Raw genomic sequence first — 110,954 nt, forward strand, 5'->3', positions numbered from 1 at the left:
GGCCGTACCCCCTGGATCCCGCGCTCCCACCTGCTCCACGTGGTCATCGACACCCACAACGCCTCGGCCGCCTCCTCCTGCGTCATCCCCAGCCGCCGCCGAGCCCGCCGCAACTCCACCCGCTCACCCACCGCTCAGCCCTTCTTTGGTCGTTGTCATCGGTCGAGTAAGCATGCTCAGGAGCGGAGTTCGTGGCTGAGATAGGCGTGGAATTCGCGGACGTGGATGGTGGTGGCGTGGGGGTGGAGGGTGGTGGCGAAGTGGGTGAGGCGGTCGCGGAGGCGGGTGGAGGAGAGGGTTTTGGTGGCGGGTACGGCGGTGCGGGCCGAGTCGATGGCGTGGTCGAGTTCGCCCATGCCGAGGTAGGCTTCGGCGGCGCTGATCCGGGTGAGCTGGGCGGAGCGGGAGCGGGCCTGGTCGTAGGCGGGGAGGATGCCTTCGAGGAGTTCGGCGGCCCTGCGGTGCCGGCCGATCAGCGACCAGGAGACGGCCGCGTCGGCGATCGGCTCCGTGGGGAGGTACCAGGCGACCCAGTGTGGGTCACGGTCGGTGGTGCCCTGGGCGTAGGTGTCTTCGGCGGCGTGTAGCAGGTGGGCTACCTCGGCGTTGGTGTGCGGGTCGCGTGTGTCGGACCGGGCGGCGCACAGGGCCGTGGCCCAGGCTTCGCGGTTCAGCAGGAGCGCGATGACGCGCGGTGGGGCGTCGGCGGACCTCGCCGTCGCGAGGGCGGCGCGGGCCAGGCGGGTGGCCCATTCCGGCCGGCCGACATAGATGGCCTGGTGGGTCATCGCGGTCAGCAGCCAGGCGGCGGTCAGCGCGTCGCCGCCGATCTTGGCGAACTTGAGCGCCTGGCCGTAGTAGTGCTGGGCCTGTCCCTGGTGGCCGAGGTCGAAGGCGGTCCATCCGGCGAGCTGGGTCATCGCGGCTGCGGCGGTCATCAGGCGTGCGCCCACGCGGGCGTCGTATCGGCCGCGTAGCAGTGGGGCCACGGTGGTGTGCAGGTAGTCGGTGATCGCCGGTCGTACCAGGCCCGCGCCGAACCGATGGTCCATCAGGTTGAACGCCCGCCAGGCTTCCATGATCCGATCGGCGTCGGAGCCGCCTACCGCCGGGCCGATGCCTTCATGCGAGGCCACGGCGACCGTACGGCCGTAGGCCCACTCCGACAGCCAGCCCCCGAGAGCCGCAGGGACGAACGGCAGCGTCGCCAGTGTGTGGCGCCGCTCGGCATCCATGTCGCACCTCCACAGACGCGCGGACGCCATCACCGTACGTTCAACCGATAGGTCGGAGAAGTCGGGAATTGGCCATATCTCCGTTTCGACCGCTTCGGCCGGGCATGCGTCGCCGCCGTCGAGCCAGTGCTCGATCTCGGCCGCTGGTACGTCGAAGACCTGGGCCATCCGGGCCCGGTAGACCGGCCGTACCCCCTGAATCCCGCGCTCCCACCTGCTCCACGTGGTCATCGACACCCACAACGCCTCGGCCGCCTCCTCCTACGTCATCCCCAGCCGCCGCCGAGCCCGCCGCAACTCCACCCGCTCGCCCATCACTACCTCCTCCACTTTAAGTCATCGACCGACCACTCATTGTCAATGAATGGGCGGGCCGCCGGGCGTGACGACCAGAAAACGCCTACCGCCGTCGGGGTGACCGCTGACGGCGTGGATTCCTTCTGCCGCTGGTTCGGCGTGCGGCGGTTTCCTGCTGCGGCCGGGACTACAGACGGTCACAAGGAGAACACGCATGAGCCAGTACCTCCACGTCACCCCGCTGCCCTCCACCGGCGCGGCCGTCGGCCGGGCGCGCGCCGTACTGCGCGAGGTGCTGCGGGACGCGACCCCCGACGACCTCTACGACGCCGAACTGGCCCTCGCGGAGATCGCGGGCAACGCGGTGCGGCACTCGTGCCCGCCGTACGTCCTGCGCATGGTCATGGTCGGCGAGCACCCCGTGTGGTGCGAGGTCGTGGACGGTCACCATGGCGGCCTGGCGGCGGTACTCGACGGGCTGAACCCCGTCGGCGCGCCCGGCTGCGACGAGGTGCTGGCGGACAGTGGGCGGGGGCTCATGCTGGTACGGGTGCTCAGCGACGGGTGCTGTGCCGCCTATCCGCTCCGCTCCGGCCGGGCCAAGGCGGTCGGGTTCGCGCTGCCGGTGGCCATCGGGGCGCGCGAGCCGGTACGGCTGCCGCCGGGGCGGTTCGAGTGGCTCGCGCACTTCGCGGTCACGCTCTGAACCGGGTGTCAGTTCGGGAGGCTGCGGCCCTCGAAGTGGGCCACGCTCAGGGTGCCGGTCGTGCCCCGCAGGCCGAACCCGTAGCGGTACTCCTGCCGCGCCTGCGCCGTGGCGAACAGGTCGGCGACGAAGGCCGTGTGCAGCCGCCGCCAGGTGCCCGCGTGCTCGACGTAGGAGGTGGCCCGGTCGCGGGTCAGCAGTACGGCGAGCCGGTCGCCCGGGGCCAGGCCCAGCGGGATCTCGCCCGGCACGGCGCGGAACTCGCCGCCCACCCGCAGATCGAATCCGGTGGTCTTGCGGGTGTTGTTGTACCAGGCGGTGATGTAGCTGTCGTGGTTCTTCACCCAGCCGACGAAGACGCTGTCCTCGGGCTGGCCGGTGCCCGCGAACGAACCGATGGTCAGCACGCTGACGGCCTGGTCGGCGGGCAGGCGTGCGGGGCCCGCCAGCAGGGTGAAGTACGGCTCGGCGCGGCTCCCGGTGAACCGGCCCGCGCCGACGTTGATCTGCGGGCGGGCCTCCTTCGGGAAGGGCTGGTGCGGGGCGTAGCGGGCGGCGGTGTCGGAGGTGAAGGCGTCGTCGAGGTCGACCTGGGGGAGCGCGGTGAGGTCGAGGGTCGCGTTCGGTTCGAGACGGACGGCCTGGGCCCGGCCGCCGAACAGGGACGGGGCGATGAGCACGCCCGCCGCGACGAGTAGTACCGCCGCCACGGCCACGATTGCGATCCTCAGAGTCCGGGAGCGGTTGTGCGCCGCCCCGGCCGGTAACCCGGTGGGCACACCGTCCTGTGACCCTGGCCCGAGTCCCGTCCCGCCGGGCCCAACGAGCGTACCGCCGCCCACGGCCCCGGCCGGTCCCGCCGAAGCCGGAACCGACCCTTCCGACCCCGCCGAAGTCCACACGGCCCCCGAACCTGACGGCCCAGGGAAAGGCCCTGACGGGCTTGCCGTCCCGGCGGGAGCCCTCGGTGTGTGGGGGATTGCCGACGCTGAGGGTTCCGAGGTCCATGGTCGCGAGGGGGGCGGCTCTGCCGAGGCCCCCGGGGTGTCAGGGGTGGCCGGGGTCCATGGATCGGGGGTTGGCGCTTTGGCTGGATTGCTGGGTGTGTGGGGGATTGCAGGGGCTGAGGGTTCCGAGGTCCATGGTTGCGAGGGGGGCGGCTCTGCCGAGGCCCCCGGGGTGTCAGGGGTCGCCGCCCTGGCAGAAGCCTCTGGCGGGCTTGCCGGGGCTGCGGGCTCCGAAGCCGCAGGGCTCCCTGGAGTGGGGGGAGTCGCCGAGATCCATGCTTCCGAGGAGGCCGGCTCCGCCGAGGCGCCCAGGGCTTCTGGGCCTGCCGCCATGGCGGGAGCCGCTGGTGAGCCGGGGCTTGGCGAGACCTCTGGGTTTGCGGGTCCGGAACCCGTCGGGCTCCACGGTCCCGACGGCCCCGAGGGCGCGGATCCCGCCGGACTCCGCGGCTCGGCTGGTCCTTTCGAGGCTTCCGAGGGCGCTGACGGGGGCGGGGTGGGGAGTGCGGCGTAGTGGTGGCTGGTCAGGGCCTTGAGGAGGTGGGGGGCCGTTGGGCGGGCCGCGGGGTGTTTGGCCAGGCAGGCGGCCACCAGGGGGAGCAGGCGGTCAGGGACGCCGGTGAGGTGCGCCTCGTCGTACGCGATGGCGTGCAGGATGGCGGGGATCCCCAGACCCGGGAAGGCGGTGCGCCCGGTCGCCGCGTAGACCATGGTGCCCGCCCAGGAGAACAGGTCGGACGCCGGGGACACGGGCAGGCCGGTCAGTTGTTCGGGGGACATGAACGACGGCGTGCCCATCAGGCCCTTGGTGCTCGTCGTGTGGCCGGACGCGCGGGCGATGCCGAAGTCGATCACCACCGGGCCCTCGGGGCCGAGGATCACGTTGCCCGGCTTGAAGTCGCGGTGCAGCACCCCGGCCGCGTGGATCGAGGCGAGCGCGGTGAGCGTGGCCACCGCCAGGCGTTCGAGGCCGCTGCCCGTGCGCGGGCCCTCGGTCTTGACGAACCGCTCCAGCGACGGCCCCGGGACGTATTCGCTCACGATGTACGGCCGGCCGCCGACCAGCCCGGTGCCGATGACCTTGGCGGTGCAGAAGGTCGCGACGCTCGCCGCGACCTCCGCCTCGCGCTGGAACCGCCGCCTGGTCTCGTCGTCGCCCGCGAGCCAGGAATTGAGGACCTTGATCGCCACCCGGCCCCCGGCGGCGGACTCGCCCAGGTAGACCGTGCCCTGACCGCCCTCTCCCAGCCGAGCCGAGATCCGGTATTCACCGATCTGCGGGAACTCGGGCGCGCGATGGTCGCTCACGGCGTCACTCCGTGTGGTCGGCGGTCGTAGTGGCCCGTGCTCAGCGTAGACCCGCCCGAGACCCGACACGAAGACGGCACCGTATTTCACGATGTCGGCCATTGAATTGTGCCGGGCCACGGGCTTTTTCGTCATTTCGCTCGTAGCCGGGAATTGCCCCCCGAATTTTACTCAGTCGATGAGCCGGGCTCGCATCTTCCACAGCGCCAGGCACCACATCGCGGCGGCGAAGAGGGCCAGGACCCCGACGTGGAGCAGCGAGTCGAGGCCGAGCCTGCCGAAGACCGCCCCCCGGACCAGCTCGACGCAGTGGTAGAGCGGGTTGAACTGCGCCACTGTGGCCGCCCACCCCGGCAACTGGCCGATCGGGAAGAACGTGCCCGCGACCAGGAACATCGGGGTCAGCGCGCCGGTGATGATGTAGTCGAAGGTGTTGATCGACGGCACGATCGCCGAGACCCACATGCCGAACAGCGCGAACGCCAGCCCGGTAAGGAAGCCGATCAGCGGCACCAGCAGCATCCCCCAGCTCGGGTCGAGGCCGAAGGCCATGCCGACCAGCATGGGCGCGCAGCCGTACACCCCGGCCTTGGCGGCCAGCCAGGACGCCTCGGCGGTGACCAGCTCGTGGACATCGACCGGGGCGGCCAGCATCGCGTCGTAGGTGTGCTGGAAAGTGCGCCGGATGAAGGTGTTGAACATGCCGCCGAACGCTCCGATGAACAGCACGGCCGTGGAGACCACGCCGGTGGCGACGAAGTCGCGGTAGGCGTAGCCGTACAGGGTGCCGATGATGGAGCCGAAGCCGTAGCCGAACGCCAGCAGGTAGATCGTCGGCTCGACCATCGCGGCGAACGACGTGGACGGCCAGTAGCGCCGGTAGAGGGCGAACTCCCTGCGCCACACCGCGCGGACCGGAGCCCACTCGAACAGGCCGAGGCGACCACGGGCGGAGCGGGTCATGCTCGTCTGGGTCGTGCTCATTCGACGGACTCCCCGGTGAGGATCACGAACACGTCTTCGAGGTTGGCCGGACGTTTGATGCTGGGCGCGCCCAGCCGGTCGGCGACGGCCTCTGGCAGCCGCTCGGCCTGGAGCACCGACACCGAGGGGCCGGTACGGCGGGTCGGGAAGCCCGCCTCGCGGGCGATCTCCTCAAGCCCGGCCAGCCGCTCCGGCGGGCCGTAGTGCTCGTGGACCTCGGCCCCGGCGTGCTCGGCGATCAGCTTCTCCGGGGTGCCCCTGGCCACCACCCGGCCGTGCGACATCAGCGCGCACTCGTCGGCCAGCCGCTCGGCCTCCTCGATGTAGTGGGTGGACATCAGCGTGGTCACGCCCTCGTCGCGGAGCCGGGCCACCAGCGCCCACAGCTCCTGGCGCACCTGCGGGTCGAGCCCGACGGTGGGCTCGTCGAGCAGGACCAGGCGCGGCGCGTGAACCAGGCCGCGCGCGATCAGCAGGCGGCGGCGCATGCCTCCGGAGAGGTTGACCGTCTTGGTATCGACGCGGTCGGTGAGCTGGGCCAACGCGACCGCGCGCCGCACGGCGTCTCGGCGCTCGGCCTTGGGCACCCGGTAGAGGTGGGCGAACACCTCCAGGTTTTCCCTGACGGTCAGCTCCTCGTCGAGGTTGTCCATCTGCGGGACCACGCCCATCAGCGCGCGGGCCTGCTTGGACATCTTCGGCAGGCTCAGCCCGAGCACGGTGATCTCGCCCTCGTCGGCCCTGGACTGGGCGGTGAGCAGGCGCATCGTGGTGGATTTGCCCGCGCCGTTGGGACCGAGCAGGCCGAGGCAGATGCCGGTGGGGACGTCGAGATCGAGGTGGTCTACGGCGGTCACGTCGCCGTACCGCTTGACCGCGCCGGCGATGCGGATGGCCGGGGCGGAAGCGGTCTGTGGATCGGGCGCGAGCGGTGCGCGGAGGGTGCCCATGCAGCCAACTCTAGAGGTTTTCCCCGACATTTTTTCAAACGCTTTTTCGGTAGTCCAGCGGCAGTCGGCGAAGAACGTGATCGTTGGGCGACCTGGTACGCCAGCTTTTACGAAATTTCATGACATAACTTTCCGTGACGGCCGAGAGCGCCCAAAGGGTCTGCTACTGCCTTACCGGGGCGTACGGGGCTTATTGTCGAAGCATGGAAGAACGTCCGGGGGCCTGGCTCCCTCGCCTGTCCGAGGTCGGAGAGCGGCTCGCCGAGGAGTGGCACGCCGTACGACGTGCGCGCGAAGGCGCGTCCGGTACGGCCGGCACCAGTGGCTCCACCCGGACGCCCGCCCCGCACGAGATGCGCGCCTCCGACGCCGACCGCGAGCGCATCGCCGAGGTGCTGCGCGAGGCGCTGAGCGACGGACGGCTCGGCATGGCCGAGTTCGAGGAACGGCTCGACGTCGTCTACAAGGCCCGCACGCTGGGCGACCTCGCGGGCATCACGGCCGACCTGCTGCCCGCCGACCAGCAACCGCTGAGGCTGGACGGCGGGCAGGTGGCGGCGATCTTCAAGAAGGAGAACCGCGAGGGCCGCTGGGTGGTGCCCGCCGAACTACCGGTGACGGCGATGTTCGGCACCACCAAACTCGACCTGCGCGACGCGATCATGCAGAGCCGCCGGGTGATCATCAACGCCACGCTGGTGTTCGGCGGGCTGGAGATCCACGTCCCCGAGGGGGTCGAGGTGATCCGGGTGACCAAGGACAAGACGGTCACATTGACCCGCAACCCGGCCGCCCCCGACGCTCCTGTCATCGAGGTCCGCACCCAGAACTTCCTGGGCGAGGTCAAGGTGAAGGAGCCCCCGCGCCGTCGCCGCGGACGCAGGTAAGGCGCAGGCGAGACGCAGGTAAGGCCCAGGCAAGACGCAGGTAAGACGCAGGTGACCGGAACAGATCAGCCCGCCGTGTCGAAGTTGATCGCGCTGTAGGCGCGCAGCTTCCACAGCCGGTGCTCGCTCTCGATCTTGCGTACCGTGCCCGAACGGCCGCGCATCACCAGCGAATTGGTGACCGCCGCGCCGCCCTGGTAGCGGACGCCGCCCATCAGCTCCCCGTCGGTGATCCCCGAGGCGGCGAAGAACACGTCGTCGGAACGGACCAGGTCATCGGTGGTGAGCACGGCGTCGAGGTCGTGCCCGGCGTCCAGGGCCCGCTGGCGTTCGGCGTCGTCCTTGGGCCACAGTTTGCCCTGGATCACCCCGCCCAGGCACTTGAGCGCGCAGGCCGCGATGATGCCCTCCGGGGTGCCGCCGACGCCCAGCATCAGGTCGATGCCGGTGCCCGGCCGGGCCGCCATGATCGCCCCGGCCACGTCGCCGTCGGTGATGAACTTGATCCGCGCCCCGGTCTCCCTGATCTCCTTGACGATCCGCTCGTGCCGCGGACGGTCCAAGATGACCACCGTGACGTCGGACGGGCTGGCGTCCTTCGCCCGCGCCACGGCGGCGATGTTGTCCGCCACCGGCGCGTTGATGTCCACCACGGACGCCGCCTCCGGCCCTGTGACCAGCTTTTCCATGTAGAAGACCGCCGAGGGGTCGTACATCGACCCGCGTTCGCTGACCGCGATCACCGAGACCGCGTTCGGCATGCCCAGGGCCGTCAGCCGGGTGCCGTCGATCGGGTCCACGGCCACGTCGCACTCCGGGCCGCTGCCGACGCCCACCCGCTCGCCGTTGAAGAGCATGGGCGCGTTGTCCTTCTCGCCCTCGCCGATCACCACGACACCGTCCATGGACACGGTGTTGATGAGCTGGCGCATCGCGTTGACGGCGGCGCCGTCCGCGCCGTTCTTGTCGCCGCGCCCCACCCAGCGGGCCGCGGCCATGGCGGCGGCCTCGGTGACACGGACCAGTTCCAAGGCGAGGTTGCGGTCGGGCGCGTGCTCGCCCGTGGCGAGTGCGGATGGTACGGGCGTTTGAGGTGTTTGTTCGGACATTCCGGCGAACCCTCCTGTGTTAGCACCATTCCCGGCAACTGCCTCGATCGTAGTTGGCTGCCTTCCGGCGGCCGGCGGAGGATAATGGCGCCACCATGAGCGACGACGACGAACGGCCGGTGACCGGCGTGACGGTACGCACCTCGGAAAGAGGCGCGGCGACGCGCGGCGCGATACTGGAAGCCGCCAGAGGAGTGTTCATCACCAGCGGTTTCGCCGAGGCCGCGGTCACCGAGGTCGTCGCGCGGGCGGGCACGAGCGTCGGCAGCCTTTACCACCATTTTTCGGGTAAGGCCGACCTGTACCTCACGCTGTTCGAGGAGTTCCAGACCCGGCAGACCCAGCGGACCAGACAGGCCGTCCAGAGCGCGCGGGCCGCGGGCGTGGACGACCCGATGCGGCTGTTCACCGCCGGGGCGAGCGCCTACCTGGCCGGGTGCTTAGCCGAGCGGGAGCTGTCGGCGCTGTTCCTGCGCGGCGACGGGCCGCCCGGCTTCGACGTGATCATGCGGGAACGACTGCGCAAGTGGACCGAGCGCAACGCGGCGCTGTTCGAGCCGGGCGAGCGGGCGCTGGTCGTGGTGCTCACCGGCGCGCTGGCGATGGCGGTGTCGGAGGTCTCGCTGTCCGACGACGAGGACGCCTCGCGCCGGCTGTCGGACGAGGTCCTGGCCATCGTGGAGGCCATCTCCAGGCCATGACCCGCCATCCCCAGGCCATCCCCGGGCCATCCAGGGCCGGTCAGGAACGAGACCGCGCCCCGCAGCGGGTAATCTCGCCAACTGTGCAGCGTTTCGCCCAGGGATTCTACGGATACGTGTTCGCCGTCGTCGTGTGCTTGGGGATGGTCGGCATCTTCCTGCTGATCACGCCGACCGGGCGGTCGGAGCACATCCCCCAGGTGGACTACACGATCGACCTGTCCAACGCCCGCCGTACCGCGTCCTACCAGGTGTGGGCTCCTGCCGCCACGCCGAAGGGCTGGATTCCCACGAGTTCGCGCATGGTCCCGAGCAAGGGCACGGTGACCTGGCGGCTGGGCTTCGCCACCGCCTCGCGCGCGCACGTGATGCTGGCGCAGAGCGATGAGAAGCCGCTCGCGGAGTTCGCCGACCGGATGGCCGGCATCGCCAGGTCGGAGGGCACCCAGCAGATCGGCGAGGCGACCTGGGAGCGCCGCTTCCGGCCGGACAAGAAGCAGCGCTCGCTGGTACGGGTGCTGCCGGAGGCGACCATCGTGGTGACCGGTACCGCCGACTGGCCCGAACTCACCGCACTGGCCGCCAGCCTCAAGCCCCAGCCCGCCGCCTAGCCTGTGGCCGCCCGCTCAGAAGGGCTCAGAAGGGCGAGTCGTCGGCGTCGGGCTGCCTGCGCTGGGCCATCGCGGCGGCGAGCTTCACCCGGGCCCCCTGTAGCCACTCCTCGCACAAAGCGGCCAGCTTCTCGCCGCGCTCCCACAGCTCGATCGACTGCTCCAGGGTCAGCCCGCCCGCCTCAAGGCGGCGGACCACCTCGGTCAGCTCCTCGCGGGCCTTCTCGTATGAGGGTGCGTTCTCTTCTGCCACGTGCCTACCCTAGGGCTCCTCATCGGGCCCGGAACCGTCCGCGCGGGCGGTCACCCGGGCGTCGGTGAACCTGATGGTCAGCGCGTCGCCCACCGACACGTCGGCGGCCCGCCGTACGACGTCGCCCTCGGGGCGCTGCACGATGGCGTAGCCGCGCTCCAGCGTGGCGGCAGGGGAGAGGGCCACCAGACGGGCGCGCAGGTGCCCCAGGGAGTCTTCCGCGCGGTCCAGCGAGCCGCCCAGGCTGCGGCGGACCCGGTCTCTGAACTGGTCGACCTGCTCGGCCCGGCGCTCGACCTCGCGTACCGGATCGGCCAGCGACGGACGCGAGCGCACCGACGACAGCCAGGCCAGCTCGCGATCCAGCCAGCCCTTGACCATGCGGCGGCCACGGTCGCGGAGCTGGCGTACCAGGGTGAGCTGCTCGCCCACGTCGGGCACGACCTTCTTGGCGGCGTCGGTCGGCGTGGAGGCCCGTACGTCGGCGACCAGGTCGAGCAGCGGGCTGTCCTGTTCGTGGCCGATCGCGCTGACCACCGGAGTACGGCAGGACGCGACCGCCCGCACCAGCGACTCGTCGGAGAAGGGCAGCAGGTCCTCGAACGAGCCGCCGCCCCTGGCCACGACGATCACCTCGACCTCGCGGTCGGCGTCGAGCCGGGCCAGCGCCTCGGTGACCTCGCCGACCGCGTACGGACCCTGGACCGCGACCTCCTCCACCTTGAACCGCACGGCGGGCCAGCGCCGCCGGGAGTTCTCCAGCACGTCGCGCTCCGCGGCCGAGTCACGGCCGCAGATGAGCCCCACCGTGCCCGGCAGGAAGGGCAGCCGCCGCTTGCGGTCGGTCGCGAACAGGCCCTCGGAGGCGAGCAACTGCCGCAGCCGCTCCAGCCGCGCCAGCATCTCCCCGACGCCGACCGGCTTGATCTCCAGCGCGGTGAAGGCGAACGAGCCGCGGTTGACCCAGAAGTCCGGTTTGACGTGGACGACGACGCGCGCGCCGTCCACCGGCCGCGGGACCGTCGCCTCGTACACGCCACGCGGGCAGGTGACGCGCGCCGAGACGTTCGCGACCGGGTCGCGCAGGGTCATGAACACCGTGCCGCCGCGCGCGGTCAGCTCGGCGATCTCGCCGTCGACCCAGATCGTGCCGAGTTTGCCGATCCAGCCCGCGACCATCTGCAGCACGGTCCTGACGGGGATCGGCTGCTCAGGGGAGGTCTTCTGCGCCATGCCAGGAACCTATCGGGCGATGGCTATTCGCCCCCCGATTCGGCGATCTTGGCCAGCCGGTTCTCGTACATCTTGATGATGTTCGCGCGGTTGACGGTGGCCTGCTCGTAGGCGAGCAGCGCACGGACCTCTTCGGCGGACTTGCCGCGCAGGCGGGCGCGCAGGGACGCCATGCTCAGCTCGGCGTAGTTGGGCATGGGCTCGATCAGATCGGTACCGGCGGGCTCGGTTTCGGCAGGCTCGGCGGGTACGGCGGCCTCGGCGACGGGTTCAGCGGCCTTGGCGGTGGGCTCCGCGGGCTTGGCCTTGGGGGTCTTGGCGGGTTTTGCGGCCTTGGCCGGCTCGACGGGCTCGACGGTCTCGGTGACCTCGATGACGTCGGCGACCTCTGCGGCCTTCGCGGGCTCGGGCTCCTGCGGCGCTTCGGCCTTTTCCGGCTCTGCGGGCTCTGCGGGCTCTTCCCGCTTTTCCGGCTGCTCGGTTTCCGCCGCCTTCTCCGGGCGCGGCGCGAAGATGACCGGCTCGCGGCGGGCCGGCTTGGCCTCCTCCGTGGCCACGGAGGTCTCCTCGCTCGCGGCCGTACGGGCCGCCTCGGCCTTCACACCCTCCGCCGTGGTGTCGGGCAGCGCTTCCTGCCCTTCCGCCTTCTCCTTCTGCTTGACGGCTTCCTGGCCCGTCTCGGCCTCGTCCTTCGTACCGATGCGCTTGAGCCTGGTACGCAGCCGATCGCCGAACAGCAGCGCCTGGCCGACCCCGCTGAGCGTGGTCTGGAGCACGTTCATCGGAAGGTCCTTGGCCTTCGCCTTGAGTCCGTCACGGTCGGAGAACGCGTCGCGGACGGACTTCGCGACGTTACGGACGACGTCGGGTAGGGACATAACGGCTCCTCGGGAGGTCTGTCTACTGGACGGCTAGTCTGGCAAAAGACTGGCGCGTCGGGTACGCGAACGCTCGGGTAAGCGAACGGGCGCCCTCCCTCACTCCACGTAGCATAGAAAGCATGACGAGAGAGACCCCTGCGACCCGACGTGTGCTCGTTGCCAAGCCTCGTGGCTACTGCGCGGGGGTCGATCGCGCGGTGGAAGCCGTGGAGAAGGCCCTGGAGCGGTACGGCGCGCCCATCTACGTGCGCAAGCAGATCGTTCACAACACCCATGTGGTGAAGACCCTGGAGGAGCGCGGGGCCGTTTTCGTGGAGGAGACCGACGAGGTGCCCGAGGGGGCCATCGTGGTGTTCTCCGCGCACGGCGTCTCGCCCGCCGTACACGAGCAGGCCGCCGGCCGTAACCTGCGCACCATCGACGCGACCTGCCCACTTGTCACCAAGGTCCACAACGAGGCCAAGCGGTTCGCCGCGAAGGACTACGACATCCTGCTGATCGGCCACGAGGGCCACGAGGAGGTCGAGGGCACCGCGGGCGAGGCGCCCGCGCACGTCAAGCTGGTCGACGGGCTCGACGCGGTGGCCGACGTGGACGTCCGCGACCCGCGCCGGGTCGTGTGGCTGTCGCAGACCACGCTGTCGGTCGACGAGACGACCGAGACGGTCACCCGGCTGCGCGAGCGGTTCCCCAACCTGATCGATCCGCCGAGCGACGACATCTGCTACGCGACCCAGAACCGGCAGGTCGCGGTGAAGGAGATCGCCGCCGAGGCCGAGCTGGTGATCGTGGTCGGCTCGACCAACTCCTCCAACTCCAAGCGGCTGGTGGAGGTGGCGCTCGACGCCGGGGCCGACGCGTCCTACCTGGTCGACGACGCCTCCCACATTCAAGATTCCTGGCTGGAGGGCGTCACCACCGTCGGCGTCACGAGCGGGGCCTCGGTTCCCGAGTCGCTGGTCGACGGCGTGCTCGCGTACCTGGCCGCACACGGGTACGGCGACGTGCGGGAGGTCGAGTCGGTGCGGGAGAGCGTGCGGTTCGCGCTGCCCCACGAGCTGCGCCGCGAGCTGCGCGCCCCGGCCGGGTAGCGGCGGGCGGCGCAGGTCGCGGGCGGGGCGGGTCAGGTCGCGGGCGGGCCTTCGGCGGTGTCGCGGTGCCTGCCGTACACCTTGGGCTCGAAGTAGCCCTCCGGCTCGGGCACGAAGACCTGTGCGGCGGGCGTGGCGGCGGCGGGCTTGCGCGGCTCCTCGCCGCCGGCCCGCGCGGCGCGCAGCTCCTCGCGCAGCGTGCGGACGTTGCCGGGCAGGCCGCGCCGCCAGGCCACGCCCAGCACCAGCGCCGATCCGGCGAACAACCACGGCGCTCCCGCCGACAGCGACGTGAACAGCCCGAGCCCCAGCGCCTGGATCATGGACGCCGCGCCGATCGCCCGCACCAGCTCCGCGATCAGCGTGGCCGCGAAGAACAGCAGCGGCGGGGTCACCACCAGGGAGAGCAGGTCGCGCGGGTTGATCAGGAGCGCCGCGGCCAGGCAGCCCGCCACGAAGGTCGCGCCCACCGCGAACGACCAGCCGAACACACTCGCCAGCAGCTCGCCCGCCAGCGTGGCGGCCACGACGACGGCGATCGCGCCGCGGGCGGTCAGCCGCACGCCGGCCCGCTGCGCGGGTGTCGCGCTCATGGTCGCCCCCCTTGAGCCAAACCGCTTGCCCCCTTGCAGTGTGCACCCGCCCGGCTGTACGGACAGGTCGATGGCCAATTTACCGTCAGGGGCCGGGAAGACGCGGAGGTTACGCCCTCTTCCGCCACCAGGCGTGATCCATCGCACCTACTTCGTCCGCAAGGCCCGTTTCGTCGCTCGGTACTGCCGGGTCGGCTTCGTTCACCAGTTCCGGGCTGGCGAGCGTGCGGGGCAGGTTCTCGATCATCTGCGGCGGGTCGAGGTCGCCGTCCACCACGCCGAGGTCGTTCAGCCGGCGGGCGCTGACCATGACCCGGCTCTCCAGCGAGCCGACCGTCTTGTTGTAGGCGTCCACGGAACGGGCGAGGGCGCGGCCCAGCGACTCCACGTTGCGGCCCATCGAGCCCAGCCGCTCGTACAGCTCCCTGCCCAGCTCGAACACCGCGCGGGCGTTCTCCGTCAGGGCGGCCTGCTGCCAGGTGTAGTGGGCGGTGCGCAGCATGGAGATCAGCGTGGTCGGGGTGGCGATGTGGACCCGTTTGCCCATCGCGTACTCCAGCAGCTCCGGATCGCGCTCCAGCGCCGGCGCCAGGAACGCCTCGCCCGGGATGAACAGCACCACGAACTCCGGCGTCGGGCTGAACGCCTGCCAGTACGCCTTGGCCGCCAGCCGGTCCACGTGTTCGCGCAGGTGCCGGGCGTGCGCGTCCAGCCGTACGGCCTGCGCGCCCGTGTCGGCGGACTCGGCGGCCTCCAGATAGGCGGCCAGCGACACCTTGGAGTCCACGATGATGTTCTTGCCGCCGCTCAGCCGTACCACCATGTCCGGACGTACCGTGCCACCGGGCGTCACCGCGCTCGCCTGCTCGTCGAAGTCGCAGAACCGCTGCATCCCGGCGATCTCGGCGACCCTGCGGAGCTGCAACTCGCCCCAGCGGCCCCGGGCCTCGGGCCGTTGCAGGGCGCGGACCAGCGCGCTGGTCTGGGCGCGGAGCTGGTCGGAGCTCTGCCGCACGAAGTCGATCTGCTTGCTCAGCTCCGCCTGCGACGCGCGGTGGCCGAGGTCGCTGTCGCGAAGCTGCGCCTCTACCCGCGCCAGCGTCTCCCGCAGCGGCTCGATCATGTGCTCCACGGCCTGCTTGCGCTGCTCCAGCTCGCCGGCGGCCTCGGCCCGGGAGGTCGCCAGGCGCGTCTCGGCCATCTCCAGGAAGCGCAGGTTGTTGACGTCGAGCGCGCGCGCGGACAGGGCCTGGAAGCGTTCGGTGAGCTGTTCCTCGACGTAGCCGAGCTTGCCCTCGGCCACCTTGGCGCGGGCCTCGGCGTCGGCCGTACGGCCCGCGGCCTCGGCGATCGCCCGCGACCTGCCGAAGGCGTAGCCGATGGCGAAACCGGCGGCGGTGCAGGCGATGACGAGGAGGGCGGTAGCCATGACGTCCACGACGGCAATGATCCCAGGCCCGCTCGGCGCAGCGGCGGGCCGACACGCCCCCGGGTCCGCGTAGACTCGGCGAACGTGAGCTTGAGCATCGGCATCGTCGGGCTGCCCAACGTCGGCAAGTCCACCCTGTTCAACGCGCTTACCCGGAGCGGTAACGCGCTGGCCGCGAACTACCCGTTCGCCACCATCGACCCCAACGTGGGCGTCGTGGGCGTCCCCGACGACCGCCTGCCCAAGCTGGCGGAGATCCATGGCTCTGCCAAGATCCTGCCGGCCAAGGTCGAGTTCGTGGACATCGCGGGCCTGGTACGCGGGGCCTCGGAGGGGCAGGGGCGGGGCAACCAGTTCCTCGCCAACATCCGCGAGACCGACGCGATCTGCCAGGTCATCCGGGTCTTCAGCGACCCCGACGTGACCCATGTCGATGGTGACATCTCGCCGCAGCGCGACATCGAGACGATCAACACCGAGCTGATCCTGGCCGACCTGCAGACCCTGGAGAAGGCCGTGCCGCGGCTGGCCAAGGAGTCCAAGGGCAACAAGGACCGCAAGTCCGCCCTGGACGCGGCCGAGGCGGCGGTCAAGGTCCTCGACGCGGGCACCACGCTGTACGCGGGGGCCAAGGCCGCCGGGATCGACCTTGACGACCTGCGCGAGCTGCACCTGCTCACCGCCAAGCCGTTCCTCTACGTCTTCAACCTCGACGCCGACGAGCTGGTGGACGAAGGGCTGAAGGCCCGGCTCGCGGGGCTGGTGGCGCCGGCCGAGGCGGTGTTCATGGACGCCAAGATCGAGTCGGAGCTGGTGGAGCTGCCCGAGGACGAGGCGCTGGAGCTGCTTCAGTCGGTGGGGCAGGAGGAGTCGGGGCTGAGCCAGTTGGCCCGGGTCGGGTTCGACACGCTGGGGCTCCAGACCTACCTGACGGCGGGGCCCAAGGAGACCCGGGCCTGGACGATCCGCAAGGGCGCGACGGCACCGGAGGCGGCGGGGGCCATTCACACCGACTTTCAGCGCGGGTTCATCAAGGCTGAGGTCGTGTCCTTTGACGACCTGGTGGCGGCGGGCTCGATCGCGGCGGTCCGGTCGGCGGGCAAGGCCCGTATCGAGGGCAAGGACTACGTGATGCAGGACGGGGACGTCGTGGAGTTCCGCTTCAACGTCTGATTTTGGCGGTGCTCCCGCTGCCTGAAAGGCTCGGCCCTCGCTGACGCTCGGACGCTTTCTCTGATGTCGGGCTTCGCCCGACGTCGTTGTTTCTCGTGTGCCGTAAGTTCCGGTCTTGGTTCTTGTACGGCATGCCCCGTGCCGCCGCCGCGTCGTGCCGGGTCGCCTTCTGGTGCCCGGCGTTTCGCGTGTGCCGGGGCCGAGCGCCGTTCCCAGCACCGGTCAAAGGGGAGGGCTTTTCAGACGTTCGCGCCGTTGGACAAGCCGGCCGCGAGAAGTCCGCAGAGCAGCCGTTTTCCGTCGGCATCGGCCAACGGTTATCAACGGACAAAAGTGCAGGTCAGGGACGGAATTCCGGCTCTTGCCCAAGCGTAGAGGTTTGCGGATGGACGTTCCGCTTCAATGATCGCGCGCACGCTGGATCTCGTCGGAGATCGGTGGAGTCTGCTGATCGTCCGCGACGCGATGGACGGCGCGTGGGCGTTCACCGACTTCCAGCATCGGACCGGCATCGCGCGCAACATCCTCACCGACCGTCTGCGACGCCTGGTGGAACGGGGGATCCTTGAGCGGCATTCAGCCCCGTCCGGACGGCGTCAGGTCTACGACCTGACGGAGGCGGGCCGCGACTTCTTCGCGGTCATCGTGGCCGCGCGTCAGTGGGGGGAGCGGCACGCGTTCGCACCGGAGGAGCCCCGTTCTGTTCTCGTCGACTCCACCGGTGGACCCCTCCCGGAGATGCGTCCGGTCGATTCACGGGGGCGATATGTTGGTGTGGAGGGGACTTCTGTGGTTCGGGATATGAGGGAGGCGAGCGCAGATACCAGGTGAACGTTCGGACGTGAGACACCATGTTCGTCTTGCCCGGTCCTCGGATCTGGGCTCTGCGGCGCGAGTCCTTGCCGAGGCATTCGCGGCACATGGGTGGACGCGCTGGGTTCTCCCTGCCGACGGATACGCGGAGCGTCTCGAAGAAATGCAGCGGCTGTATCTCACGCACGCCCTCGCGCATGGCCTCGTGCTGGTGGACGAGGAGGTACGGGCCGTTGCCGCATTCCTGCCGCCGGACGCGCCGGAGCCCGCCGCTCCGATTCAGCAGCGACTGGCGGAGCTTTATGGGTCACGCCTGACAGCGCTTGCTGAGCTCGCGCTTCCCGATGCCCCGGCGGGGTCCTGGGCTCTCGAAACGGTCGGCGTGCATCCGGCCCACCAGGGGACGGGGCTGGGAACGGCCGTGACCTCCGCAGGGCTCTCGATGATCGACGAACGAGGCGGGGCCGTCGCCCTCCGTACCTCGGATGAGCGGAACGTGCGCCTGTACGAACGGCTCGGGTTCACCACCGTCGCAACGACCGAGATTCCCGACGGGCCCGTCGTGTACTCGATGATCCGCGCCGCGGTGCCTAAGTAATCGATATTGCGCTCGGGCGGGCCCCTGAGGGCCCGGCCCTCGGACGCTTTTCCGCCCGACGTCAGGGTGTCTTGTGTGCCGCGCGTTCTGGCTTCGGTTCCTTTACGGCATGGCCTCGTGTCGCCGCCGCGCCGTATTGTGTTGCGTTCTGGTGTCCGGCGTTTCGCGTGTGTCGTGCCCGCCCGCCGTTCCCAGCACCGGCTGAGAACGGCCCTTCCAGCCCATCGCGCTCTTCGGCGACTGCCCCGTGAGCCCTAGAGGCTCGGCCTGCGCCACGCTCGGACGCTTTCCCGGCGTCGGGCTTCGCCCGACGCCGGTGTTTCTCGTGTGCCGTGAGTTCTGCTTCTGAATCAGCCGTCGTCCCCCACGACTGTGAGGATGAATTGGGTCGTCTTGGTGGTAGCGCCGGAGGTCGCGGTGAAGGTGATGGGGTGGGTGCCCTGGGGGGTGCTGTCCGAGACGCTGATGGTCGCCGTGATGGTTCGATCGTTCTGGATGATGCTGACGGTCGTTCCCGCTGGGCCGGGGCCGGCGGACAGGGCCACCTGCTGGACCGTGTCGGGCGTCAGTTTGATCTGGACGGTGGTGAATTCACCGGGCCTGACCGTGGCCGAGGGCGGGGCGGCCGTGATCCCGCTGAGAGAGGGGCTGGAAGGGCCTGAGGAAGTGGGAGTGGGAGTGGGCGTCGGGCAGGTCGGCTCGCCGAGCTGGGCGGGGACGCTGATGGCGGTCCACGCGGCCTTGGTCGCGTTCATCTCGGCGCAGCCGTAGAAACTTCTGGCGGCCTGCACGGTGGCCACGCGTGCCCTGCGGTATGACCAGCCATAGGACTTGCGCTGGAGCCCCAGATAGAAGATCCGGGCGGCTTTCTGGATGCCGATCCCGGCCAGCGGGGACGGGCCTGCGCAGACCGGGCTGGCGGGTTTGCCCGGCGGGTTGGTGCCCTCGGCGAGCAGGTAGAACCAGTGGTCCTGCGGTCCGCTGTCGACGGTTCCCGTCGGGGAGACCGAGTAGCAGTTCTCGTTACCCGTCAGTGAGGGCTTGTACATATGGATGAGCGGCCCCCTGCCGTCCACGTTCACCTCCTCGCCGATCAGATAGTCCGGTTCGTCCAGAGCAACGGGGTGGTTGGCGTAGTGCTCGGTCAAGGTGCCGAAGATGTCGGCGGCCGACCGCTCCAGGGCCTGTGCCTCCGCACCGTTCCCGTCGTCGGTACCGGTTTTGGCGTAGACGGCGAGGCCGTATTGGAAGCCGACCACGTCGAGTGAGGTGAGCTGGTTGGTGCGTGCGCTGTTGTGGCCGAAGACGGTGCGGGTGCCGTCCCAGTAGGCGTTGATGGTGTTCAGGCCGACGGACGCCGGGTAGGAGCGGCCGGCTGCGTCGACGCCGTTGCGTCCCAGCCAGTTGCGCAGCATGTCCCAGTGTTTCTGCGCGGCGAACATGACATCGACGCAGGCGGTCTCCAGGCTGGTGCCGGTTCCGTCGCCCCAGGTGTCGGTCGTCTTGGTGAAGATGGGGCCGCCGTGACGGCCGCAGTTCAGACCGGGGCGGGTGGGATCGTTCAGGGAGTACTGGCTCCCCGACTGCATGGTCTGGATGGTCACCGGGTTGCCGTTGAAGTGGCTGTTGCCTGAGCCCAGGAGCGCCTGGCCGGCAGAGCGGCTCCCATCCGTGCCCGCACTGTGTGCCGTGGCGAGCCCAGAAACCGTGCTCACCGTGCTCACCGTGCTCGTGGTCTCCGCGCCGCTCGCCGGCGCCGTCGCGCCCATGGCGACGACCGTCATGAGAGCGAACGCTCCCAGCGTGGTTTTGGGGTACATATGCGATGACTCCTTGTTCGCAGGCGCAAGGAGCCGTGGCCGGCCAGGGCTGCCCCAACGGTGACACCGACATGAGGGGCGGAGAAGCCTATGAATCCCTCATATTTCGGGCGTATGGCGTGTATGGCACCCCCGACGGGCGCACGCGTCAGGGACCGAAAAGCGTGTTCCGGCCCTGGGCTCCCATGCGTCCTTGGCGACCACGGCGCCGGCTGCCCCGCCGCACCCCCGGCATCGACCTCCACTGAGCGACACCGAGGCGGGTGGCTTGGCGGGTTGACATGAAACCATATGGTTTCCTATTGTAGGTCGCGTGGAACGGGTATTCAGGGCGTTGGCGGACACGACGCGCAGGGAGCTGCTCGATGAGCTGTTCCGGCGGGACGGGCAGTCGCTCAACGCGTTGGCGAGCCGGTTCGCGATGACGAGGGTCGCCGTGGCAAAGCACCTTCGCCTGCTGGAAGAGGCCGGCCTGGTCGTGTCGGACCGGCGGGGCCGGGAAAAGCTGCACTTCCTGAACCCCGTGCCGATCCGCCTCATCCACGACCGCTGGGTCAGCAAGTACACCGAGACGTGGGCCGCCGGCCTCGTCGACCTGAAAAGACATCTGGAGGCACGGGTGGAGAAGATGTTCGAGATCTTCATCCGCACCACGCCGGAGCGGCTGTGGCAGGCGATCACCGATCCCGAGACGCGGGCGCGGTTCCAGTTCGGCGCGCGGGTGGAGTCGGACTGGACCACGGGCTCTGCCTACCGGGTCACCCACCGCGGCGCCGGTGGGCTGATCGAGGGCGAGAACATCGAGGTCGACCCGCCCCGGCGGCTCGTGCAGACCTACCACGCCATCTGGGACGACGACATCGCCGCCCAGGGCACCAGCCGGGTGACCTGGCAGATCGAGCAGGTCGGCGACAGTTGCCGGCTCATCGTCCGGCACGACCAGCTCGCCGCCGACGCCGACGACCACCTCTACGGTGGCTGGCCGATGATCCTTTCCGGGCTCAAGACCTGGCTGGAGACCGGCACGGAACTCACCACACCCGGCTCGCTCATGTACGGAGGAGAACAATCATGACTGCACTACACAACATCGATACAAAACTGGACAAGACGTTCACCACGACGCTGCGCAAGAGCCCGAGCAAGGGCGGCTGGACGTATGTCGTGATGCCGGGCTCCGCCGAGTTCTTCGGCACCCGCGGGCTGGTGAAGGTTCGGGGCCGCGTCGACGGGGAGCCGTTCCAAGGTTCGTTCATGGCGCTCGGCGACGGTACGCACAAGCTCGCGTTCACCGCCGACGTCCGCGCCCGCATCGGCAAGCAGGCCGGTGACACCGTCACGGTCACCCTCGACGAGCGGATCGCTCGATGAGCGCGCCGGCGAAGGTCATCACCGGCATCCGGACCGTCAGCGTGCCCGTCAACGACCAGGACCAGGCGCTGCGGTTCTTCGTCGACACGCTCGGCTTCACCGTGGTGCGCGACATGCCGATCCCGACCGGCCGGTGGATCGAACTGGCGCCCGGCAGTGACGACGTCGTCGTCACACTGGACCAGGCCACCGGGGACGTCACCCGCGGCTCGATCATCATCCGCTTCACCACCGACGACGCGGCGGCGGCCCACGCCGCCCTCACCGACGCCGGCGTCGACACCGACGACATCATCGCCTGGCCCGGCGTGCCCCCGATGTTCGCCTTCCGCGACCCCGACGGCAACACCTTCTCCATCACCGAGCCGTAACAGCACCCCTCCACAGGTATTCGCGGCGTGCGGCACGGTCACCACCCGCAGAACTCCCGGTAGGCGTCGCGGAGTTCGGCCGCACTCGCGAGTCGCCGGGCCTCTACGCCGGTGATGACCTCGGCGGCGCGCCGGCACCTCTCCGAGGGCAAGTGGGGCCCGCGTAGGGCCCTTCTTCGCGCATCCTTCCCGTACTCGCCGCCTCACCGGCTGTCCAGCGTCGGCTTCGGGGGTCAGGGGGGCGCTCCTCAGGCGCGGGGACAGTACGCGAGGCGGTCACCATGTCCTCTATCGCGTTTGCCTCGGCGTGCGCGCCCGCGTCCGCCAGCGTTCGTGCGGTGGCATGCAGCTCGGCCACGGCGTAGGAGTTCACCGCGGCGGCGTGTGGCGCGATGGTCGCGGCCACGGCGGTCGCCGAAGCCGCATCGCCCTCCACGGCGTGGGCGTGGGCGAGGCAGGCGCCGAACCAGGCCCGGTCGCGGCGATAGGACTCCGGCAGTTCGGACAATCCGCGCTCGATCAACTCCGCCGCGCGCCGGCCGTACCCGAGGGTCAGTTCGGCCATGCCGTGCTGCATGAGAAACCAGTGCTCGTCGTAGAAGTACATCCACGCGGGCTCGTCGTGCGGGGATTCCGCCGCGCGCCTGATCAGTTCTTCCGCCTCCGTGAGAAGGCTGCGCGCCTGGCGGGCGTTCCCCATCTGTGCGTGTCCCCTGGCCGCCATCTGGGTGGCCATGCCCTGCACCCCGAACGTGGTCCGGCCGTCGTGCCATCGGGACGCCTCGGCGAGCCGTACGCATCGCTGCGCGCCCTTCAGGCTCCACGCCAGATGGGCCTTCATGTTGAGCGTGGTGGCGGCCAGCGGCGCGTCCCCGGCCTCAAGAGCCCAGGCGTGCGAACAGTCGTACCAGCACACGGCTGCGGCCAGGTCTCCAGTGTCCTGGCACATCCACGCCACGAATTGCGCGTACTCGCCGAGGACGCGGACGGCACGATCGCCGAGGGGCCCGGTGGCCCCCCGGGCGAGGTCCGCCACCGTCGAGAGCTGAGCCCGCACCATGGGCAGCAGCGGCCTGCCGCCCAGCGTGTCTTCGGCGCGCCGATGTTCGGCGAGACAGCGTTCCAGCCACTCGATCGTCACGTGGTCGGTTCGCTGTGGACGTTCGATGGCGCGTGTGATCCGTTCATACAGATCGGCGTCGGGCGCCAGAGCCGGAATCTCCAGGCTCGGGATCGGGGCCGGGGCCGGGGCGGTGCCGAACAGGTCCGGTACTGAGACGCCGAGGGCGCGGGCGAGCAGGGGGCGGTACTTGCGTCCTGGCATGTGCTGTCCGCTCTCCCACTGTTTGATCGAGGCGACCAGGCCGGCGACGTGGGGGATCTCGTCGCCGGGGTGCGCGGTCTCGCGGATGCGGCGGGCCAGGTCGGACCGGGACCAGTACGGGGGAGCCTCGCGTAGTTCGCGCAGGCGGGTGCCGAATTCGTTGGTCGTGGGATCGGTGGAATCTGCGGACATGTCGCGATGTACCTCTCGCCGGGGGCGGGGCGGGGCGGGGCGGGGCGGGGGCTGGGGTGGGGCCGCAGGTTCTCCCCTTGTTCTCTCATCCTTCCTCTCGGTGGCCGTTCACTGCCACCGATTCACTCAGGGTGACCAGCCTGATGGGTTTCGCTGGGTAATGTCCGATGACTCGGATATCCGAGAGATGTCACAGGGCGTTGTCGTGGCGTTCGCGCCCTCGGCAGCCCTATCTGATTTCGAACTGTTGTCGCAGGTGGCGGAGGCGCTACCCCGAATTGAGGTTGAGCCGAGATATTGCGCGATCTGATCGCAGAACAATTCGGGTCGTCGCTCTCGGTCGCCGCCGCGGGGATGTGGTCAGAAAATGAACAGCGAAATGGACTGTCCTTTGGCGCCCATCTGGCGAAAGATTCTTGGCGCAGAGCTTTTGTGGTTGTGAAGATCCACAGGACGTACGGACGGCCAGCCAGCCGGTCCAGTCCTGCCGTGTCCCCGACGCGAAAGACGATGCCGATGCGAAGACTCGCACTGTACGTGACCTTATGCATCTCCGCGCTCGCCGTCGCGCTGAGTGCCGCGTTGCCGGCCCAGGCGATCATCCACGGGCAGGATGCGGCCAACCCCTATTCGTTCATGGTTTCGCTCCAGAATGAGGTGGACGGCCACTTCTGTGGCGGCAGCCTCATCACGCCCACGTGGGTCGTCACGGCGGCGCACTGCATTCGGGGCGATGAGCCCGCGGACGTCGATCTGCGGATCGGCAGCCTGGACACCGACAGTGGCGGAGAGACGCGCGGGGTCAGCCAGATCGTGCCGCATCCGGCGGGCGAGGCGACGTACGACATCGCGCTGCTCAAGCTGGACCGGCCCGCGAGCGGCGTGCCGATCCGGATCGGGACGCGTCCCGCCGAGGGGAGCCCGACCCGGCTCATCGGCTGGGGATGCACCACTCCGACGATGGGCCTGCCCTGCTCGCCGCCTGACGTACTTCAAGAACTCGACTCACAGATCCGGCCGTCCACTGTCTGCGCCTCCGGCGCCGGACCGATCGATCCGGTCTGGGAGGTCTGCACCGGCAACCCGGACACCAAGGCCGGCCCGTGCCGGGGCGACTCCGGCGGGCCGCTGCTGGCCCCGAGCGGTGACACCTGGCTGCTGCTCGGCGCGTTCAACCGAATGGCCTTGCACTGCGACCAGGGCCCTGGGATTTACGCCGACGTGCCCGCCCACCGGCCCTGGATCGAAAGCATCACGGGCCCGCTTCCTTAGCCTTCCAGGCCACCTTCGCTTTCTTTTCTTTCCCCCCATGGACGGGCTCGGCCGCCGGCCGCCCTGGCCGGCCCCCAGCGGCCGGTGGCCGGGCCCCCTCTCCCGAATCCCGAAAGACCTCGAAAGTCACGGAAGTCCACGGTCCACGGAAGTCCACGGAAGTCCACGGAAGTCCACGGAACTCCGCGGAACTCCACGGAAGTCCACGGAAGTCCACGGAAGAGGAAGGCGTCATGCGAAAACTCAGGCTTGTCATTGCGCTCTGCGTCTCCGTGTTCGCCGTCTTGCTCGGCGGCGCGATGCCGGCACAGGCCATCATCGGCGGGCAGGACGCAACGAGCCCCTATTCGTTCATGACCTCCCTGCAAAGCGGTGGCGAACATTTCTGCGGCGGCAGCCTTGTCGCGCCGTCGTGGGTCGTCACCGCCTACCATTGCGTCGCGAAGTACGAGAACGCGCCGCAAGACCTCACCCTCCGGATCGGCAGCCTGGATTGGGACAGCGGCGGCAGCACCCGCGGAGTCAGCCAGGTCGTCCTGTATCCGGGAGGTGCGCCGAATGCGCATGACCTGGCACTGCTGAAGCTCGATCAGCCGCTGGCGAACGTCCCGGTCCGGATAGGCGTCCGTCCGGCCGAGGGGAGCCCGGCCCGGCTCATCGGCTGGGGCTGTAGGAGGCCGGGGCAGGCGTTCTGCTCGCCTCCCGAAGTGCTCCAGCAACTCGACTCCACAGTGCGACCGGTGAGCGACTGCGCCGCCGCGGAGAATCCGATCGATCCTGCCTCCGAGATCTGCACCGGAAATCCGGAGACTCAGGCCGGGCCTTGTAAGAACGATTCCGGTGGGCCGCTGCTCGTCCCTGGCGATAATGGCACCTGGCGGCTGCTCGGCGCGTTCAGCCGGATGTACGACACCTTCTGCCAGGAGTACAAGGGCATTTACACCGACGTCGCCGCCCACCGCACCTGGATAGAAGGCATCACCGGGCCGCTTTCCTGAAAGCGCTCGGCGATTCAGGGTCTTGTGAGGAATTTCTCGACTGCGGCGCGCGTGTGCCGGGCGTGGGCGGGGGTCGCCGGTGGTGCCGGCGGTGACGATGGCCCCTTCGGCGAGCAGGGCGACCGGCTCGGGGTCCGAAAGCCCGGCGGCGCGGGCCCAGGTGTGGATCTGGTCGTGGAACGCCTGCTTGTGCGCCCGGACCTCGGCCGCCACCGGTGCTGAGGTGGAACCGAGTTCGCCGTGTACGTTGATCCAGGCGCAGCCGCGGAAACCGGTTTCGGCGAACCAGCCGGCCAGCCAGTCGAAGATGGCGAGCACCCGCGCGTGGTTCGGTGACCTGCTCCACGCAGGTGGACAAACGTGCTCGCCATCGCTGGTCCCTGCGCCGGAGTACACCGACCACCAGGTCTTCTTTGGTGGCGAAGAGTCGATAGATCCGTTTCAGCGGCAGCCTGGACGCCGTGCGGATCTGATCCATCCCGACGGCCTGGACGCCTTGCGCGTAGAAAAGCGCCTTTCGCGCGCCCATTTCGCGGTCAGAAAGGCGACGATCTCCTCCCGGCCCCTCAGGAACTGATCCCGGTTCCGCCATACCGAGTCGGGCGTGTAGGCCATGGCCACCCGGCGGGGATCACGGGTGTTCCAGGCGTCTTCGGCCGCCTGGACCTCCGCCGCGTCCAGCAGCGCTTCACGATCCCGGCGGTCCTGCTCTTCGGTGATCGGGGCGGGCTTTCCGCAGCGCGGTGTCCCAGGTGAAGGGCGGGAAGGGCGGACGTTCTTCGCTCATCACGGCTCCTTGTCGAGAACGCCCGTTCTCGACGTCAAGGAGGCCCGCGTATGGACTACGCGCTGCGCAAGAGCCTCTGGGCCTATTCCGACGACCGCATCGCCGTCCGCTTCCAGTACGAGTGGCACGACGCCGACGGCCGATGGTGGCGCAGCCACGGCAACGAGATGTGGGAGTTCGACGAGCACGGCTTGACGAGCAACCGCGAGGCGAGCATCAACGACGTCGCCATCACCGAAGCCGAAGCCGACCGGCGCATCTGCGGCCTCGCCCGGAAAGCGAGCGCGGAACCGATATCCCGGTCCGGTGAACATCGGAACCGACCGGCCCCGGCGTCCATTGCGGGCTGAAAATGAGCAGTTTATGGTCTGTCCGGTGGACACCTGATCGGTGAAGAGTCATTCGCGCAGTTCTTTTGTGGTTGTGAAGTCTTACCTGGCGGATCGATCCCGCCACCACGACCCTCCGACATGAAAGAAGTGACAGCGTGCGAAGACTCGGGTTATTCCTAGCCTTCTGTATCTCGACAGTCGGCCTCGTTCTGGCCGGTCCGCCGGCCGCGCAGGCCATCGTGGGCGGCGTGAACGCCCCTGCGCCCTATTCGTTCATGGTCTCCCTCCAATCCGTGGTGGACGGTGAGTACAAGCATTTCTGCGGCGGCAGTCTCATCGCGCCCTCGTGGGTGGTGACGGCGAGTCACTGCACCGACGGCGACCAGCCCGCAGACCTCCGGCTGCGGATCGGCGGCCTGAGGTGGGACAGCGGTGGCACGGTACGCGCGGTCACCGAGATCGTCCCGCACCCCGACGGCACGGCCGCGCGCGATATCGCGCTGCTCAAGCTCGACCGGCCGGTGTCCGGCACGCCGATCCGCATCGGCGCGAGCCCGGCCGAAGGCGACCCGACGCGGCTCATCGGCTGGGGGTGTACGAACCAGGGGCCGTTCCTGTGCACCGCGGATGTGCTCCAGCAGCTCGACTCCGCGATACGGCCGGCGAGCGTCTGCGGCGACCCGGGCGGCCCGGTGAAGCCCGGCTGGGAGCTTTGCACGGGCAACCCGGACGACATCGCCGGGCCCTGCAAGGGTGACTCCGGCGGCCCGCTGCTGGTACCGAGCGGCGGTACCTGGAAGCTGGTCGGCGTGTTCAACCGGATGAGCGCCCTGTGCGAGGTGGGCGCGGGCATCTACGCCGACGCCGCCGCGCACCGTCCCTGGATCGAGAGCGTCACGGGGCCCCTTCCGTAAGGGCTCTCGCGGGAAGAGGGGTCCGGCCCTATGACCGGACCCCTCTTTCGCCTGTGCGCGGGGCATCGGAAATTGTCGGTGCGGCCGGTTAGACTCGAAGGACTTCAAGATCGTTTATGGGATGGGGAGGGGAGGGCCGGATGTCCGCCGCAGATGTCCCGCAGGAGACCGAGTTCCCACAGCGGATGGGCAAGGTCTCCCGGCGGGAGCTGGCGCTGCACGGTTACACGCGGTTCGACCAGCTCACCACGGTCACGCCGGCCACGCTGCTGAAGATCCACGGGGTCGGTCCCAAGGCGATCCGGATTCTGGAAGAGGAACTGGCGGCCAGGGGGCTGTCGTTCGCCGCCGGGTGAAGTAGCGGAACGGAGTACTGGGGGCTCACATGATCATCATTTCCGGGAAGCTGTACGTCGCGGCCGACGCCAGAGACGCCTACCTGGCCGGGTGCGCCGAGATCGTCGAACAGGCCCGTACGGCTCCGGGGTGTCTTGACTTCGCCTTGTCGGCCGATCTGGTCGAGCCCGGCCGGATCAACGTCTACGAACGCTGGGAGTCCGACGCGGACGTCGAGCGGTTTCGCGGCGCGGGCCAGGAGGAAGATCAGGCCGTCCAGATCCAGGCCGCCGAGGTGCGGAAGTACCGCATCTCCAGCGTCGAGGCCCCCTGAACGAACCGCCCGCAGTACGAGACGCGACGCTCCAGCCAGGAGAGGAGGACGAGGTCATGAAGACCAGACTGCGAAGACTGCGTACGCCTGCCCGCGAGTTCACCTGGACGACGGAGATCCGGCACATCCCCGGCCCGGCGCCCATCACCCGCCCCTCAGGGAAAAGCCTGGTGCTTCGCCATCGCAAGGTGAAGAACCAAGCCCTGGCCGCCGCCGGCTACGTCTGGGCCTTCGCCTCACTCCGAGCAGCACCAGGCCCCGAGCGCACTACGACCGCCGCAGGGCTGACGGCGACCGGCCGTCCAGCGCGCCGCGCAATACCTTCAACCGGATGCTCGGCTGCCTGTTTCACTGCCTGCGGGAACGCAGGGTCTACGGCGAATTTTGCGGCGTTCCGCCACTTTATGGGGCTCATGGCATGAGCTGAAGGATCTGGAGGATGTACGGCCACGCGGCCGCTCCCAAAGAGGCGTCCGCATCCGGTGATCCTCCGTACAGGTAGCTTGTCGACGGCGGAGCAGGTGACTCCCCGGGCAGACAGGGGCGGTGGCCCGCATCGGGGCTGCTGACAATACGAGCCGGACGTCCCGCCGCCGAGCGGCGGGCGGCCAGTTCCTCGGCGAAGGGCAGCGACGGCCACATCTGGTCATCCGCGCCCGCGACAAGCAGAAGATCACTCGACGCTCGCTCGACAGGGATCGCCGCTGCCTCTGCTGCTTGAGCGAACCTCGCACGGCTGTGTTCATAGAGCGTGCGGTAAGCCACCGGGGAACCTTCCGGCTCTGCTGGAGACCATGTGTCGTCGTAGCCGACGAACGGCACCGGCTCTTCCCGCCAGGTCCATGAAGATCGGTACGGATGGATATGCCCATCGACGCCCCGCCCGATGTTCGCCCAGGCCAACGAGGTGGGTGCGAGCGCGATCACCGCATCGACACGGGGATCGAGTCCGGCGGTGAGCAGCGCGGCCTCGGCGCCTTTGGAGACTCCTAGGACGCCGACGCGTCGCACGCCGACATCCAGGAGCAGGTCGATGGCGGTGGTGAAAGTCTCCAGCGGGATTTCACAGATTCCCGGTGACTGCCCAGGGCCGCCGAACCAGCGGATCGATAACGCGACGGCACCCTGCCGGGCCAGCACGCGCGACCGCTCGGTGTCGATGCGCCCGCTGGAGCCGGCCAGGACAAGGACACCGACGTCGCCACCTTCTCGGGGCGCTGACATGACCCCTTCGTAGGGGACGGTAAGGCTGCGCTCGATGATCTCCATGCATACTTCCTAGCCAATGGCAGAGCGTTAGCGTGAGCCAACGTGGCCATCGCTGAAGATCGGACAGGTGTTGGCTTGACACCTTAGGTAGATCGGATGTCTTAGCACTCTGAGCCTTTCCCTGATCGGACCGCCCCCGCGCGTGCGGGGAGCACGGCGCGAATTCGAGCTTGTCCAGGGCGACGAAAGGACCACCCCCGCGCGTACGGGGAGCACTTCAGAGTCACCGGACCGGAGAGCGAGCCGCCGGGACCATCCCCGCGCGTGCGGGGAGCACTGGACCACCAGTCTGGACATCGTCCTCATGCACGGACCATCCCCGCGCGTGCGGGGAGCACTCGTCCCACATGTGGGGGTGCGTCACGAACACGGGACCATCCCCGCGCGTGCGGGGAGCACGACTTCGCGTCGGCGTTGACCTCCGCCAGCCGCGGACCATCCCCGCGCGTGCGGGGAGCACTCGCGAGCGTCAGTGGCGTACCTGGCCTGCGCGGGACCATCCCCGCGCATGCGGGGAGCACAGCCAGACGCGTCCGGAGGATGTTCACGATCCGGGACCATCCCCGCGCGTGCGGGGAGCACCTGTCCCCGCTGCTGGCCAACATCGCCCTATCCGGACCATCCCCGCGCGTGCGGGGAGCACGCCATCTCGGTCTGCATGTGCCGCAGCAGCGGGGGACCATCCCCGCGCGTGCGGGGAGCACCCGTCTGGGGGTGGACGGTCCCCTCATGGTCGAGGACCATCCCCGCGCGTGCGGGGAGCACGGCCAGGCACGGCGTCGGTCACGAGGGGGCTCCGGACCATCCCCGCGCGTGCGGGGAGCACCTCGAACCGCACGAAATCGGGGCCGCGATGGCGGGACCATCCCCGCGCGTGCGGGGAGCACTTCCCCATCGCCCCGCGCGGCAAGCGCCCCCTGGGACCATCCCCGCGCGTGCGGGGAGCACACTTGCTGACCTGCGGGTTTTTCTGGCGCTGGCCGTGATTTCCTTTAGTTCGAAAACGATCATCTCACCGGCTGGCCTCAGAGCATTGCGGTTCGACGAGGACGACCCTTTCTACGACTGTGGGGGGTGCGGCTGGAAACACAGAAACGGTATCTCGCAAGGGCGTACGAGCCGAGTGACTTGCCTGGAGTTGGTGAAGGCTTACGGTCCGAAGGCCGCGTAGGACGGGGTTCCTTGGGGGCTTGGTCGTGGGTTGAGGCGGGAATTGGTGTGCTGGTGGCGATAGCGCCGGGCGGAGCCCGGCCTTGGGAAAGCAGGCCGAGCGAAGCGAGGGCGAATGCGCGCGGTAGCGCGTGCTGGAGGGACGCCCGGTAGCGCGGTGCTGGGGGCGTTGAGGCGGGAATCGGTGTGCTTGGGGCGGTAGTGCCGGGCGGAGCCCGGCCTTTGGAATGCAGGCCGAGCGAAGCGAGGGCGATTGTGCGCGGTAGCGCGTGCTGGGGCGACGCCCGGTAGTGCGCGTGTTGGGGCGGCGCGCGGTGGCGCGCCCTCAGGGGGACACAGGGCGAGTGGAGTGAGGTCCATTTTGGGCGGGTGGCCGCGGCTGCGTCAGGTGGTGCGTGGGGGGGTGGCGGTGAGGACTGATGTCAGGAGTCCCGGGAATCGCCGTTCTAGTTCGTCGCGGCGGAGTCGGCTGGGGCGGGCGTTGCCGTCCAGGCGGGTGGAGACCAGGCCGCTGTGTCTGAGGATGTTGACGTGGTGTGACACGGTCGAGACCTTGACCGGCAGGTCGAGGGCGGTGCAGGTGGACTCGCCGAGCACGTCGAGCAGGCGCACGATCTGTAGCCGCGTCGGGTCGGCGAGGGCCGACAGGACCGTGCCGACGTCGATCTCGTCGAGGTCCGGCTGTGCCAGCCAGGTCTCCATGCTCGCTCCTTCGATGACCGTCCCCCTCTACGATACCCATCGGACTTCTATTACGATGAACGTCGTAACTACCGATGGCTATCGGAAGGCTTCCTTCATGACCCCTTCAGTCATCCCAACGGCCCCGCCCACCGTCCGATGGCGTCCGCACGCAGCCGTGCTCGCGTTCGGGGCGTTCGCGGTCGGTACGGACGGGTTCGTGATCGCCGGGCTGCTGCCGTCCGTGGCCGCGTCGCTGCACGTCAGCGTGGCGGCGGCGGGGCAGCTCGTGACGGTGTTCTCGATCGCGTACGCGGTGCTCGCCCCGGTGCTGGCGGTGCTCACCGCCTCGTGGTCGCGGCGGGCCGTACTGGTCGCCGCGCTCGCCGTGTTCGCCGTCGGGAACGCGATCACCGCGCTCGCCCCCGACTACGGGCTCGTGCTCGCCTCGCGGGCCATCGCCGCCGCGGGCGCGGCGCTGTTCACCGCGACCGCCAGCGCCACGGCGGCGCTGCTGGCCGGGGAGCGCGAACGCGGCCGGGCCATCGCGATCGTGATGTTCGGCATGACGTCGTCGCTGGTCCTGGGCGCGCCGCTGGGCACGGTGGTCGGCGACCGGCTGGACTGGCGGGCCACCATGTGGCTGGTCACCGCGCTCGGGATGCTGGCCGTCCCGCCCATCGCGCTGCGCCTGCCGGCCGTCGCGGCCGGGGCCACCGCGGGCCTGCGCGCCTTCCTGGCCCCGCTCGGCGACCGGAGGGTCCTGGGAGTGCTGCTCACCACGGTGGTGGCGTTCACCGGGATCTACATCCCGTACACGTACATCAGCGAGATCTTCGCCCCGGCCACCGGGGGCGGGGCGCTGCTGGCCGTACTGCTGCTCGCCTTCGGCGTCGCCGGTACGGCGGGCAACCTCGCCGCCGGGAAGCTGGCCGACCGGCGCGGCCCGCGCGAGGTGATCATCGCCGTGACGCTGATCCTGGCCGTGGTCTTCGTCCTGATGCCGCTGGGCCGGGGGGCGATCGGGGCCGCCGTGGCGACCACGCTGGTGGCCGGCTTCCTGTCCTTCTCGGTCACCACGCCGCAGCAGCACCTGCTGATCACGCTGGCCCGGCACGGCGCGGGAATGGTGACCTCGCTGTACCAGTCCGCCGTGTACCTCGCGGTCTCGCTGTCGGGGGCGGTCGGGGCGCTCGGCCTCGCCGGGTGGGGCGCCGCCGCCCTGCCGTACCTCGCGGCGGGCCTGATGGCGCTCACGGCCGGGCTCACGTACCTGTCAGGCCGCCCCCGTACGTCAGACGGCGGCCACTGATCAGCCGGGGACGCGGATGGCGGCGAGCTGCGTGGCCTGGGCGACCGGGCGGTCCTTGGCGTCCCATGCCTGGGCCGTCTCGTGCATACGGTCGCCGCCGAGGTCCGTCGCGCTCAGCCGTACGCGGATCGGGCCGGACGTGGGCAGGCGGTGAATGTAGGCGGTGAGCTGGACCGTCGGGGCCCACCCGGGGACGCCCAGGTCGTAGGAGGCCGGCGGAACGGGGTCGAGGGCGACCAGCAGGCTCAGCGGGTCCCAGTCGGAGCCGTCCTTGAGTCGCTGCCAGGAGTGCGTGACGCCCTCGCGGCGCGGCGCGCCGAACATGAAGGCGAGGTCGCCGGGGGCGATGCGCACTTCGACCACGTCCATCAGCGGGATCGTGAACCCGGTCACGGGCGGATCGTTGGGCACCAGGACGCACTCGTCCTCGGGCGGGATGCTCGGCGGCTGGACGGCCGACCACTCGGGGCCGGAGTCGTCCAGCAGCCCGAGGGTGAGCACGGCGTCGACCATGGGCCTGCCGTCCTGGGACAGCCGGGCCCGCGCCTGGGTGAGCGTACGGCCCGAGCGCAGCAGCTCGACGGTGACCTCGGCCGGGCCGGGGACCGGCGGCTCGATGAAGGTCGCGCCGACCGAGGTGACGTGCGGGTGGCGGTCGTTCGCCGCCGCGTCCAGCGCCGCCCGGCCCATGATGGCCATCATGTAGCCGCCCTGCGGCCGGACGCCCACCGCCCACAGCGGGTCCAGCTCGGCCGTGTACCGGCCCGCGCCGCGCGCGGACACCGCGGTCGCCTCACCAAATGTTGACATGTGACCCCTTCCTCCGTGATTCAGATTGACATCGTTAACCTAACGTCGTCAACCTGTACACATGGCGACCACGAGGCGAGTGCGGGCCCGCCGCGGTGAGGGCGTGCTGCTGCGCGAGGAGATCCTGCGCGCGGCCGGCGAACTGCTCGCCGAGACCGGCACCGAGGACGCGCTGACGGTCCGCGCCGTCGCCGTGCGGGCCGGTGTCACCACGCCTTCGGTCTACCTGCACTTCGCCGGCAAGGAGGAGCTGGTCGAGGCCGTCTGCCTGCGCGCCTGGGACGAGCTGGGCCGGATCTTCGCCGAGAGCCGGGGCGGTGACCCGTTCCTGGCCCTGGGACGCTGCGGCCGGGCGTACGCGCGGTTCGCCCTGGACCACCCGGCGCAGTACCGGGTGCTGATGATGCGGCCTTCGGCGGGCCCAGGCGTGCCCGCCGCCGCCGCGGCGGCCTTCCGCCACATGGTCGCCGCCGTCGCGGCCTGTGTGCGGGTGGGAGTACTGCAGGGCGACCCGGAGACCCTTGCCCTCGGTCTGTGGTCGGCCGTGCACGGGTGCGTCTCACTGCTGATCGCCCAGCCGTCCTTCCCGTGGCCGGACGACCAGGAGGCGTTGATCGCCCACATCGTGCACATGGCGGGCTTCGGCGCGGCGCTGCAGTCCCGCCTGCCGCGCGCGCTGCCGCCGAGCGCCCGGCTGGCCGCCGAACTGGACGACTTCGGCGTACGGCTCACCGCGGCCGGTGAGCAAAGCGGTCAGACCGGTCGGCGCGGCCAGTGCGGTCAGACCGATTCGGTGTGAGTCGGGTGTGACACACCTGACTCGGCCTGGTGCTGCACCAGTGACAAGATGTCGCTGAATGGCCACATATGCGCAGGTCGCGACAGTCCAGGAGCGGTGGGGACAGCAACACGTAGCCGTTAGGTAATTGAGGGGCCTCTGGCCTGGTATAACCCGCTTTGTCCGATGGGCAGAGCCCCGCATGCGGGGTCATCAGGGACGAACACCCGGTTTGCTCGGTTACGGTGATGGCTGCAGCATGGGCGTGGCTTTCCTGGAACAATTGGCAGGGCCGCTAGGGTGATTGCTTCACCACCGATAACGGGATCGAGAGTAAGACGACACCGCGCCATGCCGTGGGGATCGGCGCGAGCGGAGGCGTGATGGCTCGAAGGTCGATCGTCCGGCGGGACCCTCGGGTCCCAGGCGATCCTGAGCTGTCGGCGTACCCGGACCCCGGCGAGGCCGAGACCCCCGCCGCCCGCGGGCGCGGCGGCCCCCGGCGCGGCCGATGGGTCGGCGGCGGCGGGCGGTGGCTGGTGTGGGCCGGCCGGGCCGTGCTGTGGGCGCTCATCATCGTCATCGTGTTCAACGGGGTGCGCGCGCCATTCGAGCGTTTCACCCAGGGTGATTCGTCGTCCGGCCAGGCCGCGCCGTCGGCCGGGACCGGTTTCCCCGCCGACCGCGCCGCGTCGTTCGCCAATCAATTCGCCGCCGCATATCTCAATATGAACGGCGCCCAGCCCCAGGAAAGGGCCGGGAGACTGGCGCCGTTCCTGCCGGAAGGCACCTCTGACGGGCAGTTCGGATGGGACGGCGCGGGCCAGATGTCGGCCGGGGCCATTCAGCCGTACGGGGTCGATGTGACCGACGCCCAGCACGCGAAGGTCAACCTGATCTTCCAGTCCGGCAACCGGCGGATGCTCCTTTCCGTGCCGGTCTTCTACTCCGACGGCAGGTTCGTGGTCTCCGAGCGCCCCGCCGTACTGCCCGCGCCCGCCAAGGCCGCCCTGCCGCAGGAGGCCGAGCCCGACCGTGACGAGACGACCGCGGGCGAGCTGCGACAGCAGCTCGGGGCGTTCTTCGAGGCGTACGCCAAGGGCGACACCGTCGCGCTGCAGCGCTATGTGAGCGGTACGAAACTGGAGAGCTTCGGAGGGGCCTTCACCTTCGTCAAACTCCAGGACCTGGTGGTTCCGCCCGGCGGCACCATCAGGGACATCACCGCCGTCGTCGTCTGGGGCCTGGTCCCCGCCGCGCCGCCGGCCGCCGAGCCGACGTCGACCGGGGGCACCCAGGGGAGCGGGACGCTCACCCAGTCCTACCGGCTCACCGTCGAAAAGCAGGGCGAGAGATGGTACGTGAAGGACATCCGCGGCGCAGACCGCTCCGTGGGGTGAGAATGATGGCCGCCGTCCGACGCCACTCGTCCGTGGCCGATCCATTCCCCCAGGAGGACAGGAATTGAGTCTGCAAAGCGTTGTGCTGCACGTCATCGACGTCGCGGCGCTGCCACTCGAAGCGGCGGCGTCGCCCACGCCGGCCGCTCCGGAGGGCGTGGACACCCAGGGCCTGGCCGACTTCCTGCGCGGGTTCTTCGGGCCGCTGTTCCTGGTGATCGTCTCCGTCGTCGCGCTTTTCTTCCTCTTCACCAGGGAAATCACCAGGTTCGTTCAGTTCATCATTCTCGCGGTGGCGATCGGGGTGATCTTCTACGTGCCCAACATCATCGAGGTGACCGCCCGCGCCATCGCGGGCGCGCTGGGCATCGGCAATTGAAGGATTGAGAACGGGTCGCCGCGGTCATTGATGATGAAGCGGATGAAGCGGTCCCCGGCACACGAGAGTGAGGCGAGCAGAGTACTGCCCGCGCGAGCGCGACGGATCTAAGGTGCGGAGAGGAGGAGCGCGTGGACCTGCCCACATATACCAATATCTGGCGTATCGAGAAACGGCTCTACAAGCTGTACGACCTACGGCTGCCGATGCCGCTTCCGATCGTGTGGATCGGTGTCTTCATGGGCGTCCTCGTGCCCTGGTCGCTGTTCCTCTGGCTGGTCGGCCTGGACTTCGTGACTCCGTGGCACGTCGTCTACCTCGTTCCGCCGGGCATCGTCACCTGGTTGTCCACCCGTCCGGTCATCGAGAGCAAGCGGCTCAACGAGCTGCTTCAGTCCCAGCTCCGCTACCTCGGCGAGCCGCGTACGTGGTGCCGGATGGCGCCGAGCGCCGAACCCGCCGAGATCGTCTTCCACGCGCGGGTCTGGCGGGCCGCCGCGCTGCCCGAGCCGGTCAAGGTCAAGGCCACCCGCAAGGCCCGGCACGCGGCCAAGGCCCGCGGGCGGGCGCAGCGGGCCACACCGGCCGGTCAGGTACGCCCGGCCGTGGCCGCCGCGGCTGCCGCCGCCACCACCGCGCCGGTCGCGCCCGAGGCCGCGCCGGCGGTGTCCGGCACGCGTGAGACGCCGGCCCTGGGCGCGGGCCGTACGCCCCGCAGAGGGGTGGCTCCGGCGCTGTCGCCGTCCCCGGGCACGCCGGTCGCGCCGCCGGACCGGGCGTCCGTGGCGCTGCCGTCCGTCGCCTTCCGCGCTCCGGCCCAGGAGCCTCAGGCCCAAGGCCCCCAGGAACGCGCTGAGCGGCCCGCTGCGCCCCCTTTGCGGTCCGAGCGGGGAGAGGAACACCTTCGGGTGGTGCCCGATCGCGGTGAGGGGGCAGAGGAGGGGGCGCGCGAGTCCGGCGGTCCTGCGGATGGCTCTGTGGGTTCTGCGGGCTCTGTGGGTTCTGCGGGTTCTGCGGTGAGTTCGCCTGATTCGTCGGCTGTTGCCGCCTCGGTTTCGCCTTCGGTCGAGCGCCGCGAGCCGGCGGCCCCCGTCGCGCCGATCGGGGCCGACGCGCTGCGCCGCCTGCGCAGGCTCGCCGCGTCCGTGGACGGTCCTGGCGGGGGTGACCGTTCGTCGTCGTCCTCGTACGGCGGGGCGGGCAAGGCGGCCTACGGCGGGATCGGCGGGGGCGGGCAGGAGGCCGCGCCGGAGACCGGCGAGTCGGCCCGCGACAGCCACCGCCGTGGCCAGCCCCCGCTCCCGGCCTCCCGGCCCCCGGACGCCCGCCTCGTCTGGCCCCCCGACCCGGGGGAGGCCGCAGAAGAGGCCCAGCGGCAAGACCCCGAGCCGGAGGCACCGGCCGCTCGCGCCAAGGCCGAGCGGGAGGAGGCCGCCGTTGGTGAGCATCCTGAGCAGGGCGTCGAGGCTGCGGAACAGGCCGAGCCGGAGCGACCGGCTGCGGCGGCACCGAAGCGGGCACGCCGCCAGGCGGCGGCACGGGCCAAGGAGGCCCCTGCTCGCGAGCAGGCTGAGCCGGAGCAGCCCGAGGCCGGCGCGGTGGAGCAGGTCGAACACGAGCGGCTGGAGGCCGGTAGCGCGGAGCCTGAGCCTGAGCTTGAGGTTGTGGCGCCGGAGTCGGTTCGGCGGGATGAGCGGGAGAAGTCCGCTGCCCTGGAGCAGGCGGAACGCAAGGCCGCTGCCCGAGAGCAGGTCGAGCGGGAGCTGCAGGAACAGGAACTCGCGGCGCTGGAGTCGGCTCGGCAGAAGCGCGAAGCGCGTGAGGCCGCCGCTCGCGTACTGGCCGAGCGGGAACAGCGTGAGGCCGCTGTCCGGGAGCGGGAAGATCGTGAGCGGGCTGAGCGGGCGGAACGTGAGATCGCTGAGCGGGAGGCCGCTGTTCGCATACAGGCTGAGCGGGAGCTGGCTGAACGGGAAGTGCGGGAGGCCGTTGCCCGCGTGGAGGCTGAGCAGGCGGAGCGGGACGCCGCTGAGCGGGAGCGTGAGGCTGCCGCTCGCGTACAGGCTGAGCGGGAAGAGCGTGAGGCTGCTGTCCGGGAGCGGGAAGATCGTGAGCGGGCTGAGCGGGCGGAACGTGAGGCCGCTGAGCGGGAGGCCGCTGAGCGTGAGGCTGCTGCTCGGGCACAGGCTGAGCAGGCGGAACGGGACGCCGCTGAGCGGGAAGTGCGTGAGGCTGCTGTCCGGGAGCGGGAAGATCGTGAGCGGGCTGAGCAGGCGGAGCGGGAGGCCGTTGCTCGCGTACAGGCTGAGCGTGAGGCCGCAGAGCGGGAAGAGCGTGAGGTTGCCGCTCGGGCACAGGCTGAGCGGGAAGAGCGTGAAGCGGCTGAGCGGGAGGTTGTGACGGCGGAGGCGGTGCAGCGGCAGGAGGTTGCGGCGCTGGAGCGGGCGCGGCGGCAGCGGGTTGAGCGGGAGGCCGCGGCGGCGCGGGAGCGGGCCCGGCGGGAGGCCGCCGAGCGGGAGGCCGCGGCGCGGGAGGAGGCCGAGCGGCAGGCCGCCGCGCGCCGGCGGGCCGCAGGGCGTGGGCTGGAGGGCGGTCCCGCCGGGCGGGAGGCGGCCTCGGAGAACGGCGTGCCTGCGCTCCCCGGCCCCAAGCGCCAGGGTCCGCCGCGCGAAAGCCGTCAAGGCCCGTTCAGGGAGAGCGCCCAGCAGGAAGGGCAGCCGCGGGTCTCGATCAGGGCCGTGCAGGAGCCGCCCGCGCCGGTGCCCGTCGCGCCCCCGACCGAGGGCGGCGGCGGAAAGGTCCGCCGGGTCGAATCGGTCGTCGGCCGGGACGGCTCGGGCGGCGGCTGGCGGCGGCTCGCGCAGGTCGTCATCGGTTCCGGCGGCAGCCGTACGGACGGCTCGGAGATCGACGAGGCCCGGGCCAGGGCCGTGTTCAACGGCAGCCGCCGGGTCGTCGTGCTGGGCTGTACGGGCGGCGCCGGACAGACCACGACGGCGCTGATGCTGGGCCACGCCTTCGCCATGCACCGCGACGACGGCGTACTCGCCCTCGACGCCAACACCGGCGACAACACCCTGACCGGCAAGATCCAGGCCGACTCCCCCGAGACGCTCAGCTCACTGCTGGCCGGTCTCGACGACGTCGGCGGCTACCTCGGGATGCGCGCCTACACCACCCGCACGCCGTCCGGCCTGGAGGTGGTGGGCGCGGACACCGACGCGGGGGCCGAGCAGCGGATGGCGGACCGCACGCTGTTCTCCGACCAGCGGATCGGCCAGGCGATGGACATGTTCGACCACTACTACCGGCTGGTGGTGGTCGATCCGGCCGCGGCGCTGGCGGCGCGGTTCCTGCCGTACGCGGACCAGCTCGTCCTGGTGGTCCCGGCCAGCGAGGACGGCCCCGACGCGGTCGCGATGACCTACGAGTGGCTGGACGGCCACGGCTGCGCCGAGCTGCGCCGCCGGGCGATCATGGTGGTGAACGGCGTGAGCCGGCGCAGCATGGCCGCCGTGGAGCAGGCCGAGGCGGTGGCCCGCGGGCGCTGCCGGGCCATCGTCCGGGTGCCCTGGGAGGACGACCTGGCCCCGGGCGGCAGCGGTCCCGTGGAGCCGGAGCGGATGCGCGCGGCCGGCCGGCGGGCCTACCTGGCGCTGGCGGGCGTCGTGGTCGCGGGCTTCGCGGTACCACCGCACACCGGCAACCCAGGCACAGGCACAGGCAACCAGGGCAAGCGGAGCGAGGAGGAAGTGGCGCAGTGACCGTGGGACGGATCGCGGTACGACACGCGATGGCGGGCGGGCGATGAGCGGCCGATCGGCCAGGGCCCGCAGCCGCCTGGCCGTACGGTACTTCGACGATCGGGTGCTGCTGACCGACTCGGCGGCCTGGGCCTACTTCCGGCTGCCCACCGTGAACTACGAGTTCGTCACCCCCGAAGAGCGCGAGGCGCTGGCCACCAACATCACGATCGCGCTGGCCGCCATCCGGATGTCCGACGCCGAGGTCCACCTGCGGGTGGCGCACCGGGCCTACCCGGCAGCCGAATGGGCGATGGCGCTCAACGCCACCTCCGACGAGGGCCCGGGCTGGCGGGAGTACCTGGAGGAGATGTACGGCCACGTCTGGGCGAAGGACTTCTGGTCCAAGGAGGTCTACATCGGCGTACGGCTGGGCCCGCGCGGCGCGCAGCTCGGCACCGGCGTGCTCGCCCAGCTCTTCGGCTACTACCAGCGCGGTGAGAAGGCCCTCGGCCTGGACGACGACCACGTACCCGACGGCGAGATCACCAAGTGGACCGAACAGGCCGAACGCCTAGGCAGGGCCCTGGCCGCAAGCGCCCTGTACGCCAGGCACGCCACCTCCACCGAGATCGCCTGGCTGTTCCAGCACGCCGCGACCGGCGCGCTCGGCGACCCGCCGCCGTCGGCGAGCCCGAAGCGGCGCTGGGGCCGCGGCGAGATCGAGGCGCTGGTCGAGGGCCAGATCCACAACGGCAGGTCGCTGCTGCGCATCGAGCAGACCGCCGGCGACTCCTACGTCGCCCACCTGTCCTTCGCCAGGTTCCCCGACCTGATGCCGTTCCCGGACGGCGAGCCGTGGAGCCACTTCGCCGACCAGCTCCCGTTCCCGGTGGAGCTGTCCAGCCGGATGCGGCTCATCCCGCCGGTCAAGGCCAGCAAGGACGTCGCCCGCAAGCTCGCGCACGCCCGCGACATGGACATCCACATCCGCGAGGCGGGCGCGGAGGCCCCGATCGCGCTGGCCGAGCAGATCGACGCGGCGCGGATGCTGGAGCACGGCATCACCAAGGAGCGCCTGCCGTTCGTGTACGGCTGGCACCGGCTGATCGTCGCCGCGCCGACCGAGGAGGTCTGCCTGCAACGGGTGGACGCGGTCATCGAGCACTACCGCGACATGGGCATCGACATCGTCAACTCCACCGGCGACCAGTTCTCGCTGTTCTGCGAGGCGCTGCCGGGCGAGCGGGTACGCGTCAACGCCTACGCCCAGCGCCAGCCGCTGCGCACGATCGCGGGCGGCATGGCGGTGGCGACGGTCGATGTCGGCGACCGCGTCGACGAGACCAGCGCGGGCTGGGCCGGGCCGTACATCGGCGAGTCGGTGGGCAGGGCGCGCAGCATCGTCCATTTCGACCCGCTGGTGGCGGCGGCGCGGAACCGCCCGACGGCGATCGCGATCACCGGCGAGCCGGGCGGCGGCAAGACCACTCTGGCGCTGCTGCTGATCTACCAGATGGCGCTGCGCGGGGTGACGGTCGCGGTGATCGACCCCAAGGGCGACGCCGAGTCGCTGGTCGAGCTGCTGCGCAAGCGGGGCCGCAAGGCGCGGATCATCCCGCTGGGGTCGGCCGCGCCGGGGCTGCTCGACCCGTTCTCGTTCGGCGACGACATCGCGGCCAAGAAGACCATGGCGACCGAGACGCTGCGGCTGCTGCTGCCCCGGATGTCGGAGGAGCGCGAGTCGGCCATGATCCAGGCGGTGGCCGCCGTGTCGAACGGCGAGGACCCCTCGCTCGGCAAGGTCGTCGACTACTTGGAGCAGGCCGACGACCCGGCCTCCAAGAACCTCGGCGCGGTGCTTCGGTCGATGTCGGAGATGCACCTGGCCCGGCTGTGCTTCGACCCCTCGGGCGGCGACCAGATCGACCCCGAGGGCTGGACCACGGTCTTCACCCTCGGTGGGCTCACCCTGCCCGACGTCGCCACCGCCCGCGACGACTACTCCTACGAGCAACGGCTGTCGGTGGCGCTGCTCTACCTGGTCTCGCAGTTCGCCCGCCGCCTGATGAACGGGCTGGACCGCCGCGCGCCCAAGGCGATCTTCCTGGACGAGGCGTGGGCGATCACCTCCACGCCGGAGGGCGCCAAGCTGGTGCCCGAGGTCAGCAGGATGGGCCGGTCGCGCAACACCGCGCTGGTGCTCGTCTCCCAGAACGCCGGCGACCTGCTGAACGAGCAGGTCACCAACTGTCTTTCCTCCGTGTTCGCCTTCCGCTCCACCGAGCGGGTCGAGGTCGACCACGTCATGTCGCTGCTCGGGGTCGAGGCCCTTGAGGAGCACAAGGCGGTGCTGCGCTCGCTGGGCAACGGCGAATGCGTCTTCCGGGATCTGGACGGCCGTGCGGGCCGTATCGGGGTGGACCTTATCTCGGAAGAGCTGCTGCGCTGGCTTGACACGAATCCGACACACGATAAGCCCGGCCAGAACGGGCATGATCCAGAGGAAATCGGCAGGCCGGAGACGGCGGCGCGGGAGGTTCGGTCATGAGTGTCCCCTCGCAGGGGCCGGTGATGGGTGTCCTCGCAAGTGTCCTGACCAGAGGCAGGCGACTACTCGGGCGCGCATCGCGGCTCCGCCGCAAGGCCCCTGACCCGCCTGGCGGGCCCGGCCGGAAGGCGCGGCGCGGGCGAAGGATCCGGAAGGCGGTCGGCATCGCGCTGATCGCTTTCGTCGGATTAGTGGCGGTCCCGTTCGCCGTGCCCACGTCCGCGTCGGCGGCGGTGCCGATCTGCGACCTGTCGCCCGACCTCGCCCCCGAGATCGTCGGCGGCGGCGTGGACGGGCTGCTCCAGCCCCCGCCACCGGGCGGTGTCCCGCCCGTCACGCAGGGCCCCGCGCCCACCCCGCAGCCCGCCCCGCCGGCGCCCGACCCGGCCACGCAGACCAACTACGGCGCCTACGGCATGGCCGGCCTGTACTGGCACACCCACGGCCTGGGCTGCGACGACGTGGTGGCGGTGCTCGGCAACGCCTGGGCCAACATGATCTTCACGCTGGCCAAGGCGGTGGACCGGCTCACCATCACCACCTACCAGGCCGCCGCGACCGAGGGCCCGCTCCAGTCGATCAAGGACGTGGTCGACGACGTCGTCACGAACCTCGCCAACGCGATGTACTGGCCCTACCTGCGCCCGCTGGTCATCCTCGGCGCGATCTGGCTGGCCTGGTACGGCCTGATCAGGAAACGCGCCACCACGACCGCCGAGGGCGTCATCTGGATGGTGCTCGCGGTGACCGTCGCGGTGTGGTTCTTCAGCCGCCCCGGCGACTTCACCGGCGTGGGCAAGGTCGTCACCGACAAGACGGCCGAGGTGGTCAACTCGGCGTTCAGCGGGCTGCCCGGCGCGGGCGGGGCATCCTGCCTGCCGCCCAAGGGCACGCCGGCCGCGCAGGCCACGCCGCAGTCCGGCGGTTACGGCCAGGGCGGTACGGCGGGCGTCGAGCAGAACGCCGACGCCCTGTGGTCCACGCTCGCCTGCAAGCCGTGGCTGATGGGCATGTTCGGCACCGCCGATCCCAACGCGCCCGTCGTACGCGACTTCGGCGCGCTCATGCTCGACATCCAGGCCATCGACCGGCAGGAGCAGCAGGTCGAAAAACAGCCCGCGGCCTCGGCGCACCAGAAGCGCTACGAGGAAGAGGTGATCAAGCAGCTCAACGGCACCTCGATCTATCCGCTGCTCAGCGGCCATGACTGGATGAGCAGGCTGGGCATCTCACTGGGCGCGCTGATCGCGGCCATGGTCGCCGGGTTGCTGATCTTCCTGGTGGCGGTGTCGCTGCTGGTGCTCAAGGTCGGGTTCCTGCTGTTGCTGATCCTGGCGCCGATCTTCCTGCTGATCGGCGTGCACCCCGGCTCGGGGCGGATCATCGCGCTGCGCTGGCTGGAGATGGTGATCGGCACGCTGCTGCGGCAGGCGGTGATGGCGCTGGTCCTCGGCGTGCTCGTGTACGGGTACGCGCTGATCATCTCGACCGCGATGCCGTGGGGCATGCAGATCCTGTTCATCGCGCTGCTGACCATCGCGGTGTTCTTCTACCGAAGGCCGTTCCAGCACCTGTTCGCCTCGATGGACGGGCACACGCTCACCACCCGGATGCTGGGCGAGGCGGCGGCAGCGCCGTCGCTGTCGCGGGCGGCCAACGTGCTGCCCCCGGTGGCCGGCTACCGGGTCGGGCGCTGGGGGATGCGCAAGGCCGAGCCGCTCATCCAGGCCGCGGCGATGGCGAGCGGCGGCGCGGCCACGGCCGCGGCGGCGGCCGTCGCCCAGGGCAAGGTACGCGGCGAGGAGGGCGCGGCGCAGGGCGGCGCCTCCGGTGCCCGCGTGCCGGTCGCCGGCCAGCCCGCCCCCCTGGACACCGAGGGTTCGGCGGGCGCCCGGCGCAAGGCGGGCACGTCCCGTACGACGCTGCCGCGCACCGGCTCGGCCCCGCCGCTCGACCTGTCCGGCAAGCGACCCGGCGGCGCGCCGGTGCGCGGCGGGCGGACCGGCGGCACGCCCAGCGTGTCGGGGTCCGGCACCTCGGGCGGTTCGGGCGGATCCGGGGGCCGTGGCGGGTGGTTCAGCGGCAGGTCCGGCGGCGGATGGGCGCGCGGCGGTTCGCCGGGCTCCGGGTCCGCCGGCCGTACGTCGGGCGGCCGGTCCGGCGGCGGCCTCTTCGGCGGTGGCGGCGGTGGCGGCGGCAGGTCGTCGAACGGCGGCGGTTCGAGCAGTGGTTCGGGCGGCGGCGGCCTGTTCGGCGGGAACGGCGGCGCGTCCCGGCGTTCGGGAGGCTCGGCGGGCGGTTCGGGCAGAGGCCCGGCGGCGCGCGGCGGCGGAGGCGACGGCGGGCGGCGGGCCGAGGCACCGCCGCTGTGGCTGTCCGGCGGCGGCGGCCGTTCGGGCGATGAGCCGGACGTGCCGTTCTGGCTGCGTCCGTCCAGGCACGACAAGGACTGACGGATGGCCCCAGCAGGTGACCGGCGCAAGCTGGTGTTCGGCGCGCTGGTCGTGGTACTGGCGCTGGTCGGGGTGTACCTGACCATGTGGCCGGGCGGCGAGCGGGAGCCGGCGGACGCCGGCAGGTACGAGCCCGGCCGCACGCCGAGCGCGCCCCCGGTGACGCCGCGCCCGCCGCTCGCGACCGCCAGCGACGCCCCCTTCGACATCTACTCCTACCTGCCGATGACCAAGGAGGAACTGGCCGCCACGGCCGACGTGGCGCGCCGGTTCACCGCGGCCTACGGCACGTTCCGCTTCGATGAGGCACAGAACGCCTACGCCGACCGCCTCAAGGGGTTCACCACGGCCGACCTGGGCGCCGAACTGGCTCGCTCGGTCGCCGCGCCCGGCGTCATCGAGCAGAGCATCGCCGAGCAGCGGATCTCCGAGGGATCGGCCGCCGTCAAGCAGATCAGGCAGATCGACGAGACGTCGGTGACCTACGTCGTGACCGGTTCCCGGAAGGTGACGGTCAGGAACGTGCCCTCGCAGAGCAGCGAGGACTTCGCCGTCACCCTCGTCCAGGTGGGCGGCGACTGGCGGGTACACGATCTGCAACCCGCCACCGCCGGACAGGAGGGCGACCCGAACACCGTCCCCGAGGGGGTGACATGAACACCTCCCGTGCCCGGATCGCGGTCTTAGTCGGCGTGGCGGGGTTGGTTCTGATGACGCTGGTGATCGCGCCGATGCTGATGAGCACCTTCCCCTCCATCCTGGGGGGCAGCGGCACGATGCCGGACTGCTCGGAGCCCGTTTCCGAGGGCGACGAGGACCAGTCGGGGACGGCGTCCTCCGACATCCCCGCCGAGTACCTGGAGCTGTACAAGGAACACGGCAAGAAGATCGGCGTGCAGTGGAACGTCCTGGCCGGGGTGGGCAAGCGGGAGACCAACCACGGCCGGTCCCGCCTCCCCGGCGTGCAGAGCGGCACCAACTCGGCGGGCGCGGCCGGGCCGATGCAGTTCCTGATCAGCACCTGGGGCGGCAAGTCCAAGATCAAGATCCCGTCGCGGTTCAACGGGTACGCCTCCGACGGCGACGGCGACGGCTGGGCCGACGTCTACAACCCGGCCGACGCCATCTTGGGCGCGGCCCGGATGCTCAAGCGCAACGGCGCTCCGGAAGACCTGCGCAGGGCGCTGTTCACCTACAACCGCGCCTGGTGGTACGTGGACCAGGTGCTGGCCCTCGCCCGCGGGTACGCCAAGGACGGCGAGGTGAAACGCCCGCCGGAGGCCGATCCGATGTGCGACCAGACCATGGTGGACGCGGCGCAGGGCGAGGTGCTCAAGAAGATCATCGACTACGCGCTGGCGCAGCGCGGCAAGCCGTACCGCTGGGGCGGCACGGGGCCCGACGCGTTCGACTGCTCGGGCGTCATCTACATGGCCTACCGCAACGCCGGCCTGACGATTCCGCGTACGACGTTCGTGCAATGGCCGTTCGGTGTTCGCGTCAAGGACGGCGACGAACAGCCCGGTGACCTGGTGTACTTCAATTCCGGGCCCGGTACGCGCGCCGACAGCCCGGGGCACGTCGGGCTGGTGGTGTCCAAGGGCAAGATGCTGGAGGCCAGATGCACACTGTGCGGGCCGATCAAGGTGACCAGCTACGCCAACCGGCCGGGCCGGGTCGGTTTCACCCGCCCGCTGGACACCGACTCGGTCAAGAAACAGCTCGAACGGCTGGAGCAGGGCTGACATGATGACTTTCCATGGCTGAGCAGGCTGAGCAGATCGTCGTGGGGGCCGCGATCGTGGCCGGTGGGCGGCTGCTCGCGGCGCAGCGCGCCGAGCCGCCCGCGCTGTACGGCGGGTGGGAGTTCCCCGGGGGCAAGGTCAACCCGGGGGAGTCCGAGGTGGCGGCGCTGATCAGGGAGTGCGACGAGGAGCTGGGCGTGCTCATCAAGGTGGGCGCGCGGGTCGGCGGCGACTGGGCGCTGGCCGACGGCTACCTGCTGCGGGTGTGGCTGGCCGAGGTGGTGGCGGGCGTACCTGAGCCCAAGGAGCACCTGGAGCTGCGCTGGCTGTCCCGCGCGGACCTCTACACCGTGCCCTGGCTGCCCGCCGACCTGCCGATCGTGCAAGCCGTGGAGAAGCTGCTCGACGAGGGTTGAGCGGCCACATAGCGCGATATAACCACTACCGTGGGTGCGAGTTGTGGGGGGCCGCGCGCGCCGGGTGTCCGCTCGGCGGGCGTCTGCCTGGCCGCGTTCTGCCTGGCCGGGCTCGGTTCGTACGGCGGGGCCGCCGCCGACTCCGGGTGGGGGCGCTGGGTGCGGGTCGAGTTGCGCGGGCCGGCGGCGGGTGCGCGGCTGAGCGTCGTCACCGATCCGCCCGGGGCCGCGATCGTCGACTGCCCCACCCGCACTACGGAGCGGGAGCCGGGGGAGTGCGCCTTCGGGGCCATCCCCGAGTCCCGCCACGCCGACGTGTGGGTGCGATCCGCAGAGCCCGGCGAGATCCGCGTGACCGCACGGGCCGACACCCTCCTGTACGACGGCCGCTGGACGGCCCGCAGCGCCACCGTGGTCCTCACCGAGGCCGGAGCCCAGCTCGTCGCCGGGGCGTCCGGGCAGGGCGATCCCGACCGGCTGATCGAACGTGTCTGGACTCCGGCGGTCGCACCCGCAGAGCCCTCGGAGAATACGCGCAATGGGGAAGTAAGGGCCGAACCGAATTCCACGCAGAGCCGCAAACCTGACGACAAAAGTCATGACAAGCCCGACGGCAAAGCAGCCGAAAAGCGGCCCGGTGCCGCGGAGCCCGCCACCCCACCGGTTCAGGCCCCGCCGTCGGCCGATCCGGTGCCGGTGCAGGAGCCGCCGCAGATGCCGGTGGTCGCCGACGCGCCCGGTCCCGCGCCGGTCCCGCCGCCGCTGCCGATGCGGCTGACCACGGTGGCCTCGGCGGCGAAGAGCGACGACGCCACCCGCCCGGAGCTGCGCGGACTGCCCGCCGTACTGGCCGCGGTGGGCGTGCTGCTCGGGCTGTTGTGGGCGCTGCCGGCGGTAAGAGATCGCGGCAGGGGGCGTGGCGAGCCCGATTGACGGCCGCCATTGTGCGGCCCGCCGGTCGGATTGGCGGCAAAGCGGTGTTGCCCGCACTGGTTTGCTGTTAGTTTTACCCATCTAGGGTTTTCCTTGACTTGGAAGTGTTCGGGGAGGACACGGGTGTCGCGACAAGGGCGAGCCAAGGCCGTGTCCGTGCTGGTCGTCACGATCGGCCTGTGCGGTGCCGGAGTGCTGGCGGCGGCTCCGCTGATCGGTTCGAGCGCGGCAGCCGACGCGGGCAGTACGCGAGCGGTGGTCGCCGCCTCGCCGACGAAACCGGAGCCGCCCGAAAACGCGGGCCCCGAGGTCCCCGAAGACTCCGACCTTGAGCCGGAGGTGACGGTCACCGTCACCGTCACCCCGGAGGACACCGACCCGGTCGAGGTCACCGAGACGGTCACGGTGACCCCGAAGAAGCCGAAGAAGCCGAAGCCCACCAAACCGGTCAAGACGCCGCCGCCCGCGCCCGACCCGACCACTGCCGCGCCGCAGCCGCAACCGCTGCCCAGCCAGGAGATCCCGGAGATCCCCGCCAATACGGCGACCGCCGACGTGCCCGACCCGTCGGTGGGGCAGTCCGTCTCCCTGCCCGCCGCCACGGCCACCCCGCTCAACACCCCGCCGAGCAGTCAGGCGACGATGGTGACGCAGGCGCAGACCACCGAGGCGATCGCGGTCGAGCTGCGCGAGGGCACCCCGGAGACGGACCGGGTCAGGCTCAGCCGCCAGCTCGGCATCCCGGCGCTGGTCCTGACCTTGCTCGCGCTGTTCGCGGTGCTGTTCTACGAGAAGAAGCTGCGCCGCATGGCGCACGCCGCGGCCGTGCGCACGGCGGGCCCCGGCGTGGCCGGTGACCCGGCGGCCTACCCCGGCTATCCGGGCTATCCGGGCTACCCGGCGGGTCCGGGCTATGTCGCCAACTACGTCCCCGGCGGCTACCCGGCCGGCCCGGCCTACACGACCGTCGTGAGCTTCGTGCCGGTGCCGCAGCAGCCCGTCCCGCCGTACGAACAGCAGCCGGTGCTCCAGTTGCAGCCGGAGGCCGACGCCGGCCCGGCCAAGCCCACCGACAAGCCCGCCGCCGAGCTTCCGTCCGACCCGCCGGCCGGGGCGGTGCGCGGCCCGCACGACCGCGGTGGCTTCGACGACTTCACGGAGCCGGACGAGGGCGGCAAGAGCGCGTCCACCTGGTTCTCCCCGGGCTCTCCGGGCTCTCCAGCCGAGCAGGACTCCACGCCCCCGCCGTACCGCATGCCCGCGGACACCCCGCGCTACGGCCCCGAGCCGCCCCCCACGACGCCCGACACGACGGCCGTCTACGTCATGCCCGAGCTCCCCGAGCAGGGCGACGACGCCGAGCCCCCCGCCGCCAAGCCCGAGGTCCAGGAGGGCCCGGGTGGGGCCCCCAAACGCGGCCTCTTCAAGCGCCGCAAGCCGTAACCCCCGCAGCGCACACACAGCGGCGCACACAAAGCGACGCACGCCAAGCAGCGCACGCAAAAGGGGCGGTACCTCCCAACGGTGGCACCGCCCCTTTTGAATGCCCGCCCTACTTGGCGGCGGAGCGTTTGAAGATCTTGTTGCCGAGCCAGACCAGGGGGTCGTAGCGGCGGTCGACGAGGCGCTCCTTCATGGGGATCAGCGCGTTGTCGGTGATCTTGATGTGTTCCGGGCAGACCTCGGTGCAGCACTTGGTGATGTTGCAGTAGCCGAGGCCGTGCTCGTCCTGGGCGGCGTCCTGGCGGTCGGCGACGTCGTAGGGGTGCATGTCGAGTTCGGCGATCCGCATCAGGAAACGCGGGCCGGCGAACGCCTGCTTGTTCTCGTCGTGGTCACGGATGACGTGGCAGACGTTGTTGCACATGAAGCACTCGATGCACTTGCGGAACTCCTGGGACCGCTCGACGTCGATCTGCTTCATCCGGTACTCGCCGGGCTGGACGTCCGACGGCGGGGTGAAGGACGGGATCTCCCTGGCCTTCTGGTAGTTGAAGGACACGTCGGTGACCAGGTCCTTGATCACCGGGAAGGTGCGCATCGGGGTGACCGTGATGACCTCGTCCTCCGCGAACGTGGACATCCGGGTCATACATCCCAGCTTGGGCTTGCCGTTGATCTCCATGGAACACGAGCCGCACTTGCCCGCCTTGCAGTTCCAGCGGACCGCGAGGTCGGGCGTCTGGGTGGCCTGGAGGCGGTGGATGATGTCGAGGACGACCTCGCCCTCGTTCACCTCGACGGTGAAGTCCTCCAGCCGGCCTTCGCCGCCCTCACCGCGCCAGACGCGGAACTTGGCCTTGTAACTCATCATGACTCCTTGACCGCGAGGTCGTACTCGGCCATCTCTTCGTCCGTGAGGTACTTGCTCAGCTCCCCGCGCTCGAAGAGGGTGATCAGGTCCGCCCGCATGGACGGCTGAAGCTGCTCCTGGACGTTCACCGACGTGCCGTCCGGAGCCGCCGTGCAGACCAGCAGCCGACGCCGCCAGTCGGCGGTCATGTCCGGGTAGTCGTCGCGGGTGTGACCGCCGCGGCTCTCCTGGCGGGCCAGCGCGGCCCGCGCCACGCACTCGCTGACCAGCAGCATGTTGCGCAGGTCCAGGCACAGGTGCCAGCCGGGGTTGTAGATGCGGCTGCCCGCCGCGCCGACGCCCTTGGCGCGCTCGCGCAGCTTCTCCACCGCCTCCAGGGCCTCGGCCATCTCCCCGGCCTTGCGGATGATCCCGACCAGCTCGTTCATCGTGCGCTGTAGCTCGTGGTGGACCTCGTAGGGGTTCTCACCGGGGCGTTCGAGCGGGGCCAGCACCTCGGCCTGGGCCTCGGCCACCGCCTCGTCAGGTACGGCCGGCCGCCGCTCAAGGCCGTCGATGTAGGCGGCGGCCCCGGCGCCCGCGCGGCGGCCGAAGACCAGCAGGTCCGACAGCGAGTTGCCGCCGAGCCGGTTGGAGCCGTGCATGCCGCCGGACACCTCGCCCGCCGCGAACAGCCCCGGCACGGAGGCCGCCGCGGTGTCGGCGTCCACCTCCACGCCGCCCATCACGTAGTGGCACGTCGGCCCCACCTGCATGGGCTCGGCGGTGATGTCGACGTCGGCCAGCTCCTTGAACTGGTGGTGCATCGACGGCAGCCGGCGGCGGATCTCCTCGGCGGGCAGCCGGCTGGAGACGTCCAGGAACACGCCGCCCTGCGGTGAGCCGCGCCCGGCCTTGACCTCGGAGTTGATCGCCCTGGCCACCTCGTCGCGGGGCAGCAGCTCGGGCGGGCGGCGGTTGCCGGCCTGGTCGTCGTACCAGCGGTCGGCCTCCTCCTCGGTGGTGGCGTACTTGTCCTTGAACACCTCGGGGATGTAGTCGAACATGAACCGCTTGCCCTCGGAGTTGCGCAGCACCCCGCCGTCGCCGCGGACCGACTCGGTGACCAGGATGCCGCGCACCGAGGGCGGCCAGACCATGCCGGTCGGGTGGAACTGGATGAACTCCATGTTGATCAGCCTGGCCCCGGCCAGCAGCGCCAGCGCGTGCCCGTCGCCGGTGTACTCCCAGGAGTTGGAGGTCACCACGTAGGACTTGCCGATGCCGCCGGTGGCCAGCACCACCGCGGGGGCCTCGATCAGCATCAGCCGGCCGGTCTCGCGCCGGTAGCCGAAGGTCCCGGCGATGGCGCCGTCGTCGTCCTTGAGCAGGCGGGTGACCGTGCACTCGGCGAACACCTTGATGTAGGCCTCGTAGTCGCCGTGGACGGCGTAGTCCTCCTGCTGGAGGGCGACGACCCGCTGTTGCAGGGTGCGGATCATCTCCAGGCCGGTACGGTCGCCGACGTGGGCCAGCCGCGGGTACTCGTGCCCGCCGAAGTTACGCTGGCTGATCTTGCCGTCCTTGGTCCGGTCGAACAGCGCGCCCCACGCCTCCAGCTCCCACACCCGGTCGGGGGCCTCCTTGGCGTGCAGCTCGGCCATCCGCCAGTTGTTCAGGAACTTGCCGCCGCGCATGGTGTCGCGGAAGTGGACCTGCCAGTTGTCGGCCGGGTTGACGTTGCCCATGGCAGCCGCCGCACCGCCCTCGGCCATGACGGTGTGCGCCTTGCCGAACAGCGACTTGCACACGATGGCGGTCTTCTTGCCCTGCTGGCGCGCCTCGATGGCGGCCCGCAGCCCCGCTCCGCCGGCGCCGATGACGACGACGTCGAATTCGTGACGTTCGATATCCATGATCTGGGCTTCCTTAACGGGCTTCCTGAGCAGGCTTCCTAGAAGAACGTGATGTCGGTGACGATGCCCTTCGCCACGAGCCGTACGTAAAGGTCGGCGAACAGCACGGTGTACATCGACACCCAGGCCAGCAGCATGTGCCGGGCGTTCAGCTTGGAGACCAGGCCCCAGAACCGGTACCGCAGCGGGTGGCGGGAGAAGTGGTTGAGCCGTCCGGCGACGATGTGCCGGCAGGAGTGACAGGACAGTGTGTAGGCCGAGATGAGGACCGCGTTGACCGCGAGGATCACCGTCCCCACGCCCATGTGCCCCCATTCGCCGTCCGCGTTGCGGAAGGCCACGATGGCCTCGTAGGTGAGGACCGCGGAGATCAGGACCGAGCCGTAGAAGAAGTAGCGGTGGACGTTCTGCAGGATCAGCGGCAGCCGGGTCTCACCGGTGTACTTCCCGTGCGGCTCGGCGACCGAGCACGCGGGCGGTGACAGCCAGAACGAGCGGTAGTAGGACTTGCGGTAGTAGTAGCAGGTCAACCGGAACCCACCGGGCAGTCCCAGTACGAGGACACCTGGTGGCAGCGGGAACCAGTCGCCGATCGGGGCGAACCCGAACACCCGCGCGCCCTCCGGGCACACCTCCAGCAAACAGGGTGCGGAGAACGGGGCGACGTACGGCGCGATGTAGTAGCTGGGGTCGAACATCGCCCAGAAGCCGTACACGAGGAAGGACGCGAGGGCGGCGAAGGTGAGCACTGGGGCCAGCCACCATCGGTCCGTGCGCAGCGTGCGCGCCTTGAGCTGCGCGCGTTGTCTCCTGGCCGGGCTCTCGGCCGTTGTCTGGGTCATCAGTGACCTCTCCATGTCCCGCGGACCTCGCCGGCGGGGTCCGGGTCTCGTTCGTTCGTGCGCGCACGACTCGTGGCAGGGACAAGGCACACGCAGCGGCACGCCTTGGTGGCAGATACGTTACGACCACCAGATCAGCTTGTGTGAGCCGGGTCACTCACTTTTTCGCGGTACTGGTGTGATTCCTGTCACGTAGCCGGTCAATGATCCCGTCTGAAGTGTCAGGAGTGGAGTCCGGGACGGGCGAGTTTCCCCACTGTTACGAAAAAGTCGTCGATCTGCCGCACTACCTGGATGAATCGCGCAAAGTCCACTGGCTTGGACACGTATGCGTTTGCATGCAGATGGTAGCTCCGTAGGATGTCCTCCTCCGCCTCGGATGTGGTCAGTACCACAATCGGGATGCTGCGCAGCTCGGTGTCCTGCTTGACGACGGCGAGCACCTCGTGCCCGTCCATGCGGGGCAGGTTGAGGTCGAGCAGCACCAGGTCGGGACGCGGGGCGTCGGCGTAGGGGCCCTCCCGGCGCATAAAGGCCACGGCGTCCTCGCCGTCCTCCACCACGTGCAGCCGGTTCCGCAGCTTGTTGTAGTCGAACGCCTCCCTGGTCAGCAGCACATCGCCGGGGTCGTCCTCGACCAGCAGGACCTCGATCGGGTAGAAGTCAGCCATCGTCGGCTCCTGATCCGGGGAGAGGGGCGCCCGGTGGGTCCGCGCGAACGGTCCACCGGAACGTCGTGCCGGGGGTCTCCGTGTCTCCGTGCTCTACCCAGATCCGGCCGCCCAGATACTCGACGATCTTCTTGGCCATCGCCAGGCCGATGCCCGTGCCCGGATACGCCTCGCGCGAGTGCAGCCGCTGGAAGATCAGGAAGATCCGGTCGGTGTGCCGGGGATCGATCCCGATCCCGTTGTCGGAGCAGGAGAACACCCACATCTCCCCGTCGCGCACGGCGCTGATCCGGATGTGCGGCGGCTCGGCGGAGCGGAACTTCACCGCGTTGCTCAGCACGTTCTGCCAGAGCCTGGCGAGCAGCGGCCCGCTCCCGTAGACGCACGGCAGCGCGCCGTACTCGATCCTCGCCTCCGACTCCTCGATCGCGGCGGCCAGGTCGCGCAGCGCGGACCGCAGGGCCTCGCGGGAGTCGGTCATCTCCAGGGTGCCGCCGGCCTTGCCGACGCGGGAGAAGTCGAGCAGGTCGTTGATCAGCTTCTGCATGCGCTTGGCGCCGTCCACGGCGTAGGCGATGTACTGCCGGGCCCGGTCGTCCAGGTCGGCCGCGTAGCGCTGTTCCAGCATCTGGGTGAAGCCGGCCACCTTGCGCAGCGGCTCCTGAAGGTCGTGGCTCGCCACGTAGGCGAACTGCTCCAGCTCGCCGTTGGACCTGCGCAGCTCGGCGGCCTGGTCCTCCAGCCTGCGCCGGGCGTCCTGCGCGATGCGCCACTCGGCCAGGATGCGCTCGCGCATCTCGTCCACGTCGGCGGCGAGCGCGGCCAGCTCGGCCGGGCCGCGGACCCGCACCCGGTGGTCGAAGTCGCCGGAGGCGACCGTGCCGATCTGCGCCGCCAGGTCGTTGACCGGCCGCAGCACCGCCATGCGCAACACCACGGCCAGCCCGGCGAGCGCGGCCACCAGCAGGCCCGTCCAGATCCCGAGCGCCACATAGACCTTGCCGGCGCCGTCATTGACCGCCGCCGCGCCCGTCCGGTGAACGCCGGCCAGCCGCTGCCGCAGCGCGGTCAGCTCGGTGTGGACCGCGGCCTGCCGTACCTCGTCCGCGCGCTCGTCGCCGGACGCGCCCGCGGCGACCGGGTCGGCGTACTCGGCCCGCCACTGCGCGGAGGCCGTGCCGAGGCGGGCGAGCGCCGCGGTCACCGGCTCGCCGAACTCCTGCCCGGCCACCAGCCGGGCGATCTCGCCGGATGCGGCGCGCTCGGCGGCCACCGCCGCCCGGTAGGCGGTGAGGTGCCCCGCGTCCGGCTCGGCGCGGTGGGCCGCGATGGCGGCCCGCTGCGCGCCCTGCGCGGTGGTGAGGTCCATCGTGCGCAGGATCGCCGGGTCGATCACGTCCAGGATCGTGTGCCTGGCCTGGCGTCCGTCGCCGAGCGCGATCGAGGTGAGCGCCGCCCCCACCACCAGCAGCACCCCCATGAGCGCGGCGGTGAGCAGCAGCAGCCGCCCGATCGTCAGCCCGGCGACCCGGCCGGCCGGTGAGCGGGCGGTCATCGTTCCGCTGGAGGGCGGCGGACCAGCACCAGCGCCAGATCGTCGCTGAGGGCGTACTTGTGCCGCCCGGTGACCGCGCCGACGATCCGGTCCAGGTCGAACCCGCCGTGCTCGCGGACCACCCGTAACAGCCCCTCCAGGCCGAGCAGCGCGCCGCCCACCGACGCCTCGATCAGCCCGTCGGTGTACAGCAGCATCGCCCACTCCGCGCCCAGCGCCACCTCGATCGCGGGCCACTCGGTGTCGGGGAAGATCCCGAGCGGCGGCCCGGACGGCGTGCCGGCCACGAACTCGATCGACCCGCCGCGCAGCACCAGCGGCGGCGGATGCCCGGCCACCCACATCCGCGCGGAGTCCAGGGCCGGGGCGATGGTCACCACGCAGACGGTCGTGAAGATCTCCGGGGCGTTGCGCTCCTGGCGCAGCAGCGCGTCCAGAATGCGCAGCATGCCGCTACCGGTGTGCCCGGCCAGGACCAGTGTGCGCCAGGCGATCCGCAGCGCCACGCCGAGCGCCGCCTCGTCCGGGCCGTGCCCGCTGACGTCGCCGATCAGGATGTTGACCGCGCCGTCCACGCTCTGCACGGTGTCGTAGAAGTCGCCGGCCAGCAGGGCCTCCTGCCGTCCGGGCAGGTAGCGGGTCTGGTGGTCCAGGTCGCCGGTGCGCAGCAGCGCCACCGGCAGCAGGCCGTGCTCCAGCCGGGCGTTCTCCTCGGCCACCCGCTCGGCCTCGCGCAGCCGCTGGGTGGTCAGCACGGCGTGTTTGCGCTCCACCGCGTAGCGGACGGCCCGGTCCAGAGTACGGGTGTCCACCTGGCCCTTGACCAGGTAGTCCTGGGCGCCGGCGGCCACCGCGGCGGCGCCCGCCGAGGCGTCGTCCAGCCCGGTCAGCACCAGCACGGCCGCGTACGGGGCGTCGGCGATGACCTGCTGCGGCGCCTCAAGGCCGGTCGCGTCGGGCATGGACAGATCGACCAGCACGCAGTGGATCTCGGGGGAGAGCCTGCTCAGGCCGTCGGCCAGGGTCCGGGCCCAGAGGATCTTGGGCGGCGTGCGGGTGGCGCCGAGCAGTTCCTGGACCAGGTACGCGTCCGCCGGGTCGTCCTCGATCAGGAGCAGCGTGAGGGGGTCCGGTTCCTCCTTCTGTGGGCTGCTATGCCGTTCGGGTGGCTCGCCTGCGGCGGACGTACCGGGGGGCAGCGAGATCACGGACACCTCGTGGGTTCGGGACCGGCCTATGCCAACCGGCCGGCCAACTCAACTCCCTGGGGAAGGCTGCCGTCCTGCGCGGCCTCGGTGAGGAACCGGAGCAGCGTCGCGCGAAACGCCTGCGCGGCGCGGATCGGTTCGACGTCCTTGCGATGTGAGAGCGCGATGGTGCGGTGCAGGCCCGGCGGCACCAGCGGGGTGCCGGTGAGCCCGGGGCGGGCGTCCAGCACCATCGAGGGCACCACCGCGATGCCCAGTCCCGCCTCGACGAACCTGAGCACGGCGTCCATCTCACCGCCTTCGACGGAGAACCGGGGCTCGAAACCCGCCTGGCGGCACGCGCTGAGCGTCGCCTCCCGAAGGTCGTAGCCGCGCCGGAACATCACCATCGGCCGGCCGCGGAGATCTTCGATCCGCAGGTGGTGCCTGCGCGACGGCGGGGCGTGCGACGGAGAGGCCACCACCAGATTTTCGCTGAGGATTTCCTCGGTGACCAGAGACGGGTCGCTGCTGTGCAGCGGGAGGATGATCAACGCCAGGTCGAGCTGGCCCCTGGCAAGGTCCCTCACCAGGTCGCGCGAGCCGCCCTCCTCCACCAGCAGCTCGACGCCGGGATAGTCGATGTGGAATCTGGCCAGGGCGTCGGCCAGCAGCCCCGCGCACAGTGACGGCGTCGCGCCCAGGCGTACCCGCCCGCGGCGCAGGCCGGCCAGCTCGGCGACCTCGCGGCGGGCGGTGTCGGCGTCGGCCAGCATGCGGCGGGCCAGCGGCAGCAGCGCCTCGCCCGCGGGGGTCAGCGTGACGTTGCCGCGGGCGCGGTTGAGCAGCGGCGCGCCCAGCTCCTCCTCCAGCGCCCGCACCTGCTTGCTCAGCGACGGCTGGGCCACGCGCATGCGCTCGGCGGCATGCGTGAAGTGCCTGGCCTCCGCTACGGCCACGAAGTAGGCGAGCTGCTGAAGCTGCACAGTTCAATAGCGTAGGGCTATCGATTCAGGCGGCTTCATGCGGTGTGAGTTTGGTCGCAGTACGCATGCCTGCGCGCACCGCCACCCGCGCGGACGCAGAGTGAATAGCTGCTGGCTATGGAAACCAGACAGTTGCCGACTTGGACGCCCCGCACGGGTGATTCGTAACGTCGATGCCGTGACAGCCACGATCGAGCGCGGTGCGGCCACCGCGCCAGTCGCCTCCCACGAGCCGCCCCGGCCGCCGACGGCCGCTCGGAACCACAAGGGCGGGTTCTTCCGCTCCTCCAACGGCAAGAAGGCCGTGATGGCGGTCACCGGCGCCGTCATGGTGCTCTACCTGATCGCGCACATGGCCGGAAACCTGAAGATCTTCTTCGGGGCGGCCGACTTCAACGAGTACGCGGCCTTCCTGCGCGAGATAGGCCATCCGCTGGTGCCGCACCGGACCGTGCTCACCCTGGTCGAGGTGGTCCTTTCGGTGTCGGTCGTGCTGCACATGTGGTCGGCGGTGTCGCTGGCCAGGCGGGCCGCCAGGGCCAGGCCGGTCAAGTACGCGGCCCGGCCGAAGTCGCAGGCGTCCGGGTACGCCGTCAAGACCATGCGCTACGGCGGCGTCATCATCCTGCTGTTCATCATCTGGCACCTGCTGGACCTGACCTTCGCCGCGGTGAACCCCGCCGGTCCGAACGGCGAGCCGTACCAGCGCATGGTCGAGGGCTTCGCGCCCGGACGCTGGCCGGTCACCCTGTTCTACGTGGTCGCGCTGCTGCTGGTCGGCCTGCACCTGCGGCACGGCCTGTGGAGCGCCTTCCAGACGCTGGGTCTGGCCGGGGGGCGCAGGGAGCGCCCGGTGAAGCTGGCCGCCGCCGGCCTGTCGGCGCTGCTGGTGCTCGGCTTCCTCTCCGTTCCGCTGTCGATCACGATCGGACTGGTCAAGTGACCCACACCGTCGGCGAGCCCATCCGGGACACCAAGGCACCCGAGGGGCCGATCGAGGAACGCTGGAGCAAGCGGCGTTTCTCCGCCAAACTCGTCAACCCCGCCAACAAGCGCAAGCTGCACGTCATCGTGGTCGGCACCGGCCTGGCGGGCGGCTCGGCCGCCGCGACGCTGGGCGAACTGGGCTACAACGTCACGTCCTTCTGTTACCAGGACTCGCCGCGCCGGGCGCACTCGATCGCCGCGCAGGGCGGGATCAACGCCGCGAAGAACTACCGGGGCGACGGCGACAGCATCTACCGGCTGTTCTACGACACGGTCAAGGGCGGCGACTTCCGGGCCCGCGAGTCGAACGTCTACCGGCTGGCCGAGGTCAGCGTCAACATCATCGACCAGGCGGTCGCGCAGGGGGTGCCGTTCGCCCGGGAGTACGGCGGGCTGCTCGACACCCGTTCCTTCGGCGGCGCCCAGGTCTCGCGTACCTTCTACGCGCGCGGCCAGACCGGCCAGCAGTTGCTGCTCGGCGCCTACCAGGCGCTGGAGCGCCAGATCGCGGCGGGCACGGTGACCATGCACGCGCGGCACGAAATGCTGGACCTGATCGTGTCGGACGGCCGCGCCCGGGGCGTGGTGGTCAGGGACATGGTGACCGGCGAGATCGAGACCCACCTGGCGGACGCGGTGGTCCTGGCCACCGGCGGCTACGGGAACGTGTTCTTCCTGTCCACCAACGCCAAGGGCTGCAACACGACGGCGATCTGGCGGGCGCACCAGCGCGGGGCCTACTTCGGCAACCCCTGCTACACGCAGATCCACCCGACGTGCATCCCGGTCAGCGGGGAGTACCAGTCCAAGCTGACGCTGATGTCGGAGTCGCTGCGCAACGACGGCCGGGTGTGGGTGCCGGTCAAGGCGGGCGACACGCGGGAGCCGGGGGACATCCCCGAGGCCGAGCGCGACTACTACCTTGAGCGGATTTATCCGGCCTTCGGAAACCTCGTCCCCCGGGACATCGCCTCCCGCGCCGCCAAGAACGTCTGCGACGAGGGCCGCGGCGTCGGCCCCGGCGGACTCGGCGTGTACCTGGACTTCGCCGACGCCATCGCCCGGCTGGGCCGCGACGCGGTGGAGAAGAAGTACGGGAACCTGTTCGAGATGTACGAACGCATCACCGGCGAGGACCCCTACAGCCGGCCGATGCGGATCTACCCCGCCGTCCACTACACGATGGGCGGGCTGTGGGTGGACTACGACCTCCAGTCCACGATCCCGGGCCTGTTCGTGGTCGGCGAGGCCAACTTCTCCGACCACGGGGCCAACCGGCTGGGCGCGTCCGCGCTGATGCAGGGACTCGCCGACGGATACTTCGTGCTGCCCACCACGCTCGGCGACTACCTGGCGGGCGGGCCGTACGGGGAGGTGGACCAGGAGTCCGTGGCCGAGGCCGAGAACGGGGTCCGCAACAAGATCCAGAAGCTGCTGTCGGTGAACGGCACGCGCACCGCCGACTCCTACCACCGCGAGCTGGGCAAGCTCATGTGGGACTACTGCGGCATGGAACGCACCGAAGAGTCGCTGCGCAAGGCGCTGGCGCGGATTCCGGAACTGCGGGCGGAGTTCTGGCAGAACGTCAAGGTGTCCGGGCAGGCCGAGGAGCTGAACCAGGCACTGGAGCGTGCCGGGCGGGTCGCCGACTTCTTCGACCTGGCCGAACTGATGTGCATCGACGCCCTGCACCGCAGCGAGTCCTGCGGCGGGCACTTCCGCGCCGAGTCCCAGGACGCGGACGGTGAGGCGCTGCGCGACGACGAGGACTTCGCGTACGTCGCGGCCTGGGAGTACCGCCCCGAGGGCGGGCCGGTGCTGCACCGTGAAGACCTCAAGTACGAGTACGTGAAGATGACCCAGCGGAGCTACAAGTGAACCTGACCCTGAAGGTCTGGCGCCAGGACGGCCCCTCGGACCAGGGGCGGATGGTGACGTATGAGGTCAAGGACGTCTCTCCGGACATGTCGTTCCTGGAAATGCTCGACGTCCTGAACGAGCGGCTGATCCTGGAAGGCGGCGACCCGGTCGCGTTCGACCACGACTGCCGCGAGGGCATCTGCGGCATGTGCGGCATGGTCATCAACGGGGTCGCGCACGGGGAGCAGCGCGCCACGACGACCTGCCAGCTCCACATGCGGCACTTCAAGGACGGCGACACCGTCACCATCGAGCCGTGGCGGGCCGCGCCGTTCCCGGTGGTGAAGGACCTGGTGGTGGACCGGTCCGCGTTCGACCGGATCATCCAGGCGGGCGGGTTCATCTCGGTGCCCGCGGGGTCCGCGCCGGACGCGCACGCGCTCCCGGTCAAGAAGGACGACGCGGACTCGGCGTTCGACGCCGCCACCTGCATCGGCTGCGGCGCCTGCGTGGCGGCGTGCCCGAACGGCTCGGCCTCGCTGTTCACGGCGGCGAAGATCACCCACCTGGGGCTGCTGCCCCAGGGGCAGCCGGAACGCGACAAGCGGGCCAAGGCCATGGTCGACCAGATGGACCTGGAGGGCTTCGGGGGCTGCACGAACACGGGCGAATGCACGGCGGTCTGCCCGAAGGGCATCCCGCTGAGCACCATCGCCCAGATGAACCGCGACTACCTCAAGTCCAAGTAGCCAGGGGCCGCGCGCGGCGCGGTCGTTGTGGTGCGTTGCGGGGGCCTGCGCGGCGCGGTCAGGTGCATTGCGGGGCCTGTGCGGTGTTGGGGGCCTTGTGCGGTGTGGGCGGGTGCCAGGGTGAGCCTTTACGGCAGAGCCCGGTGCCCGCCGCCCGTCGTACGGGGTGGCGTCCCGTGCCCGGCATTTCGCGAGCGCCGTGGCCGCCCGCCGTTCCAGCACCGGCCAAAGAGGCCCCCTTTCCAGCCCTCGCGCCGTTGGACCGGGGGCCACTGTCCCACCGCCCTCCGGGCGCTGCCCCGCCTCCGGCGGGACTGCCGCGCTCCGCGCGCAGGTGCCGCGCTTCGCGCGCGGGTGACGCGCTTCGCGCGCGGGTGACGCGCTTCGCGCGCGGGTGACGCGCTTCGCGCGCGGGTGACGCGCTTCGCGCGCAATCGCCTTCGCTTCGCTCAGTCCTGTCCCTTCGGGCAGGCCGCGCTCCGCGCGCACAGGTCCGCCTCCGGCGTGGATGCCGCGCTTCGCGCGAGTTGGTCCGCCTTCGGCGGTAATGACGCGCTTCGCGCGCAATGGTCTTCGCTTCGCTCAGTCGTGTTCCTTCGGGTTGGTCGCGCTTCGCGCGTACGGGTCCGCCTTTGGCGGGGTCGGTCGCTTCGCGCGAGTTAGTCCGCCTTCGGCGGGACGGGTCGCTCCGCGCGCATAGGTCCGCCTTCGGCGTGGGTGCCGCGCTTCGCGCGCAATCGCCTTTGCTTCGCTCAGTCGTGCTTCCTCAGGCAGGTCGCGCTTCGCGCGCGCAATGGTCTTCGCTTCGCTCAGTCGCGTCCGCCTTTGGCGGGGTCGGTCGCTTCGCGTACGTGTCCGCCTTTGGCGGGATCAGTCGCTTCGTGAGGCTGTCTCGGTGGCTACCTCGGGCGAGGTCGCCCCTTGGGAAGGCTCGGCGGCATTGCGAGACTTTCTCATTCCCGCCAGTGCGCCGAGGAGGGGCGGCAGGGCACCGACTGCGAAGCAGGCGGCCAGTGCCAGACGTTCGATGAGCAGCCCCGCGTAAGCGGAGCCGGCCGCGCTTCCGGTGTTGAACGCCGTGTTGACCCATGCACTGGCCTGTGTCTTGGCACCGGTGGCCGCCGCTTCGTCCGCCAGCATGTAGGCCGTGGTCAGGGCGGGGGCCAAGAACAACCCGGCGATGCCCACCAGCACCGACAGTACGCCGATGTTCGGGGCGAATCCGGCGGCGGCCAGAGACAGCGCCAACCCCGTGGCCAGTAAGGGCAGCCGGCTTTCCAGCTTGAGCCGCCATGGCACGGCACCATAGGTCAGCCCGCCGACGGCGCTTCCGGCGGCGAGTGCGGCCTCGACCCAGGCGACTGCCGCGAGTTGCGCGTGTCGCTCGGCGAACGCGACCATGAACAGGCTCAGCGACCCCAGGCACATGCCCACGCCGACGGTCACCAGCACGAGCCGTCGTACGTCGGCGATGCCCGCGAACAGGCTCCATCGGCTTTTGGTCGGCTTGTCCGAGCATGGCGTGGAGGTGGGCGGCACCTCGCCTTGCCGGAGTCTGCCCGAGAAGGCGGGATCTGCGGCGGGCGAGGCCGCCAGCGCCAGCGAGCCGACGATCATCAACACCGCGCTGATCAGGACCCCTAGCGAAGGATGGGCCAATCCTGTCAACGAGCCGGCGATGAGGGGCCCGGTCACGTAGAGAAGTTCTTCGGCGACGGTGTCGAGGGAGTAAGCGCGGTGCAGGAGTGTGCGGTCGGAAAGCAGATCGCTCCACAGAGTCCGCATGATAGGGCCGAGCGGTGGAGTGAACGCCCCTGTGATGCCCGCGAGTGACCACAGCGGGGCGCTGGGCGTACCCGGCCGCCAGGTGAGGACGGCCACCAGGGCCAGGAGCAGGGCGTAGGCGATCGCCATTGGGGGGAGGACTCGGCGGATCCCGTACCGGTCCACCAACTGTGCGCGTAGCGGGGACAGCAACGAGCTGGCGAGCCCGAACAGCGCGATGGCGCCGCCGGCCATGGTGTAAGAGCCTGTGGCCTGGGTGAATGCCAGGACCAGCGAGAGAAAGACGATCCCGTAGGACAGTCTCCCGACCAGTGCCGCGCTGAAGGTGCGACTAGCGAGAGGGGCGCGGAGAACAGCGGCATAGGACGCCGCCGATTCGGACGACATGAGAACACCTCGGAAAAGGCAGCGCCAAGCCGGGGATATACGGAAAGGAGACGCTGCAGCGTAAGAGAGACCGCTTCCACATCAAGCCCATGTTGGTCGGGCGACGCGGTGGGACATCTCTAGGCACGAGGGTGGATCATGCGCACCAGGCTAACACGGGTGTAGGTGCCGTATCTCGGGCTGCTCGGCCGAAGCCGGTGTGGTCGTGGCCCTCACGTATCCCGCCCGGTCGCCCCACACCTGCCCGGGGCCGGCGCGGCCTTAGCGACGTCCGTGCGAGGACCACATGCCACGCCAGGGCACCGAAACCCGGCAGGGCAAACCCCGGACGCCCACCCGGCTCGGTGAACAGCCGACCCGCTCCTCGCTACGACGCCGGCAAGGCAAGGCAAGGCAAGGCCGGGCCGGGCCTTGGTGCCGTCCTCCCGGATCACGTTGACCACCAGGTGGACATGATCGTTCCCGCCGCTCGACCGCCCATGATGCACGGTGATCCACCGGCACGGCGCCTTGCCCGAGGCCGCGTCGAAGCCGAGGCCGCTCACCACCGCCCGGGCGATGTCTGCCCACCGCTCATCGCCCAGCGGCGCCTCACTGGGGTGCAGCGATGCGGACCGCCAACGGTTGTTGTGTCGAGTGTCGAGTGTTGAGCGTCACGAGATGTCAGTGGGAAACGACAGCAGCTGATAGTGGCGGCGACGTGAGATGTCAGTAGGGCCCGTCACTATCTGTTGTTGATCGCGGCGAAGATGTCAGTGACCCGGTACGTCACCGTCGTGGTCCGAGGTGGTCTGCGGTGAGCCCTCGGCGAGCGGGGCGGCGTCGCCGTACAGCAATGTTGAACGACAAGTTGTTGGGAGTAGACATCACGTGGGTTACCAGCCGGACGAGTGATGGCAAGGCCGAGCTCGGATTCGATCAGGTCGCAAACATCTCGCCTCCGGTACCAGTTACGCAGGTTCGGGCGGCGGCCGTCCTGGCGGACCAGGGTGGCCACGAGGTGAATGTGGTCGCGGGCATGACGAAGCGCGATCCATCGGCAGGCGAACAGGTCGCCGGCGGGGGCGATGCCCGCGGCGTCCATGAGGGTTGCCCCGGTCAGGTCGATTCGCATCCCTGGCTAATGGCGGGGCGAGACACTTGAACACTCTGGCGCAACCATCGGTGTCCCGATGAAATGACCCCATGTCATGGATGTCGCGACGGCGGGCTGAACCGCCCCTCCCGCCTGAACTCCCGCGCACTCCTCGCCCGGCCGCCTGGTGGATCCTGCCGGCGGTACTGCTGGTCGGCGGAACGATGGCGGGGACCTTGTGGTGGCTGCTGGCGACCCTTCCCGCGGATCTGCCGGGCCAGCCGGGCAGCGCGCGGGGGGAGGCCTTGCGCACCGCGCTCGCAGCTGGCGCCGGTGTCGGTGCCGCCATCACCCTGGCGCTGGCGTTCCGGCGGCAGCGGCACCAGGAGATCACCACCGCCCACGCCGCCTATGACGCCACCGAACGACGCGTCACCGAGCTGTACACCAAGGCAGCCGAGCAACTTGGCCACGCCACTCCCGCCGTCCGTCTGGCGGGACTCTACGCACTGGAACGCTTAGCTCAGGACAACCCCGGCCACCGTCAGACCATCGTCAACGTCATCTGCGCCTACCTGCGCATGCCGTACACCCCACCTCGAAGCGCCGCGCCTGAGCGTGCCGCCTCGTCGCCCCCTGGACCTTGGCAGAGCGTCTCCCCGGCCGAACCTGACCCAGCCCCAGCTGGCGAACGGCAGGTCCGTCTCACCGCGCAGACCATCCTGGCCGAACATCTGCGCGACGAGCGCCGCCCCAACCAGGCCCTTGGCCTGCCGGCCTCGCCCCGCCATTGGCCAGGGATGCGAATCGACCTGACCGGGGCAACCCTCATCGACGTCGATTTCACCGGCGCGCACCCAGCCGAGGCCCTGTTTGCCGGCGCCACATTCGTCGGGGAGACCGCATTCGGATGGGCGAGCTTCTCCGGTCAGGCCCGCTTCGACAAAGCACACTTCACCGATGACACCTGGTTCACGGGGGCGAAGTTCGCTGAGCTGGCGGAGTTCTCCGCAGCCGTCTTCTCCGGGGGCGCCAGCTTCGAGGACACGACCTTCGCCTCGGACGCGCTCTTCTACAAAGCGACCTTCTCGGCGCATGCCCATTTCACTGAGGCCACCTTCGCCGACCACGCCATCTTCGCCTCGGCAACCTTCAACGCGGACGCCCATTTCGACGAGGCCAGGTTCACCGAATACGCCAGGTTCGACGAAGCGGGCTTCACCGGCGCCCTCGCATTCGACGGGGCGATGGTCACCGAGTTCACCGGGTCAAGGGAGAACAGGGCCGAATGGTCCCAGATCGCCGATCATCCGGATCATGTGTGGCCACCGGGCTGGCAGCTCGTAGACGGCCTAAACGGCACCACGGTTCTGGCACGAGAACAACGCGCATAGCCGGCTCGTTGCCGGCGTTCTCGGACGTGGCAACGGGAGACTTCGCCCGACTTCGTCATTGGCAGTGGCGCCGGACACGTCGAGGTCTTCTGGATGTGCGGTGCAGGAATCTCTCTCCTTGGGAGACCTGTCAGGAGCGATCGTGGAGGGTGATCTGGTACCCGTCGGGGTCGGCGAAGGTGAATGTCCGGCCGAAGGGGCCGTCGATCGGTGCGGAGACGATGGTGTGACCGTCGGCGACCAGAGCATCGTGAATGGCTTGGACGTCTGTGGCGTGGAGCCAGACCGCGGCACCGATGCCGGGCCGGGCGGCGGCTGCGAGATCGGTGCCGGGAACGATGTCGCGGAGTGCGAACGCGATCGGCTTCGTGTCGAAGACGACGGCGTGCGGAGGTCCGGTCTGCGAGCGGACGAGGCCGAGGTACTGCTCGTAGAACGCCTGCGAAGCGTCGAGGTCGCGCACTTGGAGCGAGATGAAGTCGGGGCCGGTGGCGGGCATGATGATGCTCCTTCCTTCATGTCAGCTTTCTGACACAGGCCAACGTATGTCAGAATACTGACATGAGTCAAAGCGGTGTCGGCGTCGACCTGGAGACGTCACTGGGCTACCTGCTGAAAGAGGCGTCGAGCGCCCTCCGTGCGGCCATGGAGGAGGTGCTGCGGCCGCTCGGGATGAGCGTGACGCACTACTCCTGCCTCGAACTGCTGGCTCAACGACCGGGCTTGTCCAACTCCGAGCTCGCGCGGGGCGCGTTCGTGACTCGGCAGACGATGAACGTGCTGCTCCAGGCCCTGGAGCGAGACGGCTACGTGACCAGGCCCGCGGAGGCGCCCGTCGGGAAGGTCCTTCCCACGCGGCTCACGCCTCGCGGCCGGCGGAGCCTTGCCAAGGCGACCGTAGCGGTCCGGTCCGTCGAGGTCAGAATGCTGGGCGGCATGACCGAGGCCGAGCAGTCGGACGCGTACCGGATCCTGCGGAGCATGATCCATTCCCTGCGCGATGGCGACGAAGGCGCATAGCTCGTTCTCCGGCACACGTCTCGTCGCGCTCGGACAGGAGTGCGGCCGAGCGTGAAAATCCGTGCCGGCGACCTCGAAAACCACACCGCCGGGCAGGAAGTACCGCCGGCGGTTGTCCGCCACGCCTTGTCCCTGGGCCAGCAGCCGCCCGTCCGGCGTTTTGACGACGGCGCTCAAGCGAACGGCCATGAGCGGTCCCTTCCGGCGGACGCCTGCGGAATTCAAGCCAAAAGGCTACGGCCCCGCCACGGCGAACGAGTCCCGGACCGCTGAAAGAGCTGACGGAGCTGAAAGAGCTGAAAGAACAGGCGCGTCGTACCTGGCGACTCAGCCGATGCCCATGCCGATGCCTATACCGGCGATGATGTCGGCGACCTGTCCCGGCATCGACAAGAAGGGTGAGTGCGAGGAGTCAAGCGAGAACGTGGCCGTCGGGTTGTCCGGGAAGGCCGCGTCGGCCTCGGCGATGAACTTCCTCTGGAGCGCGGGCCGGACGGCCATGTCGCGGGCGCATTTGATGTAGGTGCGGGGGACCGAGCCCCAGCCGTCACGGGTCAGAGTCGTGACGCCCAGGCCGATTCCGGCCGGGCCGTCCGGAGTGAGCAGGCCGAGGGCCGCGTCGGCGGCGGCCTCGGGAAGGTCGCCGTAGAAGGCCCTGCGGAGCTGCCCACGGTAGGCGTCGTCCGGGGAGAGCACGTCGAGCCGGGCCGCTCCGATCGAGATCGGGTCGCCCTTCAGCGACAGTCCGGCCAGGTCGCCCTCGTTCTCCGGCATCTGGGAGTAGGCCAGGGCCGGGACGCCGGACGCCGGCATGAACCCGGCCAGGTACACCGCGTGCGCCACGAGATGCGGCGCCTGTTCGGCGGCGCGGGTGAGTACGGTGCCGCCCATGCTGTGCGCGACGACCGTGACCGGTCCGCCCCGGCCCAGCCGTTCGATCTGGGACACCAGCAGATCGGCCGCCTGATCCAGCTCGATGTCCGCGGCTGGAGACGCCTCCTTTGCGAAATCGTCCGCGGAGAAGGGGCGTCTGAGAATGGACTCGGGCCAGCGGGTGTGCAGACCGTGCCCCGCCATGTCCACGGCGAGGGCCGTACGGCCGGTGGGGGCGAGGAGGGTCAGTACCTCACTCCAGCACCAACTACCGTGCCAGAAACCATGCAGAAAAAGAACAGGGGTGGTCATCGTTACTCCCAGCCATAAACTCCGGATATGAACGCCGCCGAGAAAGATACCGCCCCGGGAAGGCGGTCCTCTAATTAAGTGATACTTCTCACCAGTCGGCCGAACGTGTAAAAATACCTGGTGCCGCAGCCGTTTTCGCTGCTAACGCGATGGCCTCCGGGCGGCCTCGCCGGGCGGGACGGCGGCCGTGGCGTGTGCGGGGGCCGCACCTGGAGCCGAGCGGCCCCTAGCTCGCCGCCGCCACGGTTGCGGCTTGCTCTCAATTGTGCTTCGGGCCGTCGCCGGAACACCCCCACGGAAAGGCCGCATCGATTTCGACCGCGAAGTCCAGGGCAATGGAGTGCTGGTCGGCCCGGCCTGTTATGTCCGACGAGGTGGCACCTGCCGTCGCCGGCATGCGCGATTCAATTCGGCTGCGGGAAAAACGATATGGCTGCTGACTCCAGGTCCACCGGCCGGTACTGTCGGATACATGACTGCGTTGGACGCCGCTCTGTGGGGATTCCTTGGCAGTGCTGTCGCGGAGGCGTTGACGCTGACCGCGTTGATGCGTCCCGCAGGGCGTCGCCGGACCTGGCGGTGGCCGTGGGCCACGAGAGAAGACCGGCCGGCGGTCATCTTCGCCGTGTGCTTACGCCTGTTCGCGGGTGGCGGGCTGGCCACGCCGCTCGGTGTTTCGGGGCAGATGCCGACGGAGTTCGGGTTGTTCGTTTGCGGGGCCGCCGCGCCGTTCATCGTCGCGCGTTTGTTTCAGCTCATTCCCGTTGGCGAGGCGCCCGCCGCCCCCTCGGAGGGCGGTCAGTTGATGCAGGTGGAGCCCTTGAAATCGACCTCGCCGGAGCTTCGGAAGTGAGTGGTGTCCGATGCTGAAGGCCGAGAGCAGAACAGGCCGCCTGGTCCGGGCGCTGGCCGCCGTTCCGCCGGGTGTGGAGGAGCGCAGCGGGCTGGCCGGGGCGCTCAGCGGCGTACATCGGCATCGGCCCGACAGTGATTCCCAGGCGGATTCAGAGGAGCCGAAAAAGCAGTCGTGGGGCGTGTGGGTGCCGTTGCTGGCGGGGGTGGCGGTCCTCGCGGTGGTGCTCTCCGGCGCCCTGATCGCCGCGCGTGGGCGGACGAGCCCGGATGTCGCCACCAACCCCCGGCCGGAGCCGCCGCCCGTGCAGGCGTCGGTGACCCCGCCCCCGCCCTCGCTGACCGGCGATGATCGGCTCCTCTCGGAGCGCATCACCGGCTTCGGACCGGGACGCAAGACCATCACCTGGTTGCAGAACTGCGCCAGGGCGACCTGGCCCGAGGGGCAGGTTCGCGCCCGGTCGGTCCTCCGGTGTGAGGTGATCACCGGGCGGCCCGCGACGAGCGCGTACGCGATCACCTTTGCCGACTCCTCGGCTCTTGATGCCTTCCTGGCGTCCCAGTCCGCCGGGATGGACGAGTCCGCCGGGGGGGACGACTCGGGAAAGGGCGACTGCGCAAAGAAGGACGGCTTCGATTCTCTGGTCGGCTGGACGAGCTCGGAGGGCGTTCCGATAGGGCGTCTCCTGTGCCGCAGGGCGGGGCCCGCGTACCGCCTGGTGTGGTCTTTTGAGAACGACGCCTTCGTGGATGCCAACGGGGTGCCCTTCGCGATAATCGCCGATGGCCGCGACCCGGCGGCGCTGATCGAATGGTGGAAGAAGACCCCCGTTTAGCGTGGGCGATCCCCGCAGGCAGGAGAAACGTCCACCATGCAGCATTCGAGGTGCTCCGAAATCAAGGGGAGGGCATCGGCCCTATGCGCCGGCACGCGCGGCCGGCGAAGCGCCGTCACGAGACCGAGCCGAAGAGATGGTGGCGTCACCCGGCGGCGAGATGGACCGGTGGCGCGGTGCTGACCCCAGAAGACGATCTCCCTGGTCAGAAACGAGGACATCACGCTGGTGCTGGTCCCCACCACGGCCGAGCACTTCTGTGAGTTCACGTTCAAGATGGACGTGCTCGTGAACGGCGTGCGGACCCCGATGAAGCTCGACAACAACGGGAAGCCGTTCCGGCTCAACGCACTGATCGAGAAAACGGACAAGAAGAGGGACGATCTCACGCGGATCGACGTGACCGCTTATGACGTGCTGTACGTCCATACCGAGAACGACGTGAACCGCCGGCGTCCCGGCGGGAGCCGGTGGGACCCCGCCGCATACGAACGCGCGTACGACGACTACCTCTCGATCCTGCGCGATGAGTGACCCCCGTCGTACCGGCCCACCCCGGCCGGGCCTTGACGCGGCGCCATTCCCCGAACAGGATCGGGGTCCCTGCCATTCGCGAATACAGGGAGAACTCGGAGCATGAGGCCGCGGTTTCCCATCGGCACCCGTGCCGACGACCATGACGCCGGCCGGTAGAGCCGTACGACGTGGCGCAGGTACAAGAGGCACGTACGGCCATCGGGCGGCGGTTGCGCGAACTCCGGCAGGACGCCGGGCTCACCGGCACCGCGCTGGCCGAAGTGCTCGGCTGGCCGCAGTCCAAGGTCAGCAAGATCGAGAACGGCCGGCAGACGCCGACCCGGGCCGACATCGTGGCCTGGACCCGGGCGGCCGGGGAGGAGAAGGCGGCCGGGCCGATACTCGCGCGGCTGGAAGTGCTGGAGACCATGTACGCCGAGTGGCGGCGACGGCTCGGTACCGGCACGTCGGCGCGGCAGCGGGCCAGCATCGCGCTGGAGGCCGCCGCGACGCACATCCGGGCCTTCGAGACCACCATCATCCCCGGGCTGCTCCAGACGCCGGACTACGCGCGTCACCTGCTCGCGCAGTCCATCGCGCGGCACGGCCTGCCCGACGACGTGGACGAGGGCGTACGCACGCGCATGCAGCGCCAGGAGATTCTGTATCGGCCGGGCAAGCGCTTGCATTTCGTGATGACCGAGGCCGTGCTGCACTATCGGCTGTGCCCGGCGGAGGCGATGGCCGGGCAACTCGACCGGCTGATGGCGCTGTGCGCGATGAGCACGATCCGCGTCGGCGTCATCGGTTTCGAGGTGGAGCTGAGCGAGTCGCCCAAGCACGGGTTCTGGGTTTTCGACGACCGGCGGGTGCTGATCGAGACGGTGGGCGCGGAACTGACCCTCACCCAGCCACAGGAGATCACGCTGTACGGCCAGGTGTTCGACCAGTTGGCGGCCCACGCGAGCTACGGGCCCGAGGCGCGGCGGCTCATCGCCCGGGCGCTGGACGGCCTGCTCGGCTGATTCGCCCGGCCGATTCCCCGCAGAATTCTCGGGGGGTGTCATCGTGAGAATAATTTCGAATATGCGAGAATAATTGTTGCCGTGGATTAAGGCCGGAACCTACCGTCCCGAGTGTGCGTAACGACAGGTCCATCAGGGGGGCGAGCGCGAGACCGTACGGCGGGCCCGACGCGCCGCTGCCGGACACGCCCCCTCGGTATTCGCCGGGACACCCCCGCACGACCCGTTTTCAGGAGAACTCGTGGATGACATGACCGCCCGGGACCGTGCTCATCTCAAAGCGCTCCGGAGCACCTTTTCCGACTGGCGCATCGAAATCGTGGACGGCTACTGGCACGCCGCCCGCCGTACGCCGCCGACTCCGCAGCACCGGGAACAAGGCGTCGCCTCCGTGCTGACCTGCGAGGGCCCGCTCGACCTGGCCGCCGCCCTGACCGGCCAGGTCGCGCGCACGGCCGCGGCACGGGCGCCGGAGATCCGGCAGCCGTGCGCGACCGCGTGCCTGGAAGACCCCCCACCAGCGGCCAACTAGGCAAGAAGCCTCCGTCCTAGGCAATAGGCCTCCGTCCTAGGCAAGAAGCCTCCCGTCACCCCCAGGTGCCAGCGACCTGCTTTGTGGTGACGTTCAGGCAGTTGAACAGGTTGGTGACGGCGATCATCATCGTGATGGACGCGATCTGCTTTTCGTCATAGTGCTCGGTCATGGCGTTCCAGATCTCGTCCGGCACCGGATCGGCATTGTCGCTCAGCCTCGTGGCGGCCTCGGCCAGTGCCAGAGCGGCCCGTTCGGCGTCGGTGAAGAACGGCGCTTCCCGCCACGCCGCGACGGCCCACAGGCGTTCGTCGGTCTCGCCCGCCCGCTTGGCCGCCCGGGCGCCCATGTGAACGCAGAAGCCGCATCCGTTGATCTGGCTCGCCCGCAGATGAACGAGTTCCAGGGTACTCTCGGGCGCCCCGCCCCCCTTGGCGCTCTTGAGCAGGTCCTGAATGGCGGTCAGGGCGCCGGGGAGAAGTCTCGCGGGGCTTTCCATACGTGGTCGCATCGGTGCCTGGCCTCTCGGATCGTCGGTCGCTTTCCCCCCGATGACGGAGCGCGTGGCGAGAGTGTGACGACCTCCCCGCAGAAATCTTCAGACGGGCGTTGTATCGTGCCAATCCAGCGCTCCCGGCGGCAGAAAGCTCGGAAGGACTGACGGTGCGGCTACGTCCTCTTCGATTGAACGACCCCCGCGAGGTGGCCGGGTACGCGCTGCAAGGGCTGATCGGCGAGGGCGGGCAGGGCACGGTGTTCCTGGGCGTCTCGCCGTCCGGCGAGCGGGCGGCGGTCAAGGTGCTGCACGCCGGCCTCGCCGACGATCACGACGCCAGACGCTACTTCGTGCGCGAGCTGACCGCGCTGCAACGGGTGGCGCCGTTCTGCACGGCCAGGGTGCTGACGGCGGACCCGGCGGCCGACCCGCCGTACGTGGTCAGCGAGTACGTGGACGGGCCCTCCTTGCAGCAGGTGATCCGCGAGCAGGGGCCGCTGACCGGGCACGGGCTCGACCGGCTGGCCGTGGCGACCGTGACGGCGCTGGGCGCGGTGCACGCGGCGGGTGTCGTCCACCGCGACTTCAAGCCGGCCAACGTGCTGCTGGCCGCGGACGGCCCGCGAGTGATCGACTTCGGCATCGCCCGGCCGCTGGAGGCGACGGCGGCGACGGTCAGCCGGGTGGTGGGCACGCCCGCGTACATGGCGCCGGAGCAGTTGGCGGGGCATGCTGCTGGGCCGCCGATGGACATGTTCGCGTGGGCGTGCACGATCGCGTTCGCGGCCAACGGACGCCCGCCGTTCGGCGTCGAGCCGCTGCCCGCGGTGATCAACCGCATTCTGCACGCCGAGCCCGACATCGGGCCGCTGAGCGGCATGCTGCGCGACTTCGTGGTGGCCTGCCTGGCCAAGGACCCGGGCCTGCGCCCGACGGCCCGCCAGGTGCTGCTGGGCCTGATGGAGGACGGCCGGGGCACCCCGCCCCAGCCGGTCCCACCCCCGCCCCGCACACTTCTGGACAGCCCCCCCACGCCCCCACCCCCCGCCTCGGCACGCCCGCTCCCGACCGGCCCGGGGACCCCGCCTCCACCGCCACCCCGGGTGAGCGGCGCCACGAACCCGACGCCTCCGCCGCCCCCGGCCGGCCGGACGGCCCCTTCGCGCCTGTCGCACCTGGGCGTGCCGATGCCGCCCGGAACCCCGGCACCGGGCGGCCCGGCCCGCCGCCGGACCACCGTGATCACCAGCGTGGCCATGGCCGTCATCGCCGCCGCGGCGACCACCACGGCCGCGCTGCTCATCTTCCGCCCCGACACGACCGTGACGACCAACCCGACCCCGACCCCGACCCCGACGGCATCGCCACCCGCCCCCCCGATCGCCAAATCGCCCCGGCTCGGCGTGGAATTCTGGCAGGACGGCAAACTCGCGCCGATGTCGATATCCGACGACGAACGCCCGCTCACCGCGGTCACCCTGCGCCCCGGCCCCGTCGAAATGCGATTTCCCACGCTCACCGGCGAGCGCGCACTACAGATATGCGCGTGGATCGACAACACCGTCGTCCCGATCCGCGGCGGCGGCAAGGTCGCGGATCACCCGTGCCTCAAGCCGTACACCGGAGTAGCGGACTCCGAGCACGGCTCGGGCACGCTCTACCTCAACCGGGAAGGCCACAACTACCTGGCCGGACCCCGGGTCGCCCAGCAGACCGGCAGCCAGGACAAAGTCCTCTTCTCCCGGATCCACCGCGACGGTGCCGCCACCTCCCTCGCGCAATTCAACGGGACGCTGTACTTGACCGCCTTCACCGATCTCAACGGCGACGGCGTCTTCAAGAGGGCGGGCCCCGGCGAATACGAGTACTTCACCCTCACCTTCACCCATAACGAAATAAAGCCACCAGGTGGGTCATGAATAACGGTAGTCGACCGGTCTATCCTCGGACCCGTGGATTCACCGTCACCGCTGCCGGTCGAGACCGGGCAGGAGCTGCGGGTGGTGCAGGAGGTCACGCACCTGATCCTGCGGCTCACCGAGCGGCTACAGGACAACTACGCCAGGCACGCCGCGCGGCTGGGGCTGACCGCCGGGCAGGCCAAGGTGCTGATGGCGCTCCGGCCGGAGGAGTCGGTGCCGATGCGGGTGCTGGCCGAGCGTACCGGCTACGACCCGTCGAACCTCACCGGCCTGGTCGATCGGCTGGTGGCCCGAGAACTGGTCTCGCGCAGACCGGACGCCGTCGATCGGCGGGTCAAGGCGCTGACCACCACGCAGCAGGGCGAACGCTTGCGGGTCGCCTTCTGGCGGCAGATCCACGGTGACACCGGGCCACTGGCCAACCTCTCCGGCGAGGAACTGGCCGGCCTGCGCTCCTCACTGCGTACCGCTCTCCAGCCCACCGACTAGAACCGCGTCCAGGCGGACGTAGCCCTCCTCCATGCCCCTCGCCATCGGCGAGGCCAGCACGAGATCGCGTACGGCCTGCGATTCGTACAGCATGGTGCTGGTCAGCGTGGTACGCCCGGCCGTCTCGGTGAAGTCGTGGCTGACCAGGCACTCCCCGTGATACCAGTGATCGTCGAACGACTCGGTGTAGACCAGCCGGACCTCCGGCTCGATCTCCCGGTAGACGCCCCCGGACGCCATTCCCGCGCCGTCCGGGCCGCGCCAGACGAACCGCCAGGCCCCGCCCACCCGCAGATCGACCTCGGTCACCACCAGGTCCCACCCCTGCGCGCCGTACCAGCGGCGCAGCAGCGCGGGCTTGGTCCAGGCGGCGAAGACCAGCCCGCGCGGGGCGGCGAACTCACGGGTCACCACCACCGCGCGGTCGCTCGGCGTGTGGACGGCGACGGCCATCAGCGGCGTGCCGGGTCGCGGCCGATCATGCCGAGCAGCCGGTCCTGCAAGGGGGCGTCGGCCGGGACCTTCACCTCGGGGCCGAAGACCACGACGCCCGGCCCGAACGCGCCCGGGGTGCGGAACTGCGCCAGCAGCTCGGCGGGCAGCGAACTGGTGCCCGCCCACAGGCGCTCGACGTCCTGCGGGTCGATCGTGTCGTCCTGGCCGGTGGCGCGGGCGAGGTCCCACCCGTGCAGCGGCAGGTCGTCGCTGACCACGCGGTCGACGTGCCCCTCGGCCGACACCCGCCCGCCCGGGGTGTCGCACATCGTGGCGGCCACCGCCGGGTCGGCGAGGATCGCCTCGACGTCGGCGCGGGCCGCGCGGAAGGCCGCCGCCGGGTCCTCATCGACACTGGGAGCGGGGCTCAGCGTACGGCCCAGCGGGGCCAGCATCACCGCGTGCATGTCGATGATGTGGCGGACCACGTCACGGGCGTCCCAGTCGGCGCAGGGCGACGGGTCCGCCCACAGCTCCGGCGCCACGCCGTCGATCAGGTGCGCGAAGGCGTCGGCCCGCCGGCGGTAGCGGTCGGCGATCTCATTCATCGTTCATCCCCTCCAAGGGACTGTATGTCGTGCAGCAATGAGTCCAGCCCCTGGTACCGGACCTCCCAGAACTCCCGGTAGTCGGCCAGCCAGTCGGTCGCCGCCTTGAGCGCGGCCGGTTCCAGGCGGCACGGCCGGCGCTGGGCGTCCCGGCTCCGGGAGACCAGGCCGGCGCGTTCGAGCACCTTGAGGTGCTTGGAGATGGCCGGCTGGCTCATCGCGAAGGGGGCGGCCAGCTCGGTCACGGTGGCCTCGCCCGACCGCAGCCGAGCCAGAATCGCCCGCCGGGTCGGGTCGGCGAGCGCGGCGAAGGTGGCGTCGAGCGCGTCAGGGTTCATTCATTGCCTCTTAGTTAAATAACCACTTAGTTTTATACACGTCCGGCAGCCCCCGAGGCAAGCCCGCCGTAACTTTCGTTGACGGATGCCTGCCGCGCTTGAGAACGTGCCAAATGTGGGCAAAGGCTATGGATGGGGGTGGCGGATCGGGGCCGTCGCGGTGGTCTGGTCGGCGGGCTTCCTCGTACTGGGAAGCATGATCGGCCAGCACCGCCTGCTGGGCGCGCCGGACTGCGGGACGGAGGACTCCGCGCAGGAGTGCCTGCACCCCGCCGACGCGCTGGTCAGCGGGAAACGGATCGACGAGACCAGCCAGAACGGGATGATCCTCCGATTACAGGTTCGGGTGGGGGAGGAGTCCGCCGAGTTCAACCCGCCCCCCGAGGTGTTCGACCGGCTGGACGCCGGGGACACCGTGCAGGCCCGGCTGTGGCGCGGCAGGCCCGCCTTCCTGGTGGTGGACGGCCGCCGGGTGGGGGGCGTGGGTGATGACGCGCGGGCGACCTCGCTGCTGGGGTTCATGCTGGTGATGACGGGGGTCTTCCTCACGGTCCACCTGGTGGCGAAGGCCGTGCGGGGGCGGCGGTATCGCGCGGCGGACGTCTTCGGGGTGTTCCTGGCGGGGTGGTTCGTGCTGGCGGTGCCGGCGGTGTGGGGGCTGAGCGTGACGCCCGACCCGCTGCCGGTGCTGGTGGCCCTGGCAGCCGGGGTACCGTTGCACGTCCTGGCGTACGTCGCGGTCCTCTGTGCCCGCCACGCCCGCTTCGACCGGACGGCCCGGGGCCGGGAAGATCAGGGTGTGCCCTTCGCGAGCCGGGACCGGCCGGCCGCCTGATCGCCGGCACCGCTCTCGACCTCGTGGTCCTCACCGAAGAAGACCCGGTTGCGGGCCTGCCCGATGCCGATCAGCAGCGCCCCGCGCACCACCGGCCCGCCCGGCACCTCGGAGGCCACCACGCGCGGCCTGCCCAGGCACATGCCCGCGACCGCGCGTTCGACCCGCCCGGCCAGCGCCGGGCCGCCCGTCGAGCCGACGTCGCTGCCCAGCACCACCAGCTCCGGATCGAGGACCGTGCAGATGGAGGCGACGCCCAGCGCGATCCGCCGGGCCAGCTCGTCCAGGAAGGGCGCCCCGGCCGGGCTCGCGACCGCCGCCGCCACGCTGTCCCGGACGTGATCGGCCCGCAGGCCGTGCTCCCCGGCGAGTTCCTGAACGGCCTGCCAGCCCACCAAGGTCTGGAAGGCGGCCCCGACGCCGCCCCTGGCCCGATCCACCACGCCGTCGCTGACCGGTGCGCCCGGGACGGGCATCCAGCCCAGCTCGCCCGCCGTACCGGTCGCGCCGCGCAAAAGCTGATCGCCCACCATGACGGCCCCGCCCGGCCCGAGCCCGATCCACACCAGCACGAAGCCCCGCACGTCGCGCGCGGCCCCGAGCGCGCGTTCGGCGACGGCCGCGAGGTTGACGTCGTTGTCGATGGAGACGGGCACGCCGAGCCGCAGGCGCAGCCGGTGCAGTACGCCGGGCTCCCAGGCGGGCAGGTCGTAGCAGAAGCCGACGTCGCCGGTCGCGGGGTCGATGACCGCGGACACGCCGATCATGCAGGCGCGTACCTGCGACAACGCGATCCCCGCTTCGGCGGTGAGGCGTCCGGCGAGGTCGTGTACCGCCGTGACGGGGTCTTCGGCGACGTCGGTCGGCACGGTGAACTCGGCGAGAGTCCTGCCGGTGATGTCGGCCAGGATGGCCCAGGTCGTCTCCATGTCCACGGCGAGGCCGATCACGTAGCCGCTCGCCGGGTTGAGCCCGTGCAGCGCCGCGTTGGGGCCGCGCCCGCCCGCCTGCACCCCGGTCTGGACGATCACGCCGCGTTCGGCCAGGCGGGCCAGGACGTGGTTGATCGTCACCTTGGACAACCCGGTGGCCTCGCTGATCTGCGCGCGGGTCAGTATGCCGGACGACCCCAGCAACTCCAGCACGGCGCGGTCGTTCAGCTCCCGCAACAGACGCGGGCGCCCGGGGTTCGCGTTCATGTGCACATCCTGGCGCGGACCAGGACGGAGCGCGACCCGTACGGCGTGCCGCCCGGGAGTACGGGCGGCACGCCTTCTCAAAGGGGTCGTTACGGGTGGAATGTTTTGAAGTAGGACGGCGGGAGCCTGTTGAGCCAGAGGTGGGTGACGCCGGTCCAGCCGATCCGCAGGAAGTCGTCCTTACCGTCGCCGTCCATGTCGGCGAGCTGGATGTCCTTGGGCGGCAGGCCCGGGTCGGCGGTGATCCGGCCGATGTCGCGGTAGGTGCCGCCGCCGCCCTTGGCCCCCTCGTTGATCCAGGCCCGAGCGCCGCCCGAGGGGGTGATCAGGAGGCGGTCGGCCCGATCGTCGCCGTTGATGTCGGCGTACCTGATCTCCCGAGGGAACTTCAGGGCACCGCTGATCTTGGCCGGGTCGGCCCAGTCCAGGTAGTGGCGCGTCGGCCGCTGGACCTGGAAGCCCCTGTTGTACCAGGCGGTGGTGGTGCCGTCCGGGTCGATCAGCAGGTAGTCGTCGCGCCCGCCACCGGTGACGTCCGCGAAACGGATCTGGGTGGGCGGGACGATCTTCAGTTGGCCGTCCTTCGCGTGGACTCCCGCGATGCCGTCGTACTTCTGCTTGCACATCCGCTGACCGGAAGGGGCGTCCGCCTTCCAGGTGTAGGCGTCGATGTTCCCGTTCAGGTGCACCACCGCGCAGTCGGGGAAGCCGTCGCCGTCCAGGTCGGCGAAACGCAGCATGTTGCCGACCGAACCGCCGGGCGGCCGGTAGGAGTTGTTGCCCTCGACGAAGGGCATCCAGCCCTCCCCGGAGGGGCCGCTGTTCCACCAGAACCGGAAGGTCTGGTCCGGGTACACCGTCACGAACTCGGCCTTGCGGTCCTTGTTGATGTCCACCACCCAGAACCGGTTACTGGAGGGGTACTCCGTCCAATTGATGACCCCCGCGTCATCCCAGCCCTCGCCCAGCTTGTTCGGTGCCGGCACCGGCACCGGCTTGCCCCGGCCGTCGTCGCGGAGGCCGCACGGGTTGGACCACTCGTTGTCGGCCTGCGGGTTCGGCGCGTAGATCCACCCCCGGTCCATGGCCGTGCCGGCGGCCTGGACGAACGCTGCGGCGATCTTGTCGTAGCCCTGGTCGTTGGCGTGGACGCCGTCCCAGCCGACGTCGCCGTGCTGGAGCCCGGAGATGTCGGCGTAGACCACCCGCAGGCCGCTGCCGACCAGCCGGTTCACCATCGCCGGTATCTGCGCGGTGAACGCACTGCCCCGCGCGCGCCTGGCGGCGTCGTGGAACGGCTGCGTCCCGGCCACCAGCACGGCCACGTGGGGGGCGTCCGCGCTGACCTGCCTGATGAGGTTCTCCAGCCGATCGATCGCGCCGTCCATCCTGTTCTGCATGACGTCGTTGCCGCCGGCCATGAGGGTGATGAGGTTCGGCTGGTAGGTCTTCACCGCGCATTTCGCCTTGTCCGCGATCAGGTCGATCGTGTACCCGCCCCAGCCTTCGATCTCCCGGTCGGCCATCGTGCCCACCTGGACACTGCCCACCCAGTCCACCAGCGGGGTGTCGTCTTTGGCGCCCGTGACCTGCGCGTCCGAGGCAACGGACGTGCGGCGCTGGCTGATCAGCCGCTGGAAGCCCTGGTCGGCGGAGTCGCGGAAGCCATTGCCGTCCGAGCTGCCCTCACCGTACGCGGAGGACGACCCCAGCCCCATCGGGCGAAGGGTCCGGGCCACTTCCCATCCTCTGCTCCTGGCCAGTTCGATCAGCCTGTCCACCATGGAGTTCGTCATGTTCTCGAGGAAATCGGCCGCGTCCTTCCACCAGCCCCTGATGGCATCGCAGATCTTCATGAAGAGGGGTCGTGCCTGGGTCTTCGCCCACGCGTTGAGCCCCGACTCCCAGGCGAGCGCGCCCGCGGCGGCGAGAATCCCGTAGGCGAACGCCTCGCCCCAGGCCTTCGGGTCCCCCAGTTTGTGGTCGATGACCATGAGGATGAACTTTGCGACGAACGTGCCGACGAACGCCCCGACAGCCGCGCAGACCGGCCCGGCGATCGGGGCGCCCTCCGCGAAGAAGGCGTAACAAGAGGCGCGGACGAGGAGCAGCACCAGGATGCCTGTCGCGGTCGCGAGAAACTGCTGCCAGAAGGTGGAATTCGGGGTGATGTACTCCGTCGGCACGCGCAGCGAAATACCGGTGGGCTCCGCGACCAGCTCGCCGTCGAAGTCGACCCATTGGGCAGGCGGGTCGCCGGGAAGATACTCCTCCCACCTGTTGAATTCGTCTCTGAACGTGTCACTGAGCCGGTCGTTCCTGGCCTGGAGTTCGTCGATGAACTTGTTGGTCTTCTCAATGTCGATATGCTCGATCTCGAAAAGAATGATCGTTTTTTCGGCGGTGGTCGTCACCTTGACGTCGTCTCCGACCCCGGCGGCGGCGAGCGCTTGGGTCATGGACTTCGTCAGCGGTGGACGCGGCTGCGCGTTCGCCTGCGCGGGCAGGCTCGCGAGGGCCACCGCGATGACCATGAAAATCGCGATGGCGCGCCTACCGGAACTCCAGAGCCTCATCTGTACCCGTTTCTTATGATCATGCTGACCTCGCTGCCGAGCTGAATGACCGGCTCAGCCGGAGCATGGTGCGGCCTGGTGATCAGAAGTGTGGACGGAGTGGTCGGGACAGGGTCGATAAAGTGAACAACTGATTGCGCGCTCTGCGGCCGGCGTGTGCCCCGGCCGGCCAGGTGAAAGCACGGTGCGGCCAAAGCGCGGAAAGGGTTGGCCTGCGATGACCGCGGAGATGTACGCCGAGTTCGCCGTTCGGGAGGCGCGTGGAGTGTCGCCGGTTTATGAACGGCTGGCGTCCGCCGTGTCTCGCGACGAGGTTCTCCTGGGACTGCTGGCCGGGCTTCCGGCGGCCAAGCGGCAGCCGAACCTGTTGTTCGGAGTGGTCCGGCTGCTGGGCGGGCCGGTGGAGGATCCGGCGGAGTTCCATGACTTCGCGGTGGCGCACTGGCCCGAGATCGAGGCCGAGATGCGGGTCCGCATCACGCAGACCAACGAGGCGGGGCGCTGCGCCGTCCTGCTGCCGCTGCTCGCCGCGCTGCCACAGCCGCTCGCGCTGCTGGAGGTCGGCGCGTCCGCGGGGCTGTGCCTCTACCCGGATCGGTACGGCTACCGATACGGGGACCGCGCCGTCGGTACCGGCGAGCCGGTGCTGACCTGCGCGGCCACCGGCCTGACCCTGCCTGTGGAGCCGCCCCGGGTGGTGTGGCGGGCCGGTCTGGACCTGAACCCGCTGGACGTGACCGACCCGGCCGACATCGGCTGGCTCGACGCGCTCATCTGGCCCGAACACGAACACCGCCGCGCCCGCCTCCGCGCGGCGGCGGCCGTCGCCGCCGCCGACCCGCCCCTGCTCGTGCGCGGCGACCTGGTGGACGACCTGCCCGCCCTGGCCGCCCAGGCCCCGGCGGGCGCGACGCTCGTGGTGTTCCACACCTCGGTGCTGCACCTCGTACCGGAGCGGCGGCGGGCGGCGTTCACGGCGATGGTCACCGGCCTGCCGGGACACTGGATCGCGAACGAGGGCGCGGGCGTACTGCCCTACGACGCACTGCCACCGCCCCCCGCCGCCGGCTCACTTCACGTACTCGCCCTGGACGGCCGGCCGATGGCCTGGACCCGGTCACACGGCCAGGAGCTGAACTGGTTCTCCTGAGGTCACCCGGTGCGGTAGCCGTCGCAGACATATGCTCCCCATCCCGGGCACCGCGCCCGTCAGGCCGGCTGACCGGCCTGCTTGCTGTCGATCCGGCCCAGGGGGTGGGGGGTCGATTCCAGGACGGCGCGGGCGGTGGGCCAGGCGGGGTCGGCGGGGTTCAGGGCGGTGCGGAGGAAGGCCGTGGTGAGCTGCTGGAGCAGGGCCAGGCGTTCGGGGCTCTCGTCGGTCGTCTCGGCGACGCGGTGTCCGGCGACGCCGCCGAGGGTGTGCTCGGCGCCGAACAGTGTCAGCAGGCTCTTGTCTCCGGGGCTGAGGTGGTAGCCGTCGGTGATCCAGTCGGGTCCGCGCAGCGACAGCGGCGAGTCGTCCTTGTCGCCGGCGACCAGGAGGGCCGGGGTGGTCATGAACTCGAAGGCGGGGTTCATGAAGGGGAAGTGCTCGGCGGCGAAGGGGGACAGGTCCTGGCCGCCCTGTCCGGGCAGGGCGAGCAGCACGCCGGCCGTGACGCGGGGGTCGGACAGGTCCTGTCCCGGGGTGCCGTCGGCGTCCAGGATCCGGGCGCCGAGGAGCATGCCGGCGCTGTGGGCTCCCCAGGAGTGGCCGGCGACGGCGACGCGGTCGCGGTCCAGGCGGCCGGTCAGGCCCGGCAAGGCGGCTTCCAGGACGTCGAGGCCGTCGATGACGCGCTTGAGGTCTTCGACCCTGATGCGCCAGATGTGGGGGGTGCGGGGGTCGTCGGGAGGCAGGGCGAGGGTGCGGGAGTCGAGGTGGGTGGGTTGCACGACCACGAAGCCGTGGGCGGCCCAGTGGTCGGCCAGAGGGGCGTAGCCGTCCATGGACCAGCCGTGGCCGTGGGAGAGGACGACGACAGGCAGGTGGTCGCCGGTGGCGGGGGCCGTGACGCGGACCTGGAGGTCTTGGCCTCGTCCGGGGGCGGGCAGGATGACCGGCCTGACAGATACGACGGGGGTGGTGGGCGATGCGGGCATGGTGGTGCCTTTCGGGGTGGGCGGGGTTGGCCGCGGGGTCTTCGTTCTGGCAGCATGTGGAAGTGGGACAGTGTCCCGCTTACGACTATATGGGACAGTGTCCCGTTTAGCAATCCGACCTTGGAGGCAATGGCGTGGAGGAGTCCCGTCCGAAACGGGCCGATGCGCGGCGCAACGAGGAGAACCTGCTGCGCGCCGCCGCCGCGGTGTTCGTCACCTCGGGTGTGGAGGCGCCGATCCGTGACATCGCGGCCGAGGCCGGCGTCGGCACCGCCACGATCTACCGCCATTTCCCCACGCGGGCCGATCTCGTCATCGCCGTCTACCGGCACCAGGTGGAGTCCTGCGCCGAAGCCGGTCCGGCCCTGCTGGCCGCCTGTTCGAGCCCGTACGCGGCGCTGCGGCAGTGGGTCGGCCTGTTCGTCGACTTCCTGGTCACCAAGCACGGACTGGCCGCGGTGCTACAGCCGGACAACACCGGCTTCCAGGCGCTGCACGCCTACTTCCTGGAACGCCTGGTGCCGGTGTGCGCCGACCTGCTCGACGCGGCGGCTGCCGCCGGCGAGATCCGCGGCGATCTGGACGCCTTCGAGCTCATGCGCGGCGTGGGAAACCTGTGCATCGGGGCCGATGCCGACCCCCGCTACGACGCCCGCCGCCTGGTCGGGCTCCTCGTCGCAGGCCTGCGTGCCCCTATTTGAGGCTGTTGAGGAAGGTGGTCCACTCGGCGGGGGTGAAGAGGAGGATGGGGCCGGTGGGGTTATTGCTGTCCCGGATGGCTATGGTGCCGGGGAGATTGAGGGCGACTTCCACACATTGCCCGTGGATTCCGCTCGCGGTGGCATTCCGCCAGATCGCCTAGTTGACACTCACTTTTTCCATCGCTGTATCGCGTTCTTGATCAACGATATGGACTGACTCTGTGGGTACGCGTCCGCCCTTATGGTGTCAAACTGGATATGTAGCTTTGAGACTATGTCGAAATCGACTGTGACGAATGGACCTACCAAGGAGTCAACGGTGGCCACATCGGGATCGAGGGGAAGGGTCGCGAGCCCGAAGGCGCAGGTCAATCCCCGAGTGCAGGCTGCGGATAGAGGAACGACCTGAATGGTAACATTTGGCCGTTCTGTCATCTCCACAAGGTATTCGAGCTGGTTCCGAAGGGATTGCGGGCCGCCTATCGGCCGGTCGAGGACCGCCTCGTCGATGAGTGACAGCACACTGGGCGGCTTGTCCTTCTCCAGGATATCCTTCCGAGCCAGCCGTTCGGCGAGGCGTTCTTCCGCCCACTTGGAACCCTGGCCAGCCCCTCTGTAGATGGCGTACGCGTAGTCCCGGGTCTGTAGAAGCCCGGTGACCAGCAGAGGGTCCCAGAACTTGATGGTGACGGCCTGACGCTCGACGTCTTCGGCCCAGCGCATGGTCCACGTCCGATCGTCGATGGCGCGGACGATGCGGTGATAGTGAGTGGCGAAGACGCTTTCGTCGGTAAGGCCGAAGATCTCGTCAAGGCGCTCGGCGTAACCGGGGCCCGGCGTCTTGATCGCGCGTTCCCACTGGCTGATGAGGCTCTGGTGGACGCCGAGCCGCGACCCGACCCCATGTTGAGTCCACCCTTTGGCCGCCCTCTGACGCAGCAGCTCCTTGCCGAAGATCTTTCGTGCCATATAGACCGGGTCTGGGGGGATCGTGCGCATTTCGCTCCTTTGTCGCGAGACCTCGTAAGACTCTTAATGCGCCGGTCGCCATAAAGGTCTCCCAGCGTCTGCGTATAACGCTTACCGCAACAAGCGAGGGGCGGCAATCTGGTTGAGCGTTTCGGCAAAGAGGGTATCGCGCTACCCGGTGAAAATGGGGCGATTTGATGGCGTTTCAGAGCGAGAGCCTTGCACTGGTCCCCCTCCCCGGCGCTGTTCGGGTGGGCAGGCAATACACGCGGGCGACCCTACGTGGCTGGGGCTACAGGGACGAACGATTCGAGAGCGATGTCGAGCTGGTGGTCTCCGAGCTGCTCACCAACTCCATCCAAGCCCTCGGAGTCACCCCCGAACCCCACCACACCACCACACTCCTCAGTAAACAATCCCTCATCCGAATCACCCTCATCAAAACCGACGAAACCCTACGCATAGAAGTCTGGGACCCGGCCCCCAGAATGCCGCGTATTCGCGACCGAGTATCCGCCGACTCCATCACCGGACGCGGCCTCGAAATAGTGGACGCCATAGCCGAAAGCGTCGGCTGGCGGGCCCCGTACGACGACCTTCCGCTGGAGGGAAAAGTGGTATTCGCGATCCTCGCGCTCCCCGAAAGGCACTGCGAGAACGGCCCTCAGGGCGACCGGTTCACCCGAGTCCCTTGACGAGCAGGTCCAGCCCGTGCGTGAAGTGCCTGGCATAGTCGCTGCTGCTGAGCGTGGCCGCCGCTGCCGCCAGGTGCGGGTAGCGCTCTGGCTCCAGGGCCGCGCGCAAGCTGCTCGCCGCGTCGCCGGCGGCCGTGCCGATGGCCTGCTCCTCCAACGTGTGCCCAAGCGTGAAATGCACGATCGCCAGCGTCGAGCGGGCCGCCGACTCGGCCGACCGGCCCGCATCGCGCAGTACGCCCACCAGGGCCTCGGCGTAGGCGAGCGTGTTGGGCCCGGCGGCGTGGGTGCCCGCGTAGATGCGCGCCCCGTCGCGGCGGCGCAGTAGCGCGGCGCGCAGCCGCCCGGCCAGTTCGATCACCTGGCCCTGCCAGGTGTCCTGGTCGGGGGGCGGGTCCGCGCAGCCAGCCAGCATCTCCTCGGCCATGGCGGTCAGCAGGTCCTGCTTCGTGGCGAAATACCGGTACAGCGTGCCCACCTGGACGCCGAGCGCCGTGGCCAGCCGGCGCATGGTCAGCGCGTCCAGGCCCTCCTCGTCCACCAGGCGCAACGCGGTCGCGACCGCCTCCGGGGCGGCCATCTTGGCCGGGCGGCCCCGGGGGCGCTGCGGGGTTGACGAGGTTTCCATGTCCGGTGATACTAGTGAACCCGATTTAGTGAACGCTGTTCATTTAATAGGAGGGTGAGATGTCCGTGGACGTGATCGTGGTGGGCGCAGGCCCGACGGGGCTGCTGCTGGCGGCGGAACTGGCGCTGGCCGGAGTACGGGTCCGCGTACTCGAACGGCGCGTTGAACGCAGACGCGAATCACGGGCGCTCACCATGCACCCGCGCAGCATCGAGATGATGGACCTGCGCGGTATCGCCGACCGTTTCCTCAGCCGGGGCCGTACCGTGCCCGGCTGGCACTTCGCGGCCCTGGACACCCGGCTCGACTTCACCCGCCTGCCCACCCGGCACGGCTACACGATCTTTCTGGCGCAGGCCCGTACCGAGGAAGTGCTGGAGGCGCGCGCCCGCGAACTGGGCGCGGAGGTCGTCCGGGGCTGCGCGGTCACCGCCGTACGGCATGACGACGACTCGGTCACCGTCGAGACCGCCGACGGCGGGAGCGTGCGGGCCGCCTACGTGGTGGGCTGCGACGGCGGGCGCAGCATGGCCAGGGAGGCCGCCGGGATCGCCTTCGAGGGCACCGACGAGACCGTCTCCGCCATACTCGGCGACTTCGCCGTCACCGATCCCGACGCCGTGCAGGCGGCCAACGGCCGTCTTCTCGCCGTACCGCTGGAGGACGGTCTGACCCGGTTCGTACTGGTGAACCCGGAGCGGATGCGGGTACCGTCCGCCGAGCCGGTGACCCTGGAGGAGTTCCGGAAAGCCCTGGTGGACGTCGCGGGGCGGGACTTCGGGGTGGCCGAGCCGCGCTGGCTGTCCCGATTCGGCAACGCCACCCGCCTGGCCGCCCGGTACCGGCAGGGTCGCATCCTGGTCGCGGGCGACGCGGCGCACATCCACTTCCCGGCCGCCGGCCAGGGGCTGAACACCGGCCTGCAAGACGCGATGAACCTCGGCTGGAAACTCGCCGCTCAGATCACCGGCTGGGCCCCGGCCGGGCTGCTGGACTCCTACGACGCCGAACGCCGCCCGGTCGGCGCGGCCGTCACCGCCAACACCGAGGTACAGACCCTGCTGCTCGAACTACCGCTGCTGGCACAGTACCGACGCCCGGCCCAGGCACTGCGTGCGATGCTGAACGACCTGCTGGGCATCGAGGCGGTCAACCACCGCCTGGCGGGCATGGTCTCCGGCATCGCCACCGACTACGGCGACGACTCCCCGGCGGGCTCCCGAGTCCCCGACCTCGCCGTCACCATCCCGGAGCGCCCCGACGTACAACGCCTGTACCAACTCCTCCACGACGGCCGCCCCCTCCTGATCCGCACCGCCGGCGACCCCATCGCCCACGACCGGATCACCCAGATCACCGCCACAACCCTGGACACGGACGCCGAAGCCCTCCTCATCCGCCCCGACGGCCACCTCGCCTGGTCCGGCCCCAACTCCGACGCCACCTCCGCCCTCCACACCTTGCTCGGCCCGACTGCGGCACGATGAGAACATCCCCGCTGCGTCAGCCGACCCAAGTGATATCTGTGATGCGTACGACCTCCACCGCATCCAGGATGAGGAATGTCACGAAACCGTGCCCATCGCTGAAATCGGCGCGGCGAACGTGAGGATCACTACTGGGGGCGGTGACGAGCGGGTCGTACGGATCCTCACAGACCCTCGCCATGAGTTCGCCGAGCGCTGTGAGCCCGTCGAGGGGAAACCCGCCGAGCTGACCTAGTACACGCTCAGACAGGTGAGGCCGGTACGTCACCGAGTGCGGCGAGCGAACTCGTCGGCGAGTGCCTGCTCCAACGGCACCGACCGGCCCTCACCGGCTTCGGCCTCCTCGATCGCCTCGTAGTAGCCAGGGCGGTTGGCTGCGATGGCGACCAGGCTCCAGTGGCGTAGAAGCCGTTGTAGGTGCTGGTAGTGGGAGACATCGTCACGGGCGGCATCCACGGCAGCACGATACTGGCGCAGGAACTCTGGCCGCTCCCGTTCCGGGAGGTTCCGCAGGATGACCTGCGGATCGCGCGGGTCCTCCTGGTGGATCGGCTGAGCACTCATGCCATCACGGTACCGCGAACATCGTGGCGCGACATGAACATCATGGTGCGACAGTTGCGACAGTTGCTCCAAAGTGACAGCGAGGCGCTGCTCAGCTCTTCGCCGATCCTTCGCCTGCGGGCGGGGGCGTAGCTGCGCCGCTCCTGCGGTGTCCGGCTGCGTCGGGTCGATCCGGGGCGGGGGCTGACGGATGCGGACTACGCGGCGTTGCGGGATTGGGACGGTCGTTGAGGGGGTTTTGCCCTAGCATGCGCGCTGCGGGGTGATGTGAGTGACTGTTCTGATTCGGGCGAGCGACATACCGGCCGACGAGCGGCGTGATGCGTGGCGGGCCGTCGTCGGGGAGACGCTCGGGCCGCTGGATGTGCGGATCGCGCCCGGGATTCCGCTGGCCGGGCAGATCGATGGCGGGCGGCTGGGGGCGCTGTCGGTGGGTCGCGTACAGACGTCCACTCCGCACAGCGTGCACCGTACGCCCCGGCTGATCCGCAAGGACAGTCCCGAGTTGTACCGGGTCGTGCTGACGGTGTCCGGAAGTGTGCTGGTGACCCAGGGCGACCGGGAGGCGCGGCTCGGCCCCGGGGAGTTCGCCCTTTACGACTTCGCCCGACCGTACGACATCGCGTACGAGTCCGAGGTGCGCCTCGCGGTGTTCAGCTTCCCGCACGACGCGCTGACGCTGGGCACCGGCGTGGTGGGACGGCTCACGGCCGTCACGTTCGCGCCTGAGGAGGGTACCGCCGCGCTGGCCGGGCCGTTCTTACGCAGGGTGGCGGCCGACCTGGACACCTACCGGCCCGAAGGGGCGGCCCGGCTGTCCTCCGTGGTGACCGACCTGATCACGGCGGCCGTCGCCGAACGAGCCGGGTGGGAGGAGGAGCCGCCGGAGGCGGAGGCGCGGCGGCGGACGTCGTTGCTGAGCGTTCACGCCTTCATCGACCAGCATCTTGGCGACCCTGAGCTGAGCCCTGAGATCATCGCGGCCCGGCACCACATCTCGCTGCGGTACCTGCACCGGCTGTTCGAGGGTGAGGACACGACGGTGGCCGCGCTGATCCGCCACCGGCGGCTCGAACGCTGCCGCCGCGATCTCGCCGACCCCGCCATGCGCGACGTGAGCGTGAGCACCGTCGCCGCCCGCTGGGGCCTGCCCGACTCCGCGCACTTCAGCAGGGCTTTCCGCCGGGCGTACGGCGTGCCGCCGACCGACTTCCGGCGGAGTGCGCTGAACGGTCGATAGTGCATTGAACGTCAAACCGCCCGGCACGCGATGACAAGACCGGGGATTTCCCGCGCCGCGATACTCGAAGCACATCGAAGAGATCAACGGGATCACGAGATCAACGAGATCAGCGCGGAAGGAACCCCGACATCATGTCGCACACCATGTTCGTCAATCTGCCCGTCCAGGACGTCGAGCGCTCCAAGGAGTTCTTCACCAAGCTCGGTTTCCAGCTTTTCGGCATGGGTGATGGGATGGCCTCGGTGGTCATCAACGACCGCACTCAGGTCATGCTGCTGGCTGAGCCGGTGTTCGCCGGGTACGCCCGTAATGCGGTGGCCAAACCGGCCGACAGCACTCAGGTGATCATGGTCATCGCCGCCGACGACCGCGAGGGCGTGGACGCCCTCTTCGAGAAGGCGGTGTCGGCAGGCGCCGAGCCGGTGGGCGAGGCCCGCGAGTCCTTCGGCCGCTACCAGCGGGCCTTCACCGACCTCGACGGCCACCACTGGGAGGCCCTGTGCCTGGTACAGCCCGCCTGAACCCCTTTGGCGGCTTCGCCGCTTCGGGCGGTGGCGGGGTGAGATCACCTTTACGCAGGTCCTCGCGCTCGCCCGGGGCTCGATCCCGTAAGATCCACCGCTTCCTGGACACTACCCGGCTTCGCCGCTTCGGGCGATGGCCGCGCGGGTTGCCTTCGGCCGCCACTGGGATGTCGTGTCCGGTGTAGTCGGTGTGGGGTTTTGGTGGCTTGGTGCTTCAGGTGGTGGGGTGCGGGTTGCCGTTGGCTTGTCCTCGGGAGGCGTTGTGCCTGGTGCGGCCTGCCTGAGGCTCTTGAGTGGTTTGCTGCTTCAGGCCGTAGCGCGCGGGTTGTCTTGGGCCGCCACTGGGATGTCGTGTCCGGTGTAGTCGGTGTGGGGTTTTGGTGGCTTGGTGCTTCAGGTGATGGGGTGCGGGTTGCCGCTGGCTTGTCCTCGGGAGGCGTTGTGCCTGGTGCGGCCTGTGTGAAGTCCATTGGCGGCCTTGCTGCTTGGGCCGGTGGTACGTGAACTGTCTTGGGCCGTCATTGCGGTGTTGAGCCCTTTGGCGGGTGGGGTGTCTCGGGTGATGGGTGCGGGTTGCCGTTGGCTTGTCACCGGGAGTACGCGGGTTGTCTTAGGCCGGCCTTGGGATTTGGTGTCTGGTGGTCGGAGTGGTCGTTCGGCGGGCTCAACGCCGCAGGTGATGGGCGTGGAGGTGGTGTCCAGACGACGGTGGATCTTGCGGGGCGGAGCTCCGGGCGAGTACCACGGTCTGCGCAAGTTCACCCATCGCCGTCCCCTTCCGAAGGCAGAGGCATCCGGGGCCGAGCCCCCGGTGGATTCGTTGCTTCGGGTCGTCTTCGGCCGTCACTGGGAGGCGCTGCATCCGGTGCGGCCCGTGTGATGGTCATTAGTGGGTTTATCGCCTTGGCTGCCATTCTTTGGGAGGTGTTGTGACCGGTGTAGTTGGTGTCGAGCGCTATGGCGGGTTCGTCGCTTCGGCGGATGGTACGCGGATCGCCTTCGATCGGTACGGCTCGGAAGGCCCCGCCGTGATCCTTGTGCATGGCGCGATGACCGATCGCGCCCACCCCACGCTGCGCGATGTGGCCGCCGCCCTCGCCCCCTGGTTCACGGTGGTGAACTACGACCGGCGCGGCCGGGGGGACAGCGGGGACACTCGGCCGTACGCGGTGGAGCGGGAGGTCGAGGACCTGGCCGCGCTCGTCGCCGAGGTGGGCGGGAGGGCCATGGTCTTCGGTGGGTCGTCGGGTGCGGCGCTGGCGCTGGAGGCGGCGTTGCGGCTGCCGGAGATCGCCCGGGTCGCGGCCTGGGAGCCGCCGTACCGGGTGGTCGCAGACGCGCCCGCGCTGCCTGACGGCTTCGCCGCCCGGCTGGAGGCGCTGGTGGACGACGGACGGCCCGGCGACGCGGTGGAGGAGTTCATGGTCCGGGGAGCGGACATCCCGGCCGAGGCGGTGGCCGCCATGCGCGGCCAGCCGTTCTGGGAGGAGGCCGAGGCGATCGCCCGCACGCTGGCGTACGAGGCGGCGGTCGTGGGACCGGGCGGCGTACCGTCCGAACGGCTCGCTTCGCTCGGGCAGCCCACGCTTGTGCTCACCGGCCAGGACAGCCCCGCCTGGATGGTCGCGGCGGGCAAGGCGGTGGCGGCCATGATCCCGGGCGCGTCCTACCGGGTGCTCGACGGGCAGGCGCACAACGTCAGCCCGGTGGCGCTGGCCCCCGAACTGCTGGAGTTCTTCAGCGGATAGGCCCGGTGGGCCGGGCCTCCCAGGCCACGTCGGCCGGGTCGGCCGATGGGCCCGGGCGCCTGGTGGCACGAGCAGGTCGAGTGGCAGGGGGACCGGTACGCCGGACTGGCTGGGGCGCGGGCCGGCCGGGCACACCGGTGGCGCAGGCGGGCGTTCCACGTTGCGTCCGGTGGAGTCGTTTACTTCGTTATATCGTTCGATATAGCATCCGAGCCATGATGAATGCGAGACGTAACTCAGGAACCGGCCGGGTGGGACCCACCGGCCGGTTCTTCGGGCCAGGGGAGCTGCGATTAGCCGTGCTCGCGCTGGTCGTGGCCGAGGCCGGGCACGGATACCAGGTGATGAACCGCCTCGCCGAGCGGTTCAACGGCACCTACGAGCCCAGCGCCGGTTCGATCTACCCGACCCTCCAGATGCTGGAGGACGAGGGGCTGGTACGCGTGGAGGCCGGCGACGGCCGCAAGGTGTACCACGCCACCGACGCCGGGCGTGAGGCGGCGGCCGAGCACGGCGACGAAATCGAGCGGATGTGGTCGCGGGCCGCCAGCAGGAGCGAGTGGGGGATGTTCCGTGAGCCCGAGGCCGCGGAGATCATCGGCCCGGCGCTGCGCCTGGTCAAGTCGGCGGTGAAGACGCTGGTTCACGCGCACGGCGACCCCCGGGTCGTCGAGCAGATCCAGGCCGTGTTCGTCGAGGCCCGTACCCGGATCGAGCAACTGGACCCGAGGCGCCGATGAACCAGCGGGAGCGTGAGATGCCGGAGAAGCCGGGGAGAGGGTCGTCCATCGCGATGGCGCTGCTGAGCCGGTTCCTGGTCACCGGTGAGGTCGCGGAAACCGAGTGGGTGGCGCCCCGGATGCGCCAGATCCGGATCCGCGGCGCGGAGCTGGCCGGGCTGCGATGGACGCCCGGCCAGCACATACGGCTGATGCTGCGCACTTCGCTGCGCACGTATTCGATCTGGCGGCACGAAACGGGCGCGGAGTCGCTCGACCTGATCGGGTACGACCACGGCGGCGACGGCCCTGGCACGACGTGGGTCCGGACGGTGACGGTGGGGCAGAAGATCCGCTTCACCCGCCCTGAGGGCCGCTTGGTGCCCGACGTCGACGCCCGCTATCACCTGTTCGCCGGAGAGGAGACCGCCTCGGTGGCCTTCGGCGCGATGCTGTCGGCCATCGCGGAGTCGGCACCGGTGTACGGCGTGGTGGAGGCCGACCGGGAGGGCGACCACCTCGACCTTCCTCGCGAACTGGTGCGGATCTACCGCAACGGCGCGTCCGCCGCGAGCTCCGAGCTGCTGGTCAAGGCCGTCGCCGACCTCGACCTCCCGGACACCCCCGGCACCGCCTACCTCGCCGGCGAAGCCCGCACCATCCAGGCCATCCGCCGCCACCTCGTCCACGACCGCGGCTGGAACCGTAAGGACATCCGCACCAAACCTTTCTGGACCCCCGGCAAACGCGGCCTCGACTGACCGCACCTTGCCCCGGAATCGGAATCGGAATCGGACCTGCTTACGTCATCGGGTCCGAACCCACCGGGCCCGGGCCCATCAGGCTTGGGCCCACCGGGGTCGGGCTCATCGGGTACGGACTTGCGTGCGGCTCCTTTAAGGAACTGAACCTTTCAACCGGTCGCATCTCGTTTACCGCCTCTGGTCAGGGCAATCGAGGTCGAAAATGCTGTACGGCCTGGAAGTTCGCTGGTCAGCTCGGATAACCCTTTGTGCGCGGGGGCGAGATCTACCTAGGCTCTCGCGGGTGGGGCGTACTGTCATCGTCGGCGACATCCATGGTTGCTTCGACGAACTGCTCGAATTGTGCGAGAAGGTGGGCCTGCGCCCGGACGACCTGCTGGTCAGCGTCGGCGATCTTGTCGACCGTGGTCCGGCGCCTGGTGAGGTGGTCGCGTACTTCCGTGAGCGTCCGAACTCGGTGGTGGTCATGGGCAACCACGAGCGTAAACATGTGCGCGGGATCTTCTCCTACGCGCAGGAGATCACGCGCTTGCAACTGGGCGACCGCTACGCCGAGACGGTCGAATGGATGCGGACGTTGCCGTACTACTTCGAGAACGAGCATGTCCGTGTCGTTCACGCCGCGATGGTGCCCGGAGTTGCGCAGGCCGACCAGAAAGAGGAGATTCTCTGCGGCTCCACCAGCGGCGAACGAGAACTCGCCGGACTGTTTCCAGACGGCTACTGGCATGAGCATTACGCCGACGCCAAGCCGGTGGTGTTCGGCCATCATGTCATCGGGCGTGAGCCGATGATCCGCGACGGCAGGATCTTCGGCCTTGACACCGGTGCCTGTCACGGCTGGAATCTGACCGCGCTGTGCGTACCGGGATTTACGGTGCACTCGGTGGCGGCGCACGCGGATCACTGGTCGATCGTCAAGCGTCAGTGGCAGTTGCCCATCTTGAAGACCAAGCCCTGGCATGACTTCGCCTGGTCAGAGCTGGCTGCGACGATCGCACGGTTTGCCTCGGGGCCCGACGCCACTACACGGAGGTGGCTTGCGGCGGTCGAAAAGTGGGCCGCGGATCTGCGGTCGTCATTCCCTGCCTTGGCAGAGGCAGCGCATCGCCTCGCCAATGACCTCAGCGCGAACGAACTGCGTCAGCATCCCGCCGCGCGATACCTGTTCCAAGCCCGTAACGGCCGACTCGACCAAACCAGCCTGGCCAGGCAGTGCTCAACCCCCCGCAGGACGATCGACCTGGCAGCCGCGTTGGGGCTGGCCGTGCCCGAGCTGCCTGATTGACCCGGAAGCCGGAACGATGTGAGCCTGTCAGCCAGGCTGTGCGGGTGTATCCGTCCTGGTGACAGGGGCGTAGCCGCAACACCGCTTCGGCTCCGGTGAGGCCGATCCGGCTCTGGCCAGGTCGAACCTGCTGGCGATCAGATGGCGGCAGGTGCCTGCGATCACGCTGCCGCGATCGGCCATCCCTGGTGGCCGTGTTGGTCAGGTAACGGATGTAGGTGTCGATGTCGTCGCGGTGCCCGGAGGGTAAAGCGGTGGCTTGGATGGCCAACAAGGTGATGATCTGGCCAGACTGCCTGCTGATGTCGCGGTGGGCGGCCTCGGTGGCGATCAGGTCGGGGGTCCCGTTGGGGCTGGGGCCGTTGGGTCTGGGGCCGTTGAGGGTGGGCCGAGTGGCCTGGACCGATCAGCCCTAATGAACGCCGAGGTGTCGAGTGCACAGTCCACGGGGTGGGGGATGGGTAGCTCCTCGCCCATCTTGACCTTGGTGACGGTGCGGTAGCCGTCGTCGCCGGGGTCGCTCCACAGGGTCACGGTCGGGGGCTCGGCGATGGGATCGACCACGAGCATGAACGGCACGCCGCCCTTTGCGTAGATGACGGGTTTGTCCTCCCGGTCTTCGCGCACGCTGGATCGGGAGACGACCTCGGCGACGAGGACCAGGCCGTTGGAAAGGATCTCGTCCTCGCCCCAGCGTGGTGCGCCTTTCGGGCCTATTGCCAGATCGGGGATCAGCGGCTCGCAGGTGTGGGCGGTGCGGACGTCGAGGCTGGGCCACACTCGCCAGCCGCGCGCATCCGCCACTGGGCCGAGGAGCGTCACGAGCAGGCTGATGATCCGGGAGTGGCGGGGATTGCCCCAGTGGCTCACGATCACCCTGCTGTTGATGACCTCGACGCGCATGTGCGGGTTGCGGGGGAGCGAGGCGACGAACTCCAGGGCCGTCGTTGGGGCGCGAGCGGGAGCCGATGGGCCGCCCTGTCCCTGTGTGGTCAGGGAAATGGCTCCGCTGGTCATGGTGTGCTCCAATCGATTCGGGTAACCGTTGTCGTCACGCAAAGTATTGCATTGATCGCGCTGGGTTGCGAACGGTTTTTCGAAGGCCGATTGGGGGGTAGTGTCCGCATTCATACCCCGTATAGGTATTTGGCCTTCGAGGAGTGATCCGGATGGCGGGTGGGCATGGGCGTCGGGCGACGTGGGGGATGGCGGCGTCGGCGACGTTGCACTGCCTGACCGGGTGTGCCATCGGGGAAGTGCTCGGGATGGTGATCGGGACCGCGCTGGAGTGGTCGGATCTGGCGACGATCGTGCTGGCCGTGGTGCTGGCGTTCTTCTTCGGGTACCTGCTCACGGTGGTCGGGCTGCGGCGGGCCGGTGTGGGGGTGGGCAAGGCCGTACGGCTGGCGCTGGCGGCGGACACCGTGTCGATCGTCGTGATGGAGATCGTGGACAACGCGGTCATGCTGGTGGTGCCCGGGGCGATGGCCGCGGGGCTGCTGACCTGGCTGTTCTGGGGGTCGCTGGCGTTCGCGCTCGCGGTGGCGTTCGTGGTGACGACCCCGGTGAACAAGTGGATCATCGGCAAGGGCAAGGGACACGCGGTCGTACATGGTCATCACTAGTCCCAAAGCGTGGTAAATACGCTAGGGGGGTATAGTGTGTCGACATGAACACGGCCACATATACCGTCACGGGAATGACCTGCGGTCACTGCGTCAGTTCGGTCAAGGAAGAGGTCGGCGAGGTGCCGGGAGTCGCCGAGGTCGAGGTCGATCTCGACAGCGGGCTGCTTACCGTCCGGAGTGAGTCGCCGGTGGACGGCGCCGCGATCACGGCGGCGGTCAAGGAGGCCGGCTACCAGGTCGCCTGACCCCTACCGGAGGCGCGGCGGTGCGCGAAGCGCCGCGCCGAGCGTGTACTCGACGCCGTCGCGGCCGGGCGAGTCCGGCTCGATCTCGGCCGCGACGGCGTGCGGCACATCGAAGTACCTGGCGTTACGACCAGGAATGGCGGAGCAAGGGCACGACTGTGCGGCCGGTGTGGGCCGAGGCGTCGGGGAGCCTGGCCGGGTCAGGCTGATGTGGGGGGCTGGACGGCGAGGGTGCGGGCGACGAGGCGGCTCTCGTGGGCGTCGAGGAGACGTTTGGGGGCGGTCAGGCACCACGCCTCGGTGACCAGCTCGGTCAGCTCGTCCAGCTCGATCCGGTCGAGATGTACCACGACCCATCCGAACTGGCTCGTGGTGAACTGCACCTCGAACACGTCGGGTCGCTCGGCCACCAGTGCCCGCTGTTCGGTGATGGTGGCCTTGAGGCCGACGGTCTCGGTCCTCTCCCACAGATAGCCGAAGCCGTTCCCGGCCACCTTGACGGAGGTCCACTCGCCGCCGTCTGACATGGTGATCTCGGGGAAGTGCTTCAGCACCTCCAGGAACTCATCGATGGTCACGCCCATGCGCCCTATCTAAGCAGCCGCTTCCGACATTTCCGGGCACGACCTCGTTGTCCCCCGATGACCATTTCAGCACCGGCCGGTTGCGGGGAGCCGTTCGAGGCCTAGCCGGGGAACGGATTTCGGTCGGGCTGAAAGGGATGAGGAGGGATGAGTCGGGCGCGGCTCGGTGCGATGACCCGCAAAAATCGATGGCAGGGCCGGAACCGGCTCGTCAGAATGGCCGCACCAAGCCCAAACGGAAGGACCTGAACGAGCCATGCCTAGCGCGATCACCCTGATCCGCTCCGACTCGCTGTCCGACGTCGCCGAGTACGCCTACGCCGCCACCGCGCCCGCTGGGTCACGACTCATCTTCCTTGCCGGATCGTGTCCGCTGAACCAGGACGGCTCGACGGCCGCGATCGGAGACTACGCAGGTCAGGCCGCGAAGGCCATCGAGAACCTGCGGGTCGCCCTCAGCGACGCCGGCGCGTCGATGCAGGACGTCATCAGCACCAGGGTCCTCGTGGCCTCCACCCGGCAGGAGGACCTGGTAGCCGCCTGGGAGGTGGTCCGGGACTCGTTCGGCGACCATGACGTCCCCAGCACCCTGATGGGCGTCACCGTGCTCGGTTACGACGATCAGCTCGTCGAGGTCGAAGCCGTCGCCGCCGTGCTCGATTCCTGAGTCCGAGAGTTCGCCTCTTCCCCGATGACGAACTCCGCCGAGTCTTTCGGGGTTCTTACGGGAGGGTGCGGGGGCTCGTCTGGCGGGGTGGGGGTGTCCATGATTGCGGACATCACCCCTCACAGAGGAGAACCACATGTTCTACAGGGTCACCGCCGGGGCGGGGCTGGTGTGCGCCGGGTTACTCGTGTTCAACGCCCTCCGGCGGGCCGGGGTCGTGCCGGAGAACGCGGTCACGCACGCCGTCGCGCCGTTCGCGGCGCTTACCGGGCTGCTCATGGTCACCGGGCTCTATCTGCTGGCCCGCCACGCGGCGGGCGGGCTCGGTGTGGCCGGTTATGTGCTCAACGCGGCCGGGCTCGCCGGGGCGTTCGCCGTCGAGTACGTGCTGCACTTCGTGTTCCCGCTGCTCGCCGGCGGGACCGTCCGGGGGCTGCTCGACGGGGCCACCGGACGTGCGTTCCTGGTCACCTCGGTGATCCTCATGGCGGGGGTGCTGACGTTCGGCGCGGCGGTGCTGCGGTCGGGCGTGTTCCCGGTCCCGGCGGTACTGCTGTACATGGCCGGGATGGTCCCCGGTTCGCTGCGGAACGTGGTGCCCGAGCCGGTGTACCTCGGCGGCCTGGTGGTGGCCGCGGCCGGAGTCGCCTGGCTGGCCGCCCGCCTGTGGGGGGCGGAGGAGGACCGGACCGCCCCGGTCGTCACATCGACAGCCAGGGCGTGAGCCGTTCGCGGAGGGTCTGTCCGGAGATCCCGGCGTCGGCGATCACTCGCATGGCCAGCCCTTCGCCCTCACGGAGGATGCCGAGCACGATGTGGCCGTCCGCGATGTAGTTGTGCTTGAGCCGGATGGCCTCGCGCAGCGACAGTTCGAGCACCTTCTTGGCACGGGGGGTGAACGGGATGTGGCCGCTCGGGGACTTGCGCCGCGGCCCGGGGTTGTCCAGTGCGCCCGGGCCGAAGGTGGCCTCGACCTTCTCCCGGACCGCGCCGAGGTCGATGCCGATGCTCTCCAGGGCGTCGGCGTCGAGGTCGTCGGAGCCGAGGTTGCGCTTGACCGCCGCGACCGCCCGTTCGTGGTCGAGCCCCAGTTCGGCCATGATCTGCGCGGGCGCGCGGTCCCGCGCGGCGAGCAGCGCGAGCAGCAGGTGCTCGGTGCCGATGTAATTGTGATGAAGCTCTCTGGCCTGCTGCTGCGCCCCCGTGACGCTCTCCCGGGCTGCGGCGGTGAAACGTTCGAACATGCTCAGTCCTTCCTCCTCAGCAGCCCCCGGCCGCCCGCGTACTTCTTGTGCACCGCCTGCCTGGTCACCCCTAGCTGGACGGCGATGTCCTGCCAGGACCAGCCCAGTGTCCTGGCGTTTTCCACCTGGAGCGCTTCGAGCCGTTCCACCAGCACGCGCAATGCCCGCACGGCCCGCAGGCCCACCGCGGGGTCGCGGCTGCTGGCGTCGGTCGCCAGTTGCGTCGTGTCGCTCATGGTGTCAATTAAAGTTGACGCGCCCGACGTATGTCAACGATAGTTGACGGCACGGCCAGAAAACCGATTGCTCGGCGCTCCCGCACTTTGTCAGGCTTGCTGGGCTATGCGCTCCTTACCAGCCGCTGATCCCGGCATCCCTGACGCCCGCGGGCCCACACGTTATCTGCTGTGGACGGCCCGCATGCAGGCGATTCCCCTTCTCTCGGGAATCGCCTTCGCCGTGTTGTGGTGGCTCGGCCAGGCGCTGGTGCCCATGGTCGTGGGCCGCGGCATCGACGCCCTCACCCAGCGCCACCTGGACGGCCTGGTGACCTGGTCGGCCGTGCTGCTCGGGCTCGGCGTGCTCCAGGCGTGGGCCGGCATCATGCGCCACCGCAGGGCCGTGGTCGTCTGGCTGACGGCCGCGTACCGCACCGTGCAGGTGACCGTGCGCCAGGCCACCCGGCTCGGCGCGACCCTGCCCAAACGCCTGTCCACCGGCGAGGTGGTCAGCGTCGGCAACTCCGACATCGGGCACATCGGCAACGCCATGGACATCCTGGTCCGTGGCATCGGCGCGCTCGTCGCCATCGCCGCCGTCACCGTGATCCTCATCACCACCTCGCCCACGCTCGGCCTGGTGGTGCTGATCGGCGTGCCGCTGATGGCGGTCGCGGTCGGGCCGCTGCTGCGGCCGTTGCACCGCCGCCAGCAGGCGCACCGCGAGTTGCAGGGCGATCTCGCCACCAGGGCCGCCGACATCGTGGGCGGCCTGCGGGTCCTGCGCGGCGTCGGCGGCGAGGAGGTCTTCGCGGGCCGTTACCGCGAGGAGTCCCAGAAGGTACGCCGGGCGGGCGTCCGCGTGGCCTCCGTCGAATCCCTCCTCGAAGGCGCGCAGATCCTGCTGCCGGGCCTGCTGATCGCCGGTGTGACCTGGCTCGGCGCGACCTTCGCCGTCCGCGGCGAGATCTCCCCGGGCTCGCTGGTGTCCTTCTACGGATACGCGGTCTTCCTGATCTCGCCGCTGCGCACGCTCACCGAGATGGCCGACAAGCTGACCAAGGGACACGTGGCCGCGCGCCGCGTGGTCCGCATCCTGAAGCTCACGCCCGAGGTCCAGGGGGGCTCGCGCACCGGCGTACCGGCCGGGGCGCTGAGCGACCCCGACTCGGGGGTGACCGTGCGCCAGGGCGTGTTCACCGCGCTCGCGGCCGGCACGCCGGAGGAGGCGATCGAGATCGCCGACCGGCTCGGCCGCTACCGGGAGAGCGCCGCGACCATGGGAGACGTCCCGCTGCGGGAGATCGCGGTCGAGGAGCTGCGCCGCCGCATCCTGCTCGCCGACAACGGCGCCCGGCTGTTCGCCGGGCGGCTGCGCGACGAGCTCGACCCCGCCGGGCACGACGACGAGACGGTACACCGGGCACTGCACGACGCCTGCGCCACCGACATCGTCGAGGCCCTGCCCGACGGCCTGGACGCCCACGTCGCCGAGGCCGGCCGGGAGTTCTCCGGCGGCCAGCAGCAGCGGCTGCGGCTGGCCAGGGCGCTGCTCGCCGACCCCGAGGTGCTGATCCTGATCGAGCCGACCAGCGCGGTGGACGCGCACAGCGAGGCCCGCATCGCCGCGCGGCTCGCCGCCGCCCGAGCCGGCCGTACGACGCTGGTGGCGACCACCAGCCCGCTCGTCCTGGACCGTGCCGACCACGTGATCTACGTCCGCGACGGGGTGGCCCGCGCCGAGGGCGCCCACCGCGACCTGCTCGCCCACGACGCCGACTACCGCGCCACCGTCACCAGAGGGGAGGACTGATGGCACAGCAGATCCTGCCGGTCGCAGACCGCCGGCAGGTCCGCGCCTACGCCCGGCGGCTGACCCTGAAATATCCGCGGGAGCTGACGCTGGCCCTCGGCCTGCACGGGCTGGCCGCGATCTGCGGCCTGGCCGCGCCCCGGCTGCTGGGCGAGCTGGTCGAGGGCGTCCAGCGGGGCACGGGCGTCGATGTGACGTTCACCGCGCTGGCCATCGCCGGCTTCATGGCCGTGCAGGCGGTGCTGATCCGGTTCGCCATCTACGCCTCCAGCAGGCTCGGCGAGAAGGTGCTGGCCGAGCTGCGCGAGGAGTTCGTCGAGCAGGTGCTGGCGCTGCCGCTGTCCACCGTGGAGCGCGCCGGGTCGGGCGACCTGATCACCCGCACCTCGCGCGATGTGGACGCGCTGTCGATCAGCGTGCGGCACGCCGTGCCGGAGACGCTGATCGCGATCGTCAGCGCGGTGTTCGCGGTGGGCGCGCTGGTCCTGGTGGGGCCGCTGCTCGCGCTGCCGTGCCTGATCTCCGTGCCGCTGCTGTGGGTCGCCACCCGCTGGTACCTCAAGCGCGCCCGCGACGGCTACCTGCGCGAGAACGCCGCCTACGCCGACATGACCGAGGGCCTGGCCGAGACCGTCGAGGGCGCCCGCACCGCCGAGGCGCTGAGCCTCCAGGGGCAGCGGCACCGCCGCACCGACGACGACATCGCGCGGTCCTGGGCGGCCGAGCGGTACACGCTCGGCCTGCGCACGGTGTGGTTCCCCTCGGTGGAGATGGGCTACGTGCTGCCGGTGGTGGCCACGCTGCTCATCGGCGGCATCTTCTACCTGCAAGGGTGGGTGCTGCTGGCCCAGGTCACCACCGCCACGCTGTACGTCCAGCAGCTCGTCGACCCGCTCGACCGGCTGCTGACCTGGATAGACGAGCTACAGCTCGGCGGCGCGTCGATGGCCAGGCTGCTCGGCGTGGCCAACGTCGGAGACGACCGTACGGCGGGCGAGTCCCGCCCGATCGGCGAGGAGCTGGTCGCCGACGACGTCCGGTACGCCTACCGCGAGGGCCATGACGTGCTGCACGGAGTGGACCTCGCGCTGGCCGCGGGCGAACGGCTGGCGATGGTCGGCCCGTCCGGCGCGGGCAAGTCCACGCTCGGGCGGCTGCTGGCCGGCATCCACGGCCCGCGCACCGGCTCGGTCACCGTTGGCCGGGTGCCGCTGGTGGAGCTGCCGCTCGACGAGCTGCGCGGGCACGTCGCCCTGGTCACCCAGGAACACCATGTGTTCCGCGGCACGCTGCGGGACAACCTGCTGATCGCCCGCCCCGAGGCCACCGACGAGCAGGTGCGCGACGCCCTCGCCGCGGTCGATGCCGCGAGCTGGGTGGACGCGCTGCCCGACGGCCTTTCCACCATGGTCGGCTCCGGCGGTGAGGCCGTGTCGCCCGCCCAGGCCCAGCAGCTCGCGCTGGCCCGGCTGGTACTGGCCGACCCGCACACGCTGGTGCTGGACGAGGCGACCTCGCTGATCGACCCCAGGGCCGCCCGCAACCTGGAGCGGTCGCTGGCCGCGGTCCTCGACGGCCGCACGGTGATCGCCATCGCGCACCGCCTCTACACCGCGCACGACGCCGACCGGGTGGCGGTCGTGGAGGACGGCCGCATCTCGGAGCTGGGCTCGCACGACGAGCTGGTCGCCGAGGGCGGCTCCTACGCCGCCCTGTGGGACTCCTGGCACGGCAAGGACCCCGGCCGGCCCGGACTGACCGGGCCGGCCGAGGTGGCCCGCGGCTAACCCAGCGCCTTCTTCAGGAAGTCCACCTGGAGCAGCAGCAGGTTCTCCGCCACGACCTCTTGCGGGGTCATGTGGGTGACCCCGGAGAGCGGGAGCACGGTGTGCGGGCGGCCCGCCGCCAGCAGCGCGGAGGACAGCCGCAGCGTGTGCGCGGCCACCACGTTGTCGTCGGCCAGGCCGTGGATGAGCAGCAGCGGCCGGTCCAGCTTGCCCGCGTCGGCGATCAGGCCCGACCGCTCGTACGGCTCGGCGTCCACGCCCGGGTCGCCCAGGTAGCGCTCGGTGTAGGCGGTGTCGTACAGCCGCCAGTCGGTCACCGGGGCGCCGGCCACGGCGGCGTGGAAGACGTCCGGCCTGCGGAGTACGGCCAGCGCGGCCAGATAGCCGCCGAACGACCATCCGCGGATGGCGACCCTGGTCAGGTCCAGGTCGTCGGGGTAGGCGGCGGCGGCCCCCTGAAGGGCGTCCACCTGGTCCTCAAGGACGGGGGTCGCCAGGTCGTGCAGCACCTCGCGCTCGAAGGCGGGACCGCGCCCGGGGGTGCCCCGGCCGTCGGCGATCACCACGGCGAAGCCCTGGTCGGCGAGCCACTGCGAGGCGCTGTAGGCGCTCGCGGCGGCGGTCACCCGCTGGAAGTGCGGCCCGCCGTACGGGTCCATCAGGACGGGCAGGCGGGCCGAGCCCGGCGTGTGCCAGGACGGCAGCAGCACGGCGGTGGACAGCTCCCGCTCGCCGGTGCGGATCAGGCTGACCCGCAGCTCGACGCCGGGGCGTTCGGCGCGCGAGGCGATCCGGGCGGCGGTCACGCCATCGCGCAGCACGGTGTACTCCGGACCGGCCGGAGAGGCGAGGGTCTGACCGGACAGCACGACCGTGCCGCCCGCGGCCTGCGCGGCGTACACGCCGGGCTCGTCGGGGCTGACCAGCCGCAGCGAGCCGTCCTGGTAGGCCCACACCGCGATCTCCGCGGGGTCGCCGCCGCTGGCCCGGAACACCACGGCGTCGCCGTCCACCGCGACCACGTCGCGGACCTGCAACGTCGGCGGCGTGACCGGCCGGTCGCCGACCAGCAGCCGCCGCCCGCCCTCCGAGTCGGCGGTCCACACCAGCGTGCCGTCCGGCAGCCGGGCCGGGACGCCGCCCACGATGTCCACCCAGGCGGCGTCGGTGTCCTCTCTGACCAGGGTGGACGCGCCCGTGGCCGGGTCGGCCGACAGCAGCCGGATGGACTTCTGGTCGCGCGACACCGTGACCACCGACAGGCCGTGCCGGTCCCACGCGGCCGTCGCCAGGTACTCATGCTCGAACGGCACCGCCACCCGCGACCCGTCCAGCCCGAGCACGAACAGCTCCACCAGGGCGTTGGGCGTGCCCGCGGCCGGGTAGCGCTGCTCGGCGGCAGGGCTCGCCGGGTTGGCCGGGTCGGCGAGGTACCAGGTGCCGACCGGGGCCTCGTCCACCCGGGCGGCCAGCAGCGCCCGGCCGTCCGGCGACCACCAGTAGCCGCGCATCCGGTCGAGTTCCTCGGCGGCGATGAACTCCGCCTGGCCGTAGGTGACGGTCGCCGACTCCGGCTCGGCCAGCGCCCGGTCCGTGCCCGATTCGAGGTCCTGGACGCGCAGCGCGCCGCCCGTCACGTACGCCACCCGCAGCCCGTCCGGCGAGGGCCGCGGGTCGAACGCCGCGCCCGGCGTGGCCAGCTCACGGACCTCGCCCGAGGCCAGGTCGGCGGCGTACAGGACGCCGGAGAGCGTGAAAGCGGCGACGGTCACCGCCGTGTCCGTGGCGTACCCGACCACGCCGCCCGCGCCCTCGCGGGCCCGTTCCCGCCTGGCCCGCTCCTCCGGCGGCAGCTCGCCCTCCTCGCCGCCGATCCGCGCCGGATCGACGACCAGCCGTTCCGTGCCGGAATCCACGTCCAGCTCCCATAGGCAGGTGACCGGATCGGTGCCGTCGCGCGAGCGCAGGAACACCACGCGCCCTCCGTCGGGGGACACGGTGAAACCACGGGGGACACCGAGAGTGAAACGCCGGGTCCGGGCATACATGCGGGGAAAACTCTCACTCATGGACCCTCATCCTGCCAGCCGGACCCGCCCCGGATAATGTTTCGGGGCATGGAGGATCGGCGGCTACTACTGGTACACGCCCACCCCGACGACGAGACGATCGGCACCGGCGCCACGATGGCCAAATACGCCGCGGAGGGCGCCCAGGTCACGCTGGTCACCTGCACGCTCGGCGAGGAGGGGGAGATCATCCCCGCTGACCTCCGCCACCTGGACCCCGACGCGCTCGGCCGGCACCGGATCGGCGAACTGGAGGCCGCCTGCGCCGCGCTCGGCGTGACCGACCACCGCTTTCTCGGCGGGCCGGGCCGCTACCGCGACTCGGGCATGATGGGCGTGGCCGCCAACCACCGCACCGAAGCGTTCTGGCAGGCCCCTCTGGAGGAGGCGGCGGCCGAGCTGGCGGCGGTGATCCGCGAGGTACGCCCGCAGGTGCTGGTCACCTACGACGCCAACGGCTTCTACGGCCACCCCGACCACATCCAGGCGCACCGGGTCGCCTGGCGGGCCACCGGGCTGGCCGCCGACGGACCGGCCCCGGACGCCTGGCAGGTCGCCAAGATCTACCACACCGCGATGCCGCGCTCGGTGATGCGGCGCGGCGCGGCGGCCATCGGCGAGGCGGGCACCGGGTTCCTGCGGCAGGAGGTGGACGATCTCGTGTACGGCTCGGAGGACCGCGACATCACCACCGAGATCGACGCCCGGGAGCACCTGCCCGCCAAGCTGGCCGCGATGCGGGCGCACGCCACGCAGATCAGCGTGTCCGGCGCGTGGTTCGCGCTGTCCAACGGGATCGGGCAGCAGGTCCTCGGGGTGGAGCACTTCGTGCTCGCCTCGGGGGTGCCCGGCGCGCCCGCCGGTGGCGGTGCGCCGCCTGAGGCGGGCGGGCTCGGTGAGCCGCATGTGCGGGAGAGCGACCTGTTCGCCGGGATCCACTAACCTTGCGGGATATGGGGGAGAGTTCGGGAGCACCGGCCGACGGGGCATCGTCCCAGGTGGACGGGCCGGCTGCGGATGAGCACGGCGGTGCCGGGCCGCGCACGCCGTGGGAGGCGCCGGGGTGGGCGGGGATGGTGGTGTTCGCCCTGCTCGGGGTGGTGCTCGCCGTCGTCGGCGGGTTCTTCCACAACGTCTCCCTGCTGGCCGGGCTGCCGATCCTGGCCGCCGCCTGGACGCTGCTGCTGGCCGGGCTGGCCCACGCCGCCGGGCGGCTGACCGGCCGCCAGTCCACCTCGTTCGCGCTGATCCTCGTGTGGGCGGCCGTCTCCCTGCCGTTCGCCAACCCGCGAGCGGAAGGCGACCTGATCATCGCCCCCAACCTCGACGGATACCTCTACTTCTACGGCGGTTTCGTGGCGATGCTGATCGCCACCGTGCTCGTCCCGTCCCGGGGGCCGTCCTGGCTGCTGTCGTCCAGGCTGGTCGGCGGCGGGGTCCGCGCGCCCCATGGCGCGGGCCGCCCGCCCGGATGACGATCGGGCCATGACCGGCGGTCAGCGGGTGCGCCAGGTGGTCAACTGGCTCAACCTGTCCACGCTGTTCGGGCTCCTGGTGGCCCGGCTGGGCCGCGCCCGGCTCACCCGCGGGCCGCACGGCCTGATCTTCGCCCACGGCTACCGCATCCCGTTCCCGATCGCCAACGCCTTCACCGTCGGCAACGTGATCGTGACGAAGTACCCGGAAGGCTTCCTCCAGGGCCGGCTGCTCGCCCATGAGGCCCGGCACGCGACGCAGTACGCCTGCTGCCTCGGCATCGTGATGATCCCGCTGTACGTCGCCGCCCTGGCGGTGTCGGTCGCGGTGTGCGGCCACCGGGCGTCGTGGAACGTCTTCGAGCGCCTGGCCGGGCTGGACGACGCCGGCTACCCGCGCACGCCCGTACGGTGGCGGCGCGCCACGGGCTGACGCGGGTCAGGCGCGGCTGTTCAGGAACGCGAGGACGGCCAGCACCCTGCGGTGGCCGCCGTCGGCGACCGGGAGGCCGAGCTTGGTGAAGATGTTGCCGATGTGCTTGTGGACGGCGTTGTCGGTGACGTAGAGCCGCTTGCCGATCTCGCCGTTGTCCAGGCCCTGGGCCATCAGGCTGAGCACCTCGCGCTCGCGGTCGGTCAGCGAGTCGATCGCGCTCGCCCCGCCCTTGGCCATCAACTGGGCGATGACCTCCGGGTCCATCGTGGTGCCGCCCGCGGCGACCCGGCGCAGGCCGTCCACGAACTCGCTGACCCGGCTGACCCGGTCCTTGAGCAGGTAGCCGACGCCGCCGCTGCCGTCGGCGAGGAGTTCGCGGGCGTAGACCTTCTCGACGTACTGGGACAGCACCAGAACCGGCAGCCCCGGGTAGGTCTGCCGCAGGTCGAGCGCCGCCCTGATGCCCTCGTCACGGAACGTCGGCGGAAGCCGTACGTCGGCGATCACCGCGTCCGGGTGATGCTCGGCCACCGCCTCCATCAGCCCGGGGGCGTCGGTGACGGTGGCCACGACCTCGATGCCCTTGGAGCCGAGGAGGAGTTCGAGACCGGCCGAGAGCAGGACGTTGTCTTCGGCGATCACGACGCGCACGGCAGCTCCACGGTGATGACGGTCGGGCCGCCCGGCGGGCTGGAGACGGTCGTCGTGCCGTCGAGCGCGGCGGCTCTGCGGCGGATGCCGATGACGCCGGTGCCGCGGGTCTCATCGACGCCGCCGTGGCCGTCGTCGGTCACCTCGATCACCAGCCTGCCGTCGTCCATGCCCATGCGCACGATCACCCGCGAGGCTCCACTGTACTTGGCGGCGTTGGTGGTGGTCTCGGCGACGATGTGGTAGGCGGCGGCCTCGATCGCGGCGGGCAGCCTGGCCAGGCCGTCGATCCGCAGGTCGGTGGGGATGGCCGACTGCGCGGCCAGCGCCGCGAGCGCGCCTTCCAGCCCTCGGTCGGCGAGGATCGGCGGATACATGGTGCGGATCACGTTCCGCAGCTCCGTCATGGCCTCCTCGGTGCCCGTGTGGGCCTCCTGGATGAGCCTCGCCACCGCCCCCGAGGCATCGCCCAGGGCCTCCTTCGCCACGCCGAGCCGCATCGCGATGGCCACCAGCCTGGCCTGGGTGCCGTCGTGCAGGTCGCGCTCGATCCGGCGCAGCTCCGCGCCGTGCGCGTCCAGTACCTCGGCCCGGCTCTCGGTCAGCTCGCCGACCCGCGCGGCCAGCTCCTCCTCGGTGGAGGGCCGCAGCGCCCTCAAGGTGCTCTTGGCGTGCCAGGTGGCCAGCCAGGGCAGCGCCCACCAGGTCACCGCGCAGCCCAGGATGAGCTGCCCGGTACCGGTGACCAGCGATGACGTCCAACTGGTCACGGAGATGCCGAGCATCGTGGAGGGGTCGTCGGCGGGGGCGACCCACCAGAGCAGCATGGCGGGCACGGTCAGTACGACCGCCCCGGCGGCGACCAGCCCGAGCGTGCCGAGGGGCACGCCGAGCAGGACCTCGCGCGGTATCCAGCGCAGGTCGCGGTGGATCTCCTTGTCCTTGGTCACGTGCCGCCACTGCTCGCGTACGCCCTCGGGCAGCCTGATCCTGCGCGGGGCGTGCGGGAGCCCCAGCAGCGCGGCGGCCCGGCCGCGGTTCCAGTCGGACCACTGCCGCAGCCCGACCACCATCCGCGGGAACGCGACCAGCCCGACCCCGCCGACGGCGACCGAGAGGACGCCGACGACCAGGATGGGAAGCGCGAGCAGCGTCGCGAGCGCGGAGAACAGCTCGATCAGCAGGTAGCTGCACGCGCGCAACACTTGCTCGTATCGTTCGCGCATATCACCAAGTGTGGGGAATGAGGAGTCCGCACACACTACAGCAGGCTGCACTCTGGCTGCGGCGGCTCAGGTGAGGGGCGTGCGCAGCCTGGCCCGGGCCTCGGCGAGCGCCTCGCGGGCCGCCGCGTCGCCGGGCGACGCGGCGACCAGGTCTTCGTGCAGCTCGATGGCCCGCCGGCACAGGCCGATCTCGAACCTCCGCCGCTCGGGGGAGTCGTCCGGTGGGCCCTCGTCGAGCAGCGCCCTGGCCTGCGCGATCAGTGCGGCGCGCTCGGCGGTGGTCATCGCGGGGAGGTCGCCGCTGACCGGCGCGGGCTCGCCGTCGTCGGCCCAGTCGTCCAGTTCGGCGAGGTACTTGGCGAGCCGGTCGGGGGTGGTGTAGGTGTTCTCCGCGTTGTCAGGGTCCAGCCAGGCGGCCAGGACGCGCATCCGCCAGTCATGCTCGGCCTTGGCGTAGTCCTGGCCGGTGTCGTCGAGTTTGGCGGTGATGCGCTCCCAGTCCAGGCCCTTGGCCCGTTCGTAGGTGACCGCGTACTCCAGCAGCCGCCGAGCCTCCGCCAGCAGGTCGGCGGCGGCCCGGACGAAGTCGCCGTCGCTCGCGTAGCGGTCGGACGTCGTGGGGACCAGGCGGCGGGCCGCGTCGGCGATGTCGCGGGCGCCGCCGGAGAGGATGATGCGCGCGAGAGCGGCCTGCGAATAGGCGGCCGACCGGAAGTGACTCGGTCGTTCGCCGCGCGCGGGGGGATGACCGGTTTCCGTCACGCGCTACAGCAGACCCCGGCGCGCGGGCGGCTGTCAAATCGGACTAGAGAGGGCGATCTGCCCTTCAGGGGTGTCGGTGACCTTGACGCCCAGCGCGGCCAGTTCGGTGCGGAGCCGGTCGGCGGCGGGCCAGTCGCCCGCCTCCCTGGCCAGGGCGCGCTGCCGCAGCAGCTCGGCCGCGCCGCCGGGCAGCGGGGGCGCGGCGGGGACCTTGCCGATGTCGGCGGACAGGTCGAGGGCCAGGATGTGGTCCAGGTGCAGGAACGCCTCGAACTTCGCCCCGGGCGGCTCGCCCTCGTCGCGTTCGAGGTCGCGCATGATCCGCAGGGCCGCCGGGAGGTCGAGATCGTCGTCGATCGCCTCCTGGGCGCGGGAGACGTAGCCCGCGCTCATCGGCCGGCTCGCCGACTCGGCCCACTGGGCGACCCGGGTCCGCCAGCGGCGCAGGGTGCGGTCGGCGGCGCGCAGGGTCTCCCAGGTGAGGTTCATCTGCTGCCGGTAGCGGTGTTCGAGCAGCGCCAGGCGTACGGCCAGCGGGTCCAGGCCGGCGGCCGTCACGTCGGACAGCAGCACCACGTTGCCCGCCGACTTGGCCATCTTGCGACCCTCGAACAGCAGGTGCTCGCCGTGCGCCCAGTGCGCGACCACCTCGTGCCCGGCGGCGGCGTCGGACTGGGCGCGTTCGTCCTCGTGGTGCGGGAAGCGCAGGTCGATGCCGCCGGTGTGCAGGTCCACCCGGTCGCCGAGGTGGCGCAGCGACATCGCCGAGCACTCCACGTGCCAGCCGGGAAAGCCGCGCCCCCACGGGGAGTCCCAGGTCAGCTCGCGGTCGGCGGGCTTCCACAGCGCCCAGTCGGCGTGGTGGCGCTTGCGGGGATCGACGCCGTCCACCCGGTGGCCGGGCCGGAGCCGGTCGAGGCGGTTGCCGGAGATCTCGCCGTAGGCCGGGAAGGACTCGGCGGCGAAGAACACCGGGCCGTCGGCCGTGACGTACGCGTGCCCCTTCTCGAGCAGCTTGGCGATCAGCTCGATCATCAGGTCGATCGACTCGGTGGCCCGGGGCGCGTGCTCGGGCGGGCGGATGTTCAGCGCCGCGCTGTCGGCCAGGAACGCCTCTTCGTAGAACCGGGCGACCTCGTGGGCCGGGCGGCCCTCCGCCCGGGCCCGCGCGAGGATCTTGTCCTCGCCCGCCGGGTCGATCTCGGCGTCGTCGGCCAGGTGGCCCACGTCGGTGATGTTGCGGCAGACCACGACCCGCGCGCGGTGCCGCTCGGCGACCCGGCGGATCAGGTCGGACAGCAGGTAGGACCGCAGGTTGCCGACGTGGGCATGCCGGTAGACGGTCGGGCCACAGGTGTACATCCGCAGCGACCGGCCGTTCAGCACCGGCTCGGCCCGTCTGCTCCGCGTGTCGTACAACCGCAGCATGCCCCCGAGCCTAGGCGCTAGGGCACCGTTGGGTCGAGGAAGGCCAGGATGTCCCGGTCGCCGCGCTCGCGCAGCCGGGCCAGCACGTCGTCACGGCCCGAACCCTCGGCCAGGCCGATCCGCGCGCCGATCAGCCGCGCCCCCTCGGCCTCCGACGCCACCGGCGCGGTGTACCCGATCAGGTGCAGCGCCCGGTTGAGCGGCGGCAGGCTCGGCGCGGCCGACTGGAGGAACCTGGTCAGCAGCTCGCCGCCGTCGGACACGGTCAGGAAGATGTGGTCGCCCTCCTGCGCGCCGAACTCCACGAGCACCGGCCGGATCGACCCCATCGTCGGCTGGTTGTGCCAACTGATCACCACGTCGCCGGACGGGGCCGAGGCGGTGAGCTGCCCGCCCGGGGCCATGCCCAGGTAGGCGGCGAACCCGGTGGGCAGCGGCGAGCCCGAACCGCGCAGGTGCTCGGCGTTGACGTCGACCCGGTGCCACCAGCGGCCGTCGCGGCTGCGGAAACATCGCCGGGTCTCGGAGACGTCGCGGCGCGGTTGGTACGGTTCGGCGACCTCCTGGCCCGCCACCCGGATCCAGCCCCGCTGGGTCCGCTCGAAGCCGGGGCCGCCCGCGTAGGCGCGCACCGAACTCTCGCTGACGTCGTAGCGGGTGGTGAGGTTGGTCACGATGGTGTTGACCGACGCCTCGCCCCCGGCCCGCTCGATCTCCCTGGCGATCATCTCGCGGATGCCGAGGTACTGTTCGCCGCCCCAGCGGTCCAGGCCGTACTTGTTGCGGTCGACCCGCAGGAACCGGTCGTCGGCGGTGAGCTGGTTGCGGATGCCGACCAGGCTGTAGTCCTCGCCGATGCGCTCCTGGATCTCCTCCGGCGTCAGCGGGATGCCGGCGATGGCCAGCACCGCCTCGGCCTTCTCGTTGACGCTGCGCGGCCAGGCCACCACGTGCCCGTCGAGCACCCGCAGGTGCGGCACCGCCATGATCCAGCGCTCGGCGACGTCGTCGCGTACGCCGAGCTGGGCGACCAGCGAGACCGCCTCCGGCAGCGGGCGCGGCCCGTCGGTGAACAACTGGCGGGTCTTCTCGCGCAGCTCGTCCGCGCCGCCCGCGACCAGCCAGCCGTCCACCTGCTCGAAACCGGT

Annotated in this window: 110 protein-coding genes, 2 pseudogenes and 1 CRISPR repeat array (2 of these 113 running past the window's edge); of the genes and pseudogenes, 63 read left to right on the top strand and 49 right to left on the bottom strand. The window is 70.3% G+C overall.

Features of this window, described 5'->3' with window-relative positions; all coding sequences use genetic code 11:
- Together ACH34R_RS29090 and ACH34R_RS29095 are read right to left on the bottom strand one after the other, a co-directional pair.
- On the bottom strand, nt 1-131 hold the start of the coding sequence (locus ACH34R_RS29090; RefSeq protein ID WP_397564719.1) for a helix-turn-helix domain-containing protein. The gene continues 1,243 nt to the left of window position 1, outside the view; only the first 131 of its 1,374 coding nucleotides appear in the window; it begins with the start codon at nt 129-131; its stop codon lies off the left edge, out of view.
- 45 nt (nt 132-176) lie between these two features.
- On the bottom strand, nt 177-1,472 hold the full coding sequence (locus ACH34R_RS29095; protein ID WP_397564720.1) for a hypothetical protein: 1,296 nt from the start codon (nt 1,470-1,472) through the stop codon (nt 177-179).
- Nucleotides 1,473-1,746: 274 nt separating this feature from the next.
- Here ACH34R_RS29095 and ACH34R_RS29100 point away from each other — a divergent pair, with 274 nt between their 5' ends.
- Nucleotides 1,747-2,238: an ATP-binding protein gene (locus ACH34R_RS29100; protein ID WP_397564721.1), complete on the top strand. Its 492-nt coding sequence runs from the start codon at nt 1,747-1,749 to the stop codon at nt 2,236-2,238.
- Nucleotides 2,239-2,246: 8 nt separating this feature from the next.
- Here the strand turns inward: ACH34R_RS29100 and ACH34R_RS29105 are convergent, their stop codons facing one another.
- The 3 genes from ACH34R_RS29105 to ACH34R_RS29115 all read right to left on the bottom strand — a co-directional run bounded on the left by ACH34R_RS29105 (nt 2,247) and on the right by ACH34R_RS29115 (nt 6,487).
- Nucleotides 2,247-4,553, bottom strand: coding sequence for a serine/threonine protein kinase (locus ACH34R_RS29105; RefSeq protein WP_397564722.1), 2,307 nt, complete (start codon nt 4,551-4,553; stop codon nt 2,247-2,249).
- A gap of 171 nt (nt 4,554-4,724) precedes the next feature.
- Nucleotides 4,725-5,537 (bottom strand): ABC transporter permease, encoded by an 813-nt coding sequence (locus tag ACH34R_RS29110; protein ID WP_397564723.1) that lies wholly within the window; start codon nt 5,535-5,537, stop codon nt 4,725-4,727.
- Nucleotides 5,534-6,487, bottom strand: coding sequence for an ABC transporter ATP-binding protein (locus ACH34R_RS29115; RefSeq protein WP_397564724.1), 954 nt, complete (start codon nt 6,485-6,487; stop codon nt 5,534-5,536). The genes ACH34R_RS29110 and ACH34R_RS29115 overlap by 4 nt, the downstream gene beginning before the upstream one ends.
- A 203-nt stretch (nt 6,488-6,690) precedes the next feature.
- On the opposite strand from ACH34R_RS29115, the gene ACH34R_RS29120 reads away from it, so the two are divergent.
- A complete protein-coding gene (locus ACH34R_RS29120) occupies nt 6,691-7,374 on the top strand; it encodes a DUF1707 domain-containing protein (protein WP_397564725.1) in 684 nt (227 codons plus the stop codon).
- 65 nt (nt 7,375-7,439) lie between these two features.
- Here ACH34R_RS29120 and glpX read toward each other — a convergent pair whose 3' ends face one another.
- A complete protein-coding gene (gene glpX, locus ACH34R_RS29125) occupies nt 7,440-8,483 on the bottom strand; it encodes a class II fructose-bisphosphatase (protein ID WP_397564726.1) in 1,044 nt (347 codons plus the stop codon).
- 95 nt (nt 8,484-8,578) lie between these two features.
- Here glpX and ACH34R_RS29130 point away from each other — a divergent pair, with 95 nt between their 5' ends.
- A complete protein-coding gene (locus ACH34R_RS29130) occupies nt 8,579-9,184 on the top strand; it encodes a TetR/AcrR family transcriptional regulator (RefSeq protein WP_397564727.1) in 606 nt (201 codons plus the stop codon).
- 83 nt (nt 9,185-9,267) lie between these two features.
- On the top strand, nt 9,268-9,795 hold the full coding sequence (locus ACH34R_RS29135; RefSeq protein WP_397564728.1) for a DUF4245 domain-containing protein: 528 nt from the start codon (nt 9,268-9,270) through the stop codon (nt 9,793-9,795).
- A gap of 25 nt (nt 9,796-9,820) precedes the next feature.
- On the opposite strand, the gene ACH34R_RS29140 is transcribed toward ACH34R_RS29135, so the two are convergent.
- From ACH34R_RS29140 to ACH34R_RS29150, 3 genes are read right to left on the bottom strand one after another with little or no spacing between them, the layout of a single operon-like run.
- Nucleotides 9,821-10,048 carry an exodeoxyribonuclease VII small subunit gene (locus tag ACH34R_RS29140; RefSeq protein WP_111166552.1) on the bottom strand — a complete coding sequence of 76 codons (228 nt, stop codon included), beginning with the start codon at nt 10,046-10,048 and terminating at the stop codon, nt 9,821-9,823.
- Between the two features lie 9 nt (nt 10,049-10,057).
- On the bottom strand, nt 10,058-11,281 hold the full coding sequence (gene xseA / locus ACH34R_RS29145) for an exodeoxyribonuclease VII large subunit (protein WP_397564729.1): 1,224 nt from the start codon (nt 11,279-11,281) through the stop codon (nt 10,058-10,060).
- A 23-nt stretch (nt 11,282-11,304) separates the two neighbouring features.
- Nucleotides 11,305-12,159, bottom strand: coding sequence for a hypothetical protein (locus ACH34R_RS29150; RefSeq protein ID WP_397564730.1), 855 nt, complete (start codon nt 12,157-12,159; stop codon nt 11,305-11,307).
- A 122-nt stretch (nt 12,160-12,281) separates the two neighbouring features.
- On the opposite strand from ACH34R_RS29150, the gene ACH34R_RS29155 reads away from it, so the two are divergent.
- Nucleotides 12,282-13,253, top strand: coding sequence for a 4-hydroxy-3-methylbut-2-enyl diphosphate reductase (locus ACH34R_RS29155; RefSeq protein ID WP_397564731.1), 972 nt, complete (start codon nt 12,282-12,284; stop codon nt 13,251-13,253).
- Between the two features lie 32 nt (nt 13,254-13,285).
- On the opposite strand, the gene ACH34R_RS29160 is transcribed toward ACH34R_RS29155, so the two are convergent.
- Nucleotides 13,286-13,846 carry a DUF6542 domain-containing protein gene (locus ACH34R_RS29160; RefSeq protein WP_397564732.1) on the bottom strand — a complete coding sequence of 187 codons (561 nt, stop codon included), beginning with the start codon at nt 13,844-13,846 and terminating at the stop codon, nt 13,286-13,288.
- Between the two features lie 109 nt (nt 13,847-13,955).
- Entirely contained in the window at nt 13,956-15,275 is a 1,320-nt protein-coding gene (gene rmuC / locus ACH34R_RS29165; protein WP_397564894.1) for a DNA recombination protein RmuC, read from the bottom strand.
- An 84-nt stretch (nt 15,276-15,359) separates the two neighbouring features.
- Between rmuC and ychF the strand changes: the two genes are divergently transcribed.
- The 3 genes from ychF to ACH34R_RS29180 all read left to right on the top strand — a co-directional run bounded on the left by ychF (nt 15,360) and on the right by ACH34R_RS29180 (nt 17,859).
- Nucleotides 15,360-16,448: a redox-regulated ATPase YchF gene (gene ychF, locus ACH34R_RS29170; RefSeq protein ID WP_397564733.1), complete on the top strand. Its 1,089-nt coding sequence runs from the start codon at nt 15,360-15,362 to the stop codon at nt 16,446-16,448.
- A 402-nt stretch (nt 16,449-16,850) separates the two neighbouring features.
- On the top strand, nt 16,851-17,279 hold the full coding sequence (locus ACH34R_RS29175; RefSeq protein WP_397564734.1) for a winged helix-turn-helix transcriptional regulator: 429 nt from the start codon (nt 16,851-16,853) through the stop codon (nt 17,277-17,279).
- Nucleotides 17,280-17,424: 145 nt separating this feature from the next.
- Nucleotides 17,425-17,859, top strand: a complete 435-nt coding sequence (locus ACH34R_RS29180; protein WP_397564735.1) for a GNAT family N-acetyltransferase — start codon at nt 17,425-17,427, stop codon at nt 17,857-17,859.
- A 350-nt stretch (nt 17,860-18,209) separates the two neighbouring features.
- Here the strand turns inward: ACH34R_RS29180 and ACH34R_RS29185 are convergent, their stop codons facing one another.
- A complete protein-coding gene (locus tag ACH34R_RS29185) occupies nt 18,210-19,679 on the bottom strand; it encodes a M4 family metallopeptidase (RefSeq protein WP_397564736.1) in 1,470 nt (489 codons plus the stop codon).
- 313 nt (nt 19,680-19,992) lie between these two features.
- Between ACH34R_RS29185 and ACH34R_RS29190 the strand changes: the two genes are divergently transcribed.
- Genes ACH34R_RS29190 through ACH34R_RS29200 form a run of 3 tightly spaced genes read left to right on the top strand, consistent with a single transcriptional unit; the run spans nt 19,993 to nt 21,421 of the window.
- Entirely contained in the window at nt 19,993-20,754 is a 762-nt protein-coding gene (locus tag ACH34R_RS29190; RefSeq protein ID WP_397564737.1) for an ArsR/SmtB family transcription factor, read from the top strand.
- Nucleotides 20,751-21,050, top strand: coding sequence for a DUF1905 domain-containing protein (locus ACH34R_RS29195; protein WP_397564738.1), 300 nt, complete (start codon nt 20,751-20,753; stop codon nt 21,048-21,050). The genes ACH34R_RS29190 and ACH34R_RS29195 overlap by 4 nt, the downstream gene beginning before the upstream one ends.
- Nucleotides 21,047-21,421, top strand: coding sequence for a VOC family protein (locus ACH34R_RS29200; RefSeq protein ID WP_397564739.1), 375 nt, complete (start codon nt 21,047-21,049; stop codon nt 21,419-21,421). The genes ACH34R_RS29195 and ACH34R_RS29200 overlap by 4 nt, the downstream gene beginning before the upstream one ends.
- A 103-nt stretch (nt 21,422-21,524) precedes the next feature.
- Here the strand turns inward: ACH34R_RS29200 and ACH34R_RS29205 are convergent, their stop codons facing one another.
- Nucleotides 21,525-22,937 (bottom strand): helix-turn-helix domain-containing protein, encoded by a 1,413-nt coding sequence (locus tag ACH34R_RS29205; protein WP_397564740.1) that lies wholly within the window; start codon nt 22,935-22,937, stop codon nt 21,525-21,527.
- Nucleotides 22,938-23,453: 516 nt separating this feature from the next.
- Here ACH34R_RS29205 and ACH34R_RS29210 point away from each other — a divergent pair.
- From ACH34R_RS29210 to ACH34R_RS29220, 3 genes are all read left to right on the top strand, one after another.
- Nucleotides 23,454-24,209: a S1 family peptidase gene (locus tag ACH34R_RS29210; protein WP_397564741.1), complete on the top strand. Its 756-nt coding sequence runs from the start codon at nt 23,454-23,456 to the stop codon at nt 24,207-24,209.
- Between the two features lie 233 nt (nt 24,210-24,442).
- Nucleotides 24,443-25,207, top strand: coding sequence for a S1 family peptidase (locus ACH34R_RS29215; RefSeq protein ID WP_397564742.1), 765 nt, complete (start codon nt 24,443-24,445; stop codon nt 25,205-25,207).
- 247 nt (nt 25,208-25,454) lie between these two features.
- Nucleotides 25,455-25,784, top strand: coding sequence for a hypothetical protein (locus ACH34R_RS29220; RefSeq protein WP_397564899.1), 330 nt, complete (start codon nt 25,455-25,457; stop codon nt 25,782-25,784).
- Here the strand turns inward: ACH34R_RS29220 and ACH34R_RS29225 are convergent.
- Nucleotides 25,700-25,994 (bottom strand): annotated as a pseudogene (locus ACH34R_RS29225) (DUF1348 family protein); the annotation flags it as partial. The gene ACH34R_RS29220 and the pseudogene ACH34R_RS29225 sit on opposite strands and share 85 nt — an antisense overlap.
- A 50-nt stretch (nt 25,995-26,044) precedes the next feature.
- Here ACH34R_RS29225 and ACH34R_RS29230 point away from each other — a divergent pair.
- The 4 genes and pseudogenes from ACH34R_RS29230 to ACH34R_RS29245 form a co-directional block, all read left to right on the top strand.
- Nucleotides 26,045-26,304 (top strand): annotated as a pseudogene (locus ACH34R_RS29230) (DUF1348 family protein); the annotation flags it as partial.
- A 270-nt stretch (nt 26,305-26,574) separates the two neighbouring features.
- Nucleotides 26,575-27,240 carry a S1 family peptidase gene (locus ACH34R_RS29235; RefSeq protein WP_397564743.1) on the top strand — a complete coding sequence of 222 codons (666 nt, stop codon included), beginning with the start codon at nt 26,575-26,577 and terminating at the stop codon, nt 27,238-27,240.
- A gap of 140 nt (nt 27,241-27,380) precedes the next feature.
- Nucleotides 27,381-27,596 (top strand): hypothetical protein, encoded by a 216-nt coding sequence (locus tag ACH34R_RS29240; protein ID WP_397564744.1) that lies wholly within the window; start codon nt 27,381-27,383, stop codon nt 27,594-27,596.
- Between the two features lie 29 nt (nt 27,597-27,625).
- A complete protein-coding gene (locus tag ACH34R_RS29245) occupies nt 27,626-27,910 on the top strand; it encodes a putative quinol monooxygenase (protein ID WP_397564745.1) in 285 nt (94 codons plus the stop codon).
- Nucleotides 27,911-28,321: 411 nt separating this feature from the next.
- Here the strand turns inward: ACH34R_RS29245 and ACH34R_RS29250 are convergent, their stop codons facing one another.
- Entirely contained in the window at nt 28,322-29,179 is an 858-nt protein-coding gene (locus tag ACH34R_RS29250; RefSeq protein WP_397564746.1) for an acyl-CoA thioester hydrolase/BAAT C-terminal domain-containing protein, read from the bottom strand.
- A 134-nt stretch (nt 29,180-29,313) separates the two neighbouring features.
- Nucleotides 29,314-30,127: direct repeats of the CRISPR family, unit length 21 nt; unit sequence CCCCGCGCGTGCGGGGAGCAC.
- A gap of 606 nt (nt 30,128-30,733) precedes the next feature.
- On the bottom strand, nt 30,734-31,051 hold the full coding sequence (locus ACH34R_RS29255; RefSeq protein WP_397564747.1) for an ArsR/SmtB family transcription factor: 318 nt from the start codon (nt 31,049-31,051) through the stop codon (nt 30,734-30,736).
- Nucleotides 31,052-31,148: 97 nt separating this feature from the next.
- Between ACH34R_RS29255 and ACH34R_RS29260 the strand changes: the two genes are divergently transcribed.
- On the top strand, nt 31,149-32,342 hold the full coding sequence (locus tag ACH34R_RS29260) for an MFS transporter (RefSeq protein WP_397564748.1): 1,194 nt from the start codon (nt 31,149-31,151) through the stop codon (nt 32,340-32,342).
- Here the strand turns inward: ACH34R_RS29260 and ACH34R_RS29265 are convergent, their stop codons facing one another.
- A complete protein-coding gene (locus ACH34R_RS29265) occupies nt 32,343-33,152 on the bottom strand; it encodes a thioesterase family protein (RefSeq protein ID WP_397564749.1) in 810 nt (269 codons plus the stop codon). It abuts the gene before it with no gap.
- A gap of 61 nt (nt 33,153-33,213) precedes the next feature.
- On the opposite strand from ACH34R_RS29265, the gene ACH34R_RS29270 reads away from it, so the two are divergent.
- From ACH34R_RS29270 to ACH34R_RS29320, 11 genes are all read left to right on the top strand, one after another.
- Nucleotides 33,214-33,951, top strand: a complete 738-nt coding sequence (locus tag ACH34R_RS29270) for a TetR/AcrR family transcriptional regulator (protein WP_397564750.1) — start codon at nt 33,214-33,216, stop codon at nt 33,949-33,951.
- Between the two features lie 362 nt (nt 33,952-34,313).
- Nucleotides 34,314-35,330: a conjugal transfer protein gene (locus ACH34R_RS29275; protein WP_397564751.1), complete on the top strand. Its 1,017-nt coding sequence runs from the start codon at nt 34,314-34,316 to the stop codon at nt 35,328-35,330.
- A gap of 109 nt (nt 35,331-35,439) precedes the next feature.
- On the top strand, nt 35,440-35,709 hold the full coding sequence (locus ACH34R_RS29280; protein ID WP_233507507.1) for a hypothetical protein: 270 nt from the start codon (nt 35,440-35,442) through the stop codon (nt 35,707-35,709).
- Between the two features lie 131 nt (nt 35,710-35,840).
- Entirely contained in the window at nt 35,841-39,473 is a 3,633-nt protein-coding gene (locus tag ACH34R_RS29285; RefSeq protein ID WP_397564752.1) for a TcpE family conjugal transfer membrane protein, read from the top strand.
- Between the two features lie 43 nt (nt 39,474-39,516).
- Nucleotides 39,517-42,003, top strand: a complete 2,487-nt coding sequence (locus ACH34R_RS29290; protein ID WP_397564753.1) for an ATP-binding protein — start codon at nt 39,517-39,519, stop codon at nt 42,001-42,003.
- A gap of 191 nt (nt 42,004-42,194) precedes the next feature.
- On the top strand, nt 42,195-44,456 hold the full coding sequence (locus ACH34R_RS29295; protein ID WP_397564754.1) for a type IV secretion system protein: 2,262 nt from the start codon (nt 42,195-42,197) through the stop codon (nt 44,454-44,456).
- Nucleotides 44,457-44,459: 3 nt separating this feature from the next.
- Complete coding sequence (locus ACH34R_RS29300) at nt 44,460-45,113, top strand: hypothetical protein (protein ID WP_397564755.1); 654 nt, start codon at nt 44,460-44,462, stop codon at nt 45,111-45,113.
- A complete protein-coding gene (locus tag ACH34R_RS29305) occupies nt 45,110-46,201 on the top strand; it encodes a C40 family peptidase (protein WP_397564756.1) in 1,092 nt (363 codons plus the stop codon). The genes ACH34R_RS29300 and ACH34R_RS29305 overlap by 4 nt, the downstream gene beginning before the upstream one ends.
- Nucleotides 46,202-46,215: 14 nt before the next feature.
- Entirely contained in the window at nt 46,216-46,617 is a 402-nt protein-coding gene (locus ACH34R_RS29310) for a (deoxy)nucleoside triphosphate pyrophosphohydrolase (protein WP_397564757.1), read from the top strand.
- 30 nt (nt 46,618-46,647) lie between these two features.
- Nucleotides 46,648-47,550 (top strand): hypothetical protein, encoded by a 903-nt coding sequence (locus ACH34R_RS29315; RefSeq protein WP_397564758.1) that lies wholly within the window; start codon nt 46,648-46,650, stop codon nt 47,548-47,550.
- Nucleotides 47,551-47,673: 123 nt separating this feature from the next.
- Nucleotides 47,674-48,993: a hypothetical protein gene (locus ACH34R_RS29320; RefSeq protein WP_397564759.1), complete on the top strand. Its 1,320-nt coding sequence runs from the start codon at nt 47,674-47,676 to the stop codon at nt 48,991-48,993.
- A 109-nt stretch (nt 48,994-49,102) separates the two neighbouring features.
- Here the strand turns inward: ACH34R_RS29320 and ACH34R_RS29325 are convergent, their stop codons facing one another.
- From ACH34R_RS29325 to ACH34R_RS29355, 7 genes are all read right to left on the bottom strand, one after another.
- Nucleotides 49,103-49,861: a succinate dehydrogenase/fumarate reductase iron-sulfur subunit gene (locus tag ACH34R_RS29325; protein ID WP_397564895.1), complete on the bottom strand. Its 759-nt coding sequence runs from the start codon at nt 49,859-49,861 to the stop codon at nt 49,103-49,105.
- On the bottom strand, nt 49,861-51,759 hold the full coding sequence (locus ACH34R_RS29330) for a fumarate reductase/succinate dehydrogenase flavoprotein subunit (protein WP_397564760.1): 1,899 nt from the start codon (nt 51,757-51,759) through the stop codon (nt 49,861-49,863). Before ACH34R_RS29330 ends, ACH34R_RS29325 begins: the two co-directional genes overlap by 1 nt.
- A gap of 38 nt (nt 51,760-51,797) precedes the next feature.
- A complete protein-coding gene (locus ACH34R_RS29335; RefSeq protein WP_397564761.1) occupies nt 51,798-52,601 on the bottom strand; it encodes a hypothetical protein in 804 nt (267 codons plus the stop codon).
- Between the two features lie 221 nt (nt 52,602-52,822).
- On the bottom strand, nt 52,823-53,272 hold the full coding sequence (locus ACH34R_RS29340; protein ID WP_111167701.1) for a response regulator: 450 nt from the start codon (nt 53,270-53,272) through the stop codon (nt 52,823-52,825).
- Entirely contained in the window at nt 53,265-54,827 is a 1,563-nt protein-coding gene (locus ACH34R_RS29345) for an ATP-binding protein (RefSeq protein ID WP_397564762.1), read from the bottom strand. Before ACH34R_RS29345 ends, ACH34R_RS29340 begins: the two co-directional genes overlap by 8 nt.
- Complete coding sequence (locus tag ACH34R_RS29350; RefSeq protein ID WP_397564763.1) at nt 54,824-56,035, bottom strand: PP2C family protein-serine/threonine phosphatase; 1,212 nt, start codon at nt 56,033-56,035, stop codon at nt 54,824-54,826. The genes ACH34R_RS29345 and ACH34R_RS29350 overlap by 4 nt, the downstream gene beginning before the upstream one ends.
- Before the next feature lie 26 nt (nt 56,036-56,061).
- Nucleotides 56,062-57,000, bottom strand: coding sequence for a LysR family transcriptional regulator (locus ACH34R_RS29355; protein ID WP_111167716.1), 939 nt, complete (start codon nt 56,998-57,000; stop codon nt 56,062-56,064).
- A 178-nt stretch (nt 57,001-57,178) separates the two neighbouring features.
- Here ACH34R_RS29355 and ACH34R_RS29360 point away from each other — a divergent pair, with 178 nt between their 5' ends.
- From ACH34R_RS29360 to ACH34R_RS29370, 3 genes are read left to right on the top strand one after another with little or no spacing between them, the layout of a single operon-like run.
- Complete coding sequence (locus ACH34R_RS29360; protein WP_397564764.1) at nt 57,179-57,943, top strand: succinate dehydrogenase cytochrome b subunit; 765 nt, start codon at nt 57,179-57,181, stop codon at nt 57,941-57,943.
- Nucleotides 57,940-59,865: a fumarate reductase/succinate dehydrogenase flavoprotein subunit gene (locus tag ACH34R_RS29365; RefSeq protein ID WP_397564765.1), complete on the top strand. Its 1,926-nt coding sequence runs from the start codon at nt 57,940-57,942 to the stop codon at nt 59,863-59,865. Before ACH34R_RS29360 ends, ACH34R_RS29365 begins: the two co-directional genes overlap by 4 nt.
- Entirely contained in the window at nt 59,862-60,596 is a 735-nt protein-coding gene (locus ACH34R_RS29370) for a succinate dehydrogenase/fumarate reductase iron-sulfur subunit (RefSeq protein ID WP_397564766.1), read from the top strand. The genes ACH34R_RS29365 and ACH34R_RS29370 overlap by 4 nt, the downstream gene beginning before the upstream one ends.
- A gap of 870 nt (nt 60,597-61,466) precedes the next feature.
- Here ACH34R_RS29370 and ACH34R_RS29375 read toward each other — a convergent pair.
- Both ACH34R_RS29375 and ACH34R_RS29380 read right to left on the bottom strand, forming a co-directional pair.
- Nucleotides 61,467-62,768 carry an MFS transporter gene (locus ACH34R_RS29375; RefSeq protein ID WP_397564767.1) on the bottom strand — a complete coding sequence of 434 codons (1,302 nt, stop codon included), beginning with the start codon at nt 62,766-62,768 and terminating at the stop codon, nt 61,467-61,469.
- 724 nt (nt 62,769-63,492) lie between these two features.
- Nucleotides 63,493-63,882 (bottom strand): hypothetical protein, encoded by a 390-nt coding sequence (locus tag ACH34R_RS29380; protein ID WP_397564768.1) that lies wholly within the window; start codon nt 63,880-63,882, stop codon nt 63,493-63,495.
- A gap of 197 nt (nt 63,883-64,079) precedes the next feature.
- Between ACH34R_RS29380 and ACH34R_RS29385 the strand changes: the two genes are divergently transcribed.
- Nucleotides 64,080-65,237: a pentapeptide repeat-containing protein gene (locus ACH34R_RS29385; protein WP_397564769.1), complete on the top strand. Its 1,158-nt coding sequence runs from the start codon at nt 64,080-64,082 to the stop codon at nt 65,235-65,237.
- Between the two features lie 130 nt (nt 65,238-65,367).
- Here ACH34R_RS29385 and ACH34R_RS29390 read toward each other — a convergent pair whose 3' ends face one another.
- The gene (locus ACH34R_RS29390; protein ID WP_397564770.1) at nt 65,368-65,736 is read right to left on the bottom strand and encodes a VOC family protein; all 369 of its coding nucleotides are present in this window, start codon (nt 65,734-65,736) and stop codon (nt 65,368-65,370) included.
- Nucleotides 65,737-65,798: 62 nt separating this feature from the next.
- Between ACH34R_RS29390 and ACH34R_RS29395 the strand changes: the two genes are divergently transcribed.
- The gene (locus ACH34R_RS29395) at nt 65,799-66,257 is read left to right on the top strand and encodes a MarR family winged helix-turn-helix transcriptional regulator (protein WP_397564771.1); all 459 of its coding nucleotides are present in this window, start codon (nt 65,799-65,801) and stop codon (nt 66,255-66,257) included.
- A gap of 327 nt (nt 66,258-66,584) precedes the next feature.
- Here ACH34R_RS29395 and ACH34R_RS29400 read toward each other — a convergent pair whose 3' ends face one another.
- Nucleotides 66,585-67,442 carry an alpha/beta hydrolase gene (locus tag ACH34R_RS29400; RefSeq protein ID WP_397564772.1) on the bottom strand — a complete coding sequence of 286 codons (858 nt, stop codon included), beginning with the start codon at nt 67,440-67,442 and terminating at the stop codon, nt 66,585-66,587.
- 472 nt (nt 67,443-67,914) lie between these two features.
- Here ACH34R_RS29400 and ACH34R_RS29405 point away from each other — a divergent pair, with 472 nt between their 5' ends.
- The 5 genes from ACH34R_RS29405 (at nt 67,915) to ACH34R_RS29425 (ending at nt 71,203) form a co-directional block, all read left to right on the top strand.
- Nucleotides 67,915-68,295 (top strand): hypothetical protein, encoded by a 381-nt coding sequence (locus ACH34R_RS29405; protein WP_397564773.1) that lies wholly within the window; start codon nt 67,915-67,917, stop codon nt 68,293-68,295.
- A 10-nt stretch (nt 68,296-68,305) separates the two neighbouring features.
- Nucleotides 68,306-69,130, top strand: a complete 825-nt coding sequence (locus ACH34R_RS29410; RefSeq protein WP_397564774.1) for a hypothetical protein — start codon at nt 68,306-68,308, stop codon at nt 69,128-69,130.
- Between the two features lie 228 nt (nt 69,131-69,358).
- Nucleotides 69,359-69,664: a hypothetical protein gene (locus tag ACH34R_RS29415; RefSeq protein WP_397564775.1), complete on the top strand. Its 306-nt coding sequence runs from the start codon at nt 69,359-69,361 to the stop codon at nt 69,662-69,664.
- Nucleotides 69,665-69,834: 170 nt separating this feature from the next.
- Nucleotides 69,835-70,671 (top strand): helix-turn-helix domain-containing protein, encoded by an 837-nt coding sequence (locus tag ACH34R_RS29420; protein ID WP_397564776.1) that lies wholly within the window; start codon nt 69,835-69,837, stop codon nt 70,669-70,671.
- A gap of 241 nt (nt 70,672-70,912) precedes the next feature.
- Nucleotides 70,913-71,203 carry a hypothetical protein gene (locus ACH34R_RS29425; protein ID WP_397564777.1) on the top strand — a complete coding sequence of 97 codons (291 nt, stop codon included), beginning with the start codon at nt 70,913-70,915 and terminating at the stop codon, nt 71,201-71,203.
- Between the two features lie 55 nt (nt 71,204-71,258).
- Here the strand turns inward: ACH34R_RS29425 and ACH34R_RS29430 are convergent, their stop codons facing one another.
- Nucleotides 71,259-71,702: a carboxymuconolactone decarboxylase family protein gene (locus tag ACH34R_RS29430; protein ID WP_397564778.1), complete on the bottom strand. Its 444-nt coding sequence runs from the start codon at nt 71,700-71,702 to the stop codon at nt 71,259-71,261.
- Nucleotides 71,703-71,887: 185 nt separating this feature from the next.
- Between ACH34R_RS29430 and ACH34R_RS29435 the strand changes: the two genes are divergently transcribed.
- Together ACH34R_RS29435 and ACH34R_RS29440 are read left to right on the top strand one after the other, a co-directional pair.
- Entirely contained in the window at nt 71,888-73,618 is a 1,731-nt protein-coding gene (locus tag ACH34R_RS29435) for a serine/threonine-protein kinase (RefSeq protein ID WP_397564779.1), read from the top strand.
- A 33-nt stretch (nt 73,619-73,651) separates the two neighbouring features.
- Complete coding sequence (locus ACH34R_RS29440; RefSeq protein WP_397564780.1) at nt 73,652-74,110, top strand: MarR family winged helix-turn-helix transcriptional regulator; 459 nt, start codon at nt 73,652-73,654, stop codon at nt 74,108-74,110.
- Here the strand turns inward: ACH34R_RS29440 and ACH34R_RS29445 are convergent.
- From ACH34R_RS29445 to ACH34R_RS29455, 3 genes are read right to left on the bottom strand one after another with little or no spacing between them, the layout of a single operon-like run.
- A complete protein-coding gene (locus ACH34R_RS29445; RefSeq protein ID WP_397564781.1) occupies nt 74,078-74,563 on the bottom strand; it encodes an SRPBCC family protein in 486 nt (161 codons plus the stop codon). The genes ACH34R_RS29440 and ACH34R_RS29445 overlap by 33 nt on opposite strands.
- Entirely contained in the window at nt 74,563-75,153 is a 591-nt protein-coding gene (locus ACH34R_RS29450) for a TIGR03086 family metal-binding protein (protein ID WP_397564782.1), read from the bottom strand. Before ACH34R_RS29450 ends, ACH34R_RS29445 begins: the two co-directional genes overlap by 1 nt.
- Nucleotides 75,150-75,491 carry an ArsR/SmtB family transcription factor gene (locus ACH34R_RS29455; protein ID WP_397564783.1) on the bottom strand — a complete coding sequence of 114 codons (342 nt, stop codon included), beginning with the start codon at nt 75,489-75,491 and terminating at the stop codon, nt 75,150-75,152. Before ACH34R_RS29455 ends, ACH34R_RS29450 begins: the two co-directional genes overlap by 4 nt.
- Nucleotides 75,492-75,606: 115 nt before the next feature.
- Here ACH34R_RS29455 and ACH34R_RS29460 point away from each other — a divergent pair, with 115 nt between their 5' ends.
- Nucleotides 75,607-76,326 carry a hypothetical protein gene (locus ACH34R_RS29460; RefSeq protein WP_397564784.1) on the top strand — a complete coding sequence of 240 codons (720 nt, stop codon included), beginning with the start codon at nt 75,607-75,609 and terminating at the stop codon, nt 76,324-76,326.
- Here the strand turns inward: ACH34R_RS29460 and ACH34R_RS29465 are convergent.
- Nucleotides 76,284-77,525, bottom strand: a complete 1,242-nt coding sequence (locus ACH34R_RS29465; RefSeq protein ID WP_397564785.1) for an ROK family protein — start codon at nt 77,523-77,525, stop codon at nt 76,284-76,286. The two genes, ACH34R_RS29460 and ACH34R_RS29465, sit on opposite strands and share 43 nt — an antisense overlap.
- An 89-nt stretch (nt 77,526-77,614) precedes the next feature.
- The gene (locus tag ACH34R_RS29470; RefSeq protein ID WP_397564786.1) at nt 77,615-80,059 is read right to left on the bottom strand and encodes an FG-GAP-like repeat-containing protein; all 2,445 of its coding nucleotides are present in this window, start codon (nt 80,057-80,059) and stop codon (nt 77,615-77,617) included.
- A gap of 259 nt (nt 80,060-80,318) precedes the next feature.
- Between ACH34R_RS29470 and ACH34R_RS29475 the strand changes: the two genes are divergently transcribed.
- A complete protein-coding gene (locus tag ACH34R_RS29475) occupies nt 80,319-81,251 on the top strand; it encodes a DUF2332 family protein (protein WP_397564787.1) in 933 nt (310 codons plus the stop codon).
- Between the two features lie 59 nt (nt 81,252-81,310).
- Here ACH34R_RS29475 and ACH34R_RS29480 read toward each other — a convergent pair whose 3' ends face one another.
- Complete coding sequence (locus tag ACH34R_RS29480; RefSeq protein ID WP_397564788.1) at nt 81,311-82,243, bottom strand: alpha/beta hydrolase family protein; 933 nt, start codon at nt 82,241-82,243, stop codon at nt 81,311-81,313.
- 134 nt (nt 82,244-82,377) lie between these two features.
- Between ACH34R_RS29480 and ACH34R_RS29485 the strand changes: the two genes are divergently transcribed.
- Complete coding sequence (locus ACH34R_RS29485) at nt 82,378-82,944, top strand: TetR/AcrR family transcriptional regulator (protein ID WP_397564789.1); 567 nt, start codon at nt 82,378-82,380, stop codon at nt 82,942-82,944.
- Here the strand turns inward: ACH34R_RS29485 and ACH34R_RS29490 are convergent.
- Both ACH34R_RS29490 and ACH34R_RS29495 read right to left on the bottom strand, forming a co-directional pair.
- Nucleotides 82,937-83,056, bottom strand: coding sequence for a DUF397 domain-containing protein (locus tag ACH34R_RS29490; protein ID WP_397564790.1), 120 nt, complete (start codon nt 83,054-83,056; stop codon nt 82,937-82,939). The two genes, ACH34R_RS29485 and ACH34R_RS29490, sit on opposite strands and share 8 nt — an antisense overlap.
- A gap of 56 nt (nt 83,057-83,112) precedes the next feature.
- Nucleotides 83,113-83,943: a helix-turn-helix domain-containing protein gene (locus ACH34R_RS29495; protein WP_397564791.1), complete on the bottom strand. Its 831-nt coding sequence runs from the start codon at nt 83,941-83,943 to the stop codon at nt 83,113-83,115.
- 167 nt (nt 83,944-84,110) lie between these two features.
- Here ACH34R_RS29495 and ACH34R_RS29500 point away from each other — a divergent pair, with 167 nt between their 5' ends.
- Nucleotides 84,111-84,608 carry an ATP-binding protein gene (locus tag ACH34R_RS29500; RefSeq protein WP_397564792.1) on the top strand — a complete coding sequence of 166 codons (498 nt, stop codon included), beginning with the start codon at nt 84,111-84,113 and terminating at the stop codon, nt 84,606-84,608.
- On the opposite strand, the gene ACH34R_RS29505 is transcribed toward ACH34R_RS29500, so the two are convergent.
- The gene (locus tag ACH34R_RS29505; RefSeq protein WP_397564793.1) at nt 84,592-85,236 is read right to left on the bottom strand and encodes a TetR/AcrR family transcriptional regulator; all 645 of its coding nucleotides are present in this window, start codon (nt 85,234-85,236) and stop codon (nt 84,592-84,594) included. The genes ACH34R_RS29500 and ACH34R_RS29505 overlap by 17 nt on opposite strands.
- Nucleotides 85,237-85,295: 59 nt before the next feature.
- Here ACH34R_RS29505 and ACH34R_RS29510 point away from each other — a divergent pair, with 59 nt between their 5' ends.
- Nucleotides 85,296-86,723, top strand: coding sequence for an FAD-dependent monooxygenase (locus ACH34R_RS29510; RefSeq protein ID WP_397564794.1), 1,428 nt, complete (start codon nt 85,296-85,298; stop codon nt 86,721-86,723).
- An 88-nt stretch (nt 86,724-86,811) separates the two neighbouring features.
- Nucleotides 86,812-86,958, top strand: coding sequence for a hypothetical protein (locus tag ACH34R_RS29515; RefSeq protein ID WP_397564795.1), 147 nt, complete (start codon nt 86,812-86,814; stop codon nt 86,956-86,958).
- Nucleotides 86,959-86,987: 29 nt separating this feature from the next.
- Here ACH34R_RS29515 and ACH34R_RS29520 read toward each other — a convergent pair whose 3' ends face one another.
- Nucleotides 86,988-87,287 (bottom strand): DUF6247 family protein, encoded by a 300-nt coding sequence (locus ACH34R_RS29520; protein ID WP_397564796.1) that lies wholly within the window; start codon nt 87,285-87,287, stop codon nt 86,988-86,990.
- 271 nt (nt 87,288-87,558) lie between these two features.
- Here ACH34R_RS29520 and ACH34R_RS29525 point away from each other — a divergent pair, with 271 nt between their 5' ends.
- The 6 genes from ACH34R_RS29525 to ACH34R_RS29550 all read left to right on the top strand — a co-directional run bounded on the left by ACH34R_RS29525 (nt 87,559) and on the right by ACH34R_RS29550 (nt 93,573).
- Nucleotides 87,559-88,527 carry a helix-turn-helix domain-containing protein gene (locus ACH34R_RS29525; protein WP_397564797.1) on the top strand — a complete coding sequence of 323 codons (969 nt, stop codon included), beginning with the start codon at nt 87,559-87,561 and terminating at the stop codon, nt 88,525-88,527.
- A 134-nt stretch (nt 88,528-88,661) separates the two neighbouring features.
- Nucleotides 88,662-89,051 carry a VOC family protein gene (locus tag ACH34R_RS29530; protein ID WP_397564798.1) on the top strand — a complete coding sequence of 130 codons (390 nt, stop codon included), beginning with the start codon at nt 88,662-88,664 and terminating at the stop codon, nt 89,049-89,051.
- A gap of 1,031 nt (nt 89,052-90,082) precedes the next feature.
- Nucleotides 90,083-90,802, top strand: coding sequence for an alpha/beta fold hydrolase (locus ACH34R_RS29535; RefSeq protein ID WP_397564799.1), 720 nt, complete (start codon nt 90,083-90,085; stop codon nt 90,800-90,802).
- Nucleotides 90,803-91,017: 215 nt separating this feature from the next.
- Nucleotides 91,018-91,542, top strand: coding sequence for a PadR family transcriptional regulator (locus tag ACH34R_RS29540; RefSeq protein WP_111171567.1), 525 nt, complete (start codon nt 91,018-91,020; stop codon nt 91,540-91,542).
- 17 nt (nt 91,543-91,559) lie between these two features.
- Entirely contained in the window at nt 91,560-92,282 is a 723-nt protein-coding gene (locus ACH34R_RS29545) for a siderophore-interacting protein (protein WP_397564800.1), read from the top strand.
- Nucleotides 92,283-92,568: 286 nt separating this feature from the next.
- On the top strand, nt 92,569-93,573 hold the full coding sequence (locus ACH34R_RS29550; RefSeq protein ID WP_397564801.1) for a metallophosphoesterase family protein: 1,005 nt from the start codon (nt 92,569-92,571) through the stop codon (nt 93,571-93,573).
- Between the two features lie 330 nt (nt 93,574-93,903).
- Here the strand turns inward: ACH34R_RS29550 and ACH34R_RS29555 are convergent, their stop codons facing one another.
- The gene (locus ACH34R_RS29555; RefSeq protein ID WP_397564802.1) at nt 93,904-94,590 is read right to left on the bottom strand and encodes a Uma2 family endonuclease; all 687 of its coding nucleotides are present in this window, start codon (nt 94,588-94,590) and stop codon (nt 93,904-93,906) included.
- A gap of 152 nt (nt 94,591-94,742) precedes the next feature.
- On the opposite strand from ACH34R_RS29555, the gene ACH34R_RS29560 reads away from it, so the two are divergent.
- Together ACH34R_RS29560 and ACH34R_RS29565 are read left to right on the top strand one after the other, a co-directional pair.
- Entirely contained in the window at nt 94,743-95,198 is a 456-nt protein-coding gene (locus ACH34R_RS29560; protein WP_397564803.1) for a DUF4396 domain-containing protein, read from the top strand.
- A gap of 44 nt (nt 95,199-95,242) precedes the next feature.
- Nucleotides 95,243-95,446 carry a heavy-metal-associated domain-containing protein gene (locus ACH34R_RS29565; RefSeq protein ID WP_397564804.1) on the top strand — a complete coding sequence of 68 codons (204 nt, stop codon included), beginning with the start codon at nt 95,243-95,245 and terminating at the stop codon, nt 95,444-95,446.
- A gap of 200 nt (nt 95,447-95,646) precedes the next feature.
- Here the strand turns inward: ACH34R_RS29565 and ACH34R_RS29570 are convergent, their stop codons facing one another.
- Nucleotides 95,647-96,030: an MmcQ/YjbR family DNA-binding protein gene (locus tag ACH34R_RS29570; protein WP_397564805.1), complete on the bottom strand. Its 384-nt coding sequence runs from the start codon at nt 96,028-96,030 to the stop codon at nt 95,647-95,649.
- A 256-nt stretch (nt 96,031-96,286) separates the two neighbouring features.
- On the opposite strand from ACH34R_RS29570, the gene ACH34R_RS29575 reads away from it, so the two are divergent.
- Nucleotides 96,287-96,697, top strand: coding sequence for a RidA family protein (locus ACH34R_RS29575; protein WP_397564806.1), 411 nt, complete (start codon nt 96,287-96,289; stop codon nt 96,695-96,697).
- Between the two features lie 136 nt (nt 96,698-96,833).
- A complete protein-coding gene (locus ACH34R_RS29580; protein WP_397564807.1) occupies nt 96,834-97,421 on the top strand; it encodes a hypothetical protein in 588 nt (195 codons plus the stop codon).
- Here ACH34R_RS29580 and ACH34R_RS29585 read toward each other — a convergent pair.
- Together ACH34R_RS29585 and ACH34R_RS29590 are read right to left on the bottom strand one after the other, a co-directional pair.
- Complete coding sequence (locus tag ACH34R_RS29585; RefSeq protein WP_397564808.1) at nt 97,399-97,941, bottom strand: Clp protease N-terminal domain-containing protein; 543 nt, start codon at nt 97,939-97,941, stop codon at nt 97,399-97,401. The genes ACH34R_RS29580 and ACH34R_RS29585 overlap by 23 nt on opposite strands.
- Before the next feature lie 2 nt (nt 97,942-97,943).
- A complete protein-coding gene (locus tag ACH34R_RS29590) occupies nt 97,944-98,177 on the bottom strand; it encodes an RNA polymerase subunit sigma-70 (RefSeq protein ID WP_111169006.1) in 234 nt (77 codons plus the stop codon).
- A gap of 184 nt (nt 98,178-98,361) precedes the next feature.
- Between ACH34R_RS29590 and ACH34R_RS29595 the strand changes: the two genes are divergently transcribed.
- Together ACH34R_RS29595 and ACH34R_RS29600 are read left to right on the top strand one after the other, a co-directional pair.
- Nucleotides 98,362-99,972, top strand: a complete 1,611-nt coding sequence (locus ACH34R_RS29595; protein ID WP_397564809.1) for an ABC transporter transmembrane domain-containing protein — start codon at nt 98,362-98,364, stop codon at nt 99,970-99,972.
- Nucleotides 99,972-101,759 carry an ABC transporter ATP-binding protein gene (locus ACH34R_RS29600; protein ID WP_397564810.1) on the top strand — a complete coding sequence of 596 codons (1,788 nt, stop codon included), beginning with the start codon at nt 99,972-99,974 and terminating at the stop codon, nt 101,757-101,759. Before ACH34R_RS29595 ends, ACH34R_RS29600 begins: the two co-directional genes overlap by 1 nt.
- Here the strand turns inward: ACH34R_RS29600 and ACH34R_RS29605 are convergent.
- The gene (locus tag ACH34R_RS29605; RefSeq protein ID WP_397564811.1) at nt 101,756-103,828 is read right to left on the bottom strand and encodes a prolyl oligopeptidase family serine peptidase; all 2,073 of its coding nucleotides are present in this window, start codon (nt 103,826-103,828) and stop codon (nt 101,756-101,758) included. The genes ACH34R_RS29600 and ACH34R_RS29605 overlap by 4 nt on opposite strands.
- 48 nt (nt 103,829-103,876) lie before the next feature.
- Between ACH34R_RS29605 and mshB the strand changes: the two genes are divergently transcribed.
- From mshB to ACH34R_RS29620, 3 genes are read left to right on the top strand one after another with little or no spacing between them, the layout of a single operon-like run.
- The gene (gene mshB / locus ACH34R_RS29610; RefSeq protein ID WP_397564812.1) at nt 103,877-104,770 is read left to right on the top strand and encodes an N-acetyl-1-D-myo-inositol-2-amino-2-deoxy-alpha-D-glucopyranoside deacetylase; all 894 of its coding nucleotides are present in this window, start codon (nt 103,877-103,879) and stop codon (nt 104,768-104,770) included.
- Between the two features lie 11 nt (nt 104,771-104,781).
- On the top strand, nt 104,782-105,303 hold the full coding sequence (locus ACH34R_RS29615) for a hypothetical protein (protein ID WP_397564813.1): 522 nt from the start codon (nt 104,782-104,784) through the stop codon (nt 105,301-105,303).
- A gap of 10 nt (nt 105,304-105,313) precedes the next feature.
- Nucleotides 105,314-105,736 (top strand): hypothetical protein, encoded by a 423-nt coding sequence (locus ACH34R_RS29620; protein WP_397564814.1) that lies wholly within the window; start codon nt 105,314-105,316, stop codon nt 105,734-105,736.
- Between the two features lie 6 nt (nt 105,737-105,742).
- On the opposite strand, the gene ACH34R_RS29625 is transcribed toward ACH34R_RS29620, so the two are convergent.
- From ACH34R_RS29625 to ACH34R_RS29645, 5 genes are all read right to left on the bottom strand, one after another.
- Nucleotides 105,743-106,390, bottom strand: coding sequence for a response regulator (locus tag ACH34R_RS29625; protein WP_397564815.1), 648 nt, complete (start codon nt 106,388-106,390; stop codon nt 105,743-105,745).
- The gene (locus ACH34R_RS29630) at nt 106,378-107,616 is read right to left on the bottom strand and encodes a sensor histidine kinase (protein ID WP_397564816.1); all 1,239 of its coding nucleotides are present in this window, start codon (nt 107,614-107,616) and stop codon (nt 106,378-106,380) included. Before ACH34R_RS29630 ends, ACH34R_RS29625 begins: the two co-directional genes overlap by 13 nt.
- A 66-nt stretch (nt 107,617-107,682) precedes the next feature.
- On the bottom strand, nt 107,683-108,378 hold the full coding sequence (locus ACH34R_RS29635) for a hypothetical protein (RefSeq protein ID WP_397564817.1): 696 nt from the start codon (nt 108,376-108,378) through the stop codon (nt 107,683-107,685).
- Between the two features lie 33 nt (nt 108,379-108,411).
- Nucleotides 108,412-109,806: a cysteine--tRNA ligase gene (gene cysS, locus ACH34R_RS29640; RefSeq protein WP_397564818.1), complete on the bottom strand. Its 1,395-nt coding sequence runs from the start codon at nt 109,804-109,806 to the stop codon at nt 108,412-108,414.
- Nucleotides 109,807-109,823: 17 nt separating this feature from the next.
- Nucleotides 109,824-110,954 carry the 3' portion of a sigma factor-like helix-turn-helix DNA-binding protein gene (locus tag ACH34R_RS29645; protein WP_397564819.1) on the bottom strand. 723 nt of this gene lie beyond the right edge of the window, so 1,131 of the gene's 1,854 nt are visible here — the last part of the coding sequence; the start codon falls outside the window, past its right edge — the gene reads right to left on this strand; it ends in the stop codon at nt 109,824-109,826.

It is taken from the genome of Spongiactinospora sp. 9N601, from assembly GCF_044326295.1.
Lineage (GTDB): Bacteria > Actinomycetota > Actinomycetes > Streptosporangiales > Streptosporangiaceae > Spongiactinospora > Spongiactinospora gelatinilytica.

Excerpts from the sequence above, each read along its gene's own strand:
- ACH34R_RS29100 (WP_397564721.1), top strand. The coding sequence starts at position 1,747 with ATGAGCCAGTACCTCCACGTCACCCCGCTGCCCTCCACCGGCGCGGCC.
- ACH34R_RS29110 (WP_397564723.1), bottom strand. The coding sequence starts at position 5,537 with ATGAGCACGACCCAGACGAGCATGACCCGCTCCGCCCGTGGTCGCCTC.
- ACH34R_RS29115 (WP_397564724.1), bottom strand. The coding sequence starts at position 6,487 with ATGGGCACCCTCCGCGCACCGCTCGCGCCCGATCCACAGACCGCTTCC.
- ACH34R_RS29120 (WP_397564725.1), top strand. The coding sequence starts at position 6,691 with ATGGAAGAACGTCCGGGGGCCTGGCTCCCTCGCCTGTCCGAGGTCGGA.
- glpX (WP_397564726.1), bottom strand. The coding sequence starts at position 8,483 with ATGTCCGAACAAACACCTCAAACGCCCGTACCATCCGCACTCGCCACG.
- ACH34R_RS29130 (WP_397564727.1), top strand. The coding sequence starts at position 8,579 with ATGAGCGACGACGACGAACGGCCGGTGACCGGCGTGACGGTACGCACC.
- xseA (WP_397564729.1), bottom strand. The coding sequence starts at position 11,281 with ATGGCGCAGAAGACCTCCCCTGAGCAGCCGATCCCCGTCAGGACCGTG.
- ACH34R_RS29150 (WP_397564730.1), bottom strand. The coding sequence starts at position 12,159 with ATGTCCCTACCCGACGTCGTCCGTAACGTCGCGAAGTCCGTCCGCGAC.
- ACH34R_RS29155 (WP_397564731.1), top strand. The coding sequence starts at position 12,282 with ATGACGAGAGAGACCCCTGCGACCCGACGTGTGCTCGTTGCCAAGCCT.
- ACH34R_RS29160 (WP_397564732.1), bottom strand. The coding sequence starts at position 13,846 with ATGAGCGCGACACCCGCGCAGCGGGCCGGCGTGCGGCTGACCGCCCGC.
- rmuC (WP_397564894.1), bottom strand. The coding sequence starts at position 15,275 with ATGGCTACCGCCCTCCTCGTCATCGCCTGCACCGCCGCCGGTTTCGCC.
- ACH34R_RS29175 (WP_397564734.1), top strand. The coding sequence starts at position 16,851 with ATGATCGCGCGCACGCTGGATCTCGTCGGAGATCGGTGGAGTCTGCTG.
- ACH34R_RS29180 (WP_397564735.1), top strand. The coding sequence starts at position 17,425 with ATGCAGCGGCTGTATCTCACGCACGCCCTCGCGCATGGCCTCGTGCTG.
- ACH34R_RS29185 (WP_397564736.1), bottom strand. The coding sequence starts at position 19,679 with ATGTACCCCAAAACCACGCTGGGAGCGTTCGCTCTCATGACGGTCGTC.
- ACH34R_RS29195 (WP_397564738.1), top strand. The coding sequence starts at position 20,751 with ATGACTGCACTACACAACATCGATACAAAACTGGACAAGACGTTCACC.
- ACH34R_RS29200 (WP_397564739.1), top strand. The coding sequence starts at position 21,047 with ATGAGCGCGCCGGCGAAGGTCATCACCGGCATCCGGACCGTCAGCGTG.
- ACH34R_RS29205 (WP_397564740.1), bottom strand. The coding sequence starts at position 22,937 with ATGTCCGCAGATTCCACCGATCCCACGACCAACGAATTCGGCACCCGC.
- ACH34R_RS29210 (WP_397564741.1), top strand. The coding sequence starts at position 23,454 with ATGCGAAGACTCGCACTGTACGTGACCTTATGCATCTCCGCGCTCGCC.
- ACH34R_RS29215 (WP_397564742.1), top strand. The coding sequence starts at position 24,443 with ATGCGAAAACTCAGGCTTGTCATTGCGCTCTGCGTCTCCGTGTTCGCC.
- ACH34R_RS29240 (WP_397564744.1), top strand. The coding sequence starts at position 27,381 with ATGTCCGCCGCAGATGTCCCGCAGGAGACCGAGTTCCCACAGCGGATG.
- ACH34R_RS29245 (WP_397564745.1), top strand. The coding sequence starts at position 27,626 with ATGATCATCATTTCCGGGAAGCTGTACGTCGCGGCCGACGCCAGAGAC.
- ACH34R_RS29250 (WP_397564746.1), bottom strand. The coding sequence starts at position 29,179 with ATGGAGATCATCGAGCGCAGCCTTACCGTCCCCTACGAAGGGGTCATG.
- ACH34R_RS29255 (WP_397564747.1), bottom strand. The coding sequence starts at position 31,051 with ATGGAGACCTGGCTGGCACAGCCGGACCTCGACGAGATCGACGTCGGC.
- ACH34R_RS29260 (WP_397564748.1), top strand. The coding sequence starts at position 31,149 with ATGACCCCTTCAGTCATCCCAACGGCCCCGCCCACCGTCCGATGGCGT.
- ACH34R_RS29265 (WP_397564749.1), bottom strand. The coding sequence starts at position 33,152 with ATGTCAACATTTGGTGAGGCGACCGCGGTGTCCGCGCGCGGCGCGGGC.
- ACH34R_RS29270 (WP_397564750.1), top strand. The coding sequence starts at position 33,214 with ATGGCGACCACGAGGCGAGTGCGGGCCCGCCGCGGTGAGGGCGTGCTG.
- ACH34R_RS29275 (WP_397564751.1), top strand. The coding sequence starts at position 34,314 with ATGGCTCGAAGGTCGATCGTCCGGCGGGACCCTCGGGTCCCAGGCGAT.
- ACH34R_RS29290 (WP_397564753.1), top strand. The coding sequence starts at position 39,517 with ATGAGCGGCCGATCGGCCAGGGCCCGCAGCCGCCTGGCCGTACGGTAC.
- ACH34R_RS29300 (WP_397564755.1), top strand. The coding sequence starts at position 44,460 with ATGGCCCCAGCAGGTGACCGGCGCAAGCTGGTGTTCGGCGCGCTGGTC.
- ACH34R_RS29305 (WP_397564756.1), top strand. The coding sequence starts at position 45,110 with ATGAACACCTCCCGTGCCCGGATCGCGGTCTTAGTCGGCGTGGCGGGG.
- ACH34R_RS29310 (WP_397564757.1), top strand. The coding sequence starts at position 46,216 with ATGGCTGAGCAGGCTGAGCAGATCGTCGTGGGGGCCGCGATCGTGGCC.
- ACH34R_RS29325 (WP_397564895.1), bottom strand. The coding sequence starts at position 49,861 with ATGAGTTACAAGGCCAAGTTCCGCGTCTGGCGCGGTGAGGGCGGCGAA.
- ACH34R_RS29330 (WP_397564760.1), bottom strand. The coding sequence starts at position 51,759 with ATGGATATCGAACGTCACGAATTCGACGTCGTCGTCATCGGCGCCGGC.
- ACH34R_RS29335 (WP_397564761.1), bottom strand. The coding sequence starts at position 52,601 with ATGACCCAGACAACGGCCGAGAGCCCGGCCAGGAGACAACGCGCGCAG.
- ACH34R_RS29340 (WP_111167701.1), bottom strand. The coding sequence starts at position 53,272 with ATGGCTGACTTCTACCCGATCGAGGTCCTGCTGGTCGAGGACGACCCC.
- ACH34R_RS29345 (WP_397564762.1), bottom strand. The coding sequence starts at position 54,827 with ATGACCGCCCGCTCACCGGCCGGCCGGGTCGCCGGGCTGACGATCGGG.
- ACH34R_RS29375 (WP_397564767.1), bottom strand. The coding sequence starts at position 62,768 with ATGTCGTCCGAATCGGCGGCGTCCTATGCCGCTGTTCTCCGCGCCCCT.
- ACH34R_RS29380 (WP_397564768.1), bottom strand. The coding sequence starts at position 63,882 with ATGCGAATCGACCTGACCGGGGCAACCCTCATGGACGCCGCGGGCATC.
- ACH34R_RS29390 (WP_397564770.1), bottom strand. The coding sequence starts at position 65,736 with ATGCCCGCCACCGGCCCCGACTTCATCTCGCTCCAAGTGCGCGACCTC.
- ACH34R_RS29395 (WP_397564771.1), top strand. The coding sequence starts at position 65,799 with ATGAGTCAAAGCGGTGTCGGCGTCGACCTGGAGACGTCACTGGGCTAC.
- ACH34R_RS29400 (WP_397564772.1), bottom strand. The coding sequence starts at position 67,442 with ATGACCACCCCTGTTCTTTTTCTGCATGGTTTCTGGCACGGTAGTTGG.
- ACH34R_RS29405 (WP_397564773.1), top strand. The coding sequence starts at position 67,915 with ATGACTGCGTTGGACGCCGCTCTGTGGGGATTCCTTGGCAGTGCTGTC.
- ACH34R_RS29410 (WP_397564774.1), top strand. The coding sequence starts at position 68,306 with ATGCTGAAGGCCGAGAGCAGAACAGGCCGCCTGGTCCGGGCGCTGGCC.
- ACH34R_RS29430 (WP_397564778.1), bottom strand. The coding sequence starts at position 71,702 with ATGGAAAGCCCCGCGAGACTTCTCCCCGGCGCCCTGACCGCCATTCAG.
- ACH34R_RS29445 (WP_397564781.1), bottom strand. The coding sequence starts at position 74,563 with ATGGCCGTCGCCGTCCACACGCCGAGCGACCGCGCGGTGGTGGTGACC.
- ACH34R_RS29450 (WP_397564782.1), bottom strand. The coding sequence starts at position 75,153 with ATGAATGAGATCGCCGACCGCTACCGCCGGCGGGCCGACGCCTTCGCG.
- ACH34R_RS29455 (WP_397564783.1), bottom strand. The coding sequence starts at position 75,491 with ATGAACCCTGACGCGCTCGACGCCACCTTCGCCGCGCTCGCCGACCCG.
- ACH34R_RS29465 (WP_397564785.1), bottom strand. The coding sequence starts at position 77,525 with ATGAACGCGAACCCCGGGCGCCCGCGTCTGTTGCGGGAGCTGAACGAC.
- ACH34R_RS29470 (WP_397564786.1), bottom strand. The coding sequence starts at position 80,059 with ATGGTCATCGCGGTGGCCCTCGCGAGCCTGCCCGCGCAGGCGAACGCG.
- ACH34R_RS29475 (WP_397564787.1), top strand. The coding sequence starts at position 80,319 with ATGACCGCGGAGATGTACGCCGAGTTCGCCGTTCGGGAGGCGCGTGGA.
- ACH34R_RS29480 (WP_397564788.1), bottom strand. The coding sequence starts at position 82,243 with ATGCCCGCATCGCCCACCACCCCCGTCGTATCTGTCAGGCCGGTCATC.
- ACH34R_RS29495 (WP_397564791.1), bottom strand. The coding sequence starts at position 83,943 with ATGCGCACGATCCCCCCAGACCCGGTCTATATGGCACGAAAGATCTTC.
- ACH34R_RS29500 (WP_397564792.1), top strand. The coding sequence starts at position 84,111 with ATGGCGTTTCAGAGCGAGAGCCTTGCACTGGTCCCCCTCCCCGGCGCT.
- ACH34R_RS29505 (WP_397564793.1), bottom strand. The coding sequence starts at position 85,236 with ATGGAAACCTCGTCAACCCCGCAGCGCCCCCGGGGCCGCCCGGCCAAG.
- ACH34R_RS29510 (WP_397564794.1), top strand. The coding sequence starts at position 85,296 with ATGTCCGTGGACGTGATCGTGGTGGGCGCAGGCCCGACGGGGCTGCTG.
- ACH34R_RS29520 (WP_397564796.1), bottom strand. The coding sequence starts at position 87,287 with ATGAGTGCTCAGCCGATCCACCAGGAGGACCCGCGCGATCCGCAGGTC.
- ACH34R_RS29530 (WP_397564798.1), top strand. The coding sequence starts at position 88,662 with ATGTCGCACACCATGTTCGTCAATCTGCCCGTCCAGGACGTCGAGCGC.
- ACH34R_RS29540 (WP_111171567.1), top strand. The coding sequence starts at position 91,018 with ATGATGAATGCGAGACGTAACTCAGGAACCGGCCGGGTGGGACCCACC.
- ACH34R_RS29545 (WP_397564800.1), top strand. The coding sequence starts at position 91,560 with ATGCCGGAGAAGCCGGGGAGAGGGTCGTCCATCGCGATGGCGCTGCTG.
- ACH34R_RS29555 (WP_397564802.1), bottom strand. The coding sequence starts at position 94,590 with ATGACCAGCGGAGCCATTTCCCTGACCACACAGGGACAGGGCGGCCCA.
- ACH34R_RS29560 (WP_397564803.1), top strand. The coding sequence starts at position 94,743 with ATGGCGGGTGGGCATGGGCGTCGGGCGACGTGGGGGATGGCGGCGTCG.
- ACH34R_RS29565 (WP_397564804.1), top strand. The coding sequence starts at position 95,243 with ATGAACACGGCCACATATACCGTCACGGGAATGACCTGCGGTCACTGC.
- ACH34R_RS29570 (WP_397564805.1), bottom strand. The coding sequence starts at position 96,030 with ATGGGCGTGACCATCGATGAGTTCCTGGAGGTGCTGAAGCACTTCCCC.
- ACH34R_RS29575 (WP_397564806.1), top strand. The coding sequence starts at position 96,287 with ATGCCTAGCGCGATCACCCTGATCCGCTCCGACTCGCTGTCCGACGTC.
- ACH34R_RS29580 (WP_397564807.1), top strand. The coding sequence starts at position 96,834 with ATGTTCTACAGGGTCACCGCCGGGGCGGGGCTGGTGTGCGCCGGGTTA.
- ACH34R_RS29585 (WP_397564808.1), bottom strand. The coding sequence starts at position 97,941 with ATGTTCGAACGTTTCACCGCCGCAGCCCGGGAGAGCGTCACGGGGGCG.
- ACH34R_RS29590 (WP_111169006.1), bottom strand. The coding sequence starts at position 98,177 with ATGAGCGACACGACGCAACTGGCGACCGACGCCAGCAGCCGCGACCCC.
- ACH34R_RS29595 (WP_397564809.1), top strand. The coding sequence starts at position 98,362 with ATGCAGGCGATTCCCCTTCTCTCGGGAATCGCCTTCGCCGTGTTGTGG.
- ACH34R_RS29600 (WP_397564810.1), top strand. The coding sequence starts at position 99,972 with ATGGCACAGCAGATCCTGCCGGTCGCAGACCGCCGGCAGGTCCGCGCC.
- ACH34R_RS29605 (WP_397564811.1), bottom strand. The coding sequence starts at position 103,828 with ATGAGTGAGAGTTTTCCCCGCATGTATGCCCGGACCCGGCGTTTCACT.
- mshB (WP_397564812.1), top strand. The coding sequence starts at position 103,877 with ATGGAGGATCGGCGGCTACTACTGGTACACGCCCACCCCGACGACGAG.
- ACH34R_RS29615 (WP_397564813.1), top strand. The coding sequence starts at position 104,782 with ATGGGGGAGAGTTCGGGAGCACCGGCCGACGGGGCATCGTCCCAGGTG.
- ACH34R_RS29620 (WP_397564814.1), top strand. The coding sequence starts at position 105,314 with ATGACCGGCGGTCAGCGGGTGCGCCAGGTGGTCAACTGGCTCAACCTG.
- ACH34R_RS29630 (WP_397564816.1), bottom strand. The coding sequence starts at position 107,616 with ATGCGCGAACGATACGAGCAAGTGTTGCGCGCGTGCAGCTACCTGCTG.
- cysS (WP_397564818.1), bottom strand. The coding sequence starts at position 109,806 with ATGCTGCGGTTGTACGACACGCGGAGCAGACGGGCCGAGCCGGTGCTG.